A 104136-nucleotide genomic window follows, 5' to 3' on the forward strand; every position below is an offset into this window, starting at 1 on the left:
TTCGCAGCGTTTGCTGTTATTACTGGCGGAATTGGCTTACCTTTAATTGTGCAAATGCACGGCGGGAATCCAGCGATTATGGCAGCGCTCGGTATGTTTGCTGGATATTGCGGAACGCTACTTACGCCAATGGCAGCAAACTTTAATATCGTTCCGGCAATGCTTTTAGAACTAAAAGATAAAAATGCCGTTATTAAAGCACAAGTACCAATTGCTCTTTCAATCTTTATCATAAATATGTTTATTATGTACGGCTTAGTATATCGTTTCTAATAGGAGGATAAAACTATGAAAACAGTATTATTAACAGGATTCGATCCGTTCGGCGGAGAAAGCATTAATCCAGCTTGGGAAGTCGCAAAAAGTTTGCATGAAAAAACAATTGGAGAATACAAGATTATTAGTAAACAAGTACCGACCGTATTTCATAAATCAATCAGCACATTAAAAGAGTATATAGAACAACTAAACCCTGAAATAATTATATGCATCGGACAGGCTGGGGGCAGACCAGATATTACGATAGAACGTGTCGCAATTAATATTGATGATGCAAGAATTGCTGACAATGAAGGGAATCAGCCAGTAGATGTACCAGTTGTAGAAGAAGGACCAGCTGCTCATTGGTCTACGCTTCCGATGAAAGCAATTGTAAAAAGGCTACAAGCAGAGGGTATACCAGCTTCCGTTTCACAAACAGCAGGTACATTTGTTTGTAATCATATATTCTACGGTCTCATGCATGAACTAGAGAGCCATGATAAGAAAATAAAAGGCGGATTTGTTCATATTCCGTTTTTACCAGAGCAAGCGAGCAAATATCCAGGTCAACCAAGTATGTCACTTTCTACTATTCGTAAAGGGATAGAATTGGCGATTGAGATTACGACGACAGTTGAGGTCGATATTGTAGAAATTGGGGGTACGACGCATTAAGTAAGATTCTGAAGTAGTACCGAAGTGCGTATGTAGTTGTTATTTTTGTTTGGAAGAAGCGGATATCGTTAACTTGATAATGATAGGGTACATTGCATATTTTAAATTCTCCCATTTTCATGTATAATTATTCTAAAAATTAGAATTTTTAGAATCGGGGGTGGATATCTTGAAAAGTTTTGGTATGTTAGTATTCTCTACTGTGCTTTCAGCGGGGCTATTATATTATAATGCTCAATCTTTTTATAATAGGTTTACTTCTGGAAATACATATTACTGGGGAAACGGTATCCTAGCAGTTATCTTCCTTGTATTCCTGTACAATAACGCAAAAGATATCATCAAGAAAAACTATATAAAATAAGGAAGTTTAAAGAGTTCTTTATACAAAGACAACACCTCCTGTAAACAACTGGTATAATAAGAATAGGAAAATACATAGAGGTGATTTTTGTGCAACAATTTGAAGAAGTACGTTCAATTTTAGAAAAAGCGAAGAAAATTACAGTATTAACAGGTGCTGGTGCAAGTACGGAAAGTGGTATCCCAGATTTTCGTTCAGCAAATGGACTGTATGCTGATGCGAATGTAGAGATGTATTTATCAAGAGGATATTATAATAGAAGTCCGAAAGAATTTTGGAAGCATTATAAAGAAATATTTCAAATCAATACGTTTCATCAATATAAGCCAAATCGTGGACATCGCTTTTTAGCTGAATTAGAAGAACAAGGGAAAGATATTACGATTTTAACGCAAAATATTGACGGTTTACATCAAGTAGGTGGTAGTAAACATGTCATTGATTTACATGGAACACTGCAAACAGCACATTGTCCAAAGTGTAAAGCGAGATATGATTTACAGTACATGATTGATCATGAAGTGCCGCGCTGCGAAAAATGTAATTTCATTTTAAATCCAGACGTTGTTTTATACGGAGATACATTGCCGCAATATCAAAATGCGGTCAAACGTTTATATGAAACAGATGTGCTTATCGTTATGGGAACGTCATTAAAAGTACAGCCTGTTGCTTCATTCCCGCAAATTGCAAAGAGGGAAGTAGGAGCAACAACCATCTTAGTAAATGAAGAGTTAACAGGACAAGAATATAACTTTGACTTTGTTTTTCAAAATAAGATTGGTAAATTTGTTGAGGGATTGTCTTCAAGGAAATAAGTTATCGAAAAAACTGAGGTGTCTGCCTCAGTTTTTTATTTGAGTAATCATTATGTTAAGCAACATGAAAACAGGTCGATAATGTAGTAACCACATCCCTATAACTCATAAAAAAGTGTTTCGTAGGTAAAATGGCAGAGTAAGAAGTAATATTATCTTTAGTGAATACACAATCGTCATACAGTAAGCTAATATGTAGCTGTTGTAAAGGCTCTATTTGATTTTGTTTTAAGTATAAAACTAAGTCATTATAAAGTTGTGTACTATACTCACTTATAGACTACTCTAATGAAAGCTGACCTGCTATGCTAGTCCACCATACTTTAAAACTACATATTAATCCTTTGAATGATTCTTCATTACATAAATCAGCATTAAAAAGATTCTCATAAAAAGTATGATTTTCATCATAAAAAATTTGTGAATCATACTTGTCATTAGCAATTTGTTTGCGAAGTGAAAGCCATAATTCTTTGAAATTCGCTTCAAAGTTAGTAGAGAAATTGAATTGTCTTGCTATGTAAGGAAATCTTAAATTTTCTTTTTTCTCTTTTTGGTTGAGATACATATTTTGAATATAAATCATAAAGTTTAAACAATGTGACGCATTAGTATATATTGTAAATGAATCTGTCATTTCCTGTTCTCCTTAGTAATGTCTTTTGTTATTAGTATACAAATAAATGTAAATGAATGGTGTGAAAAAACAATGGAATAAAATCTTTCTTTTAGAATAACATTCATGTTATTCCTTAATAAGGGAATGGTAATAAATAGGATATAAAATCAAAAAACTGAAAATTAAATCTTTTATTTCTTTTATAATTAATATAAAATTCTATATATATCATATAAATAAATTTGGTACATAATGATTTTCCGTAGAAATGTTAATAGAATGAAGCGAGGGAGCGAAATGAGACAGAAAAAGGAGCAGAAGAAACAATCGAAAAAGAAAAAGACTCATATTCCTTTTCGGTTAAATGTACTATTTTTTATCGTCTTTCTTTTATTTTCAGCTATTATAATTCAATTAGGTAAAGTACAGATCATTGATGGAGAAACGTATAGAAATGAAGTGAACAAAAAGGAAGATGTAACGGTAAGTACACCTGTTCCTAGAGGGAAAATGTTTGATCGACAAGGTCAGGTGATTGTAAATAACAAACCACTACGAACCGTTACATATACAAAAATGAAAGGAGTAGACTCGAAAGAAGTTTTACAAGTAGCAAGACAATTAGCCCAGTTAATTGAAATGTCGCCGGATGATATAGATAAGTTAACAGAAACAGATAAAAAAGATTTTTGGATGCAGTTAAATGAAAAGCGGGCAGCAGCAAAAGTAACGAAAGAAGATGAGAGTAAATTTAGGAAGCAGGAGATAGAAGGGAAAGAATTAGATAAAAAAGTGGAAGAGTTACGTAGGGAAAGAATTACACAAGAAGAATTAAGCGAACTTTCAAAAGAGGATTTAGAAGTACTAGCAATTAAAAGCAAAATGAATGCGGGATATAAAATGACACCGCAAATCGTTAAAAAAGATGTAAGTCAAAATGAATATGCAGTCGTAAGTGAAAGATTGGCAAGCTTGCCTGGAGTAGATACGACAGTAGACTGGGAACGTGAATACCCAAATGATAAAATACTTCGTTCTATCCTTGGTAGCGTTTCTACTGAAAATGAAGGATTGCCAAGAGAACAATTAGATTATTACTTAGTACGTGATTATAACAGAAATGATCGTATTGGTAAGAGTTACATTGAAAAACAATATGAAGATGCACTCCATGGAACGAAAGAACAGACTAGAAGTATTACAGATAAAACAGGAAATGTGATTCGAAATGAAAAAGTGACCGAAGGAAAAAGTGGAAATAATTTAATGTTAACAGTGGATATGGAGTTACAGAAAAAAGTAGAGGAAAGTCTTGAAAAGAATTTACGAGCATTTCATTCTGCAGAGCCGATGATGGATCGTGCATTCGTTGTAATGATGAATCCGAAAAACGGTCAAATTTTATCGATGGCAGGAAAGAAAATTGTAAATAAAGATGGCGGGATGCAAATAGAAGACTACGCGTTAGGAACGATGACAAGTTCTTATGAGTTAGGGTCCACTGTGAAAGGGGCTACATTATTAGCTGGTTATCAAACTGACACAATTAAGCCGTATACGCATTTCTTTGATGCACCCATGTATTTTAAAGGAAGTTCTAAGCCAAAGAAATCGTGGAAAGAATTTGGTGATATTGATGATTTAAGAGCTTTACAAGTTTCATCGAATGTTTACATGTTTAATACAGCATTAAAAATGGCAGGTATAAATTATGTGCCAAACAGTCCATTAGATATTAAACGAGAGACATTTAATACAATGCGCTACTATTTTAGACAATTTGGCTTAGGTGTACCAACAGGTATTGACTTGCCGAATGAATCGATTGGTCAAATGGGTAAAACGGATAACATACCTGGTTTTTTACTTGATTATGCGATTGGACAATACGATACATATACGCCGCTTCAACTTGCTCAATATATGTCAACAATTGCAAACGGCGGTTATCGAATGAAACCGCAAATTGTGCAAGAAGTGAGAGAGCAACCACATAGACCAGAGGATGTTGGAAAAGTTATTCGGTCTATTGAACCAGTCATTTTAAATCGAGTGGATATGAACACATCATACATTAATCATGTAAAAGAAGGGTTTAGAAGGGTTTTTCAAGAGAATGACGGAACTGGTACTGCAACGTTTAAAGGATTACCATATAAACCAGCTGGAAAAACAGGAACAGCTGAAACCGTATATGGTGGGGAAAGTGAAATTGGAAGAGATGAAAATAATAATAGAAAAAAATGTTATAATTTAACTCTTGCCGGTTATGCACCATATGATGCTGATCCAGAAGTAGCTTTTTCAGTTGTTGTACCATGGGTAAATGATGACAAATCAGGAATTAATTCCGCGATTGGTAAAGAGATTTTGGATGCGTATTTTGAATTGAAAACGAAAAGATCGGGTGGAAATCCAGTCCCAGTAGAGCAGCCGAACAAGGCACAGTAAAAATAATATCACTGCATTGAGACTTATGGTGCAGTGATATATTTTTTGATTTAAAAAGCGTTTGAATAAGGTGGGAATGGATATGAAACAAGAGATTAAGAGAGGTTGGGGGAAATACATACTCTTCGTGTTTGTTTTGGTCGTAGCCTATCATTCTTTTACTTTATGTAAAGTGGAAGGGAAATCGATGCAACCGACTTTATATGAAGAAGACTACGTATTTGTAAATAAAGCAGCCGTACACTTTTCCGATTTAGAGCATGGAGAAATTGTCATTATAAAGGAAGAGGATGAATCAAAATATTATGTGAAACGAGTAATAGGACTTCCTGGTGACGTAATTAACATAACGAATGGATCCGTATATGTGAATGATAAAAAACAAGAAGAACCGTATACAAATAAAGATTTGTTCAATAATACGCAAGTGTTTTATAACTTTCAAAAGACAAAAATCCCGCCAAATAAGTTATTTGTAATGGGAGATAATCGTGGACTTAGTAGAGATAGTCGAAACGGCTTAGGATATATTGAAGAAGATAATATAATAGGAAAAGTGGAATTTGTATATTATCCTTTTTCCAAAATGAAGATTATCAAATAAGTGGGGAGTTACAAAAACCCACTTATTAACGTTTCACTTTACTCCGCTATTTGCCGGGCAGTAAGACCCCCACTTCAAAGTTCAGCGAAAACAAAGAAGTTAGGTGGGGGGGCGGGCTGTCCATAAAAGCCCGATTGGTGAGGGCTAATAATCCGTGGGGATGAATCCCTCACTGATTAAAGTTTCACTTTATCTTTTTTAAAAAACCTTTTGGGTTAAATGATATGAAAAACTTATGCTTAGATTCATCGATTATGAAATTATTATTTTTGGCTAAAAATTCTTCCACAGCTTCCATTGGACCAGGTCCCCAATCGGGAGAAACAGGATTTCCATTAATAGATGTATCTTCAACAATAATATAACTACCTTTAGTAACGATAGATTTATAAAGCAACAATTCTTTTGCTACATGCTCTTTACTATGATCAGAATCTAAAATAACTAAAATTACATCATTAGGTTTGCGCATACTTAATATTGTTTGCACAGCGGTTACTGAAACAGAGGAAGCTGTTACATACGTAATGCGATCATGGGATGGCCGATTTGGTTGTGGAAATATATCAATAGTAAGAACGTGACCTTTTCCAATTAAATCTAATATAGAAGCTAAATATAGTGCGCTACCACCATAACAAGTGCCACATTCAATAATTAAATCGGGTTTTAATTCGTAAATCATTTCTTGATACAAAAATAGATCAGAAGGAAGTTTGAGAATGGGGACTCCAAGCCAATGTGTATCATATAACCAGACTCGACTATCGTAAAATTGTTTTAAAAATTCGCTGCTTATGTTATCGATTTTGAACACTCCTTTCTGAAACGAAAGTTGTACAATATATTATGTGAAATATAATTGTAAGGAGAATGTTTTTTAATAAAAATGAGCAAAATATCTCATTAAAAACCAATTGTTTGTATAATAAAAAACCTTTTGCAGGAAGTTACAGTTTTAATCTGTAAATGAAGGGAAAAGGAAAGGAGATGAACATATGTATAAGTACACAATTTGTTTCATTAGAAAGGGAAATAAAATACTCTTATTGAATAGAAACAAAAAGCCGAATATGGGAATGTGGAATGGTGTTGGTGGAAAAATTGAAGATAATGAAACGCCATATGAAGGAATAATTAGAGAAACGCTTGAGGAAACAGGCATAGATCTTCCACGTGTAACGTATAAAGGGAATGTAGTTTTTAAAAGCAAGGACGAGCCGCTAGGTAGTGAAGGAATGTACGTATTCCTTGCTGACCTGCCAGCTGGAGTACATATGGACACGCCATTAAGTACGGTGGAAGGATTATTAGAATGGAAAGAAATTGATTGGATATTAAATAAGGATAATAGAGGTATAGTTAGCAATTTACCAAAATATTTACCGATAGTATTAACAGAAGAAAATAAGTTAGAGCATATATTCACATATGATAACCGGAATATTATTAATTACACAGCTTCATTTTTGACAGAAGATGATGTAAACAAACGGTATATAAAAAGATCAATTTCATACTCTAATTGATAAAATATTTTAAAGAGCAATCAGTATTTTTATGCTGATTGCTTTCATTATATATGTGAGGTGATGATATGTTCCAGAAATACAATTCATTGGTCATAATCGTCATATGTACGATGTTCCTTTTTGTAGCCTGTTCTAAAAGTGATACAGAACTTAAAGACATTCAAAAAGTAGATTACCTCGTATCCTATTCAAATGCAATGAAAGCCGGTGGTTACATATATGCATATGATAAGAAAGGAAATGAGATTAGTAAAATAGAAGTAGATGGCCAAAGTATAATGAGTAATGCAAAAGGTGGGGAGGGGTACTACTTCTCATCAAATAGAAATAACAATCATTATGTAATTGATAAGACTGGTAAGATGCAAGAAATCAATAGACCGAAACAATTAAAAGATGTAAACGCAGGGGCATATTTCATCCATGCGGAGCAAGGATATGTATATTATGATGTGAACATTGGGCTGGTAGACGAAAAGAAAGGATATACAAGTGAACTCGTATATTGGAAAGAGAATGATAAAAGGCAAGAAAGTGTAGAACTGAAGGGGACAATTCAAGGAGCGCATATTATTGAGAATCATATATACGCCTTTTCACAAACGCTAGACAAAGTATATATTTCAGAAATAGATTTGATCACAAATAAAAAAACAAACGAATTTGAAATTCCTAATGAAAATGTGTATTTTGCACCAACTGCTCAAAAAATAATGTTTCAAAAGTATAAAGATAAATTATTATTCGTACTAAGTGATAATGTAAATCAAAAGTTACCACCTAAATTAATTATGGTAAATATGAAGACTAGAGTAGTAGAAAAAGAAATGATATTAGACGAAAAACAATTCATACCTGTTCTTCTGCAGGTGATTGATAATAAGGTGTATGTTTTAAATCATGATGAGAAAATGAAAGAGTTAGATGAGAATTTGAACATCATAGGTACATATTCATTACAAAGTGACAAAAATACAAAAATCAATAGAGAGGGCAAAGGGATTTCTGATATACAAGTACATGGTAATAAGGTGTATATCTTATACAAAGATATGAATCCAAAGAGTAAAACGAAACAATTGATAGCTGAAATTGAAGGGTATGATCTGTTAACTGGAGCTAGTATTGAAAAGACTACGTTAAAATTAGATGAAAAATGGGATGATATTACTTTTCTCGTATTGAAAGAGTAAATAAAATGATATGAAGGAGATAACTTAAATTAGGGCACTCAAAGCGAGGAAGAACTAAATAAAGCTTTCGAGGCAGCTAAAGCAATCCTAGAAATAGAGGGTATGGCCAGCATAAAAAAATAGCTAAATTTGTAAAAGGAAAGTTAGCTGGAAAGATAACGTACGAGCAGCCTATTACATTAGCTGATGCGATTGCAAGACGTGGACGTACTTAACAATCTAGAAACCACCACAAAATTTTTAAAAATAAACGGGGAAAAAGAGATGGTAGACCCATCTCTCAGGCTGTAGAAAAACTATTTTTGTAGAGTTCGGATACTAAAAAATAGTTTGTCTCTTGTTTTACCGAGAATTTATCCAACAATATATATACGTAGTACGTTCTATGCTACAATTTACTATAAGTGAGGAAGGAAGGTGTCTTATGAAAATATCCGTTTATGTTGCAAGTGCATTTAGCAAGGATCATAAAGGCGGAAATAAAGCAGGAGTGGTATTTATGGAGAATACATTGACCACTACTCAAAAAATGGCAATAGCCAAACAACTGGGCTATGCGGAAACCGCATTTATATCAGAATCTGAAGTTGCTGATTATAAAATTGAGTATTTTACACCAAAAGAGGAAGTTGATTTATGTGGTCATGCCACAATTGGCTCTTTCGCGATACTGATGCATGTAAATAAACTTTTCAAGAATCGCTATACGATTGAAACGAACAGCGGTGTTCTTACTATTACCATAAAAGATGACATCATATTCATGGAACAAAATGAACCGATATTCTATGATGTTATATCTTCAAATGAGTTTATCGACTGCTTTGACATTGAAGATATAGACAATACATACCCAATTCAAATTGTCTCTACGGGCTTAAAAGATATTTTAATTCCTATAAAAAGCGAAACACAATTACATACACTGCAACCTAATTTTGAAAAAATTAAAGAAATTAGCGAGTATTATAATGTTGTCGGGATGCACCTATATACTTTTAATGACAATCGAATAATATGCAGAAACTTTGCTCCACTATATGATATCAACGAAGAAGCAGCCACTGGAACTTCAAACGGTGCATTAGCTTGCTACCTTTATGAACAGCGCTACCTACAAAAAGAAGTCTATGTATTTGAACAAGGTTATTCTTTACACTCGCCTTCTGAAATATTAGTTAAATTAGCAACCGATAGCAAGAATAAAATAGAAAAAGTTTATGTTGGTGGTAAAGGCTATTACTGTGAAACGAAGTGTTTAAATATAGAAAATATTGAGTGAAAAAAAGAGATGGTAGATCCATCTCTTTTTCATATGCTTAATGATTAACTGCGAATCGCCTTAATCAGAAAACGATGTTGCGTCACATCAAAATACCCTTTTTGTAAGATGACTTCATGTATACGATATAATTCCTCATAATACCTTTCGACAGTAAAATTAGGAATTTGCCACTGAATCGCTTTTAAATAATAGACAATCGCACCAATGTCGTAAAAGCGTTGAAAAGGGAACTCTTCTTTTTCTTCTAAAATAGTAAATCCATTTTCCTTTAACTCACTACATGCTGTTTCAAGAGACCAACTTGCAAATTCGTTATTAAGCGGTGCGTTAAACTGCTCATTTAGTTCCGCACAATCAAGACCACCAACTTGTTGTGTAAGGAAAATTCCATTTGGAGAAAGGGTTCTGTTTACCTCAGAGGCAGCATATGCTTCATGTTGATTTAGGATTAAATCAAACTGCCCATCTTGAAATGGTAATGCAGTATCATCAGTTACTTCTAAAACAGTAACTCCTAAAGGCTCTAATTTGTTTCGAGCAATTGGCACATTTGGAGCATAACCCTCAGTCGCATAAATATTTGACGGGTACGGTTGTAACATAGATAAAAACTCTCCGCCGCCAGTTCCCATATCCAGCATTGATTCTGCACGTTGCATAAGCTGGAAAGCGGTGCTGCCGTATGACCACGATAAAGGATCGCTCTTCATTCGACCCGTTTCTGAAATGAAAGAAAAATCCCAGCCACTAAAATTTGTATTGGCGCTTTCTAATAAAGTTAAAAATAATGGATCACGTTTCATAATTTTGTCCTCCTGTTTTTCAATGAATAATATGATGAGAAAAGAAAAAAGGAGGACCTCTTATGAATGAGAAGCGGTTTTATGTTTCGTGTTCGAATAGATTCATATAGATTCGCTCCTTGTGAGAATGGTTATTTATATATTCGGCATTATAGAGTGAAAATCCTTTGAACTTACATGGGAAGGTGTTGTTTAATGAAGAACTGGATGGAGTTTACAGACAAAGAGGATGATCGAATTTGGAACAATTTATATAGTGAACTTGAGTTTTCGCCAAGTGTTTCTACATTTCCATCATTTAAGGTGCCAAGTCCTTTTATTACATATAATATTTCTCATTACTTTGGAGAATCGGTAGATTTAGATGTGTATGAAGATTTGGAAGATAAAGCGTTACAAGTGTTTAAGGAAAATACAGCATCGAATGAATATATAATGGCACTAGATTGGCAACATGAGTGTTATTGGGTGAATCCTCACTTAGAGTTGGAAAGAAATGAATTTGATGAGTGGATTATACCAATATTTCCGAATGGAGATTACTACTTTTTTATTCAGAAGGACTTTAAGTGGGGTTATTTAGGTCATCCTTGGGAGAAGAGTATAACGATATTTGGAAAAGGACTAATAGAAAGTTTTGAACGAAATAAGCCGGAAATGTTTCAAAATATTTTAAGGCAAGGATAATGTTTGGGAGAGAAAAAGTCCTTATACTTCATTTTTGAAGTATAAGGACTTTTTATTTAAAATACTCAAAAAGAAAAATCTTGTGGTAAAGTACCATTTTTAATAATCGTTCGTAACCCATGTTTTATAATCCAAGAATTAACAGGATGCTGTTTATCACGCAATTGCTGCAACCATTGAAAAACAAGTTCTTTATCTTCTTTCGTAATATCATTAATATGATTGGCTACAGATTTTTGAACATATTTAGAAGGGTCATTCATTAAAGGCTCAAGAAGCTGTAAATTGTACTTAAAGTCACCTTTCAGAGCTCCTATTTTTTTAGCCCAAGGAAGCCTTGGTCTTGTACCTTCAGAAACTAATCTTCTAATGTGGCTGTCCTCGTCATGAATCCACTGTTGTAATATATTTAGTGTGTCTTCATGGTATGTTTCAAGAAAAGGCCGAATGGCATATTCAGCAGTATTCCGTTTCGTTATTTCATACATGGCGTTGAATGAGGTTTCAAAGTCGTTAAGCCCATATTTTTCAACGTATTTTGCAATAGGCATGTACATATATCCATTTGTAAATGTGCCTACTTCTGTTGTATTCTCTGGCCCCAATGTTTTCAGTAATATATGTATGGCTGCATTAAAATCTTTTTGTAAAGTATTGTGTAATTCATCTGCAATTACTTCAATACGCTGCTTTAACTCTAAATTTTTAACTTTACATGTTACGGAAGATACAAAGTTTCTTTTAGAGAAAGTAGGATCGTGTTTACAAATAGAATCAGCCATTTTTTCTGCAAATTCTTCGTTAAACAAAAATTTTAACGGAACATATTTACTCATTTTTTCACCTCGGTGGTCAAATAAAAACAATCTTTATTTTTTAATCGACAACCCATAAACTAAAGTCTCACTCGGAGTCGTAATACTAAAACCAGTCGTCTTATAATCAAGTTTCACCGTATCACCAGTGTAGTCTTTCGTAAATGAATCCATTTGTACGGTAAAATTAGCATCTTCATATACAACGTCATCTGCGTTATATGTATCCCAAATTAAATCGACATCAACGAAAATACTACAAGAGTTTGTCATTATCCCTCTAATGCGAATGATCTTTTTGTCTTCACGTTCTAATCTATGTATAGCTGTTTTTGCTTCATCAGTAATGCGAATGTTCATGGTATCCCAACCTTTATTTATATTTCTTCTATTATGGCAAAAACAGGAGCAATAGGGAAGCAAAGAGGTTTGGAACAAAAAACGAGCAAACAAATTTGTTTGCTCATTTCACTTTATTTTAGTTCACATTTATCAAGTGGAATCACTTTCGTTTTTTTCGTAAATTTATATCCTAACCAAAGTACTAAGAAGAGTGGTAAACCGATGTACGAAACGAGTACACCATTCCAATCGATTGATTCGCCCATAAATGCGCCGTAGTTTTGTCCTAAAATTACGATAATACAAAGCGTAAATGCGAAGAGTGGACCGAATGGGAACCATTTTGCTCTATAAGGTAAGTCATTTAAATCTTTTCCTTGTGCAATATATGCTTTACGGAAACGGTAATGACTAATTGCGATTCCAACCCAAGCGATAAAGCCAGACATTCCTGATGCATTTAATAACCAAATGTATACAACACCGTCACCGAATAGAGAAGCAATGAAAGCGATACTACCGACAATTGATGTTACGATTAATGCGTTAACAGGTACGCCGCGGCTATCTAATTTACCAAGAAACTTTGGTGCTTTCCCTTGGCGAGCTAAGTCCCAAAGCATACGAGTTGATGCATACATACCAGAGTTACCAGCAGAAAGTACTGCCGTTAAAATAACAGCGTTCATAACAGAAGCAGCAAAGGCAACGCCTGCTTTTTCAAAAATAAGTGTAAATGGACTTACTGTTACATCACTTGCGGCAAGGCTTTCAGTTGTATAAGGAATTAATAAACCGATAACGAGAATCGCAAGGATATAGAATAAGAGAATACGCCAAAAGATCGAACGAATTGCTTTCGGAATATTACGCTCTGGATCAGATGTTTCACCAGCAGCTACACCTAATAATTCTGTTCCTTGGAATGAGAAACCAGCTGCCATAAATACACCGATAATTGCCATGATACCACCGTTAAATGGTGCATCTGCAACAGTGAAGTTTTTGAAGCCAACAGTTTCGCCACCCATAATTCCGAAAATCATCATAAAGCCGACAATTAAAAAGATAATAATAGTAACTACTTTAATAAGTGCGAACCAATATTCAGATTCACCAAACCCTTTAACAGATAAGTAGTTTAAAAGGAAAATAATAGCTAAACATAATCCGCTCCAAATGAGGGAAGGAGTATTTGGAAACCAAAATTTCATAATTAATGTTACAGCCGCTAGTTCAGCAGCGATAGTAATTGCCCAGTTATACCAATAGTTCCATCCAAGTGCAAACCCAAGTGATGGATCAACAAATTTTGTTGCGTACGTGCTAAAAGATCCAGTAACAGGCATATAAGCTGCGAGTTCAGCTAGGCTTGTCATTAAAAAGTAAACCATAATTCCAATTGCGGCGTATGCAATTAATGCGCCACCAGGTCCAGCTGAATGGATGACACCACCGCTGGCAAGAAATAGTCCGGTACCAATTGTACCGCCGAGAGAAATCATCGTAAGGTGCCGAGATTTTAGACCGCGTCTTAATTCACCTTTTCCTTTTGTAGTTTCTGTTTTAGAGGTAGCTTGATTCGTTGCGCTATTCATGTTCAACACTCCTTTTCTTGTAAGATAGGAAGGAGCGGGGGAGAAAAATACAAAAAACCGCCAAAGGAATTTGGCGGAACGTTTCACAAATAACCACCCCATCATACCCTTCCGTTAAGATAGCACCCCACGTTTACACGGTAATTTTGTAAACGTGACAGTTCTGTTCCTTTCGGAGACAGCCCCAGCTCATATTTCCAGAGAAGAAATAGAAACTTCGGCAACTTTTCCTTTCAAACGGAGTCGGTGACATTCTCTGTGTCTCGTCCGTTTTACTCTTAAAAGTCGCAACCTCTACCTCATCGGATTGATGAGGATTTGATATATTGCTAAGATTTTTAATATATGGCAATTGTAATGACTTTCTGAATATATTGCAAGATTTTTTGTTAGGAAAAGTCAAAAAATATCGGTTATTGTTTAGGAAACGCTTGCTAAACTCCGTCCGAACCTACTGTTATGTAAAAAAAAACAAAGAAATAAATTGTTATACAAATGTTTCGCAAAAAATATTAAAAAACCCTTCAAAAATAAAAGAAAATTCAGAAAATATAATTCGACATTCATAATAAAGTCATATTTTTTGTTATAATTAAAGTAAAGCTTAAGTAAAAAGGGGAAATCAATATGAAATTAGAAACAGAAAGACTCTATATAGTGCCGTGTACAGAAGAAAGGATGCACGTCGCTAACGAGCAAGGATTTAATAGTGGTCCACATATTGTAGGGCATGTAGAAACTGTAAAACAAGATGTGGCTTTATTACCTTGGGGGGCGTGGTATGTTATTCGAAAAGAAGATGACATCGTTCTAGGTGATATAGGGTTTAAAGGGAAACCGAACGAGAAACATACAGTAGAAGTTGGTTACGGTTTTATTGAGAAATATTGGAATAAAGGGTATGCGACAGAAGCTGTAAGAGAATTAATAAATTGGGCTTTTCAAACAGGACAGGTAGAAACGATTATTGCAGAGACACTTCTTGATAATATTAGCTCGATTCGTGTATTAGAGAAATTACATATGAAAAGAGTGGGTACTACAGAAACAATGATTAATTGGAAATTAGAAAAATAAAAAATACCGCTCGAAGTATATCGGGCGGTATTTTTTTCGTTAAGGTAGCATTTGCTTTTGATCATTCGGATATCCGGTGGTCGATGCGTTAGAACGATTAGAATGATTGCGAACAGCAATGAAAATAGAAATAATAACGACAAGACCAATTGCCACGTAAGAAAGTGAAATAATCGTTGGATCCACTTTAAATGTAGTAAGTAGTGTACGAATGTTTGTAAAGATAATAAGGCCACCAACTAATACGCCAAGTAAATGAGAAGGAACGATGCGCACTAACCATGCAGCGATTGGAGCTGCGACAATACCGCCAAGCATTAACGAAAATACCCAAACCCAACTTACTTGTTCCCAGCCGAGTGAGATGAAGAAACCAATTGTTGCAGCGAGTGAGACAGGAAACTCACTCGTATCTACAGATCCGATAACTTTTCTAGCTTCATTTCCTCTTGCTAAAAGTACAGGTGTCGTAATCGGACCCCAGCCACCACCACCAGTTGAATCAACGAATCCAGCAAATAAGCCAAGCGGAACAAGTTGTTTAGCCGACATACGTTTATTTGAAGTAACAACTTGTTTTTGAATAATGAATCGTAATAAAATATAAACCCCTAAAGTAAATAAAAATACAGAAATGTATGGTTTAATGACATCCCCAGGTAAATTGCTTAAAAAACATGCCCCAACAAATGCGCCAATTGCTCCTGGTAATGTAAGCCTGGAAACGGTATATTTATCAACGTTTCCAAATTTGATGTGAGATGCACCAGAAGCGGCGGTTGTAACGACTTCAGCTAAATGAACAGAAGCGGAAGCTACAGCCGGTGCGATACCAAACATTAATAATAGTGAGGTAGATGTTACCCCATACGCCATTCCAAGTGCTCCATCAATCAATTGAGCGAAAAATCCAATAATAGCAAAGACAATTAATTTCTGCATAAATTATCCCCCTGTAATAATAAATGAAAAAGGCACTTTTCCCGTATGAGAAAAGTGCCTTTGGTTTTTCCAATCAGCAATAATTAAATTTGTTTTATTATAATACATATTAATCGTATAAATCAACTAGGTTTTAAAGTTTTTTAAATTGAATGAAAGAAAAATAAAATATACAATAAAAGGATGGAGAGAAAGGGGAGAAAGACATGTTACGATTTGATCATCTTGTACATGCGGTGAATTGTACACCGAAGGAAGCAGCAAAACAAATGCAGGAGCGTGGATTTCATACTACACTAGGCGGAGAGCATACAAATTGGGGTACTTGCAATAGTTTATGTTATTTTGATTTATCATATATAGAATTTCTGGCAGTTCAGCATGAAGAAAAAGCGAAGAAAGCAGACAATCCATTAGTACAAGAAACGGTAGTGAAATTACAAGACGGAGAAGGAATGCTTCAAATCGCAATTCGAACAGATGCAATTGAAGAGCTAGCAGTAAAGTTTAGTAAGCATGGTTTACATACGATAGGACCATTTGAAGGGAAACGTATGAGAAAAGATGGTCGCCTTTTAGAATGGAAAATGTTATTTGTAAAGCAAGAAGAGAACGGACCGAAATTACCTTTCTTTATACATTGGAATGAAACAGATGAAGAAAGAAGAAACGATTTACGTAACATTGGCACAATCACGGAACATAAAAACAACGTACAACAAATTGAAACGATTCATTACGCAGTGAAAAATGTTCGAGAAACGTTGCGAATATGGAAAGAAGTAATGGAGCTAACTGCAGGCTCAGTCGTGAAAAATGATGAATGGAATGCTGAATGTCAAAGTGTATCATTTGGTGACATTCATGTGCAGTTTTGTGAGCCGATTGGAGAAGGTCTAGTGCAAGAATACCTAAAGAATCATGGCGAATATCCATTTGCAGTCGAGTTTAAAGGGGAAAATAAACGAGGGCATGAAGTGTTAGGTAGTTTGTATATATATTAATAGAGGTGAACGTTGTGAAGGAAATGCTTAGAGAGATAGAGAGAAAACTAGAATGGCCTCGTATTGTAAAGTGTACAGCTATTTCAAAAGGTTTTTCACATGAAGAGAAATATAAAATAGAATTAGAAAACAGAGTAACATATTTTGTGAAAGTATGTGATGTAGTTCATTTTGAACGTAAACAAGAAGAATATACGTATATGAAACAATTAGAGTCATTACATATTCCAACGCCTAATTTAATTCATTTCATAAAACTTGAGGAATTAAATAAATGTGTTCAAGTATTTGAATGGGCCCAAGGTGTAAATGGTGAAGAAAGCTTAAGTAAGCTAACGGTGGAAGAACAGTATCATGCAGGAAGAAAAGCAGGTGAAGTATTAAAGAAGATTCACTCAATTGAAAGAGAAAGTGCAAGTAATGGATGGGAAACGGTTCGATGGAATAAATACGAAAGATACGTAGATGCGTTAGCAAACTATGAAATAGATTTCCTTGATTTGAAGCCAGTATTAAGATTTGTGGAGGAGCATAAACAATTATTGAAAAATCGTCCAATCACATTTTTACACGATGACTTCCATCCAGCAAATAGTATGATTCATAATAAGGAGTTTATCGTTATCGATTTTAGTGGATATGATTTTGGCGATCCCATACATGATTTTTATAACGTAGCGATTTTTACTACAAGAATAAGCAAACCATTTGCGGTTGGACAAGTTCACGGTTATTGCGGAGGGGAACCATCACTTCATTTTTGGAAACTGTACTCATTATATGCAGCTATGACCTTCCCAGCGGATATCGTATGGACAAACCGAAGCACGCCGCATTTAGTAGAAGATATGAAGGAAAGATTGAACGCGATTTTAGAAGATCATAATCATTTTTCATCCTATATTCCAAAATGGTATCAATCAAGTGAATGTAATAAATAAAGGAGGAATACATATGGAAAAAATTGCGGTAATTTCAGATATACATGGTAATATTCCAGCTTTAGAATCGGTACTCCAAGATATTAAATTGAGGGGAATCGAACGCATTATTTGTCTTGGAGATTTAGTAGGAAAAGGTCCTCATTCTAGCGAAGTAATTGAAATCATTCGTAAAGAATGTGAAGGAGTTGTAATGGGGAACTGGGATGATTTCATTACAAAACCGACTGAATTTGAAGCGTTAAAATGGCATCAAAAACAATTATCAGAAGAACAAAATGACTATTTAAGAAGCTTACCATTTTCGATTGAGTTTTATATGAGCGGCAAACTCATTCGTATGTTCCACGCGTCACCGAGAAGTTTATATGAAAGAATTCAACCACACGCTTCAAGAGAAGAACGTATGAGTATGTTCGAAAATAGTGATCTCACAGAGAATATAGAAGGGGAAAGAAAACCAGATGTCGTTTGCTACGGTGACGTTCACCAAGCATTCGTTCAAAATTTCAGAGGGAAAACATTATGTAATGCTGGTAGTGTAGGAAATCCGCTTGAAATTACACAAGCTTCTTATTTAATATTCGAAGGGATTTACAATGAAAAAGAAGCAGCGAGCTTTTCCATACAACTCGTACGTGTACCGTATGATATTGAATTGGCAATTCGATTAGCAGAAGAAATTGATATGCCAGAGATTGCAGAATACAAACAAGAGTTACGGACTGCTTTATATCGAGGGTTTAAGGGGAAGTAAGCTAATAATATATCAACGATTCACCAAAGGATATCGATTTACCGACAAATAGTGACATAAATTGTTACTTGTAATTATATTATGTAAACTAATTATAAAGGGAGATATCATGAACCGAAAACAACGAATCAAAGAAATTGCAGATCATATTTTAAAGCTAAACTTAACCTATCCAACAAGAGTTGGAGTAAGTGGTATTACAGCATCAGGAAAAACAACATTTGCAAACGAACTAGCGGAAGAAATAAAAAAACGAGGATTACCAGTAACACGCGCCAGTATTGATGATTTTCATAATCCAAGAGTGATTCGCTATGCAAAAGGAAAAGAATCTGCAAGAGGGTATTATGAAGATGCACACGATTATACAGCTTTCAAAGAAAGATTATTAATGCCTTTAGGACCTAACGGGAATTTACAGTATGAAACGATTTCTCATAACTTAATAACAGATATGCCTATACATAATGAGCCACTAGTGGCCACGCAAAATATGATATTAATAGTAGATGGAACGTTTCTATTGAAAAAAGACGTTGCGCATTTATTTGATTACAAAATCTTTGTAGATACAGATTTTGAGATTGCGAGAAAACGTGGTGCAAAGCGCGAGGCTGAGGCTTTTGGAAGTTATGAAGAAGCAGAGAAAATGTTTTTAAACAGATATCATGCGGCCTGTAAGATGTATATAGATGAGCATAATCCGAAAGAGTGTACGGATGTTATATTTCAGAATAGTGATTTAGAAAATCCAGAAGTTATATTTCATGAAAGAGCGTAATACATAATCAGAAATATATGTATAGCTTTTTGTTTATTGTTATAATTAAATTAATTTTATGAAGCAAATAAAAGGGGATAAGACAATAAAAAACGCAAAAAGGGGACAAGAAATATAATGAATGAAGTACTAGAACTAAAAGAAGAACTACTACAAATTAAAAATAATAATTATGCTGTACCAGAAGACGTAGATGCATATCCATATGCCCAGTGGATGTTAGATTATATCGGATCACCTGATGCTGAACTGCGTGATGATTTGATATATAGTACGCTTCACAAATGGATTACAAATGATGTATTTAGACAAAAAGAGTTACGAGGATTAATGCTGCAAGCAATTAGCCCTGATTATTTATTTTATAAAATTGGTGAAAAGGGAACAGATTCTGTATTTAAACGTGCATTCTCCGTATTAATTCCACCACTTATTTTATCTGTTCATGAAAGAGAACCACTGTTATCTGAAGAGCAACTGTACAGTGTGGCAGAACAAGTGTTGGAATATGTATATTTAGAAGAAGATGTAAGAGGTTACGTAGAAGGAAAAGGCTGGGCACATTCTACTGCACATGCAGCGGATGCGCTCGATGCTTTAGCACGTACAATTCAAAATCGTGAGTTCTCATATGCAATACTAGCTGCCGTTCGTCAGAAGGTACGCTTACATGAATACGTATACATTCACTTTGAGGATGAGAGATTAGTAGCGCCAATTATGTCGTTACGTAACCAAAATCTTTTAACTGAAGAAGAGTGGAGCAATTGGTTACATAGTATAGCAACTGTTGAAGACATCCGACATCCGCAGCATGCTATTTTAGTACAAAATATTAGAACTTTCTTAAGAAGTTTTTATTTCAGAGTTTTAGAGACAGAAGGTATTACAGCCTTTACAGATGATATATTGGAGACTTTGAAGGGGGTGCGTAGGTATTAAAAATACGTTTTTCTAAGAGAAAAGTACATAAAACCACTACATCCCAACCATACTAATAAAATGTGTTGGAGGTGAGTTTTATGGACAAAAAAGACTTTGAAAAAGTGTATAATGATTATTTACATCAAGGGGAAGAGCAAGCTCAATTTGAAATAGCTCAGGAAGTTACTTCAGGAGCAGAACAAATAGTTGCCGTTCGTAAAAATGATGATGGAGATTTAATAGCGTTTAAAACAAGTAGCGGGAGAGAGTTAGATTATATGACTGCTCTTAATGAAGCAAAATCTGGGAAGTTAGCTCATGTGGACGTATTTCATAAGTATGGTAGAGATATTATACGAAGTGAACCTGATGAGATAAAAGAAAATAACTTAGATAATTTACCTTCATTTTAAACGGGTAAACCTGAAGAAGAGAATGTTCGTTTGGATATTCTCTTCTTTTCTTTCTCTACAAATAGACGGTTCATTTCTACAGTGCGATCATACTTTTAAAGAGCACTCTAAATTTCTCTTTATCTTCTGCTGTAAATGGTTTCGGTCCCTTTGTACGTTTACCACTTTTGCGAACCATTGCACTTAAATAGCGTGTTTGTAACAATTGTTCAATGTTATCATTCGTATACTTATAGCCTTTATGGTGTAGTACGATACAGCCTTTTGCTAAAGCAAGCGAAGCAAGACCATAATCTTGTGTTATGATTAAATCTTCTTTTTTTGCTAACTGCATAATCCGGTAATCCGCAGCATCTGCTCCAGAATCCACATAAATTGTTTCTACGCCTTTAGGCTGCTCTGCATTAGAATAATGAGAAAAGCTTGTAACGAGGGTAACAGGAATTTCTGCCTTCGTAGCTTCAAAAATAATCACATCTTTTACAGGGCAAGCATCTGCATCAACATAGATTTTCATTGGTATCACTCCTATAAATAGGTTCGTGTTGATGATAATGGTAGATTTAGGTTTTGTCAAACGAGATCCTTTAATCATAAGTTACTTTTCACAAACCAAAATAGCCTCCCGCAAACGAGAAATCCCTTCCTCAATTTGATCAATATTCACTTTTCCATAAGATAAACGAATATAACCATCCTTCGCGCCGAAAATACTACCTGGCATAAAAGCAATTTCTTGTTTTAAGCTTTGCATAATGAGTTGTTTTTCGTTTATCGGTTCTTTTAATTTTCCCCATATGTAAATACCACCGGTCGGGTTTGAAAAAGAGATTTTATCGTGAAGTTGCTCGTTTAGAGCGCGGACGATAACGTCTCTTTTTTCTGCTAGTTGTTTTCGTAACGGTACGATATGCGACTGGAATGGTACAGTTTCGAAAAATTGCTGCATAAGCCACTGTGGGAAAATGCTCATTCCTAATTCCATTTGGTGCCTTGCGTCAGATAAACGCTCAACTACCGATTGCGGAGCGACAAGCCAGCCAACCCGTAATCCTGGCGCAATCATTTTTGATAAGGAATGTACATAAATGACTGTTCCATTTTCATCAATCGATTTCAAAGTAGGGCAAGGTAGTTTCTTTTCTAACGTAAGTAAACTAGAAGGATCATCTTCAACAATCGCAATTCGTAAGTCTGCACAAAGTGATAATAGTTTTTTTCTACGGTTTGGATGCAGCATTGTGCCCGTAGGATTTTGGAAGTTTGGATTTAAAAAAATCATTTTAATACGATGCTTTCTATATAGCTCTTGCACATCATCCGGATTAATACCGTGTTCATCGACAGGTAATGGGAAAATACGAATACCTGCTGATTGGAATAACGGTAAGGAATAGCAGTGTGATGGACTTTCGAAAGCGACAGCATCACCTGGATTTAATAAACATTGTACGATAAGGTGAAGTGCTTGCTGTGCGCCAGATGTAATCATAATGGATTGTTCAGTCGCTTCAACTTTTAAATATTCCTTCATATATTTTACGACCGCTTGTCTGAGCGGGAGATAGCCTTGCGGGTGATCGTAACTTAATGCATGCGTTAACGGTTGTTCTCGTAAAATTGTTTGTAGTTGATCGTGGGGATAAAGATTACAACCGAGCTCTCCGTTTGCAAAATCAATAATATTTTCATTTTGTTGTACTTCTGCCCGAATATGGCGAAGTAACGGTAAGTTTGGTAAGAACGTACCACCTTCTACGAAATTTCTCCAGTTCGGCGTTAATGTTGGAGAAACACCCCACATATGTGTACTCACGCGTGTTCCTTTACCAGTCGTACTTTCTACAATTCCCATAGCACGAAGTTCATTATAAGCAGTCGTTACTGTACTACGGTTTACATTTAACTGTGTAGCTAATTTCCGTTCGGAAGGGAGGAAGCTACCTGGAGGAAGTTCTCCATATGTAATACGTTTTTCAATAAAGTCAACAACTTGCTGATAAATAGGGATTTTACTGTCGCTATCTAGCTTCCATTCCATAAAAACGCCTCCGTAACTCTTATATACATTCAGTATAACAAATTGGCTGGGTAAAAAAACAGCCAATTGGACGGTGTTATATCCAGCCAATTTTACTATGCTAAATATGGAAGGGGAGATTCGGATGAAACGATGGCAAATGGAATGGCTCCTAGTATCAGTAGCATTAGTATGGGGAGCGAATTATACAATTGGAAAGTATGGCGTGGCATATATGTCATCCATTCAATTTAATAGTTTACGATTTTTAGTAGCATCACCGGTATTATTACTTATTACATTTTTAATGGAACGCTCATTACGCATTGAAAGAAAAGATTGGTTACGATTAGTAGCAGTCGGTATCGTTGGTACGACAATGTATCAAACGATGTTTATGCTATCTGTAAAATATACTTCAGCAACGAACGCCTCATTATTAATTGCGATGTCACCTATATTTACAGGGATATTAGCGGTATTGCACAAACAAGAACGTTTTTCGATGAAAGTACAGATTGGTTCAATAGTAGCATTTATTGGTGCAGCATTTGTTTTATTAACAGGGCATACGGGAGGAGCTACTTATGAGTATGCATGGCTCGGTAATATAATTGGATTAGTCGCAGCAATTGCGTGGGGATGGTATCCGATATTAGCGCAACCTCTTATTACAAAATACTCCGCAATGAGAGTCACATCATGGTCTACTTTAATTGGAATTGTACCTCTCGTTATATACTGTTTATTCAACGTAAACACATTAACGTGGCCAGTAGACATGCCAAGTTGGGGTTCACTAGCATATTCAATCGTCTTCGCGACAATCTTCGGACTTGCGATGTGGTATGTTGGTATTAGTCAAATAGGCTCAACGAAAGTAATGGTATACATGTATCTTGTTCCATTATTCGCAGTTATCTTTGCGGCTGTAACAATTGGAGAGCAAATAAACATGATGCAACTCGTTGGCGGTCTTATTATCTTCATCGGTTTATATGTTGTAAAAAAAGGTGGAATCAAAAAGCCAGCTCTCAATTTGAAAAAGGTAAGTTAACAGTAAAAAAGATCTCTTTCATATAGAAGGAGATCCTTTTTGTTTTCGTAATAAAAGCGCTTGTTCAACAGCCCATTTTTGATGATCATGAAGTAAATATTCTATAGCATGTAAAGGAGACATCCACCTTAAAACATGATCCTCCTCGCAGCTTTCAGTTTGTTTCTGCACCATGTTCGCAATATAAAAGAACCCATCATTTAAATAATATGTATCTTCCTTTTCCGCATAAAAATATCGCGCTGCATTACCGATATATTGATCAATTCCAATTGTCCAACCTAATTCCTCTAGTAGTTCGCGATGTAAACATTCATCTTTTGTTTCGTTACCTTCCATAGCGCCGCCAGGTAAAAAATAACGGTCTCCTTTTTGGATAACAGCAATCTTTAAAGAAGATGATTGAAAAATAATCGCATAACAACTAGGTCTTAATTCATAATGAACGGTAGGTTTTTTCAAGCCAAACGTGAGTTTTGAAATTATAAAACACGACCTTTCTCTATAAAATACATAAAAGGAATATTAAGGTAAGTATAGGATTATATAAGTATAATCTTAATAGATTGGAGTGATAACAACATGATAAATCGAAAATGTTCAAGGTGTAAAGAAATAACAGGTGCGTTGCACGGTGGTAAAAAAATTAAGGAAGAATTTTTGTGTGAAGACTGTTTGCAAAAAGGAATTGCGAGTGAAGAAATCGAATTATCACAAGTGGAGCAAGAACAAACTTCGTATCTTTCTATAAAGATATTAAAAATAATGAGTGTGATTTATTTAATAGGATCTATTTTAATGGCTTTTTCTGCCGGATCTCTTATACATGACCCAGGATTTGGAGAAGTATCAATTTCAGGATCAGGTGCAGTCGGTGTTATTATTATTGGATCGATATTCCAGTCTGTACTTGTATTTTGCGGTATTTGGGTATTCATCTTATTAGTAGAAACAGTCATTAAGATTTATGAAAAAATGAAGTGAGTGAGAGGGAGAAACATATGCGAGTAAGAAACATACAAGGGGAAGATTATGTAAAGATTCATTCTGTTTTAAATGATTGGTGGGGCGGGAGAGATATGGCTGCCATGTTACCAAAATTGTTTTTCGTTCACTTTCAAGAAACGAGTTTTATCATTGAAGAAGAGGGCGAAACGTTAGGTTTCTTATGCGGATTCTTTTCGCAAACGCATAAAGAGGAAGCGTACGTTCATTTTATCGGGGTAAATCCGAAGTATAGAAGAAGAGGAATTGCATCGACATTGTATTCGTATTTCTTTGATGTCGCACGTGCAAATAATCGTAAAGTTGTAAAAGCAATTACGTCACCAGTTAATAAAAAATCGATACAGTTTCATCAAGAAATCGGTTTTCGAATTGAGGCTGGGGATGATGAGGTAGAGGGTGTATCGGTACATACAAATTATGATGGGAACGGCGGTAGTAGAGTTTTATTTTTGAAACAGGTGTAAAAGTAGGCTAGCGAAAAGTTAGCCTTTTTGTTGTGAGGAGCTAGAAGTATGGAGAGTAAACAAAATAGAAATGAGTATTTACAGCGCATATACAAAGTACAAAATTATATAGAATCACACATAAATGATTCACTTTCAATTGAAGAGCTAGCCAATGTAGCAGGATTTTCAAAGTTTCATTTTCATAGAATTTTTAAAGGAATAGTAGACGAGCCGTTATCTCGGTATGTGAATCGCTTGAAGTTAGAAAGGGCAACAAACCTTCTTACATATCGATTGGATATGACGATTACGGATATCGCTTACCATTTTGGTTTCACAGATTCAGCAGTTTTCTCTCGGACATTTAAAAATTATTATGGTGTAAGTCCGTCTCAATATCGAAACCATAATAGCAAGAATTGCAAAGACGTAAGGGGAATTCCTCAATACAATGAATGTAAGAAGGTTCGAGGTAATGTTGAAATCGTAACAGCGGATAATATAAACGTCGCATACATAAGACATACAGGTACATACGAAGAGTTAACTATAGCATTTCCAGAAATGATAGAGAAACTATTTCATTACGCATCTGAGCAAAACTATTATGTATTTGAGGATACGAAAGTATTAATCATTTACCACGATCATCATGAATTTACTGAGGACTATCATTTAAGAACAAGTTTATGTATAACAATTCCAGATGAATCCGTAATAGAAACGAACGACATAGGAATAATGGTAATACCTTCAGGCAAGTATGCAGTAGGACATTTCGAAATATTCCAAGATGAATATAAGGGAGCGTGGGACTTTATATATGGTGAGTGGCTGCCAAATAGCGGATATAAACCGAGAGACTCGTATCCTTTTGAAGTATATAGAAATGATCCAAAGCAGCATCCAAAGCATAAACATATAGTTGACATATATGTACCTATCGAACCTTTTTAATTATAGGTTAAAGGGGAAAGAATAATGAAAACTGCTGAAAAGTTAGATCAGATTATAAAAGAAGAATATGAAAATATGAATGGTATGTTAGTAGTGCAGAAAGGTAATGTTATTTTTGAAAAATATTATAACGGTTATGGTCCAGATGATGCATTTCACATAGCGTCAGTCACAAAAACGATAATCTCTGCGCTAATTGGGATATGTATAGATAAGGGCTATATAAAAAGCGTTGATCAAAGAGTAATAGAGTTTTTCCCGGAATATAACGTTCATTCATCTGAAGTAACAGTACGCCATCTTCTAACGATGACAGCTCCACATCCATTCGTAGACTGGCAGGAACCGTTAGAAGAACTATGTATACAACAAGATTGGATACAATATACGTTAAATAGGATAGGAAACGGCGGAGAAATTGGATCTTTTAAATATTCATCTGCAGGAGCTCACATACTATCAGCAATTATAACGAACGCAACAGGAAAAAATGCGCGTGAATTTGCGAATGAATACTTATTTCAGCCACTCGGCATGAGAGAAATTCCAAACTATAATATGAAAGCATTTGGATTTGATGACTTATTCGGAAAAGATGTGAAAGGATGGGTTCACGATCCAAATGGTATTTCGACGGGCGGATGGGGACTAACGTTAACAGTTAGGGATATGACTAAGTTTGGACAGATGTATTTGAATGAAGGTATTCATAATGGAAAACAAATACTATCAAAATCATGGATAAAAGAATCGACAGAAATGAACCAAAATCAATATGGTTACTTATGGTGGTTACGAGAAGAAGATGGAATCTTTTCATACTGTGCAATGGGCGATGGTGGGAATGTGATTTGTTGTATTCCGAAGCAGGACTTGGTTGTAGTAATTGCTTCTAAAGCTATGCCGAATGCACGGGATAGATGGGAATTGATTAAAGGGTGCATACTTCCTTATTTAAAAGATTAATAATGATATTAATGACACCGTTACTGACGTTTGATACAATTTTTGATTCTATTTTGCATAGTAATCATGAAGGGCTTTTAGTAATTGGGGATAAAGATCACCAATACAATTCGGACCAAATTGATCAGTTACATAAAACGAATTTACAGATTGAAGTTGTCAAAAACGCAAATCATTCTGTAAATGTTGGGGAATTTGAAACAAAAAATTCAATTGAAGCGATAATAAAAGTATTAGAAAAACTTAAAGAAGTTATTAGGACAAACTAATCTATCAATACATAAAAAAAGAGGTGCAATTTGCACCTCTTTTTTATTTAATAAGCCTTCAAAACATGAAGCAAATAATCCTTACGATTCAGCGGATTATAATCAACACGTTTTCGAATAGGGAAGGGAGCCATAATCTTTGTGAAACCAGCTGGCTTCGTTGTAAATATACCTTCTCCTTCTGTAAATGAATGGAGCATGCGCTTAAAATTCTCTGTTTTCGCAACAGGTAATGAGCCTGTTAATTGATAAGAATCATTATTGAATATAGGCTCTGCAAAAGTTGCTGAAATGGCAGCGAGCTTATACATTGCAGTACTAATTGCATGCTCAGGTACAGTTAATTCAAACTCATTTACTGGTTCATATACATATGTTTCAGCTTTCTTTAAAGCATCCATTAAAACGAGCGGTGTTAAATTTCTAAAGTCACTCGCTGTTGTAACAGGACTAGCATAGCCAGTATGTGTTAACGTAACGATAATATCCGTAACTTCCCATCCGTACAAACCTTGTTTTAACGTTTGAAATACAGTATCTTCAATCGCTTTATGAAATGCTAAAGGTAGTGAGCCAAGTTCAACGCCTAATGTATATGTTATGCCAGAATTTAGCTCACCACGTTCAACCTTGAATCCGACTGTTGCGTAAAATGGATTCGCTTTTTCATCCATTACTTCAACCGAATTCCCAATGCCAATTGGTTTTTCAATACATACAACTCGTGTATTTGAAAAAGTAACCTGCAAATTATATTTCTCAAAAAGAGTCGTTTCAATGACTTCTTTTTGTACTTCACCGAAAAGGCGAATATATAGTTCATTATGAACATCGTCTTTCCACACTTTAATGAGTGGATCTTCTTCACATAGTTCCATAAGAGCAGCGTATAAATCATGAATTCGTTCCGTAGGCACCGCATCAATAGCAGCTTCCATTTGTGGTTCGGCAAAGTGAATATCCTTTATATAATCCGTCCGTTTACCGATAATATCACCAATTTTTATATCACTCACTCCCCACATTTTACAAAATTCTCCGCTAGGAACGGTAGAAGTTTGTAAGGCATCTCCATTATGAAATATGCACATTTTTTTAATCTTTTCCTTATGTGGTAGAGACTGATCCCGTTGTATATCCACATATTTTCTAACGTGTAAACTACCTGAAAAAACTCTTACATATGCAATCTTTTCCCCAGAAGGTTCACGTTCAATTTTAAATACAATACCGGATAATTCTTCATCTTGAGACGAAATATTAGCTGGAAGTAAGGCTGAAATATTTTCAAGTAGTTCAGGTACGCCCATGCCTGTCATGGCTGAACCGAAAAAGATTGGATACACATTTGCTTTCTGTATTTGTTTTTCTAGCTCTTTTCTTAAAAGTGCGTCCGGTATTATTTCGTTATTTACGTATGACTCAAGTAATGATTCATTATATGATGCTAGCAGTTCAATACAATCGTCATATGATCTACATTCAATAATCCGTGCTTCCTTTGTTCCTTCGTTTTCTACAGAGTAGAAGGGGAATGCTTCATTTGAAAGCATCTCTTTTATTTGTTTCATAACTTTTTCAGTATTCGCGCCACTACGGTCTATTTTATTAACAAAAAGTATAGTCGGTATATTTAGTTTCTGTAATGTCCGCATTACAATCTTCGTTTGTGCTTGCACGCCTTCAACAGCAGAAATAACTAAGATTGCACCGTCTAAAACGCGGAATGATCGCTCCACTTCAGCGATAAAATCAGCGTGTCCAGGTGTATCAATGACATTTACTTTTAAGTCATTGATACAGAAAGAAACGACAGACGCTTTAATCGTAATGCCGCGTTGTCTCTCTAATTCCATTGAGTCAGTTTGCGTATTACCACTATCTACTCGCCCAACTTCTTTAATCACATTCGTTTCATAAAGAATACGCTCAGTCAAACTCGTCTTGCCAGCGTCTACGTGCGCGACAATCCCTATATTTATTGTTGTCATATGTCAATATCCTCATTTCATTTTCCAATTTCATTTCCTCATTTCTATTTGTGTATTGCCGCATTACAATCACTCTCCAGTCATTTGAATTATTACTATTATAATGCAATTTACATTTTTTGTAACGCTACAAAGCGCCTTAATTTGGAAAAATAAAAATGAAAACAAAAAGCTTGCAATCTAAATCGATATAGATTATATTAATTGACATATCAACTATTGATATGTCAAATGTTTTTAAATTGGATGTAAAGGAGGGGTAATTTGACAAGTTCATGCTCAAAAGAAGCGATTATTTTATATAAATTACACTTTCTAAATAAAGAAGTAAGTTCGAAGTTTGAAGGGTGTACGGGTATGAGCCAGTCTCGATTAGAGCTTATACTCCAGTTATATGAAGTAGGTGAAATTAGTCAAAAAGCACTTCAACAAGAAGTGAATATTGATAATGCTGCGATAACGAGGCATTTAAAGCAGCTTGAGGCTAATGAAATGATTGTAAGACGTAAAAATCCAGATGATAACAGAATTACGTTAGTTTCTCTTACCGAAGAGGGACGAAATAAAATTCAAGCGTTTCAAGAGGAAAAAGAACGTTTTGCAGCATGTGCATTTAAAGGATTAAGTGAGGAAGAACGCGATAATCTTTTAAATATGTTAAATCACATTCAAGAAAATATAAAAGAACTTTAAAAAAGGGAGAATACAACTATGACTAACTCAGTAAAAACAAATGACTTTAACGAAATTTTAACAGGACGTCGTTCAATTCGTAAGTACGATCCTTCAGTAAAAATTAGCAAAGAAGAAATGACAGAAATTCTTACAGAAGCAACACTTGCACCATCTTCAGTAAACATGCAACCATGGAGATTCCTTGTGATTGAAAGTGACGAAGCAAAAGCAACACTTGCACCGCTTGCGAAATTCAATCAATCTCAAGTAGAAACATCTTCAGCTATGATCGCTGTATTCGGTGACTTAAACAACTTTGATAATGCAGAAGAAATTTATGGTACAGCAGTAGAGCGCGGACTTATGCCAGCTGAAGTAAAAGAAGATCAAATGAAAAAACTTTCAGCTTACTTCTCAATGGTTACACCAGAAGTAATGAAAGACACAGTACTAATTGACGGTGGTCTTGTAGCGATGCAATTTATGTTAGCAGCTCGTGCTCACGGCTATGACACTTGTCCAATTGGTGGTTTTGAGAAAGATCAAATCGCAGAAGCTTTCGGACTAGACAAAGAACGTCACGTACCAGTAATGTTAATTTCAATCGGAAAAGCTGCTGACAGTGGTTACCAATCAGTACGTCTTCCAATTGAAAAAGTTGCTGAGTGGAAGTAATTTCAAAGAAATAAGTGGAATATGAAAGGGGAAACACCATGATTATTATTCACGCAATATTTCAAGTAGATCCAGCAAAACAACAATCATTTTTAGAAGAAATTCAACCACTCATTCATGGTTCAAGAGACGAAAGTGGAAATGTATCTTATGACTTATATAAAGATACAGAAAAAGAAAGTGTTTATACGATGGTAGAAGTATGGAAAGATGAAGCAGCAGTTGCGAGTCATAATACGAGTGAACACTTCACATCTTTCGTTAGTAAAGCAGCACAGTTTTTAACTGCTCCTCTTAATATAAAAGCTTATAATGGAGAGTTAGTAAAATAATATGGTTGGAAAAGATGACTTTAGCGTATTGCTGTAGTCATCTTTTTTATATCAATGATTCGTGATGCAGATCAAAGAAAAAATAAAGTTGTTTCAAATGAGCAAAATGGTTATACCAGATTGTAGTGTACGAATTGAAGGTACCAGAAAAGGAGTGCGAAAGGTGTCTAAATTCACATAATGCAGGTGTATCCAAGGAGAATGGAAGAAAGAATTTTCGCAACTATTTAACTGTTACATGACTTGATGGGAATTTCATTTTGTATAGTTTCCATCGTTTCTGATTCTTTTTATAACGTTTTAAAGTTTGTATTGAAAATTGTAAGTTCTAGAAGTATCATATACATATTCAAACATTTGAAGATGTATATGATACTTTTTTAAGTTTTAGTTAAAATAAAAACTAGAGGTGTTTAAATGGGAACTGAAATGCAACAATTTAAAGCTGATTTTTTTAAAGCCTTATCGCATCCTTTACGAATAGGTATTTTAGAAGTGTTATCAGAAGGTGAAAAAAGTGTAAATGAAATTCAAAGTATTCTTAATAAGGAGGGTTCAGCTGTCTCTCAACAGTTAAGTGTGTTACGTGCTAAAAATATTGTTGTTGGCACCAAAGATGGAAAACGAGTTTTATATTCTCTTCGGGACCCTATGATAATAAATTTACTGGTAGTTGCACGGAAAATTTTTAACAACCATTTAATCGATACGATTTCAATGTTAGAAGAGCTAGATGAAACAGAAGGCGAAACGATAGTTACGGAGGTGTAGGTTGAGCATTGAAGTTCAGAAAGAAGATATTATCCAACATGGGATTGATATATTTCGCTCAATAGGAGCTTATCACGTTTGTAATGTATGTATTAACAGTGGGAATTCTTGTTGTTTTTCATGCCAGCATCTACAAGATGGCGTTGGATGTCAAAAAAGAAATACTGCTTGTACAGCTTGGTTATGTGGAATCCAAGGTTTTTTATTTGATCAAATAGGATTATTGGATGAATGGAATCATTTTTGGATTGAAATTCCAGGTAAAATGTTTCGTAGAGATACTACTCCAGATCAGATAAGGATTACATCGTTTATAGACACAAAGAAGCTAGATAGTCGAGCTGGGGAACTTCTAGCGGTAAGATTGGAATCCTATGTACAACAAGGTGGAGATATCGGTGAATTAGAGCGTCATTTAAGCAAAACGTATAGTAAATATTAGGATGGCGTTTTCTTTTGTGAAAATCTCTTTTATAAGGGAACGAGAAATACATTTGTAATCTAGATTTATTAAGAATAGAAAAGAAGGGTTTATAATGAGAGGGTTATTTACAGGAAGGTTTGAAGGATATTCATTGGGGCATTTGCAAAAGGATATTCTTGCAGGAGTGATTGTTGGAGTTGTTGCGATTCCACTTGCTATGTCTTTTGCAATAGCCTCTGGTGTTAAGCCAGAGTATGGAATTTATACAACATGTATTGCAGGGATACTCATTTCTCTATTTGGTGGTTCAAAGTATCAAATTGGAGGACCTACAGGTGCTTTTGTTCCAATTCTTTTAGGAATTGTCATTAACTATGGATACGAAGATTTACTACTTGCTGGTTTATTAGCTGGGATTATTTTATGTCTTATGGGAATTTTTAAACTAGGGTCTTTAATAAAGTTTATTCCGCGTCCTGTAACAATTGGCTTTACGTCAGGAATCGCTGTCATTATCTTTACAGGACAAATTGCTAGTTTTTTAGGTCTTACAGGTATAAAAAAACATGAGGAATTTATAGCAAATCTGAAAGAAATCTTTACGCATATCAATACTACGAATTTTTACAGTGTAATAACTGCTTTGATTTGTTTTCTTGTCATACTCATAACACCAAAGATTTTGCCAAAAGTACCAGGTTCATTAGTGGGTATTATGGTTTCCACTATAATTGCAACTGTATTTTTCTCAGATCATGTACCTACTATTGGTACAGCATATGGTACGATTCCTAGTACACTTCCTCAGTTTGGTATACCAGAAATTACGGTAGAGCGTATAAAACAGTTAATTGGCCCTGCATTTGTTATTGCGATGCTTGGTGGTATTGAATCTCTTTTATCCGCCGTCGTAGCAGACGGTATGACGAATAGTAAACACAACAGTAATAAAGAACTTATCGGTCAAGGAATTGCTAATATTGTTACACCATTATTTGGAGGTATTCCGGCAACTGGAGCAATTGCCCGCACAGCAACCAATATTAGGAGCGGAGCTGTATCCCCGATGTCTGGTGTTATTCATGGGGGATTTGTATTATTCACGCTTTTATTGTTAGCCCCATATGCTTCACATATTCCGCTTGCTAGTATGTCTCCAATATTAATGGTGGTAGCATGGAATATGAGTGAACGAAAACATTTTATTCACATACTTAAAATGAAGACAGGGGATTCACTTGTATTACTTGTAACATTTCTACTGACTGTATTTACAAGTTTGACAACAGCTGTGGAAATCGGACTTATTTTAGCTGTTATTTTATTTACAAAACGTATGAGCAACATGCTTGTTATATCTAAAGTGCTTCCAGATCATACAAGAAAGAACGAGAAATTGTTGCCACATGTGGTAAATAAAGCTCACGATTGTCCACAAATCAGCATTTACACAATAGAAGGACCATTGTTCTTTGGAGCTGCTCAAACGTTTGAACAAAACATTCTAGCGACCATTCATTATAAACCAAAAGTTTTAATTTTGCGTATGGGAAAAGTTCCTTTTATTGATACAACAGGAGAATCCTATTTTAGGAATATTGTTCAGCATTTCAAAAAGCAAGGTGGCGTAATTCTTGTTTCAGGAATTCAATCAGAGCTAAAAACAACTCTAGATAAGAATGGATTATACGCGGAGATTGGCGAAGAAAACTTTTTTGATCATACAGGGGAAGCAATCAACTGTGCTTTAAGACAGTTGAATACAAACAAATGTATAGGATGTAAGCACTTTGCTTTTCATGAATGCACGGAGCTGGCTCAGCAATCTCAGGATATGAATGCAATAAAGAATAAAGCAAATGCATTAGATTAGTGAACTACTCGCCACTTAGCAAAGCTTGAAGTGGAAGGTTCTCAGTTCCACGACGAAAGTAACCTTTCATCTCCCTGAGCGTTACTTCGGGGCATTTTACCCCTAGTTGTCCAACGTTGAAGCTCTCTTTATACGGTTGATATTTTACGAAGGAACCGAATGGCTTGGTTTTCGCACTTTATTTTCTTCCTGCAACCTTCTATATCAAGTTATCAAAGAACTTTATATAGTTAGATTATCAAAAGTTTTTGGCTATGCTGATCCGAAAGAATTCGTTAAATTTTAACTATAAAATTACTATTCTTATGAAATTATAAAAAGAAATTTTTAAAAACTATATAATGAATAATAAATGGAGGAATTTAAAATATGTCTAATTTACCTAATTGTCCAAAATGTAATTCAGAGTACACTTACGAAGATGGGAATTTTTTTGTTTGCCCAGAATGTGCCTATGAGTGGACTTTAGAATTAGAAACTGAAAATAGTGAAGATACAAAGATGATTAAAGATGCAAATGGAAATATCTTGAACGATGGTGATTCTGTAACAGTTATCAAAGATCTTAAAGTAAAAGGAACTTCATCAGTTGTAAAAATCGGTACAAAAGTGAAAAACATCCGTTTAGTTGAGGGTGACCATGATATTGATTGTAAAATTGATGGTTTTGGAGCTATGAAATTAAAATCTGAATTTGTTAAAAAGGTTTAAATGTAAGATTCGTGTAACAGAAGTAATTTGATCTAATTGTTTAAAGTCAATGGATGTGCAATACTTTTAAGATAGTAGAAGTTAACCATTTTTATAATAGAAAGACCTCATTCAAAGATACTTATCAAGAATGAGGTCTTTTTATTTTTGGAACTTACCTTGAACATACTCGTATATTTAAAAAATGATGCGAAATAAGCTGGGAGCATAAAAATGGGAATTTCTAAACGTAAGAAAATCAGCTTTTCATTTGAGAATAATGTCTTAGAATGGGGTTTATATTATTCGGATGTTGGGATTTCAACTATAATCCTACATAAGGATGTAGATTTCTATCAGTAGTCCACATTAAAACTGATGCGCAAGAAGTTCTACTACAATCATATAAAGTGGAACCTAATAGCATTATAAAATATAAAATGTTATAATTTGGAATTGATAGTTATTTGAAATTTACGAATTTTTATCAAAGGTAATTTAATCTATTTTATGTTGTAAACTGGTGTCATTTACAGTCATAGGTACATAATAGGCACCTTTCGCCTAAATACCTGGGGGGATTTAGTGAAATAAAATATAGGATAATAGATAGGGGGAGATGTATGGGCACGTTGAAAAAGATTATTAACAACATTTCAAAGGTAATCATAGGTAAAGATGAATCGATTGAGTTGGCTGCAATAGCTCTAATAGCAAAAGGACATATTTTATTAGAAGATGTACCGGGGACAGGAAAAACAACACTTGCGAAAAGTTTGGCTAAAAGCGTGGACGCAAAATTTCAAAGAATACAATTTACAGCGGATACTTTGCCCGGAGATGTTATTGGTCTTGAATATTTTAATGTGAAGGAATCGGATTTTAAAACGAGGTTAGGTCCTATTTTTGCAAATATAGTATTAGTGGATGAAATTAATCGGGCTGTACCGAGAACACAATCTTCGTTACTTGAAGTTATGGAAGAGCGTACTGTTACGATTGCGAAACAGACGCATTCATTACCAGAACCTTTTTTAGTAATTGCAACGCAAAATCCTCTTGAATCTGCTGGTACATTTCCTTTACCTGATGCTCAATTAGACCGATTTTTACTTACGATTCGCCAAGGTTATCCTACGAGAGAAGCTGAAAAGGAAATGATGAATCGGTTTCAAATGAATGATCCGTTAGAAACATTACACTCTATTATTTCAAGTGAAGAAATTATTATGATGCAAAAGCGTGCAAGAGAAGTGTTAGTAGGAAATGATGTGCAAGATTATCTTCTTGAAATTATTGAGGCAACGCGTAAGCATGAGCTAATTGAAATTGGTGTAAGTCCGCGGGGGACGTTGGCTTTTATGAGAGCGATTCAAGCACGGGCTATATTAAATGAAAGAGATTACTGTACGCCAGATGATATAAAGATACTTGCTGCATCTATATGCGCCCATCGTTTAACGTTGACAATTGAAGGGGAAACGAAAACAACAAAAGAACAAATCATGAAAGAAATTATTCATACGATTAATGTGCCGGTGGAGAATGTACGATGAATCAACAACTTGTGTATACACCTTTAGCGGAGCCTTTCGTAATAGGAGTTATGTCAGTTGTAGCCGTTATTTTAAGTGTATTTTCAAATAATCTACTCATATTATCTCTCGTATTTTTATATGTAATTTTAATAGGTGCTATGCATGTTTATATACGTAAAGTATCTCGTGTTAACTGGGAATACGATCAAGGAAATTCGAATGTTTTTATTGGTGAAACGAACAGGTGCAAAATAAAAATTTCAAACAAATCAATTTTCCCTATTTTTAATGTTGTATTCCGATTTAAATGTGAAAATAAGATAACTTGGAATCATGATGAAATAAATAAAAATAATAGTACAGGTTCAAATTATTATATGAATTTTAATGTAAAAGGCAGAGAGTCAGTTTCATTTGATTTACAAGCTGTAGCGTTAAAAAGAGGCATTGCGAAATGGGAAGAGGTTGAAATTGTTATTACTGATCTCTTTGGATTTATAACGAACCATATCACATATAAACAAGTTGATACGCCCTCCTATTTAGTCTTACCAGCTGTTCCAAAAATACAAGTTCCTGAATTACAAGAATGGTCACGAGGATTTCGAAAAGCGATGTCATCACCCTTATATGATGAAACGAAAGTAATGGGAGTAAAGTCTTATGAAAATGAAGATTTTCGTTCCATCCACTGGAGTGCAACAGCGAAAACAGGGACGATAACTGCGAAAAAGTACGAGCGAACGCAATCAGATAAATACGCGATTTACCTCAACTTGCAAAATAAAAGCGGTATTTCTTTGCGAAATGATATAGAGGAACTAATTGAATTAACGGCAGGCATATGTAAACAACTGCTCATGCAAAACTGTTCATTTGAAGTATGGATCAATAGTGTAAAAGATAACGGATTATTGCATATAAAAAATGGTGATAATCGGAAACATTTGCAAAATGTATTAAAGGTACTTGCCTCAATATCGGATCAAGATACACCTATAACTTCTTCTTATTTTTATACAGCTGGATTTCGGCGAAAGGAATTGGATGCGGTTCCTTTAATTATTGGTACTTCACCAAAGAAATACAGTAGAACGAATAAATGGATTGTAATGAAAGAATAAGAAGGGGCTTATGTCATGGTGAATAAAGCCGGCATATGAAAGTGAAGTTGTGGAGTGTAAGAGCTTTAATCATACTTTTCTTTGCGATTAGTGCAATAACGTTATCACAAGGTGTTGTGTATGTGCAAGACATAGTAAAAGAACGTTTTTTTAGTGAAAAGAAATCTGAAAAAAATTATAAGGAGACTATAAACTACGGTGATACTGAAGAGTATGGAACACCTATAGAAGAGAAGAAAGTAGGAGATAATGGGGAGAGAACGACAACGGGTAAAAAATTTAAAGGTTTTGAAAAGGAAAGTTCATGGGGACACATGTTTTCTGTACTTTCAAATTCATGGATTAGTATAGTTTTTTATGTAATGATTGCAGGGATAATTATATATTTTCTTTATAAATCCGTTAGGAAAAAGGTAACGAAATCCGAAATAGAACAGGATAAACAATCGATAACAAATGAAAATACGGACAGAATCGAAAAGAATAAGAAAGTGAAGCATCAGTTAGAACAGCCGTTACCACCAAATACGATAAGAAAAACGTTAGTTGAATGGGAAAGAACTTTACCATTTCATGAACAGAGAAGATCCTATGAAACGATGCAACAGTGGTTAAAAAGAATTTGTAGAACAAGGGATATTATCCCGTTATATGAGTCTGTTCGTTATGGGGAAAAGACGTATACGGATATAGATGTGGAAGAAATAATGAAGTGGGTAGAGGGAGGTGGGAAGGTGGATATGTAAATATCCACCTTTTCTTTTTTTATACGGAAATTTGATTAACATGAATTATTTTCTTATATGAAACCGTATTTAAATAGGTAAACAAAATGAACATTATTTACTTATACTTCATTCCGTGTTAACCTATACTTAATTTTTATAAAATATACTTAATTTTTAAGTTTTTAAGGGTGTGAAAATGTAATGAAATCAGTATTGAAAAGCATACTTATTTCCTTTGTTTTTTCTGCAGTAAGTATGTGTTGGTTGCTGTTCTTATTATTCAAAGGGGAAGGAGACTGGTTATTGTCTTGGATAGGCGTATTAATGGCATATTTATCTTTATATACTTTAATAGATTTATATTGTAAAACTACATACGATAAAAAAATAAGTAAATGGCTTATAAAAACAGCGGTGACTAGCTTTAGTTTTGCTGTATTAGGAATCTCATTTTGTATCATACACGAGCTATTAACACCATGGAGTCTCAGTTTAATGGTGTGGTATTGGTTGGTAATGTTAGTGTTATTTTTAACGACCATACTATCATTAGTCAGTCTCGTATTTGTTAATCATAAAAATCATAATTTCACCGGTGTATATAGAATACTTATACTTCTAAATCTACTTCTTACGTTAGGACCAGTATTATGGCCACTATTACTTTCTATTATCGGAAATGGTATGAACGCTAGTGCAGGATGGTAAAGGTGAATATAGATTAGTTGTTTAAATAAAAGAGAACGTGTTTACATAAAAAATGAAAACACGTTCTTTTTTATTCATTTTAATACGAACACAATGACTCATCTTAAAATAATTAAGATAAGGTGAAATAAAAACGGGGGAGGTTAAGGGACTTTCCTTATTTTTTATGCCCTTTTTATTTTCATACATAATTCTTTCTCAGCAGATTGTATCAAACTTTGAACGTAAGTATTTCTTAAGGAATGGATAAGAAAAAAGAGAGTTTTATCATATAGGATAAAAGTATAGCTTGAATCAATACGATATGAATAGGGGAGAGAAAACCTTATGAAAAAATGTAATTCAATGAAGTTAGCGAGTTTGACAGTTTTATTAGCGGGTACTACTCTATTTACACCTGGTTTTACTGTAAAAGCAGAATCTACTCAAAATATTTCTCATTCGTCACAAGAACCTAATCAAAAGAATCGGAATGGATGGAAACAAGTAATGCAGGAAACACTACAAATTGGGGCACCGGGGGTATTAGCTAAGACGTCTAATAAAGGGAAAGTTAATAGTTATACTGCTGGCGTGGCGGATTTAATTACAAAGAAACCGGTGAAATCAGATTTTCGCTTTCGGATTGGTAGTGTGACGAAAACTTTTACTGCCACGACTGTTCTTCAATTAGTAGGAGAAAATCGCGTACAACTTGACGATCCAATTGAAAAGTGGCTGCCGGGTCTCGTGCAAGGAAATGGGTATGATGGAAATCAAATTACGATACGACAACTTTTGAATCATACGAGTGGTATCGCTGAATACTTAAAGTCAAAAGACGCTGACGTAATGAATTCGAAAAAAACGTATACAGCAGAAGAAATAGTGAAAATAGGCCTTTCTCTGCCTCCAGATTTCTCGCCTGGCAAAGACTGGTTGTATTCAAACACAGGATATGTAATATTGGGAATGCTAATTGAAAAAATAACTGGTAATAGTTATGCGGAAGAAATTGAAAAGCGAATTATTGAACCTCTGGACTTGCCAAATACGTTTTTACCAGGAAATTCACCCGTCATCCCAGGAAAGAATCATGCTCGTGGATATGTGAAAATGGAAGAAACAGGCGAGTTGAAAGACATTACGTATTATAATCCGAGTTTAGCTAATGCAGCTGGAGATATGATTTCTAATGCGGATGATTTAAACAAGTTCTTTTCATCTTTACTCGGTGGTAAGTTACTGAAGGAACGCGAGTTAAAAGAAATGCTTACTACAGTTCCTGTAGAAGGAAAAGGGGTTGGGGATGGATATGGTCTTGGAATCTATGAGACTAAACTTCCAAATGGTGTCTCAGTATGGGGGCACGGAGGATCAATTCCTGGGTTTATGACTTTTGCTGGTGGAGTAATTGGAGGCAAGCATACATTTGCTGTCAATGTTAACTCTTTAGGTCCGGTTGATATTCTTACACAGTTTGATAAAATGATGCAAGTTGAATTTAATAAATAGATGAAGAAAAAGCGAATAGGTTTCTGCAATAGTTGTAAATAAAAGAGATGCTTTTTAAATTTCACAAATAAGGACAGTATTAACATCCATGATATGGTATTAAGTATATGTAGAACATAAATATGATACAAGTGTATTTCAAAGTGCAATTCAATCTTATAGTTTAGTATAAAAAGGATGTAAGTTGCATGACATCCTTTTTGTTGTGGGACAAAGAGGTGTTGTTTGTTTTGAAAATTGTTATCTTTGGGAGTATTCCATATAATGAGAGGTATAGGGGCTATACAGGGGAGTTATGAATGGATAATACTTTAGTTTGTTAATTATTTTGTTTTAATAAAAAAGTAAATTGATTTGGAGTGAAATACATTGGGACAAAATCAGTTTAGATGGAGTAACAAGCAATTACGAGAACATGTTGAAATAATAGACGGTACAAGAAGTCCACACAAATTATTAAAGAATGCAACATACTTAAATTCCTATATACGTGAATGGATGCAAGCAAATATTTGGATTTATGATGACCGTATTATATATGTAGGAGAAAAGTTGCCAGAGCAACTATATGAATGTGAAGTCATTGATTGTGATGGAAAGTATGTTGTTCCTAGTTACATAGAACCGCATGCACATCCATATCAATTATATAATCCAGAGACGTTAGCGAATCATGCGATGCAATCCGGGACAACAACTTTTATTAATGATAATTTAACTCTATTTTTCACATTAAAGCGTGAAGAATCATTTCATTTATTAGATGAATTTAAAAAGCTTCCAGCTAGTATGTATTGGTGGTGCCGTTTTGATGGACAAACTGAATTGCAAAATGGGGAATCTTTATTTAATAGTGAAGAAATAATAGAGTGGCTACAGCATGAAGCAGTTCTTCAAGGAGGAGAGCTAACAGCATGGCCAAAATTATTACATGGCGATGATGAAATGCTAACTTGGGTGCAGGAAACAAAGCGATTACAGAAAAAAGTAGAAGGACATTTCCCAGGAGCATCAGAAGCAACGTTAGCAAAATTAAAACTGTTAGGTACAGACTGTGATCATGAAGCGATGACAGGACAAGAGGCGTTAACTCGTCTTATGCAAGGTTACACTGTTTCTCTTCGAAACTCTTCGATCCGACCAGATTTAGAAGTTTTACTGAAAGAATTACTAGAATTAGGTGTGAAGCAATTTGATAGATTCATTTTCACAACAGACGGTTCCCATCCGTCCTGTTATGAAAACGGAATGACGAATGTAATGATTACTATTGCTATAAAGCAAGGTGTTCCAGTAATAGATGCGTATCATATGGCAAGTTATAATATTGCTCGTTATTATAATATGGAGCATATACATGGTTCGATTGCAACAGGGAGAATTGCCAATATCAATATTTTAGAAAGTAAAGAAAATCCAGTACCAACAAGCGTTATTGCAAAGGGGAAATGGGTGAAGCGTGACGGTGTAAATACACATGAAGCATTACGTATAGACTGGAGTAAATGTAAAGTAACTCCATTATCCTTAGATTGGTCCATAGAAAAAGAGGATATGACTTTCTCTAATAAAACGGGGATACACTTATTAAATAACGTTATAACAAAGCCATATGCTAGTGAAATCAACATAGACTGTGATGAATTGTCCACAGATCATGATGAATGTTTCCTTATGATGATTGCTCGTGATGGCAGTTGGCGAGTGAATACAGTTGTGAAAGGTTTTGCGAAAGAACTAGGTGGGCTTGCTAGCTCTTATTCTGGTACAGGTGACATCATTCTTATTGGAAAGAGTAAAGGAGATATGCTTACAGCTTTTCATAGGATAAAAGAGCTTGGCGGGGGAATGGCCATAGCTGAAAAGAATGAAGTAATACATGAAATAGCATTACCATTGCTCGGGATTATGTCTAATTTAAAAATGAGTGAATTAATACAAGAAGAGAAACAGATGGTGAAATTATTGCAAGAGCGTGGCTACGCGTATGATGATCCAGCATTTACAATTTTATTCTTTTCTGCGACGCACTTGCCTTTTATACGGGTAACGCCTATAGGGCTATATGACGTAAAAAGTGGAAGGGTAGTTGCTTCGCCGGTGAATGTAATAAATCAATATTAGACGGAAAGATCCTATGAAAGATTTATTTTATAGGATCTTTCTCATTTCTAGCATAAGAATATTGCAAGCCTCAAATGATACAGTATATAAATCATTTGAGGTGATATGTAAATATGAAAAAAACATTATACATTTTAAGCATATTTATTCTGTGTGTATCAATACAACATGTTGTACATTCCCAATCAGATGCACCAAGGTTATCTTCGGATTGTCTTGAGGAAAGGAAAATTCGAGATGAAAAGTATGTGAAGAATATAATACAGGACATTAAATCCACATTTAATTTAAATATTGATAAACATAGTTTTTGGGAAGTAAGTAAAAGAGATCTGGAGGCTGCCCATTTGATGTATGGTGGAAAGGAAAATGATTCTTATTATAATTCGCTAACTAAAATTTATGATAGTGGTGGATTTAGCGAGCAGCCTAGCTTATTTGTGAGGGCGCAAGAAGCATTTTTACTTTATAAAGAAAAAGATAATATAAATGTAATGAAACACTTAAACCTAGATGTAGAAAAAGGGGAATGGGTCGTTATAAAAACGAAAAAGAAGAAAGGGAAAAAAGTGAAATTTAAGCCGTTACAATGTGAAAAAGATTATTTAAAAAAGAGAAATGAATAACAAAATACTTATGAATGCTGTTTTTATTCAACGATATTTTGCTGTTAATTTGAAATAGAAAAAGGTAAACGAACATATTAGCTTTATGGAATATGTTTGTTTACCTTTTTTGAGAGATTTAAAAATTGGGGATATTGTTAGTTGAAAATTATATACTGGCTAATGAACTTATAACATTCAATGAATTTGTTTTTCATAAACATTAGATTTTGTGTCAAATGATTTATACATTGCCGAACCACCTATGTATATTTTATTCTACAGTATTTATAAAAGAATGTTAGCTATTCATAAGAAATATGATTGGCACAGTTTTTGCTTATATTAAATGTAAGGAAGGGAGATTGTATGTAAGGAATCTGTACTCGTAATAGTATAAAACAAGCTACTATTGCATTATTAATCATAGTTGTATTTATAGGGGAACTGTAAATACATATAAATAAGTAGTTTTTTGAAATTAAAATTCAGAATTTTCTTTTAAATTATTAGGGGGCAATGGTATGGTTAAATATTCGAAAATTTCTAAGTGGATTCTTGGTGTTGGACTAGTGACTATAACATGTAATGGTTTGCAAATTCAAGCAGAAACAAAAGAGAAAAATGTGAAGAACGTATTACAAATGGAACCGGTAGGAATACAGAAATCTGTTGATGAATTGGCACACCCTTCAAAAATACAAGAAAATGCATCTTTTACAAAACGGTTAAAATTAGCGGATTTATCGCAGCGTCCACTAGCACCAGCCGATAATATTAAACCGTTAATTGAAGAAAAAAAGTATTCAATGGCTGAGTTAAATCAATTAAATAATAAACAATTAACTGATCTTCTTGTGACAATTAAATGGTATCAAATTCCGGAATTATTTCAGTTTAATAGTGATAGTCTTAAATTCTATCAAGATGATAGCCGAATGCAAGCAATTATTAATAAACTAGCAGAACAAGGACAAGCTTATACGAAAGATGATTCAAAAGGGATTGAAACATTAGTAGAAGCTCTACGTGCAGCATTTTATTTAGGTTTTTACCATGATGAATTAAGCAAACTAAATGAGCGTAGCTACCATGATAAATGTTTACCAGCTTTAAAAACAATTGCAAAAAATCCAAATTTCAAACTTGGTACATCAGAACAAAATAAAGTAATTGCATCATATGGAAAATTAATTGGAAATGCATCAGCAGATGTTGAAACGGTTTTATACGCAGGTGAAATTTTTAAACAATATAACGATAACCTTGCAACTTTCATTGAAGACCGAACAAAAGGAGACGCTATATATGAGTTGATGAAGGGAATTGACTTTGATATTCAGACGGATATGTACACGACTGGAAAAGAGCCGAAAGATACGATGTGGTTTCGAAATATTGATAACTTTATTAATGAAGTAAATCGTTTTGCACTACTTGGTACAGTAACAAATAAAAACGGATGGTTAATTAATAATGGAATTTACTATGCTGGCCGATTGGGCAAGCTTCATAGCACGCCGACAAAAGGGCAACAAGTTGTTACAGATGCAATGCGAGTTTATCCATATTTAGGGGAGCAATACTTTGTTGCGGCAGAACAAATTACTACAAATTATGGAGGAATAGATGCGAACGGAAAAACTGTAAATTTAGATCAAATTCGAGAAGAGGGTAAAAAGAAATATTTACCGAAAACGTATACGTTTGATGATGGAGCAATTGTCCTTAAAGCTGGGGATAAAGTTAGTGAAGAGAAAATTAAACGTCTATACTGGGCGGCAAAAGAAGTGCGTTCGCAATTTTATCGTACAGTTGGTAGCGATAAACCACTTGAAAGTGGACATGCTGATGATGTGTTAACGATGGTTATTTATAATAGCCCAGATGAGTATCAATTTAATCGTCAACTGTACGGATATGAAACGAATAATGGTGGGATTTATATTGAAGGGACAGGGACTTTCTTTACATATGAACGTACACCAGAGCAAAGTATTTATAGTTTGGAAGAATTGTTCCGCCATGAATTTACGCACTACTTACAGGGAAGGTACGAAGTTCAGGGATTATGGGGCCAAGGGGAAATGTATCAAAATGAACGTTTAACATGGTTTGAAGAAGGGAATGCAGAGTTCTTTGCAGGTGCAACGCGATTAGATAGTGTAGTACCGCGAAAAAGTATAATTGGCGGGTTATCTAATGATCCTGCAAAACGTTATACAGCATCACAAACATTAAATGCGAAATATGGAACGTGGGATTTTTATAATTATTCGTTTGCACTGCAATCATATATGTATAATAAGCGCCCAGAAATGTTTGATAAAGTGCATGATTTAATTCGCGCAAATGATGTTTCAAGTTACGATGCATACCGTGCTACTTTAAGCAAAGATAATAAGTTAAATGAAGAATATCAATCTTATATGCAAATGCTTATTGATAATCGCGATAAGTATACAATTCCACAAGTATCAGATGAGTATTTAACTCAGCATGATCCAAAATCGCTTTCGGACGTTACTTCAGATATTACGAATGAAGCGAAATTAAAAGATGTGAAAGTAACAAAGAATAAATCACAATTCTTTAATACATTTACACTACAGGGGACATATACAGGAAGTGCAGCTAAAGGAGAAGTTGAGGACTGGAAAGTGATGAATGAAGCAACAAATGATATGTTGAAACGTCTTTCAGGAAAAGAGTGGACTGGATATAAAACATTGACTGCTTATTTTGTAAATTACCGTGTAAATAATGCTGGACAATATGAATATGATGTTGTGTTTAGCGGAGTGAATACGGAAGAAGGTACGGCGGTAGAAAAAGAACCAAATAATTCATTTGAAACAGCAAACCCACTATCTTTGAATATTTTGTTAAGAGGAACCTTGAGCGATCAAGATCAGGGGGATAAATTTGTTATTGATGTAAAGGATCAAAAAGATTTACAGATTTCTGTTACGAACGAACAAAATCTTGGACTGAACTGGGTATTATATTCTGAATCAGATTTAAATAATTATGTAGCTTATGCAACAAAACGTGATGGGAATAAATTGCTTGGAAATTATAATGCAAAGCCAGGGAAATATTACTTAAGTGTATATAAGTATGGTGGTGGAGCAGGGAATTATACGGTGCAAGTAAAATAGTTTACTATAGTTTGTTTTGAAAGGCTACTTATTGTATTTTTTAGCTGAGTAAGGTATTTAATGTTAAACATTAAACTACTTCAATATACCCTTGTTCTAATTATAGAACAAGGGTATATTGATTTTATATTGTTAAATTAGATAACCTCATTAGATTTTGACAAGAAAATAATTAATATTGCTTGGAATTCTCATTCGTAAAGCATGTTTTAATCTTCTTAATGCTCTTTCATTTTTGTCTCAATGCTTGCTTTTAAATCAGTTGATACTTGATTGAAATACCCCAAAACTATCTTCCTAATATCATTGGATATAACTTTCAAATCACCAGCTAAGTTTTCAGCAAGATGTTCTTTTTCTATTGGTTTTAACTTTGCATAAAATTCACCAGCCTGCGTAAAGTCATCTTGTTTCGTTATAGAAGTTCTTTCAAGTTTACCTTCAACGTACCTTCCGTCACCGCTTGTTATTTGATTAGCAGGTGTCCAATCTTTTTGCTTGTTAATCGTTAATTTCCGAAATTCGGGACCAATTCTTCTTCTTTGAGAATCACTATAAATGTTCGCGCGTCCTTGCAACATTTTATCATCTGATAGTTCTGCACCATCCAGTAAATTAGAAGGGGAGAATGCGACTTTCTCTACTTGTTCCATAAAATTTTCAGGATTTTTATTTAATACCATTTTCCCGACTGGTATAAGAGGATACGTCTTTTCATCCCATACTTTTGTGTCATCTAAAGGATCATAGGATAGGTGTGCTTCATCTTTCGGATCCATGAGCTGGACATATAAACCATATTCCACTGGTTTACCATTTGCAATTGCATCATATAAATCTTTCCCGCTATAATCTGGGTTTTCAGCAGCCAGTTTATTTGCTTCCTCACTAGTAATGAATTGTACACCTTCAAATGGGTACCAATGATACTTTACATACTTTCGATTACCGTCTGCATTTCTCCAAACATATGTATTTACACTATGTCCTGGGATGCGGCGAAGGCTTTTGGCCGTACCATTATCAGAGTACAAACGGACAACGAAATGTATGGATTCAGGTGCTCTAGCGACAAAACTCCAAAATCTATTAGGGTCTATTAAGTTATTTTTAGGGGAAGGTGACAACGCTTGAATTGTTTCAGGGAAACGCATCGGATCGCGAACAGAAAAGACAGGAATGTGATTACATAATAGATCGAAAATACCTTCTTTTGTATAAAATTTTGTAGAAAAACCGCGTACATTTCTAGCAGTATCAGGTGTTCCTTTCGTACTAACAGCTAATGAAAATCGCACCATAACGGGAACTTTCTCATTAGCGTTTTGTAGGAAATTTAGTTTTGTATGTTCGGGCATTGGATAGATTGTTTGAAAATAACCGAACGCACCAAATCCTTTTACATGAACAGGTCTTTCTAAAATTTTTTCGTGAATAAATTCTTGTAACGCCTCGTGAAGCACACTATCTTGCTCTAGAACAGGTCCACGTGAACCAACTGTTTGAGAGTGAATTATAGCTTGTTCATTACGTTCTCCATTATCATTAAAGTCTTTCCCTAGTAAAGATTGCCTCTGTTTTTCATAGTTTTCATCCATCAATATAGCCTCCAAATCTTTTTTGTCCATTGATACTAAATATGATTTTATAGCCCTGATTATGTATAACACGTTAAGTTCAAACTAGTAACAGACCGCTAGATGAAAAAAACGCGTATGTAGTGGACCTGTTGAAATAGAAGAAATTATGGAAAAATGAATATCGGGAAGAACATTACTATTAAAATTTCAATCTTAAAAATGAATTTATACATGACTTTATAGAAAATGAACATAAATAAAACAGGGAAAATAACTGGGAGGAATGTAACATGTCGGATTGGTTTCAATTAGATAAAGAGTATATGATGTCAACGTACTGTCGTACAAAGCTTGCGATAGAAAGAGGAGAAGGGTGTAAGCTGTATGATGTGGATGGTAAAGAGTATATAGATTTATTTTCTGGTGTCGGAGTAAATGTATTAGGATACAATCACCCGAAAATCGTACAAACAACGATGGATCAAGTTACGAAGTCGTTGCATCTACCGTTTCATTTTTTAAATCCAGTTGCGATTGAATATGCAAAGAAATTAGTTGATTGCTCTTTAAAAAACGGAAAGGTCTTTTTTACAAACTCTGGTACGGAAGCGACAGAAACAACGTTGAAATTAATTGATAAATATAGAGCTATTACGCAGGAAGAACGTGAAGGAATCGTAGTGTTGAAGAATAGTTTTCACGGGCGTACGATAGGAGCACTTCATTTTACGAGACAAGAAAGTGTGTATCAAAATTTTCCTAAAACATCGATCCCGGTATATGAAGTTGAGCGCGAGAATATAGAGCAATTAGAAGAAACAATTATAAATGAAAATCCAATAGCGATTCTGTTAGAACCTGTATTAGGAAGCGGGGGGATTTATCCATTATCGGGTGAATATTTACATGGTGTTCAAAACTTATGTGAGAAATATAATGTACTACTTATCGTTGATGAAGTTCAAAGTGGTATGGGGAGAACAGGAAAACTATTCGCTTATCAAAATTTCAATATTACACCAGATATTATTCAAATTGGTAAAGGTGCAGGAGGCGGGATACCACTTGGCGGAATTATTGTAGGTGAAAGGTTATGTGATGTATTTGCGCCAGGAGATCACGGCACAACATTTGCTCATTCATCAATGGGAACGGCTTTAGGATTAACTGTATTAAATACATTAATTGATGATGGGTTAATGCAAGAAGCTTATGAAACGTCACTATATTTGAATGACAAACTGCTAGACATTCAGAAAGAAAATTCTTATTATATTCAGGAAGTGCGTCATGCGGGGATGATGTTTGGGATAAGTGTGAATGACACGAATGAAAATGTGAAGAAATTACAGATTGAGTTAATGAATAAAGGAATGCTAGTCGATGTAACACAAGGGAATATTATTCGATTACTTCCACCGTATATTATTACGAAAGAGGAAATTGACGCATTCACTTATGAGTTTATTTCCTGTATTCATAACATAGCTACTACAGCAAGTATTTAAAAAAATATAAAAAAATATAAAAAGCTGAAGAAGGCGCTATTTTAGCGGCTTCTTCAGCTTTTTAAAATAGAAAATTACTTAACCTAGAGAGCATCTCATTGGACAAATAATTAATTATGTGAAACAATAATAACAGATAAGGAGACGTTAATTTTCCTTAAGTGCTTCGAATTAATTTTATTCAATAAGAGAAGGTGTGCTTAAAGAAGTTAAATTAAATAAGGAGCTGTTTTATTATATGCAACAAAATAATGATTTAAATTTTGAACCTCAAGACGTTAATATTGTCAATCCTAAACAAGCCAGGAAAGCAGTAGTTGCTACTGGTATAGGGAATGCAATGGAGTGGTTTGACTTCGGATTATACGCGTATTTAGCGGTAATTTTAAGTCAATTATTCTTCTCAGGTGTTGATAATAGTGGATTGCAACTTGTACTTACATTTGGTACATTTGCTGCAGCCTTTCTCGTTCGACCAATCGGGGGTGTATTCTTTGGTAGAATAGGAGATAAGTACGGCCGAAAAATCGTGTTAAGTACTACTATTATTTTAATGGCACTTTCTACATTATTCATCGCATTACTACCAACCTATGAACAAATTGGTGTATGGGCACCAATACTACTTTTAGTTGCCCGAATGATTCAAGGCTTCTCTACAGGCGGCGAATATTCAGGTGCAATGGTTTATATCGCAGAATCTTCTCCAGATAAAAAGCGTGGTATACTCGGTAGTGGTCTTGAAATTGGAACACTCTCAGGTTACATTGCTGCATCGGTAATTGTTACCATTTTGACGTTATTGTTAACAGATGAGCAGATGCTCAGCTGGGGCTGGCGTATTCCGTTCTTAATAGCTGCACCAATTGGTTTGGTCGGTTTATACTTACGTCGTCATCTAGATGAATCTCCAATCTTTGAAGAGATGGAAAAAGCACAAGAGGAATCTGAAGACAATGAACAATTTTCATTTATGGATATTATGAAATATCACAAAAAAGACTTCTTATTAAGCACAGTAATTGTCGCCTTCTTTAATATTACGAATTATATGATTCTTTCGTATATTCCTTCTTATCTAACTCAAGTACTTAAAGTTGAAGAAACAACAGGCTTATTAATTATTTCTATTACGATGGCACTTATGATTCCACTAGCACTATATTTCGGTAAATTAAGTGATAAAATTGGTAATAAACGTGTTGTGCAAATTGGTTTGCTTGGTTTAACTGTATTTGCAATTCCAGCATTTTTACTAATAGGAAACGGACATATTGCAGCTATATTTGCAGGTATTTTCGTATTAGGTTTCTTCCTAAGTGTGTATGAAGGAACATTACCTTCATTATTACCATCACTCTTTTTCACCGATGTACGTTATCGAGCACTTTCGATCTCATTTAATATTTCAGTATCGATATTCGGTGGAACTACACCGCTCGTATGTTCATACTTAGTTCATGCGACTGGTAACCCGCTCGCACCGGCATTTTATTTAACAGGTGTAAGTATTATTGGATTAGTTGTATTTAGTGTCCTATTCGTTACAACATCAGGACGTGCGCTAAAAGGTTCATATCCTACAGTAGAAACGAAGAAAGAAGCACACCAAATCGCTAAAGAAGACCCTGAAGAAACACTTTGGTGGCATGAAGAGTCATTAGAGATTGAAGCAGGAAAAAACGCCTCAATTTAAAAAGTAACGTAGAAGTATAAAAAGACTCCTATGAAAATAGGAGTCTTTTTGTTGTGTTATTTCTTCCTTTTTTTTAAACCCTTCTGATACATGTAAAGCTTATGAATTTCATCCTTAAATTCCTGCAAAAGTACGGTGTTTTCCTCATTAGAATAACGCACTGCATTATAAGCATTTATAATAATATGACTCTCAATATTTACATCCTCTTTACAATTTATTCTTCCTAACCATGTTTCAACAGTTTCTCCTCGCTTTCTATTTAAAGGAGGAATTAACTTACTCTCAAGCTTAAAAATTTCTTTTCGAATTTCATTATGTGGCGGCTTGTTTCGTTTAAATCGGTTTTGGGTTATACCTTCTTTATCGGTAATAATAGTAGATTCGAAGGCAGGCATATTTGGTAAACTGAATTGTTTTCGTTTTTTTATTATTTTCCAAACGACGTAAATAGCGATGGCTGCACAGGCTATGATGGTTATGCTATTTATAAGAGTTGGATCAAAAGGATGTGGCTCCAATCCATCCTTAATTGTAGGGTCTTTTAGATTTCCTTTATTCGACCAAAAATCATCTGTTTCTTTTAACTCGGCTGCTGAAAATAATGGATTAATAGCGTATCCGAACCCTAATGCAACTGCTTCTATGATAAATGAAAAAACAAGCCGAATGAAAGGAAACACTTGAATAAGTACTATACTCATTACACCAATTGTAATAATAGAAGCGAAACGTAATAACTGTTGATTACGATTTGCCCCAGTTAACCAAAATGTAATCATAATGTGTATAACTAATAGTAATAGCTTCCAGAGTGGTGGAAAAGGCGCATAAAATATAGCTGAAACACCAAACCAAACAATACCACCTAACGATTTTTGAACTGGATATCCTGGTCCAACTACATGTACGATAAAGAAGAAAAGCGGTAACATAATTGTGCCAAATAGAGAGAAAGGGAGAAAGATAGAACAACCGATTATTTGAGTCATTAACAGTATGACAAATCCAGTCGTTTTTTTCTTCGTGAATGTATGGATTAGAAATACACCAATATAGCTTAGTGCTAAAAATATAGTAATAGCTATAAGTTCGTCCCTTTCTGTTAATAACGAAAGGAGGAGCAGCAGAAAAAAGTCATTAACGTGATAGAGCCAAGTTTTCAAGCTTTTCCACCATCCCTTCGTTATTTATGAGAAACGTAGGTTGCGATAGAAGATAGAGGCCATTCTTCTGCAAGCCAATGTAAATCATTGTAGAGGATCGTTCTCCTTTTCTATTTGTATAATGAAGAAATCCTTGTTTCGGAATTAGTGTGCTATCGTCTGAAATACGTGCCAATTCCTCTAAAGCTTTTGCGTAATGTGTTTGCCCTTCATTTAATGGTAAGTGCAGAGGACCACCTTCAGCTAATACACTAATAAATAATTCAAACGGTATTTGATGCTTCGTAGCGTATTGACAAATGTATGTTGCAAAGGAAATAAGGTCTTCTATATTATCTTTCCAACCAAACCCGCGATCGGCAGCTAATGAAAGACAAATCGTCCAACTATAATTTTTTACAGGTTCATATTGCTTCGCTTGTAATGATTGCATTTTAGCAGATGCTTTCCAATGAATAGAACGGAAAGACTCACGTTCGTACCGTTTCACACCGATAATAGATGTTTCATCATTGTAAAAAGAAAAATTCGTTCGATAAGATCCATTTAAAAGTTGCTGAAGTTCTTGCAAACCTGCTACTTCTTTAGGAGAAGGGTACACAATAATTTCAGTCCGTAATTTATCGAAAATAGGTAAATGTACAGTTAAAAGATGAAAAGGATCTTTCAAAACGCATTCAAACTGTTCAATTTGAAACACACCACGCTTCGTAGCGGTTAATGTTAAATCCCATTTTTGCATGGAATGAGCAGGTTGTGAAAAAGGAAAAGAGAATAATGTTTTCGATATTTGATCAATTCCTTGATCTTTATGCGGCAGTAGAGACGGGTCTAAATGGAAATAACAAACACCGTTAACGAGTGGTATGTTTGCTCCATTTTTTAAATGAATGAAAAACTGTCCAGATTCATTAGGGAATAAACGAGTTGTTTGCTTCTCGTTTATCACTTGAAACTTTTTCTCTATATATGCGACATATTTATAAATGAAAATCGCAAATAAATAGTAGAAGAAAAAGAAAAACATAATGATTCGTTGTGGCATAAAAAATGTAAATAGTATCGCGCCTGGAACAGATAGTTGAATAATATGAAGTTGAAAAAATAAAGGTACAGTTACAACGCGCTGTCCATTCATGCTTGCTCAATCTCCACTGGTACGTCCACTTCTTTTAAAATCTTTTGCATAATATCATTTTTTGTTGTGCGTAATGCGCCTTCCATTGATAAGGCGATACGGTGATTCCAAACAGAAGGAACTAACAATTGTATATCTTCTGGTGTGCAATATTCTCTCTCGCGTAAAAAGGCTAAAGCTTGAACAGCACGTATTAAAGCTAATGTGGCACGTGGGCTTACACCGTTAGCGATATAATCATGATTTCTTGTAGCGTGAGCAAGTTTAATAATGTAATGTTCTAACGGTTCTGATACGAAAATTTCTTTCACTCGTTTCTGTGCCTCTAAAATATTATCTAAAGTAATAACAGATGTGACACTTTCTAGTGGTGCATCGTTACGGAAACGTCGCATCATTTGTAGTTCATCTTCAGGATTTGGATAACCTATAGAAATTGTCATTAAAAAGCGATCAAGCTGTGCATCTGGAAGAGGGAACGTTCCTTGTGATTCAATTGGATTTTGCGTCGCAATAACAAAGAACGGTTTTGGAAGAAGAGTTGACTGCTTTTCAAGCGTCACTTGTCGCTCTTCCATCGCTTCTAACAAACTAGACTGTGTTCTTGGCATTGCACGGTTAATTTCATCTGCCAATAAAATATTTGCCACGACTGGTCCAAGTCTTAACTCGAATTCGCTCGTTTTCGGATTGAAGTATTCAATACCTGTCACATCACTCGGAAGTACATCGGGTGTAAATTGAACGCGAGAAAAATTACCACCAATACTTTTTGAAAGTGTTTTCGCAAGTAACGTTTTCCCAGTACCAGGTACATCCTCAAGAAGCACATGACCGTCAGCAAGCAAGGAAACGATTAATAGATCGATAACATTTTCTTTACCTACAAAAACTGATCCTATATTTTCCTTCAATTTATTTATCATATGTATCATTCCTTTCAAAATATAAACGGATATTTCTATATTTTAACAAATTATTCAGAAAATTTATACGGTTTTTCAATTCAAATAAATAAATATTCAATTATTAAATTATATTCTTGCATATTTTGGAATGTGAATATATAATATCGGTATACGATGTATCGCAAGTCGATATATCATGAAGCGATGTATCGGAGGTGGTTATAATGAATACGAAAGCGAGAAAATATATTCCGTTAACTGAGGCAACATATTACATATTGTTATCACTAGTGAAACCAATGCACGGTTACGGAATTATGCAATTGGTAGAAGAGATGACAAATGGAGAAGTAAAGCTCGGTCCTGGAACTTTATACGGGAATACGACGAAGTTATTAAAAGAGAAATTAATTGTTGAAGTTGCCTCAACAGATAGAAAGAAGTGCTATGAGTTAACGCCACTTGGTAAAGAAGTATTAGAGCTAGAGTATAACAGATTGCAGAGATCTGTAAGGAATGGGAATAGTATATTAGGGGAGTGAATGAGAGATGGAGACAAAGAAGGTATTCAAACCTTTCGCGATATGGAGCTTGGAAAAAGAAGAAGCTTTTTTAAGAAAAATGCATCAAAAAGGATGGGCTTTACAAAAGTATAATGTAATGTATAGGTTTAAGAAAACTGAACCGAAAGATGTAATATATAAAGCGGATTTTAGACTGGATTATAAAGATTCGAAAGAAAAACAACAAGAATATATTGATATATATGAAATGTGTGGCTGGAAACATGTAACGAGTTTTGCGAAATGGAATTATTTTTGTAAAGAAGTAGACGAGGAAAATGAGTTACCTGATATTTATTCAGACAAAGAAACGAAGATACAAAAACTTGTTGAATTGATACAGTTCGTTGCAATTATGTTTGTAACGTTAATCCCAGTACTTTACTTATGTTTTCTTGGAGTATCAGAATCAGGATTATATAAAGGTATGGTAGGGTTTTTAGTTTTTATATATTCATATGCATTTATTAATTTATTTAGGAAGCTTAAAAAGTTGAAAAAGGAAATATTTTAACAAAGGTTGTATGGGAATCACCATCTCTAATTTTTATATATGTTTATTTTGTTCATTCTTTTTTATATAATAAAAGACCAACTTTTTAATTCATAGAACTAACAGTTACAAAGATGATACCAGTAACAATACCTAAAAAAATCATAAATAAAGAAGAAATAATTAATAATAACGAACTAGCAATTAATATCAATTTATTAGATTTTTGATTTTTAAAATGGTAATAAAGTAAAAGACCACAAATAGTAGAAACAATCTATATTGTTAGACCGTAAGGCGTCATTATTTTCTTCCAATCGAAGATCCAAAAGTAAAAGATGACTATGTGACAAATTAATAGTAGAAATGTTGATGGAAGCATTATCTTTTTATTTAAAATCATTTGTTTTACCTCCCTTATGTAAATATTACCAAAAAGGTGTGGGTTTTAACATATAATAAGGAAGAAATACATTTTAATTAACTTATTAAACGAAAAAATCCCTTGTAGAAAAATCTATTTCTACAAGGGATAATCATGTTTTTATTAGAAAGATTGATTTTGAGCAGGTTTAATAAATTGCTCTGGATTTTCAACAAGCCCACATACAGCACATTGGACACGATAAGTAGGTCCTTGATAAGCCATATGAAAAGCATTCATTGTTTCATTTGTGTATTCCTCTTCTACTTGACCAGTTTGTGGATTTAATTTGACTGGTTTTACTTGTTGCTCAAGAATATTAAAGCGAGTGCGGTTCGTTTTACAACTTGGACATAGCATTGGTTCCATATGTATACACCTCCATTTGTAGCATTTCTTAAACTCATTAATTTTATGCAAACAAAAAAACTTTCTCAATATAAATAGGTGTTTAATGTATTTAAAATTCAGAAAAAATAAAATATAATAAAAGTACGAACTGGTTATGTCCAAACCAAATCTCCTGTTTTATGCCAATAAGCTGGGGGGCCGAGAAATCGGCCTCATTTTTTTGTGCTTATTACTATAGGAAACAAGGTTTTTATAAGACTTTTGTCGAAATTTTAGGGATGGATATAAAGGGGGAAGTAAAATGAATTTAAAAATGAAGTACATCATTTTATACGTAGAAAAGTTTGAGGAATGTTTAAAATTCTATAAAGATGTATTACAGTTACCGATAAAAGCAGAGCACGGTACATATATTGAATTTAATACGGGTACTACCATATTAGCGATGAATACGCGGCAAGACGTAAAAGAATTAACGGGACTACCACTTACAGAAGGTGAGTTACAATCTTCCCATTTTGAATTGGGATTCGTTGTCGAAAATGTACAAGAAACGATTGAGCAATTTAGAGAACATGGTATTACGATTTTAGTTGAACCAATTGTAAAGCCGTGGGGACAAACAATTGCGTACATTGCTGATCCAGATGGGAATTATATTGAAATTTGCAGTTCATTAGAATAGAAGGAGAAAAAGAGATGGGGTTTCCAAAACTAGAAACAGAACGTTTACAATTAAGAGAATTAACGCTGTTAGATGCAGAAACGATGTTCCGTTATTTTTCAAAAGAATCTGTTATACGTTATTTCGGAATGGATTCTTTCAAAGATATTGAGCAAGCAAAAACAACGATTCAAACGTTTAAAAATCGTTATGAAGAGGGAACTGTATTTCGCTGGGGAATTGAGAAAAAGGGGACGGGCCAATTAATCGGAACGTGCGGATTTCATTTAATTAATCATCATCATAAGCGAGCTGAAATTGGTTATGAATTAGATGATACATATTGGGGGCAAGGGTATGCAACGGAAGCGTTACAGGCAATTTTAACTTACGGGTTTGAAACATTACAACTTATAAGAATTGCTGCTGTTGTATATGTAGAAAATAAAGCTTCTCAAAAATTATTAAGTAAAGCAGGATTTCAAGAAGAAGGATTACTTCGAAAACATATGGTTCAAAATGGAGTTGCGCATGATACGATTTTATATTCTTTATTAAAAGAAGAGTGGAAGAAGTAATGAGTACAAACGAACTTATAACTATAATGAAGAAACATAGGGAAAATAGATTCATTTTAGGTATAGATGGTTTAAGTCGTTCAGGAAAAACAACATTTGTTGCAAATTTAAAGGAAAATATGAAACAGGAAAGCATTCCGTTTCATATTTTTCATATTGATGATCATATAGTGGAGCGTAATAAACGATATCACACTGAATATGAAGAATGGTATGAGTACTATTATTTACAATGGGATATTGAATGGCTTCGGCAGAAATTTTTTCGAAAGTTACAAAATGAAACAAAACTAAAATTACCGTTCTATAATGATGAGATAGACTCATGTGAAATGAAAAAAGTACAGATTCCCATAGTAGGCGTAATTATAATTGAAGGTGTTTTTCTACAGCGAAAAGAATGGAGAGATTTCTTTCACTATATGGTGTATTTGGATTGTCCAAGAGAGACACGTTTTCTTCGGGAGAGTCCGGAAACGCAGAAGAACCTTTTAAAGTTTGAGAATAGGTATTGGAAGGCAGAGGATTATTACTTAGAAACGGAATTGCCGAAGGATAGGGCGGATTTAATCATTAAATGATTTGAAAATAGAAGGTGAACATAATGAATATTTTATGGGATTTTGATGGTACGTTATTTGATACGTATCCAGTTTATACAAAGATTCTTTCTGAAATATTAGGTGATACAGTAGATAAACAAGAAATATACAAAAACTTAAAAATATCTTACTCTCATGCAATTCAGTATTACAATATTTCATGTGAACAGGAAGAACAAATTAAAATTTTGAAGGGGAAAATCACTGCAAAAGATATGAAACCTTTTGCAGGTGTGGAGGAAATTCTGAAATTTGCGGATAAAAATGTGATTATGACTCATAAACATAAGGCAGGGGTTATGCACATTTTAAAATATTACGGCTGGGACAAATACTTCGTCGACATGGTTACAATTGACGATGGCTTCCCCCGAAAACCGAACGCTTTATCTTATGATCATTTGCATAAAAAGCACAATATTGATTTAGCTATTGGTGATAGAGAGTTAGATTTATTACCTGCAAAAGAATTAGGTATTTCAACATGTATGTTTCAAGGGGATTGTGATGTAGCGGATTATTCTTTATCGTATTACTCGGAATTTTTTAAGGTAGTGATTGATAGAGAGGTTATTTTATAAAAAATTTAAATAAAACCTCTACTTTCAAGCAAAAAGTAGAGGTTGTTTTCTATGCTTTATAAAAACGAAAGAAAATTAACCCTTTCAAGAATTTAGAAGGAGATTGGTATAACGATTTGAATTATATATTTATAGATAAATCTATAGATGAAAAGATTTCAATAAAGCGAGTGATCACATGAGTATTTTCATTTTAGAAGACGATGTCATACAAGCACAGCAAATGAAGCGGCTAGTTGAAGAGATTTGCGAGAAATATAGGTTGCCCTTTGATTTTATTGAGGTGACTAGTAAAAGTGAAAATATTATTACTAATATTTCTAAGGCGAGATATGTCCCAATCTATTTTTTAGATATAGAGATAAAAAGAGAAGAGCGAAAAGGGTTACAAGTGGCGCAAGAAATACGAAAGTATGATACGAAAGGAATTATTGTGTTTGTAACGACGCATTCTGAATTTGCACCTATTTCATATCAATACATGGTATCTGCTTTAACTTTCATTGATAAAGGGTTGCCATACGAGGAGAGATATAAAGTTTTTGAACAATGTTTACTTCAATATGAAGCAAGAAATAAGCATATTATTCCATCCGATGACTTTATCGTTGAAAATAGTAATGCGACTGTGCGGGTTCCTTTTCATGAAGTTGAATATGTTATGACTGATGAACCACACCGGTTAGCATTAGTGACGTTAGATCGAATCGTTTATTTTTACGGAACTTTAAGAGAAATTGAATTAATAGATGAACGTTTATTTCGTTGTCATCAATCATATATCGTGAATACGAAGCAAATGTCTTCTTATGATACGAAGCAGAAAATGATAGTTTTAAAAAGCGGGAAACGTATTCCGGTATCACGTCGTTTAGTGAGTAAAGTACGTAACATGTTAAAGGGTGAGATGTAATGTATATTTATGATTTATTTGCAATACTGCTTACTAGTATGTGTCATACGTTTTTATACATACAATTAATCCAGTACAACAGATTGTCAGTTAGAATGTTAATAGCTTTAAGTGCGGTATTCATTATTTTACTTGCTATTGTCGTAACAGTAACGAGATATCCAGAATTGAATAGTACGATTGTGTTATTTTTAATAAGTCTAGGACTAATGCAAAATGAACTAAGACTTAAGCATAATGTATATTTTGCACTAGTGAGCATGGTGATTATAACGTTAGTAAAAATGTTGCTTTTGGATTTAGGAATGAAACTCTTTATGTTAACGCCATTTAATTTATATTTATGGACAGGAAGTATAATTCATCTTACCGTAACGACACTTACTTTTATCGGTATTCTATTAGCGCGTAAAAGAATTCAAAAAATTGCTCGATATATAGTAAGTAGTCCGTTATATTATATAACTTACATATTATTAATTGTCGGGTTTATTATTGAACTAATTTTAACTCAGCCGTCAACTGAGTTTTTAGCAAGAATAAATCAACAATACAGTGAAATAAGTTATAATTCAGCGATTATTATTTTTTTATTATTACTAATCATTGTACTAATAAGCTCACATTTATCGAAAGAAAAGTTACGAGAAGAGCATGAAAAACGTTTAGATAAAGAGTTATTAGATTATGTGGAGAAATTAGAGAATATGCATGATGAGCTTGCTAGTTTCCGTCATGATTATATGAATGTATTACTATCGTTAGAAGAGGGAATACGTACAAAAAATGTGAAAGAAATTGAGCAAGTGTACTACGATGTTATTGCTCCCACATTAAAAACAATAAATGATCATGAACTTGATATCGCAAAATTATCTCGCATACATATTCCTGAAGTAAGAAGTGTATTAAGAGCGAAAGTCGGTACTGCCCAGCAGCAACAAATAAAAGTAATGCTCGATATACCAGAGAACATTGAAAGTGTTTCGATGGCGATTATTTCATTTATTCGCATCATTTCAGTTTTAGTAGACAATGCAATTGAAGAAGCAGCACAAAGTGAGGAGAAGATATTACAAATCGCATTCTTTAAAATGGATTCACGACAATATTTTATCGTGCGTAATAGTTCAAAGAGTGAAGGGATTGATTTGCAAAAAATTTATGAGAAAAACCATTCAAGTAAAGAAGGGACTAGAGGATACGGGCTATTCTCATTAAAACGTATCATGAATAAAACAAATAATGCGACATTAGAAACAACTTATGTAAGTCCTTATTTCACCCAAACATTTATATTAAAAGAGATGAAATAACCATCTATGATGAAAATGAAACCGAATAGGAAATAACTACATACTTTCTTCACTCATTTTTATACACTTTAAGTAAGAGGTGAAGCGAGATGAATGGTCTTATTTTTACAGCAATGATTAGCTTTGGTTTACCGCTTATTGCACTTTTATATGCTGTTTGGAAGAAACGTTATATTCCATATATGTTAGGGGTATTGGCTTTTGTTGTATCACAAATATTGATTCGTATACCAATACTGAATTATGTAAATGGAACTAGTACAGATTTTCAAATGTTTTCTGTTATGCAGCCTGTCCTATTTGCGCTTTTGCTTAGTTTATCAGCTGGAATTTTTGAAGAGGTAGCTCGTTTTATCGCCATGCGCTATTTTATGAAACAACGAGATTGGCAGTCTGGTTTTTTATTTGGGGCAGGGCATGGTGGTATTGAAGCAGTGTTAATAGTTGGCATCCCAGTAATATCCCTATTATTTTCACAAACAGTCATTCAAAATGGTGACAGTTACTATTTCGGAGGCATTGAGCGTATTTTTGCGATGGTATTACATGTTGGGCTTTCCTTCATTGTATTGCAAGCTGTCGTCCAAAAGAAATTTCGTTATGTTGTATATGCAATTCTCATCCATGGGGCTGCAAATGCAATAGCGGGCATTATATCACTTTATGTACCAGGAAAAAGCGGGATCATTATATCAGAAGTTTCAATAGCAATTTGTGCGTTACTCGTTTTGAGTTATAGTTTCATTTTAAAAAGAAAGGGTGTATGAAAATGAGAAAAATGTTACTTATTATTATAAGTGCTATCGCGGCGTTTGCGCTTGCAGCGTGTACCGGTAATAAAGTAAATGAAAGTACATCAAAAAAATTTATTCCGAAGGCGGAAGAAATTGTATCATTATTAAATGAAGCAAAGTATAAAGAAGTGTATGAGAAATTTGATAGTAAAATGAAAGCTGCATTGCCAGAAGAAAAGATGAAAGATCTTACACCTATAATCGAGAAAGCTGGTACGTTCGAAAAAATTGAAAAACAATCGATTGAAGAAAACGATGGTTTATACACGGTTATTCTTGTAGCGAAATATAGTAAAGAACAACTGACATTTATTATAACTTATAATGATAGAGAAGAAATAGCAGGTTTAGTTATTAAATAAAAAACAGATACAGTGGAAGTTCCTGCTGTATCTGTTTTTTTGATTTAACCAAATTATGGTTATTTGTGCTAATATGAACTCATAGCTATATAGAAGGGGTGGGCTAGTATGAAAACTGAACTAGTTACTAAAAAGAAGTACAGTATAATAAGCTACATATCTTTACTCATCGGCATTTTATGCTTTCTGTTCGTTTTTATAACGCCAACAAGGATAGCGAATGCAGGTAATATAGTGGGAGATTATATTACAGTCGCTCTTACAGTTTTAGGTATCATACTTTCAGTAATTACAATGACGAAAAAAACAGAGAAGAAAGGGATTGCTATTCTTTCATTCATACTGTCCTCATCATTCTTTATATTTTGGATTATCGCGATTATTTTAGTTTTGAATGGCCGAGTTAGTTTTGCGCCGTAATACCGAATAAAAAGAGTCCTTCATATGAGAAGGACTCTTTTTATTCGGTATCTTCCGGTTGATATTCTAAAATATCCCCTGGTTGGCATTCTAATGCTTTACATATTGCTTCTAAAGTTGAAAAACGGACTGCTTTTGCTTTTCCATTTTTCAAGATAGAAAGGTTAGCCATTGTAATTCCAACCCTCTCCGAAAGCTCTGTTACACTCATTTTTCTTTTCGCTAACATTACATCAATATTAATAATAATTGCCATATTATTCACCTCAGACCGTTAAATCATTTTCTGATTTTATATCTATCGCATCTTTTAATAGTCTTTGGAGAACGGCAGCAAAGACCGCGATTACCATTGAAGCAAAGATTAGGATCATGCCAATTATAATGATACCAGGTGCGTCATCTTTCTCAGCCACGAGATAGAAGAGTGGCATGCCTACTACATATAATATACTAATTGTAATAGCGCATTGCTTTATCTTTTTTAAACTTCTAACAGATAATTTCGAGAAGGCATTACCTTTGTCAATGTAGCTTACAAGTTTAAAGGCTTCGTATAGAGCGAAATAAAAAGGTATCACCGTTGCATATAGATTGATTAAAACAAGATATTTTATATATGCAATATCGGGATACAATTCTGCTGCATAATTCCCGATGTTAGGAATTGAAAATATACACAAAGCGAAAACAGGAATACCGATAAGGATAATAGCTATCTTTAAAAAGAGTGTTGATCCTTGTTTCATAAAAAGCACCTCATTTTTAAATTATCCTTTTAATTTAACATAAAATTTATTGTTTAACAATAAATTTTTATTCATTTTAATCGGATTTTTATTGATAAATATATGTTATTGAAGAGAATGATAAGACATTTTTATAAAAGAGGTTTGGCTTCTAATTATTTGAAAATAAAAAGCTATGATATGTACCGTTGCTTTTTAAATAAAAGAAAGTGAAGGTAATGATTGTTAGCTTCATGGAAATTGGGGACTAATAAAACATATATAAGTTGTGGAATGTAAAAGAAAATTATCTTTTTGTATATTTACGGAGGAAGAACAATGTCGAATTTAAGTTTACTCATGAAGAGGTTACTGTTAGTAGGAACAATTGCATTAAGTATGTTATGTACGGAAAGCATGATGAATGATCATACGGTGGGAGCTAAGGTGAAACAAGTAGAACGTCAACCGAAAAATGTAATCATAATGGTTATGGACGGAACGAGTTCTACAGCAACGACATTAGCTCGTTTGTATAAAGGGAAACCACTTGCATTAGATGAGATTGTAACAGGAGGAGTTCGTACATATTCGGCGGAATCAGCTATAACAGACTCAGCCCCAGCAGCTACAGCTTTAGCGACGGGGAATAAATCGAATTCAGGATATGTAGGTGTATTACCTTCTACTGTAAGTTCACCTGGTTTACAACCAATAAAAGAAGAGGACAAGTTACGGCCAGTTGCCAATGTTTTAGAAGGTGCCAAACGTACTGGGCGCGCTACTGGAATTGTTGCTACAGCTGAAATTCAGCATGCTACTCCTGCTGGATTCTCTGCTCATCATATGAATCGTAAAAATTTTGAAGTGCTCGCGGAGCAACAAGTGTATCAAAATATAGATGTCGTATTAGGCGGGGGAAAAGCGGCACTTCTACCTGAGACAGATAGTGGGATTCGAAAAGATGGTGAAGATTTAGTAAAAGTGATTCAAAAGAAAGGGTACGACTTTGTTGAAACGAAAGAAGCATTATTGAAATCCAAATCTAATAAAATTTGGGGCTCTTTCTCACATAATGCCTTAGCATTCGATATGGATCGTGAAGCGACAAATCCAGAGCAACCAACACTTTCTCAAATGACAGATAAAGCAATTCAAACATTAGCAAAAGACAAAGCTGGTTTCTTTTTATTTGTAGAAGGAAGTAAACCAGATTGGGCAGCTCATGTGAATGATCCAATTGGGATGATTAGTGATGTATTAGCATTTGATAACGCAGTTGCCGAAGCATTAAAATTTGCAAAAAAAGATGGTAATACGATGTTAATAGCCGTAGCTGACCATGGTAACAGCGGTATTTCTATCGGGAATAGGAATACGACAAAAGGTTATAATATTACGCCGGTTTCTGCATACATTGATCCATTAAAAAAAGCGAAAATGACACTTGAAGGAACTACAAAGAAACTTAAATCTGACTTATCGAATGTAGAAGATGTAGCTAAATTATATGGTGTGGACAATTTAACTTATGATGAAAAAGAAAGAGTAAAAGCAGCAAAAAAGAAATCGGAAGTAGGCCCAATACTTACTACATTATTGGCCAACCGTGCGAACATAGGATTCACAACAGGAGGGCATACAGGTGAGGACGTATTCTTATATTCATATGGTCCTCAAAAGCCATCTGGATTGATCCAAAACACGGACGTTGCGAAGAAGATGGCGAAAGCAATGGGCTTTAATTTGGAAGAAGTAACAAACAAATTATTTGTAGAAAGTGAATCAGCCTTTAAGCAGGATGGTGCAACAGTAACAATAGACAAAAGGGATGCAGAAAACTGGGTGCTCATGGTGAAACGTAATAATGTAAAAGCTCAATTATTTGTAAATAAAAATATAATTCGTATTAAGAATAAAGAATATGAATTAGGTAGTGTAGTTGTAGAAAGTAATGGCAAGTTCTATGTACCAGAAGAAGCAATCCGTTTATTCATAAAGCATTCTCGCTAAAAAATGCCAATTCCTAAGTACTAGCTAAGGAATTGGCATTTTTTGTGTAGATGAAATTTCATTCAAAAAAAGGAAAGAGAATCATAATTTCTAGAATGTACTTTCTGTAAATGTATCTATTTTATGTTTTTCACCCTTTAAAAAATATTTCTCAACATTTTAGTTCTTTAAAAAGATTGAATATTCGTATTATAACGAATATTATGTTTCTATCGGCAAAAAACGATAATTTGCAGACACTGGGGAGGAAATACATTGAAAAAGAAAAAGAAATTAAAACCTTTAGCGGTATTAACAACAGCGGCAGTATTAAGTAGTACGTTTGCTTTTGGAAGTCATGCAGCGTATGCTGATGCACCACCATCTTTACCAATTGATGAGCATTTAATACCTGAGGAGCGTTTGGCAGAAGCGCTGAAGCAACGGGGAGTAATTGATCAATCTGCATCACAAGCTGAGACATCAAAGGCTGTCGAAAATTATGTTGAGAAAAAGAAAGGGGAAAATCCTGGGAAAGAAATCTTGACAGGAGATAACCTTACGCAAGAAGCATCAGATTTTATGAAAAAAGTAAAAGATGCAAAAATGAAGGAAAATGAACAAGCGCAGCAGCCCGAGGTAGGACCAGTAGCTGGGCAAGGTGCAGCATTGAACTCTGGGAAATTAAATGGAAAAGTACCGACTACACCAGCGAAGCAAGCTGAGTACAATGGAGCTGTTCGAAAAGATAAAGTACTTGTGTTACTCGTAGAATTTAGCGATTTTAAGCATAATAATATTGATCAAGAACCAGGTTATATGTATTCTAAAGACTTTAATCGTGAACATTATCAAAAAATGTTATTTGGTGATGAACCATTTACATTATTTGATGGATCGAAAATTAATACATTTAAACAATATTATGAAGAACAATCTGGTGGAAGCTACACAGTGGACGGAACTGTAACGGAATGGCTTACTGTTCCAGGAAAAGCGTCAGATTATGGTGCTGATGCGGGAACTGGACATGATAACAAGGGACCTTTAGGACCAAAAGATCTTGTGAAAGAAGCATTAAAAGCAGCGGTAGCAAAAGGGATAAATTTAGCAGACTTTGATCAATATGATCAGTACGATCAAAATGGTAATGGAAATAAAAACGAGCCAGACGGCATTATTGATCATTTAATGGTTGTACATGCTGGTGTTGGTCAAGAAGCTGGCGGTGGTAAATTGAAAGATGATGCGATTTGGTCTCATCGTTCAAAACTAGGGTCGAAGCCATATGCGATTGATGGTACAAAATCTTCTGTTTCGAACTGGGGCGGAAAGATGGCTGCATACGATTATACAATCGAGCCTGAAGATGGAGCAGTTGGTGTGTTTGCGCATGAGTATGGTCATGATTTAGGTTTACCAGATGAATATGATACAAAGTACTCTGGACAAGGTGAACCTGTTGAGTCATGGTCTATTATGAGCGGCGGTAGCTGGGCTGGAAAAATTGCAGGAACAGAACCAACGAGTTTCTCACCGCAAAATAAAGAGTTTTTCCAAAAGAATATGAAGGGGAATTGGGCGAATATTCTTGAAGTAGATTATGATAAACTTCGTACAGGAATTGGTGCTGCAACATATTTAGATCAAAGTGTTACAAAATCAAAACGACCAGGAATTGTTCGTGTTAACTTACCAGACAAAGATATAAAAAATATCGAATCGGCGTTTGGTAAGAAGTTCTATTACAGTACAAAAGGAAATGACATTCATACAACACTTGAGACACCAGTATTTGACTTAACAAATGCAAAGGAGGCTAAGTTTGATTATAAGGCATTTTACGAACTTGAAGCGAAGTATGATTTCCTTGACGTATATGCGATTGCAGAAGATGGAACGAAGACACGCATTGATAGAATGGGCGAAAAAGATGTAAAAGGCGGCACAGATACAACTGATGGTAAGTGGGTTGATAAATCATACGATTTAAGTCAATTCAAAGGAAAGAAAGTAAAACTGCAATTTGAGTACTTAACAGATATTGCAGTAGCTTATAAAGGATTTGCGTTAGATAATGCAGCCTTAACTGTAGATGGAAAAGTTGTTTTCTCTGATGATGCAGAAGGTCAGCCAGCAATGACACTAAAAGGATTTACTGTGTCTAACGGATTTGAACAGAAAAAAAATAACTACTATATCGAATGGCGTAATTACGCTGGGTCTGATACTGCATTACAATATGCACGTGGTCCAGTATTTAATACAGGAATGGTTGTATGGTATGCGGATCAAAGCTTTACAGATAACTGGGTAGGCGTTCATCCAGGTGAAGGGTTCCTTGGAGTAATAGATTCTCATCCAGAGGCAATCGTAGGAACATTAAACGGACAACCTACTGTGAAGAGCAGTACACGTTATCAAATTGCCGATGCGGCATTCTCATTTGATCAAACGCCAGCATGGAAAGTAAATTCACCAACTCGTGGTATCTTTGACTATAAAGGATTACCAGGAGTTGCAAAATTTGATGATTCTAAGCAATACATCAATAGCGTTATTCCAGATGCCGGACGTAAGTTACCAAAACTAGGATTGAAGTTTGAAGTAGTGGGTCAAGCTGAAGACAAGTCTGCAGGTGCAGTTTGGATCCATCGATAAAATAAAGTGAAATGAAGAGGAGCTGCCATAAGCCGGTGAAACGGACTTATAGCAGCTCTTTTCTGCTTGTAAAAAAGTTCTCGGTTTTAATTGTAAAGATTGGAAATGTATTTGATAAATAAAATGCTCAATCTGTTCAATTATAGCGCTATTTTGAGCGTAAGTAATTTGTAAGTATTGAGTAAGAAAAAAGAGATTTTTATAGTATATAATATTTATTACATCTACTTTTAACACCTGATACTAATAGTATGCTATAATGTGAATTAGCAACAAAAAGGAAAGGAATTAGAAAAATGACATTTGAAAATACTAAAAATTTAAAAAAACAAGTTGCTCCGTATGAAAAATCAACGATTAAAAAAAGTGTGTGGCAACTTATTAACACAGTCGTGCCATTTGTTATTTTATGGTACCTCGCTTATAAAAGTTTGTCTGTTTCTTATCTGTTAGCATTAGTTCCATCTCTGTTAGCTGCTGGTTTTATGACGCGAATTTTCATAATTTTTCATGATTGTACCCATTATTCATTCTTTAAAAGTCGACGTGCAAATAGAATAGTAGGTACATGTATGGGTGTGTTAACGTTATTCCCATTTGATCAATGGGGGCATGAGCATGCGATTCATCACGCTACAAGTGGTAATTTAGATAAGCGAGGTACAGGAGATATTTGGACGCTTACAGTCGATGAATATGTAGCTGCACCTTTTAGACTTCGTTTAGCATATCGTTTATATCGCAATCCATTCGTTATGTTTGGATTAGGTCCGATTTATGTTTTCTTGCTTAAAAATAGATTTAACCGAAAAGGTGCAAGACAGAAAGAGCGTATGAATACGTATTTGACGAATATTATTATCGTTGCTGTAGTAGCAATACTTTGCTGGGCAATAGGGTGGCAATCGTTTCTGTTAGTACACGGTACGATATTCTTAATAGCAGGTTCAGTAGGGATTTGGCTGTTTTACGTACAGCACACTTTTGAGGATTCTTATTTTGAAGAGGATAAAGATTGGGAATATGTAAAAGCGGCAGTAGAAGGAAGTTCATTTTATAAACTTCCAAAAATCTTGCAATTCCTAACTGGTAATATTGGATTCCATCATGTTCACCATTTAAGCCCAAGAGTACCTAACTATAAACTAGAAGAGGCACACAATAATACGCTTCCGTTAAAAAATGTACCAACAATTACACTTGCTACAAGCTTACAATCACTACGTTTCCGTCTTTGGGATGAGAAAAGTAACAATTTTGTTAGCTTTAAAGATGTCAAAAATATTATTAAAAATAATGTTTCTGTTCGGGTGAAATCGGAACTTTAATTTCATCATATATAAAACTCCCCTTAATCATTTTGATTTAAGGGGAGTTTTTCTTTAAATGTACGTGTAGGTATAAAGAATAGAAAACAATAAATATGTTATGTAAACAAAGTATCATTATAATTTATTATTATTGTGAATGCTATAATACATATAAAGTGTAAAGCAGCAGATTAATGATTAATCATAAGAACAGATACAACGTAATAAAATAATTCTTTCAAAGGGAAGGGGCAAATGAAAGATGTTGAATTTACGAGGGAAATACAATGAAGCGAAAGTATTTACTAATAACGTGGATGAAACTGCAACTGGGCAGATTATTGATCTTTGTAACCAAGAATTCGTAAAAGATAGTAAAATTCGTATTATGCCAGATACACATGCTGGAGCAGGGTGTACGATTGGGACAACAATGACAATACAAGATAAAATTGTTCCTAATCTTGTAGGGGTAGACATTGGGTGTGGGATGGAAGTGGTTGTAATTGATAAGAAAAAAGAAGAAATTAATTTCGATTATTTAGACGAAACAATTCGTAAATTCGTTCCAAGTGGTTTTCGTATCCGAGATAAAGAACATCGATTCTCAAAAATGATTGATTTTGATGGTGTGAGAGCACCATTTACATTACAACGTGCTCAAAAAAGTATAGGTACTCTTGGGGGAGGGAACCATTTCATTGAACTAAATGAAGACGACAAAGGGAATGTATATATTGTCATTCATAGTGGTTCTCGTAATTTAGGAAAGCAAATAGCAGAATATTACCAGAACTTCGCGTATGAACAATTAATTGATGTTACATCGATGAAAGATGAGATTATTAAGAGATTAACTGAAGAAGGGAGAGCAAAAGAAATACAAGAAACTTTACGTGAAATTCAGAAGCCTAAGATTCGTAAAGAACTAGCTTATTTAGAAGGGCAAGGATTCAAAGATTATATGAATGACATGAATATTGCTCAAAAGTATGCTGAGGTGAATCGTAAAGCAATGATTGATGAAATTGTCGCTAAAATGGACTGGAAAGTAACGGATCAATTTACTACGATACATAACTATATAGACATAGAAAATATGATTCTACGAAAAGGTGCTATTTCAGCTCAGAAAGATGAACGAGTCATTATTCCAATTAATATGAGAGATGGTTCAATTATTGCGTTTGGTAAAGGTAATCCAGATTGGAACTATTCTGGTCCACATGGGGCCGGACGTATCATGAGTCGTAAGAAGGCTAAAGAATCATTGAGTCTAGAGGAATTTCAAAGTACGATGACAGAGGTGTGGACTACATCAGTAGTAGAAAGCACTATTGATGAGGCACCAATGGTATACAAGCCAATGGATGAAATTATAGAAAATACAAAAGAAACGATAGATATAAAACATATTATTAAGCCGTTGTATAATTTTAAAGCGAATTAGTATGATAAAAGACCGCACATGAAGCGAAAATCATATGCGGTCTTTTATATATAAGTATAGTATTACATAGTCTCGCTAATTTTAGTTTCACTTTGAGTGTTAGTAGCAATTCTTTTCTTAACTTTAAAGTGATAGTAAGTGTAGCAAAAGATGATAAATGGGACAGTGCAATAGATTCCAAGTCGTTGTTCTGGGATAAAAATAAGACTGATTAATATAATGCCATACAATCCAAAACCAAGAATTGGTACGAGTGGATAAAGTGGCGTTTTAAATTTTAAGTCTTCTAATTTTCCGCCGTCTGCTACATAATGTTTGCGGAAAAAGAATTGAGAAACACAAATTGACATCCAAACAATAATGGTAATGACTCCGGAAATTGAAATGAGCCATAAGTAAACAGTTTCAGCAGCTACTACGCTTGTCAAAAGAGAAAAAGCAGAAATAGCTATTGTCATGATTAAAGCGTTGAGAGGAATCCCACGTGATGATAATTTCTTTAAAAATGCTGGAGCCATTTCGTTTTTTGATAAAGACCAAAGCATTCGAGTAGCAGCGTATAGTCCTGAGTTTGCGACAGAAAGAACAGCAGTAAGAATAACAAAGTTCATAATATCAGCTGCATATGGAATACCGATATTATCAAAAACAGCAACGAATGGACTCTTTGTTAATCCAGCTTCTTCCCAAGGAATTAAAGCAACAAGAACAAAGATTGCTAAGACGAAGAAAAACATCGTACGCCATATAATATTTCTAATAGAACGAGGTAAAGTTTTTGCTGGATCTTCACTTTCACCTGCTGCGATCCCGACAAGTTCTGTACCTTGGAAGGAATAATTGACTGTAACCATTGTTAAAAGAATAGCGGCAAGTCCATTTGGGAATAAACCACCATGATTTACGAAATTTGATAATAGCGGAGCTGGTTCGTCGCCTTTTAAATCAATAAAACCAAACATAGCGGCGCCGCCAAGGATAATAAAAGCGATAATGGCAGATACTTTTATACTTGAAAACCAAAATTCTGTTTCTGCATAACTACGAGCAGATAATGCGTTAATCGTGAAGATTGTAACGCCAAATATTAAACACCAAACCCACACAGGAATATCAGGAAACCAGCGCTGCATTGTAATGCCGGCAGTTGTAAATTCAAGGCCGGTCGTATTCGCCCAGCTTAACCAATACAACCATCCGATTGTAAAGCCAGTTGCAGGATTGATAAACTTAGTGGCATATTCCTGGAAAGAACCCGAAACAGGCATGGCTACAGCGAGTTCACCAAGACATAGCATAACGAAATACATTAATAATCCACCAGCCATAAAGGCAAGTACGGATCCACCAGGTCCAGCTTGACTTATAATAAAGCCAGATCCGTTAAATAACCCCGTTCCAATCACACCACCGAGTGCAATCATAAATAAGTGTCTACTTTTCATCGTACGTTTTAATTCATTGTTTGTATTATTTACTTGCGCCATTGTTTTCCTCACTTTCGTAGTTGATAGAATAAAGTTTGATGTTTTTCCGTATTATGGAATGTATTCCGTGATGTGAAATCTTGTTATAATTTTCAGATAATTAAAAAGAAAAGTCAATATTTTTTTGTTTACGCTTTCAAATTATTGTTCACAGTATATTTTATTTTTAGAAAATTTAATAAATAGATTGATTTCATTTCGAATTTTTGTTAAATTGATAGGTAATTGAGCGTACTAACATATTACAAGTCAAGTAGAGGTGAGTTATGGTACAGTCCATTGATCGAGCAATAAGTATTATAAAGTTATTAAATTCTACCAATGAAAAAGAGTATTGGGCCATTTCTGATATAGCGGACAGAACACATCTCCCAGTTAGTACAGTACATAGACTACTTAACTCTCTAATCGAGCATGGGCTAGTTACGCAAATTTCAGAGACGAAACAGTACAAAATTGGACCAATGTGGATGGAAATAGGATTACGACAATTGGAGAAGGTAGACTACAGATCAGTCGCAAGAGAAGTAATGAAGCGATTGGCCTATGAAGTGGAAGAAAGTGTTTATTTGAACATTCCAAATGGAACACATTCTATTATTATTGAAAGAATTGATAGCCCTTTAAAAATTCGAGTTATCGATAACTTAGGGGAACAAATTCCACTTTCAATTGGTGCCGCAAATAAAACGATGTTAGCCAATATGAAACAGAATGAAATGGAATATATTGTTGAGCAGCTACTTTCTGCTTTACCAGAACAAAAGCAAATTCTTCTTGATCAAATAAAGCAAATAAGAAACGAAGGATATGCTGTCAGTTATGGAGAAAAAACAGAAGGGACAGCTTCAGTAGCTGCACCTATTATCGGATTTAATCATAAAGTAGTAGGAGCATTAAGTGTTGGGTTAATTAGTCATCGCATTAATGATGATCGACTTTCTTTTCTTATTAGTAAGGTGAAACAAGCAGCTCATGAAATATCAATAAAAATCGGCAGTACATCAGAACTATAATTTTGATAACTGTCGTCATTTTTTTATTCATATACTGGAATTCATTTTCATAATGCGGAAAAATAGGGGGATTTATATGTCAAAGTGGCAATCAAAAGAACAATTGATTCAATTATTAAGCAGTCTTGTTGAAATTCCTAGTATTACAGGTACAGAAGCTGAAGTGATATTGCCAAACTTCGTTGTGGAACAATTATCTGATTTACAGTACTTCAAAGAAAATCCGCACCATTTGCAAAAAAATCCGACGGGGGACGGACGATATTTTGTTACAGCACTAGTAAAGAAAAGCGATCGTACAAAAAACACCGTAATTCTAGTAAGTCACTTTGATGTTGTAGATGTACAAGATTACGGAGTGTGGAAAGAAGATGCATTCAATCCTAAAAAGTTAACTTCTATGTTTTATTCTCATAAAGATGAACTTCCAGATCATGTACGTGAAGATATAGAGCATGGAGATTGGTTGTTTGGTAGAGGAACAATGGATATGAAATGCGGCCTCACGATACAAATGGCAATGATTGAGCAAGCTTGTGAAGGAAGATTTGATGGGAATGTTCTTTTATTGGCTGTACCAGATGAAGAAGTAAACTCTGTAGGGATGAGAGCTGCTGTTCCAAGATTACTAGAGTTAGCAAGAGAACATAACTTGGAGTATAAAACGGTACTAAATTCAGAGCCTATGTTTTCGAGGCACCCTGGTGATCAAAAGAAATATATTTATACTGGTTCTATTGGTAAAGTGTTACCAGGTTTTCTTTGCTACGGAAAAGAGACACATGTAGGCGAACCTTTTGCAGGCTTAAATGGGAGTTATATGGCTTCATTAATAACAGCAGAATTAGAGTTAAATACAGACCTTTGTGACATTGTAGAAGGGGAAGCGAGTCCTCCGCCAACTAATTTACTTCAAAGGGACTTAAAGGAGGATTATTCTGTACAAATTCCGCATCGTGCAGTCACTTTATTTAATTTGTTTTTATTAGAAAAATCAATGACAGATGTGGTTTCATTACTGCGTCAAAAAGTAACAAAAGTAGCAGAGAAAATAGAAGAGTCGTATGAAAAACATGCATATCGTTTTTCTAAATATAATCCATTTATACCACCTAACCTCAAAGTAAATGTATTAACGTATGAAGAACTTATCGCTTATGCAATTGAACAACATGGGCAAGAGAAAATAGATGAAATTCAATCTAGCATTATTAAAAATAGAGAAGATAAAGATGATCGTGCGGTAACGATTGATTTAGTAGATAAATTAGCCATCTTATGTAAAGAAAAGGCACCGATGATTGTACTTTTCTTTGCTCCGCCATACTATCCAGCTGTAAGTTCACGCAATAACCAGTTAATTAAAGAAGTAGTTGGAGAAATGGAAAAGTATGCACACTCCAATCATAATATTACATTTGAAAACCAAAACTATTTTGGAGGAATTTCAGATTTGAGCTATGTGGGCTTACAGAATCCATTATATTCAATGAGTTCACTTGTAGATAATATGCCATTATGGGATAAAGGTTACTCAATTCCACTTCAGGAATTAGAAGAGTTTGACGTTCCAGTATTAAATATGGGACCGGTAGGAAAAGATGCACATCAATGGACAGAACGTCTAGATGTAAATTATGCATTTGAAACGCTATTAGATATGTTACCGATTTGTATTGAAAAATTACTTGTTTCTAATAAAATTACACAAGTATAGTAGGGAAGGAATAAGTAAAATTATTTTAATATAATTAAAAGTTGAAACGGCCAAACTCAAGTATATATGCGTTTGGCCGTTTATCATGTAGTGCATTTCTAATTAAATTCATAGTTAACGTGATTTCTTATATAGTTTTACTTTTGCGTTTGACCAGATAGTTCAACAGACTTTTGTGTACAACGTTGCATAGCTGAAATGATAGCTGTTCGTAAACCTTTTTCCTCTAATGTAGCTACAGCTTCTATCGTTGTTCCGCCAGGAGAACAAACCATATCTTTCAATTCACCAGGATGTATTCCTGTTTCTAGTACCATTTTTGCAGAGCCTAATACAGCTTGAGCTGCGAATTTATATGCTTGATTTCTTGGCATGCCATCTAGTACAGCAGCATCTGCCATCGCTTCTATAATCATATATACGTATGCTGGTGAAGAACCACTTACAGATGTTACAACGTCCATTAATTTTTCACTTACAATCTCTGATTGACCAAAGCTATTGAAAATGTTTAGTACATCTTCTAAATCTTTTTCTGTCACCATTTTATTCGGGCATAATGCAGACATCCCTTCACCAACAAGAGCAGGTGTATTAGGCATTACTCGAACAATTTTTAACTTCTTATTAAAAGAATCCTCAGTACTTTTGATGCTTTTTCCAGCAGCAATCGTTACGATAATAACATCGCTTTTGATCACTTCTTTAATTTCGTTAATTACTGATGAGTATAAATCTGGTTTAATTGATAAAATTAAAATATCAGCATTTTTAGCGACTTCATTGTTGTTAGTAGTTGTAGTTATTCCGTACTTTTCACTAGCATTTTCTAAATTCGTCGTGTTTAAATCTGAACACATGATCTTATTTGAAGACACTATATTTTTATTTAGCATCCCGCCAATGATAGCCATCCCCATATTTCCGCATCCGATAAATCCAATTTGTTTGTCCATAGTTACTCAATCTTGCTCCTTTTATCATAAATTATATCAATTCGAAATTGTTATCTTAAAATAACAATAACATCTCCATGCAATATAAAGAAACATTCTAAGAGAATATATATCTTTTTGCAACAGTAAAAGATAAAAATCAATTATATTCGATATTCTGTAAATATATACACTATAATTTGAGGTTTTATATTTAAGTATATGTGTTAAACTTATATCGATTTGTATTTTCATTCATTAGGGCAATCATTTCATACAAGAGCTTGTCGCTCTATTTATTTTATAAAATACCTCTTGACACAAAAACAAACTATATCGCATAATATAAAAAAATTAGATTGAAAATCGTTGAAGGGAAATAGTACATATGTCTTCTTGCGAAAGAGAGTGGAATTCACCGGCTGAAAGATTCCTCGTATAGAATGTATCGAACCTATCCCTGAGTCTTAAATGAAAGTTTAAGCGTTCGCCTGCGTTATAGGCACCAAGTGGATATCTATGTATATCAATTAAGGTGGTACCGCGGAACAATGACCGTTTCGTCCTTTTTATTTTATTAAGGGCGAAGCGGTCATTTTTATTTTGCTCTTAAAAAGGCTAGGTGCAGCACTTATAAGAAAGCTGTATGAATAGAAGTGTAATGTATAAAAAACTTTAATTTTAGACTTGGGGGATAAAAAAGTGAAGAAACAGCGAATAGTTGTAAAGATTGGGAGCAGTTCTTTGGCGGATAGTCACGGAGGCATTTCTAAAGAACAACTTTCAGATCATGTTGCCGCATTGGCTCGATTGAAAGAGGAAGGGCATGAAGTTTTGTTAATTACATCTGGGGCCGTTGCTGCAGGTTTTTCTGCCCTAGGATATCCTAGCAGACCTGTAACAATTAAAGGAAAACAGGCTGCTGCGGCTGTCGGACAAAGTTTGTTAATGCAGGCGTACACGGAGGAATTCCGTAAATATGGTATTGTTACTGCGCAACTTTTGCTGACGAGAAGTGATTTTTCTAGAAAAGAACAATATAGTAACGCATACGCTACGTTAGGAGAGTTACTAAACCGTTCTGCTCTTCCAATTATTAATGAAAATGATTCCATCTCTTTAGAGGAGCTAACGTTCGGTGATAATGATATGCTATCAGCTTTAGTAAGCGGACTTGTTTCGGCGGATATGCTTATGATTTTTACAGATGTGAACGGTTTATATGATAAAAATCCTCAAAAAAATGAGGATGCGAAAAAATATTATTTCCTTCCTGAAGTTACAGAAGAAATCGCTTCTCTTGCTGGAGATGCTGGCTCAAAACTTGGGACTGGCGGTATGAAATCAAAAATTGATGCTGCAAAGACGGCGCTATCTCTTGGGGTAAGTGTATTTATCGGTACAGGATGTGGACAAGAGAAATTTGTTGATGTTTTAAAGGGGAAAGGTGACGGAACGTATGTCGGAAATGCCCCTCAAAAAGAAATGAAGATGAACAAGCAATGGATTGCCTTGCATTCGGTTGTTAGCGGTCAAATTGAAATAGACGCCGGAGCAACTACAGCTATCATTCAGCATGGTAAAAGTCTTCTTCCTGCTGGTGTTACAAATGTGTCAGGATTTTTCAAAGTTGGCGATGTTGTAGAAGTAATGACGCAACAAGGGCGCGTAATTGGAAAAGGACAATGCACATATAGCGCAGAGGAATTAAGAGAGATAAAAGGTATGCAAAGCAAACATATTCAAGCAAGAGGCGAAAGGCATAATTATGAAGTCATCCATAGGGATCATTGGGTTTCACTTTAAGAATAGTGATGTTAAAAAGGAGGAAATAAAAATGAATGAAGTGTTGGCAAAGGGGAAACGAGCAAAAGAGGTTGCTAGGGAACTTGTACTAAAATCTACAAATGAAAAAAACGAAGCACTTGCTATGGTTGCAAATCAATTAATAAATGAAACAGCTTATATTTTAGAGGAAAACAAACGGGATATAGAAGAAGGTAAGGCAAAAGGATTTTCTGATTCACTCCTTGATCGTCTTATGCTAACTGAAAATCGTATTATTGATATGACAGAGGGGATTAAGCAGCTAATTGAATTACGTGATCCTGTAGGAGAATGTGTAAGTGCATGGGAAAGGCCCAATGGATTATCTATTCAGGAGATGCGTGTACCACTTGGTGTTGTTGGCATGATTTATGAGGCAAGACCGAATGTAACAGTGGATGCTGCTACAATTTGTTTGAAAACAGGAAACGCAGTTATATTACGTGGTAGTTCTTCTGCTATTCATTCTAATAAAGCGATCGTTGCTGTTATTCACAGAGCGCTCAAACAAACGAGCTTACCTCAAGAAAGTGTACAGCTTATAGAAGATACAACGCGAGATAGCGCAAAGCAGTTGTTTACAATGAATGATTATCTAGACGTTCTTATTCCAAGAGGTGGCAAACAATTAATAGATACGGTAGTGAGAGAAGCGTCTGTTCCGGTACTTGAAACAGGTGCAGGAAATTGTCATATTTTCATTGATGAAACAGCGAATACGCAAATGGCAATTGATATCATTATAAATGCAAAAACGCAGCGACCATCTGTATGTAATGCCATTGAAACGATTGTACTTCATGAGAACTGGGCGCAGCAATATGGTAGCGAGTTGTTTTCTTCTTTGAAGGAAAGAGACGTGGAGCTACGTGGTGATCAAAAAGCATTGGCAATGGATTCTTCAATTGTACTTGCTTCAGAAGAAGACTGGGGGACAGAATTTTTATCTCTCACGCTAGCAGTTAAAATAGTTTCTTCTATAGAAGAAGCGATTCATCACATAAATACGTATGGATCTATGCATTCTGAAGCGATTATTTCAGAAAACGAGGAAAACGTCAGCAAATTTTTCACTTCTGTTGATGCGGCGGCACTTTATCATAATGCATCAACTCGTTTTACTGATGGATCTGAATTCGGATTCGGCGCAGAAATTGGCATCAGTACACAAAAGCTACACGTAAGAGGACCAATGGGGCTTCCAGCATTAACTTCCACAAAATATGTGATTCGTGGAAATGGACAAATTCGAAAATAAAAATAAAAGACACTCAATTCGTTTGGGTGTCTTTTATTTTAAAAAGTATTTACCATACAAAAAGCCCAACAAGCATAGCGCTTAATAAGGAAACAGCCATTCCGCTCACAAGAAGCTTCCAAACATTTTTCCCGATGACTGATGATTTTTCGCCGCCAAATAATGAGTTGTAAGTTCCATAAATCATACCCACTGTACTAAAGTTAGCAAAAGAAGCTAGAAATGTCGTTGCAACCGCAACCGTATGTGGTTGTAAAGACTTTAAGTTTGATTTTAAATCCATCATCGCAACAAATTCATTCGTCGTTATTTTAATCCCCATTAATTCAGCTACATACATAGCGTCGCTGCCCGATAAACCGAGTAAAAAGGCGAAAGGACTAAAGATAATAGAGAAGATTTTTTGAATTGTTAAACCTGTTACGAAAAAGCTTAAAATCCCGTTTAAACATGCAGTTAATGCTACATAACCAATTACCATAGCTAAAATAACGATAACCATATTCATACCGACTAACATACTGTTTGAAATAGTAGAAAAGAAATCTTTCTTTTCATGTTTTGAAGGTGTGTAAACAACATCTTCTTCTTTCGAAACTTCCACAGGATTTAATACATTGGCTAAAATTAAGGCGTTAATACAGTTTAATGGGATTGCGCTGAAAATATATGTTGCTGGAACCATTGATAAATAAGCACCGAGAATAGATCCGCTGACGCTACTCATACTCATAATTCCAAAAGTCAGCAGACGATTTTCTTTTAAAACAGATAATTGATCACGAACAACAGCAAGCGCTTCGGTGTTTCCTAAAAACATCATTTGAATCGAAAAGAAGCTTTCTAACTTTGGTAAACGAGAAATCTTTGAAATAACTGCACCTACTTTATCAATAATCCAAGTTAAGATTCCGAAATAAGATAGAATATCGAAAAAAGTAATAACAAAGATGATAGGAAGTAATGCACTAAAGAAGAAATCAATGTGTGGACTGTCCATAGATGAAGGAAATGCAAATCGAATTCCTTCATTCGCACATGCCAGTAGCCAACTGAAAAAGGACGCTATTTGATTAATGATAATACTGCCTAGCTTTGTGCCTAACATAAACCACGTAATAAAAAGCTCCAATATGATGAGAATTACAATTGGTCTCCATTTTATATGTTTTTTATTAGGCGAACATAAGAAAACGATTAATATGACAACGAAAATCCCTAACATATTCAATATGAAATGCATAACAACAACTCCTTGAAGATTATTATTTGTATATAAAAAAGCTCCTATTCTTTTTAATTTAGAATGAATGTATTTTAAATTAAAATTTATTAATTCTAAAAATATAGAAGGATAAATTCGATGAAAATAGAATTTAATATATAGCAAACAAGGAGGGGATAAAAATGGAGGTCTATCACATAACGAGTAGAAAGAGGGAAACTTATAACGTTCAAGTGAAATATTCGATACTTTTCGAGTGTGCGCTTGGCATTGCAGCAATTACTCATAAGCGGTTAATTGATACTTTTGAAAAGAGTCAAAATGAATGGGAAGAAATGAAGCAATCATTAACAGAAGAAATTAGAGAGCACTTACAGTTTGTAGAAAAACATAATACGTGGAAAGCGTTACTTCAGTTGTTGTATGAAGAGGATTTTCAGGACTTAGCACAGTTTCATGGTAAAATCGATTCGCTTTCAGAAGTAGATTTGAAATATATATGTTTACCGTTTTTAGGGGAGAAGTATGAAGAGAAAAGACATTTAGCAGCAAGTGGAGATGTAACTGCAATATATGAACTAGAGGAGCTGACACAAGATCATCGGTTTTTCTCTACATATATTCGTTTTATATGTAATGTTGATGTACAAGTGCTGAAACCTCATTTAATCGCTGTAATGACAGGTTGGTATGAGAGTGTTATTCAGAAAGAGGAAGAAGAAATACTTTCTATATTAAAACGAGACTATGAAACAAAGGTTGAAATGAATAAAAAGATGAAACCAGAAGAGTTCGTCGAGTGGGCCACTGGTGGCGTGAACTATATGCCAGAACCAAGTGTTCATCACGTACTTCTTATTCCGCAAATGACGTACAGACCGTGGAATATTGAGGCCGATATTGAAGATACGAAAGTATTTCATTACCCAGTTGCAAACGAAAGTATCCATCCTGAAGATCCATATGAACCGAATTATTTTTTAGTTCAAAAGCATAAAGCTCTTGGAGATGAAGCGAGGTTACGTATTGTAAAAATGTTGTTCGAAAAAGAACGAACATTGCAGGAAATTACAGAAAGACTGCAACTTGGTAAATCGACTGTACACCACCATTTGAAATTGTTACGTGCAGCGAAGTTAGTGGATATACATGACGGAAAATATGTATTAAGAAAGAAAGCAGTACAGTCTTTAGCGAAAGAATTAGATATGTTTTTGAATAGATAATTAACACCGAGAATGTACATAAAGGGAGGAATATAAAAGAAAAGTTGGTGTATGAAATTGAAAAATATATTGAAAAATCGTTCGTTCTTTTTTATGTGGATTGGTAGTGCAATCTCTGAATTAGGAGGGGCTTTCGGAACGTTATGTAATTCAATTCTAGTATATGAGTTAACAGGATCAGAAATGGCTTTAAGTAGTATGTGGTTATTATATTTCATCCCATCACTCATATTGCAATTAATAAGTGGCCCATTTATTGATAAATGGAGCCGGAAGTGGATTATGATATTTTCACAATGGATACGAGCGTCTGTATTTTTATTACCTTTAGTGATGCTAGTTTCGGGTAGTATAGAAGTTTGGCACATTTATGTTGTTCAAATTGTAGTGGGACTTATTACACCACTTTATACACCTGCAAGTCAAGCGATTACACCGAGCATTGTAGGGAAAGAACAACTTCAAGATGCAAATGCGTACATTGATGGAATGACTCGCCTTATGATGTTTCTTGCACCAGTATTAGGCGGAGTAGTCATTCATTTCATTGGAACAGAACTTACATTATCTTTCGTATGTATATGTTTATTTGTTAGTGGCACTTTCTTATTTTATATAAAAGAAAATAGAATGTCGCAACCTATTCGGAAAACGTGGCTAGAACAATTTCTTCACGGTTTTACATATTTTTTCACAAAACCAATCATCGTTTGGCTCGGTATATTTCTAACTTTCGTTCAATTTGGAGTAGGAGTAACAATGGTAACAAACCTTCCTTATATAAAAGATGAGCTATCAGCGGGATATGCGGAATTTGGTTATTTTATGGCCGGATTCCCACTTGGCTATGTAGTTGGGTCTATATTAGTTGGTAAAGTAACATATAAAAGCCGACGTATACTTATGCTTGGAGGATTGTTTATAGGAGGACTCACATACATTTCTTTAGGGTTTAATCATAGTATCGTTATAGCGATAATAATTGAAGTAATAGCAGGCATTTGTATTTCATTTTTCAATGTTCATAACACGACGATATGCCAACAGTCAGTCCCGAATAAGATGATAGGACAAGTATTTTCAGTACGATTATTTTTCATACGATCCGCTATGCCGTTAGGTGTTTTATTAGGAGGCATACTAAGTGAAATGTTGGGAATAAGAGCACTATACTTTATTATCGGTACGATTATATGTGTTACTTCTTTAATAGGAATATTACTTCCGTATTTCAAATTTTTAGATGAGACAGTTGAAGAGAAAACAGCATAATTCAAATAATTATAACTTTTTAATTGAAAATAATTATCATAATCAATTATAATAGAAGAATACTAGTATTCGTAATAAAAAGAGGGAGTGGATTATATGTTTATTGAAACGAAAACATTTACAGTAAAAGAAGGTACATCAAATATAGTTGTAGAACGTTTCACTGGAGAAGGTATTATTGAAAAATTTGAAGGCTTTATCGACTTGAGTGTTCTTGTGAAAAAAGTAAGACGCGGAGACGAAGAAGTAGTCGTTATGATTCGCTGGGAATCTGAAGAAGCATGGAAAAACTGGGAAACAAGTGAAGAACACTTAGCTGGACATAGAGCGGGCCGTGGTAAACCAAAACCAGATCATATCATTAATGTGGATCACGCAGTTTATTATGTGAAGTCATCGAAAGCGGCTTATCAACAGTCGTAATATATATGTAAAGGTAGAGGATATTTGTTTAGTAATAAACAAATATCCTCTTTTTTGATTTATAGTAAAATATGGATGTGATAAATGTTTATTTGTAAATGGAGGTAAATGAAGTGAAAAGAATATTACTAATGACATCTTTGGCAACGATATTATTATCAGCGTGTAGTATTAATAATGTGAAAAAAGAAGTATTTAAGAATGAGGAAGAAAAACGTGAAAGCAGTGCAAAAATAGTAGAGCAGAAGGAGTATATCATTATTGATAAGAAACATAATGATATATTTCTAAAAGATGCTAGCTCAAATAAAGAAGACAGTGTGAAAGTAAGTTTAAATGATTTAAACTCAACAAAATGGAAGGCGCCTAAAAGAAACGGTATCCTAGATATAGGTGATCATATTTCTTTGGAAAAAGAAGAGGGTAAATATACACCTACATTAGTAAAAGATCTTGTTGGTGAAATAAAATATGATGGTACAATTAAATATAAAATTTTAGAAGCAACTAGTAAATCAGTAAAGTGGTTTCCGCTAAATAAAGAGAACAATGGAGGATATGTTCCGCCAGAGATGGTAAAAGTAGTGAACGCTTCGAAAATAAAAGCTGGAGATATTGTAACGATTCAAGATAAAACAAAAAGCAGTGAAGATGTAATTGTATATGAACTGACAATTGTTGAATAAGTATGTAGAAGATGAAAGATATAAGAGAAGTAAAATATATAGGTAACGAATAACTCCTTAATAATGTGTGTGGAGGTTACAAATGTTAGAAGCACAAATATTTAAACATGAACAACATAAAAAATTAGTGCAAACAATAGTAGCGGAAACCTTGTGTACGGAAAAGGTAAATGCATTCATGCTTATCGGATCTGTCGCAAGAGGTGACGCATATCCTGATTCGGATTTAGATTTCTATATACTTTTAAAAGAAGGACAAAAGAAGAAATTTCATTTTGAAACGAGAGAAGATATTTTAGTTGAATATAAGAGTGCGGATTTTAATCAAATTCAAGTAAACTTTAAAAACAATCCGATGGAACTATACTCATTTCTAGAAGGGAAAATTTTGTTTGATAAAAGCGGTGAGCTAAAAAAGTTAAAGGAAATAGCTACATATGAATTTGAAAACTATCGTGTTTCTAGCGACAAAATGAAGGGCATTTCTCATTGGTTGCATAGTTCGTTAATTAAAATTCAATCTGCTTTAAAAGCAAATGATGAGTTAAAAGCTTCATACATAGTTCAAACTTCAACTTGGACATTGTTAGAAGGGATTTGGGCTATTAATAATAAGCCAGTACCGCCAGCGGGATCTGTTTTAAGGTATATTCAAACGTTGCCGAATAAGCCAATTCATTTAGATGAGTTACTTAATCAACTATTTTTAGGAGATACAACAGAGCGCATTTCTTCAGCAATTGTCTTGATTGAGTGGGTTTTACACAATCTGAAAAATAAATAATGTGGCTATTTTGTATAGGTACATTAATATTTCACGTCGAATGGTTTATGTAATTACAGTCATAAAAAATGTTCTAGGCTATGGAGAAAAGTATTAGACTATAAAGCATAGTCCTAGACAGAACGCTTGAATATGTTACCTTACATATTTAAGTGTTATGAAAATGAGTCTACATACCCTCTGCTTAAAAGGAGATGAGTGAATGAAGTTAAATCATTTGAATCTATGTGTAGATGATTTATCGGAAGCGAGACATTTCTTTGAAACATTTTTCGATTTTCAATTTTTGGAGCAAAAGGGAAAGGCACTAGTAGTGATGAGTGATGAAAGTGGATTTATACTTGTGCTAAGCGATCCAAAAGCATTTAAGGGAAATAAGGAAGTTACGTATCCTGAAGCGTTTCATATTGGTTTTTTAGTAGATACTTCAAATGAAGTTGATCAAGCATATAATCGTTTAGTAGCTGGTGGCATTGAAATAGACAAGGAACCGTATACGATGAGAGGTAGTAGTTATGGTTTTTATTTTTCAATGTTTAATGGGTTATTAATTGAAGTGTCCTGCCTTGACTATAAAGATAGTAAGAAAGTTCAATAGCAATTAACAAGAGTAATTGTTTGAAGATGCAAATATAGCCCCTTATCCAGTTTGGAAAGGGGCTTGATTATTTTGTTTGTTTTTTAGGCGTATAAAAGGTAAACAAACAAGTGGGTTTTAGTCAGGAATATGACTTGTGAGAAAGCTTCTTTTTTAATCTATCTGAATTTCAAATTCAAGCACAGTTTGATCTTTCCTAAATGGCATATTGAGTTCTGTAAATCGTAAGCTTATTCCAGACAAATTATCAGGAAGGGCAGGAGATACAACGAATTGATAATTCATATGTCCATCAGTACCGCCACCACCTTTTGGCCAGCAGTCATATGTATCATCTATGGATAATTGGAAGAAACTATGAGGCTTATTTTCTTTAAAAGCTTCATTCGTGGAATCCCAATCGCTATATAAATAAACAACACTAGCATTTGCATATTGCCGAATAAAAGTTACGGTATACATGATGTCTTTATGTTCATAAGCTTTAAAAACAGGTATATGTTTTTTAAAATTAGTTGGTTCAACGCGAGGTTTAAATTCTGCTTCGTCCATCATGGAAGAGAATAATGAATTTAGATAGTCTGGATAAAATCCGTATTGCTTTGCCCATTTATAAATCGCTTCATCATGAGGAAAACCTGGGTTACCACCTGAAAGTTCTTTTCGTTCTTTTAATAGTGCACAAATTTTTTCATCGATAGTATATAATCTTTTATCGTAATAATCAGTAGGGCGTTCAAAAGACATTCTTCGCATAATAATTCCTCCTTTTCTTTATTTTAACAAAAAAGAAATAACCATACATTTTTAAGTGTAAAAATTAATTGAAAAACTAAAACCATTCGTAAATCAAGTATTATAGATTTAAAATGAAGTTTCATAACAAGGTCTATTTTGCAGAGGAATTGCTTATGCATAAAAAACAATAATGTATGTTGATGCAAGAAAATCTAGAGAATCCAGCATGTTTCCCATATGGTACAGTACGAAACTATTATAAGTAGTACAGTGATATAAATAGGAGGTTACCGCTATGACATCTATATTTAAAAATATGGCGTTCCAGTTGAAAACGGAACGACTCGACCTGAATATGTGGGAGGAATCTGATGCAGTCTGGCTGAGAAAATTAATTGGTGAACGTGGTGTGGACATGCCAACCATTGAATCTGTTCGTAGCTCTCTTATCGAAATGCGTAAGAAAGCAACTGAAAATGGTATTTCTCTTCTTACTATACGTAGGCGAGAAGAAGGCGATTTCATCGGATACTGTGGCTTAATCATAGGTCGTTCCACGCTTGAAGAGCCAGAGATTGCATATGAGTTGTTCCGAAGTGCTCATCGCATGGGTTATGCGACAGAGGCAGCATCAGCAGTACTTGAGGCTGCGATTGCTACGGGTCGCCATAGACTTTGGTCTACTGTAGGCGCTTGGAATACTGCGTCTTTCCGGGTATTAGAGAAGATAGGATTTAAGCGACATCACAGTACGTTTGGCGAACGCGGTGAGATTGTTTGGAACGTACGCGATCTGTAGAAATCTAATTAGAGTCAGAACAATTAAAAATATAAAAGAAAGCCCATATGTTACATATGGGCTTTTCCTTATAGTAAATATTGATTTTGTATTTATTAAGTGTAATAGACTATCTATTACGTTAGTTTTTTACATCATCATATAATTCCAGCGCCTCTTTCACATTCAATCCATTCTTCACAATACCATGTATTGCTTGAATCATTGCAGCTGGATGTTCAGATTGCCATATGTTACGGCCCATGTCTACGCCGATTGCACCTTCTTGCAGTGCATTGTACGTAATGTTTAATGCGTCTTCAATTGAATCAAGTTTTGGGCCGCCCGCGATGACGACTGGGGCAGGGCATGTGCTCGTTATTTTTTCGAATCCTTCGCAGTAATACGTTTTAATAATGTCAGCACCCATTTCGACGCATACACGGGAAGCAAGTGCTAGAAAGCGAGCTTCACGTTTTTGTAGTTCTTTTGCAACTGCGGTAATGCCGAGTACTGGCAGGCCGTAATCGTGAGCTTCTGAAACTACATTTGCGAGATTCGAAACTGTTTGTGTTTCATAGTCTGAACCGACGAAAACAGACACACCTACGCCAATCGCGTTTTGTTTTACTGCTTCTTTTACAGGGGTAACAATAGTTTCATTTGCTAAGTCTTTACCGACGACAGTAGCCCCGCCAGATACACGCATAACCATCGGAGTGCTGCAGTTTTCAGGAATGCAGGAGCTAAGTACACCACGCGTTAAAAAGAGAGAATCCGTATAAGGAAGTAAGTTTTTAACTGTTTCAAGTGGCTGTTCAAGCCCATGAATTGGTCCTAAAAAGTAGCCGTGATCTATCGCTAACATTACCGCTCTGCCATCAGGTAAAATAGTATTTAATCGATTTTTAAATCCCCAAGTCATTTAAAATCACTCCTTCGTTAATGTTGGATTTTCCGTTTGTACAGTATCTTTATTTGGTAAATGTGGTGACTTAATAAAAATAGCTTTAAAAGGTTTGTCAGAATGGTTGATAAGATAGTGAGATTCATGAGGACGAACTTGCAGGACATCACCTTGTTTAATTGGAACTCTTTCGTTATTCACATAGAAATCTATTTCACCTTCTAATGCATAGAAGACTTCTTCGCACGTAGTATGATAATGGTTTTGAAACTCCTGGCCCGGTTGAATGACAACAAGGCCAAGGTCAATATTTGGACCTTGTATTAAATATTTCGGCCCGTTATCACCGAAGCGATAGGAGAAGTCATTTTCATTCGCTTTTAACATACAGTTCACTCCTTTATGTAATGTGTTACAGTGCACCAGGCGCAATCCACATATGTGAGGTGAGCCCTTTATCAGCTAAAGCGAGCTGACTGTCATATACAGTTTTCCATGTTTCATAGAACTCTTTATATAGTTCGTGATTTTCAGTAATTGGTTCGAATGTTTGCTCCCACTGTACAAACTCTTCGGCAGTTTCTTCCATAGATGAATATATGCCAGCACCAACTCCAGCAGCAATCGCAGTTCCTAAAGCAGCTGCTTCTTTCACAATAGGTACTTTTACAGGAATACCAAGGACATCTGATAAAATTTGTGGCCATAGTTTTCCTTTAGCGGCACCGCCAGCAAAAATAACTTCAGAAGGGAATGTCCCTGTGAGATTTTCTATTAATTTTAAGTTGCCTAGTGTTACGAAGGCTGCATTTTCTTCAATAGCACGGAACAGTTCTTTTTTTCCGCATTTGTCAGCATCTAAACTTAAATTTAAAAAAGAAGGTGCGGCATGACGCCAAGAAATGTAGTTCATAACGTTTGAAAAAGTAGGGATAATGCCATGTGAACCGACAGGTACGTCTTTGGCTTGTTCTTCTAGTAATTCATAAGCATCTACACCGAGTTTGTCAGCAAGTTTCTTTTCCTCTTGGCAAAAAGCGTCTCGAAACCAGCGCATAACGAGGCCTGGGAAAAAGGCAATCGTTTCATATTGCCATAGGTTCGGAACGACGTGACAATTTACTCGAATCGCAGCATGTGGATCTGTTATTGGCTCAGTAACATTCACTTCTTGTTGCCAAAAGCTACCCCCGCATATTAAGGTTTGATTTGGTTTCACAACTCCAGTTCCGAGCGATGCCATTTGAGCATCTCCGCCCCCGGCTACAATAGGAATTCCTTCACGTAATCCAGTTAATGCTGCACACTCTTTTGTAACGTTGCCAATTACTGTACCAGCTTCATTTACTGTTGGTGAAAATGGCAAAGATAGACCGCACTCCTTAGCGACATCGTTATCCCACACTCTATTTTGCAAGTCAAAAATACCTGACGTGCATCCGTTTGAGGGATCAATTTGCAGTACGCCGCTTAATTTATACAAAATCCAATCATTTAACATCGAAAAGGATTGAATATTGTTGTAGATGTTTGGTTCATGTTTTTTAATCCAAAGTAGACGTGGTAAAGCACCTAATGAAAAAGTTTGCCCAGATTTTCTGTATAAATCTTCTTCAAGATGTGAGCGGATTTCTTTTAGCTCACTAACTTCAGCGGATGCACGGCCATCAACATTTGCACATGCCCATATTTCTTGCCCATCTTGATCATATAAAACAAATCCTTCCCGCATACTTGTAGCGCTAATAGCAAGAATAGAAGAGGCAGGGGTATTGCTTTTTTGAAGAACCTCTTTCGTGCATTCTTGTACTAGCTTCCAATTTTCTATTACATCAAAGTTCATAGAGCCTGGATAACGAGGGTCAGATTTGTGAATCCATTCTTTTTGACTTACTGCAGTTTGATTACCATGTAAATCAAAAAGAACTGCTCGAATGCTTCCTGTACCAGCATCGAAAGCTAATAAATGGGACATGAACAATCACCATCCTTTCGTAATAAGGAGAGGGCAGTCTCCTCATCGGTAATTAATGTATGAATAAACTTTCCTTTTAAGGCACCATAAATTGCATCTATCTTTTCTGTACCTCCAGCAACACCGACGACATGATTCATATTGCGCAAAATAGAGAGAGGCGTGCCAATTAGACGATTGTGATGCGAGAGCTCTAATAAATCGCCATTTGTATTATAAAACTGTCCTAAAATATCGCCTACGCCGTTTTGACTACGAATATATGTCATCTCACGTAGTGTTAATTTTTCTTCTTTTACAATCGTAGCGTCTTGAGATAATCCTCCAATACCGACAACAGCCGTATGCGCAAGTGAAGCGACATGAAGCATATCTTTTACACTCGGTTCTGATAGAATACTTTGTGCCATTTCGGTTGTAGACGCTAGAAACGGGGTAGGGATAATGTGAAGATCGCCTTGCATGTAATGTAAATAGTTTTGTTTTCTCGGGAGATAGTGATTTACTCCGCCTGTTAACGTTACGATTGAGAGATTAATAGCACTTTCGAAATGAATGTTTTCTAGCATTTTGCTAATGGTTTCTCCCCAGCCAATACCGAGTAAACCTCCTTGCTGAAGCTGAGTTTCTAAATATTGTGCAGCAGCTTTTCCGAGAGAAGCGTGATAATTGTTTACTGGGGTAGGGATAATAAAAGCATCTTTTAAGTGGAATTTTTTCATTAAGTCACGCTCAATACTTAAACAGTGCAAACCAGTCCCTTTTACGTGAAATGTAACGATACCTTCACTCCGCGCCTTATCTAATAACCGGACGACTTTATTTCTTGAAATATGAAGAAGTGAAGCGATCTCCTGTTGTGTTAATTGGTCTTTATAATAGTACCAAGCTACTTTCGTTAATAAATTCTCTTCAAAGTTCAGCTGAGTCATACTCTTCATCCCTTTCAACAATTGACCACAGCTTAAACATATGTGCCATATATTTTGTTTATTCCAGTTGAAACGATTAATAGTACGTAGAAAAAAGTGTTCTAGATATAAAAAAAGGAATATACAATGCTACAAAACAAGTAGAACAAATAATCATTTTCTCAAAAAATGTTCTGGATAAAGGCAGGTGACATTATGTGGAGAACGTACCTTTATTACAAGTAAAGAAAATGAGTAAGGCGTTTTTAAATCAACTTGTATTAAAAGAAGTGAACTTACAAGTAGAGCGTGGAGATATATACGCTTTAGTTGGGGGAAATGGTGCCGGAAAATCAACATTAATGAAAATATTAACGGGGTTATATTCGTATGATGATGGAGAAATGTATGTAAAAGGAACGAAGCAACAGTTTTCAAATTCGTCAGAAGCACACCGAAAAGGTATTTATTTAATACCGCAAGAACCGCTCATTTTTCCGCATATGACTATTGAAGAAAATATATGTATCGGGTTAAAAGAAAAGAAAAAGAAATTAAGAGTACAGATTCAGCAATTGATTAGCAGCTTAGGATGGGATATTGACCTTAATAAACTAGGAGGATCATTATCGATTGCGCAACAACAGTTGGTAGAAATTGTTAGAGGATTAATACGAGAAGCTGAGATTCTTATTCTAGATGAGCCAACATCGACATTAACAACTCACGAAATTAAGAGTCTTTTTGGGTTGATGAAAAGTTTACAAGAAAAAGGAATTGGGATGATTTATATTACACATCGCTTTCCAGAAATCTTTGAAATTGCTAACAAAGTAGCAATATTACGAGATGGAATGATTGTAAGTCAAGGAGATGTATGTGACTATACATATGACATGCTGATGGAGGGACTATTGCCAAAAGGGTATAAACAGAAAGAGAAAATAGAAGTAGTTCAAGAGACTACAAGGATGAAAAAAATATTAGAAGTGATTGATATAAATGGTCACGCATTCGAAAATATATCATTCACTGTACATGCTGGTGAGATTGTAGGTGTTGCTGGAATTATTGGATCGGGCAGAACGGAATTAGCAGAAGCGATTTTTGGATTGAAAATTATAAAATCAGGATCTATTTTATTAGATGGAAAATCAATTGATACATGCTCTTTGCATAAAAGACTAGACGAAGGACTAGTTTATGTGCCAGAGGATAGGGCGAGGAATGGAATTTTCTCAATTGCTTCTGTTAAAGAAAATATTGCAGCAGCAAGTTTACAGCAAAATAATCGCTTTTTTATAAATCAAGAAAAAGAAAGCGCTTTAGTTAATTCGTTTATAGAACAGTTCCGAATTGTTGTACAAAATATGAATAAAGAACTGGCATCTTTATCAGGAGGTAATCAGCAGAAGGTCGTGCTTGCGAAGTATCTCGCATGTGATCCTAAAATTATTATTCTTGATGAGCCGACTCGCGGAATTGATGCGAAAGCAAGGCTTGAAGTGTATGAGACGATAGAAAAAATGAAAAGGGAAGGACTCGCAATTTTATTAATCTCCTCAGATGTTGAAGAAATTGTTCAATTAGTAAATCGTGTATATGTAATGAGAAATGGACGATTTGTTTCTCATATGGAAAAAGAACAATTGAGTGTGAATGAAGTTACACGCCTTGCATACGGAGGTGTAGCGGAATGAAACGCATGCTAAAAATGCACGAAACGTCTATCATACTGTTACTACTAATGTATATAGCTATTGTAGGAATGATAAACCCTAGTTTTATTGAATTTAACTCGTTATCTTTAATGGTGAAATCAAGCGTTATTTTAGTCGTGCTAGCAATCGGCCAATCGTTCGTCTTATTTACAAAAAATATAGATGTATCAGTTGGTTCAAGCATGGGGTTAAGTGCAGCAGTTTGTGGGATGTTGTTAACGAATGAATATAATGCATTCTTGTCAATTCTTGCTGCTATTACACTTGGCGCTATTATCGGTTTCGTAAACGGGATTGGCGTTGCGAAGTTTCGTGTACCAGCCATTATTATGACTTTAGGAATGCTAGGAATTGTTAGAGGTACGATGTTAATTTTTACAGGCGGTAAGTGGATAGAAGATATTCCAAATGATTTTAAGCAGTTGTCATCTATCGTTATACTTAGTTTGCCGATAATTGTATGGGTTGTTCTTATTATTTTACTACTACTATACTTCTTTTTAAGGAAAGTGCCATTTGGAAGATACTTTTATGCGGTAGGTGATAATGAAGATGGCGCGAGACTTATTGGTATACCTGTTAATAAAGTGAAAATATATGCGTTTATGATTTCAGGCATAAGTGCTGCGTTCGCTGGTTGCATATTTGTTATGAATATCGGGTTCGTTCCAAATCAAACTGGTACAGGATTAGAATTACAAGTAATCGCAGCCGCTGTACTAGGAGGAATTCATTTAAAAGGAGGAACAGGATCTTTATTTGGAGCTGCATTAGGAGCATTATTTTTAGAAACAATAAGCAGTTCACTTGTCTTTTTAAAAATACCAGCATTTTGGAATAATGCTATTTCAGGTTTTTTATTATTACTTATCATCATATTGGATAGTGTTATGAAAAAGTGGAAGGCAGAAAGGAGGATGAATCTATGAAGTATATATACAGATGGGAAGGTGTTCTAATTGTATTACTTCTTATAGAATTCATTCTCTTTAGTTTGATAAATAGTGATTTCTTAAATATTAGTAATCTCCTTTTTAGTACAAATGATTTCCTATTTATTGCAATTGCGGCGATACCAATGACCTTTGTTATTGTAACAGGAGGAATTGATGTATCGGTCGGCTCAATAATGGGGCTCACTTCGATTTTGATCGGTGTACTTTGGATGCACGGAATACCTATGTTGTTTGCTGTCATAATCGCCCTAATAATTAGTTGCTTAGTTGGCGCTTTAAACGGAATTATTATAAAAATGACAGATGTAGAACCACTCATCGTTACACTCGGAACGATGTTTTTATACGGAGGAATTGCACTCGTCATTTCAGGAGGGGCAGGTGCTTCTGGGTATGAAGGGATAAGTGGTTTACCAGACGCATTTGTACAACTGGCAAGCGGTAGTTTTATAGGAATACCGAATTTATTATGGCTACTGATTGTATTAACAGTTGTATGTACTGTATTATTTCACCGAACGATATACGGGCGCCACGTAAAATTAACAGGTGCGAACGAAAATGCAGCAAAATACACCGGGATTAAAACGAAAAAAGTAGTCATCATCGCCTACATACTCTCCGGGTTAGGAGGTGGATTAGGAGGCGCTTTCTTAACTGCCTATTTCGGTTCCGCACGTGCTGATATGGGAAGTGAAACGATTTTACCAATCATTACAGCAGTCGTATTAGGCGGGACACTTATTACAGGGGGAAAAGGAAGCATTATCGGTACTGTACTGGCGAGTATTTTTATTGGGCTCATGCAGTATGGTTTGCAAATGACGGGTTTAACAAATGAACAATCCAACGTAGTAATTGGTATTATCCTTATTCTTTCAGTTATTATGAGACATTTCAAATTACATCAATTCACATTGGGGAAAAGAAAGAATTTGCATAAGGGGGAAATGTCATGAAGAGAAAACTAGGGGTTGTATTAATCGTATGCATTTGTTTAATCGGCTTAATCGCTTGTTCTAGTCAAACCGCAGATAAGAAAAAAGCTAATGATGTGAAATTTGTATTTATCCCAAAATTAACTGGGGTTGGCTTCTTTACATCAGGTGGTGAAGGAGCAAAAGAGATGGGGGATAAACTAGGCGTACAAGTGAAATATGATGGACCGTCTGAAGCGAGTGTTTCTGGGCAAGTAAAATATATAAACAATTTCATTAACCAAAACTACGATGCACTTATGGTTTCTTCTACCTCAGTTGATGGTTTATCGCAGTCACTGCAACGTGCTAAGAAAAAAGGCATGACGGTATTAACATGGGATTCTGATGTGAATCCGAAAGATCGTTCCTTTTATATAAGCCAAGGAACACCAGACCAACTTGCTAACTTATTAATTGAAATGACTTCCAAGCAAATTGGAGATAAAGGGAAAGTAGCATTTTTTTATTCTAGCCCAACAGTAACAGATCAAAACCAATGGGTAACGAAAGCGAAAGAAATTATTAAAAAGAAATATCCGAAATGGGAAATTGTAACGACGCAGTACGGTGAAAATAATGCGCAAAAGTCTTTGTCAGTAGGGGAGAACATATTAAAAACGTATCCGGATATTAACGCTATCATTTGTCCAGATGCAACGGCACTTCCGGCAATGGCGCAAGCAGCTGAAAACTTGAAAATGGATAAAAAAGTAGTGGTAACTGGATTTTCTACACCGAACGTTATGCGTGATTATGTAAAACGAGGAACAGTACAACAATTCGGATTATGGGATGTCAAACAACAAGGTGCACTTGCAACGTATGTAGCAAATGAAATTGTTGTAAAAGGGAAGAAGTTAAAAGTAGGGGATAGCTTTGAAGTAAAAGGCATTGGAAAAGTGAAAGTAGAGCCAAACTCCATTCAAGGATATGATTATGAGGCAGAAGGGAATGGAATTATCGTACTGCCAGAGCGAGTCGTATTTACGAAGGATAATATTGATAAATATAATTTCTAGTAACGAAAAAACGTCCGAATGTATCGGACGTTTTTATTTCTTCATTAATTATGAACCGTTTCTTTTTCATTTAATCCAAGGGTACGACCTGTAGAAGTGTGAAGGTCTTGGAATAATCTTGGATTCTCTGTTAATGAAATGCCGTAAGAAGGAATCATTTCTTTTATTTTTCCTTCCCATTCTACCATGCGGCTTGGGAAACATTTTTCTAATACTTCAAGCATAACATGAACGGCAGTAGAAGCACCCGGTGATGCACCTAGTAACGCCGCAATTGATCCATCAGCCGCACTAACAACTTCTGTACCAAATTGAAGTGTTCCTTTACCGCCAGCATCAGTATCTTTAATTACTTGTACACGCTGACCAGCAACTACAATATCCCAATCTTCACTTTTAGCGTTCGGAATGAATTCGCGTAATTCTTCCATACGTTTTTCGTGTGATAACATAACTTGCTGAATTAAGTATTTTGTTAGTCCCATTTCTTTTACACCAGCAGCTAACATCGTTAAGACGTTATTTGGTTTTACAGAACCAATTAAGTCAAGGTTTGAACCAGTTTTTAAGAATTTAGGTGAGAAGCCTGCGAATGGCCCAAACAGTAATGCTTTTTTGTTGTCTATATATCTCGTATCTAGATGAGGTACAGACATTGGCGGAGCGCCAACTTTAGCTTTACCGTACACTTTCGCATGATGCTGCTCTACAACTTTTTGGTTTTTACATACCATAAATAGTCCACTTACCGGGAAGCCACCGATATGTTTTGATTCAGGGATACCAGTTTTTTGAAGTAGAGGTAGGCTACCGCCACCGCCGCCAATAAAGACGAATTTAGCAGTGTGATGCTCAATTTTACCACTATTCATATCGTGTACTTTCACTTCCCACAAACCATTTTTCGTGCGTTTAATGTTTTCAACACTATGTTTGTAGTTTAGCTCGACATTTTTCGTTTTTAAGTAATCAAACAACATTCGTGTTAATGCACCGAAGTTAACATCTGTTCCAGAGTCAATTTTCGTTGCCGCCATAGGCTCATTAGATGTACGACCTTCCATAATGAGTGGAAGCCATTTTTTTAATGTTTCAGGAGAATCGGAAAACTCCATTCCTTGAAACAGTGGATTTTTTGAAAGCGCTTCAAAACGGTTTTTTAGAAACTCAACATTTTTTTCACCTTGTACTAAACTCATATGAGGTAGAGGCATAATAAAATCTTGTGGATTACGAATTAATTTGCTTTTTACAAGATATGCCCAAAATTGTCTTGAAAGCTGGAATTGTTCATTCACTTTTACAGCCTTACCAATATCTATAGATCCGTCAGATTTTTCGGAAGTATAGTTCAGTTCGCATAGTGCAGAATGCCCTGTACCTGCATTATTCCATTCATTAGAGCTTTCTTCCCCGGCACTAGCGAGTTTTTCAAAAACTTTAATTTCCCATTCTGGTGCTAATTCTTTTAGCAATGAGCCTAACGTTGCACTCATAATTCCTGCACCAATTAAGATAACGTCTGTTTTTTGCTGCATGTTGCTCATGATAATCTCTCCATCCCCTATATTGGCAAAAAAGAGTAGGTGTTTACTGTGTCTAAGCCGTAAAAAGAAAACACCGCCTAGGCCCCACCTAGGTATTTACCTTTTTTGTCTCAATTGTATAACCATCTCATACTCTATTATAATAATTAATAGACTAAAATATCTAGTGTTATCTGATAATTTTAAACTATTTAACGTTTTATTCGCCAAAAATCTTATTTAACAAGCTCTTTTAAGGTGATAAATAGAAAAAAATTACAGTTTGAAATTATCTCGAAAAAGCTTACGTATCCAAAAGCGGGTAGAAAGTATATCTTTTTATGGGATTTTTTGCTCTGTTTATTGTATGATTATTCTGAAATTTAAATGGAGGGATACTCATGCGTACACAAGAACAAATCGCAAACTTATTTCGAAATTTTTCAATAAAGGAATGTAAAGGGTCAAGTGACTTATATGAATACTTAGCAATACAAATTGCTGAAGATGAGGAAGTACTTACACTATCTTCCTACGCTCAAGCAGGTCAACCAGTCCCAAACTTATTATTAGGTGCAGTACATTATTTATTATTAGCAGGGAAAGAACATCATTTAAAAACGTATTATAGTAGCTTAGTTGAACATGCTAATACAGATTTAGATCAAGCTTTTGGTCATTTTAAAGATTTCTGTAAAATGTACAGAGAGGAAATCATTACTTTATTACAAACGAAACTTGTTCAAACGAATGAAGTAAGACGATGTGCGTACTTATATCCAAGTTTCAGTTACATATTTAACAAAGTGAATAAACCGTTAGCGTTAATAGAAATTGGGACAAGTTCTGGATTACAACTATTTTGGGACCAATATAGCTATTCGTACGGTACAGATGAAACATACGGAAATATAAATTCGAATGTACATGTAACTTCTGAAATAAGAGGGGAGAATGTGCCTCAACTTTTAAAAGAAAGTCCACCTGTCGTAGAAAGAATCGGATTAGATTTACATGTAAATGATTTACATAGTAACGAAGATTATTTATGGCTACGTGCACTTGTTTGGCCAGAACATAAGGAAAGGCTTGAACTCTTTGACAAAGCTGCATCTTTAGTAAAAAATGAATCTGTTCAATTAGTAGAAGGAGACGGCGTGGACCTATTACCATCTATTATTGAACGAATAAGTAGCGATGCTGTTATCTGTATTTTCCATACACACGTCGCCAATCAAATACCTGAACAAGTAAAACGTAAGTTAGAAAAACAAATCCAAGAAATTGGCGCAAAACGTGATGTATTCCACCTGTATAACAACATGTGGGATCGTGACCTTCATATTGATTATTATATTAACGGAAACGAATATCGTGAAACGGTTGGAGAAACAGAAGGGCATGGGAGATGGTTTAGCTGGAAACTTGGGAATGAGACGCTTTGTTAATATTTGAGAAATTTTTATTTTCAAGAAATTAGATAATGAAATTCCAGAAAATGAAAGTAACTAGTTACTTTCATTTTTCTTTTGTGATAATATGTTAGTAATTACTTACTTACATATTGAATGGAGGAATAAAAATGGGGAAATTAACAGCACGAGAAAAAGTTATGGAAGCTGCTACGCTATTATTCGGAGAAAAGGGCTATACAGCGACAACAATTCGTGAAGTGGCAGAAAAAGCGGGAGTAAGCGAGTTAACGATATTTCGTAATTTTAAAAATAAGGAAAATCTTTTTAGGGAGAGTATTATTTTACGGACGACACCAGTGGCCTTGTTAGAGGAAATAGAAGAGCAATTTACTGGTGATTTACAAAAGGACCTTACGAAAGTGGCAGAAACATATATTCAAACCAATTTGCCAAAGCTGAACTATATTTGGGCTGCGTTAATAGAATCAAGACAAAATAGTGAAATGAAAACATTACTACATGAGTTAAATTCACATCTAGTGAATCACTTAGAAAAATATTTAAAGCAACTTGGGGAGGCGGGACACATTTCTCCTTGTAATTATCGTTTGATAGCGAACATGTTTTATGGACAACTGTTTTTATACATTATGAACGTTAGTATAACGGAAGAAAAAATTCAGTTAGAAGAATATATAGAGACGTGTGTAAATTTATTTATGAATGGAATTTCAAATAAAGAAAACGAATAGGGGTGAGAGAATTGCAGAATACATTTGCATTAATAGCTTTAATTGCAGGCTTTTTTATGGCAATTTTAGATTCAAATATTGTGAATATCGCATTACCAGAAATGACAAAGACATTTCATACGTCAATTGATACAATTTCATGGATTGCTAATAGTTATAATGTCGCCTTTGTATCGTGTTTATTAATTGCAGCACGTCTGGCTGACCAGTTTGGTCGCAAGAAGCTGTATATTATTGGTTTATTGGGGTTTTCTGTTAGTTCGTTTATGTGTGGTATAGCCACTTCTTTTCATACATTAGTAGCTTTTAGAATAATACAAGGAATTTCCGCCGCAGTTATCGTACCAGTTGCTATGCCATTAGGCCTTAATTTAGTACCGAAAGAGAAACAAGGTATGATAGGAGGCATCATGGGAGCTTTTGGGGGATTAGCAGCGGCAATTGGCCCTTCACTTGGAGGTGTTTTAACTGACAAATTAAATTGGAGTTGGGTGTTTTTTATTAATATACCAGTTGGTATTTTATCTTTCATCTTCGTGATTCTTTGTATTAAGGAATCGTATGATCATGCTGCAAGCTCAAAAATAGATTGGGCAGGTATGATGACTTCTGCATCTGCACTATGCTTACTCGTATATGCACTCATACAAGTAAATACAAATCATTTAAGCACGATAAGCTTAATACTTCTTTTTATACTCTCACTCATAGGCTTTATATTATTTTTTATTATTGAAAAGAAAACTGAAAATCCAATGCTGCCATTACAGTTATTCACAAATAAAGAGTTTTCAGTCTCGAATTTTTCTTTATTCTTTGTTGGAATGGGATTAATGAATTTTTTGTTTATACTTGCTTTTTATTTCGTTCAAGTAGGAGGTATGTCTGAATTGCAGTCAGGTTTAATAATTAGCACGCTAGCGATTGTTTCAATGATTGTTACAACAATAGTAACACCAATTGCAGCAAAGCGGGGAAGTTCATTAATAGGCAGTATAGGTCTACTAACATTTATCATAGCATCATATTTATTTAGTCAAATAGATTCCAACTTTACTACATGGGATTACCTTTGGCGATTAATGATTGTTGGGATTGGAACTGGCTGCACATTAGCACCGTATACAACAACGGCAGTTTTAAGTGTGCCTATTGAAAAGTCAGGTGTTGCTGCAAGTATATGTAATATTTCAAGAACAGTTGGAAGTATTGTTGGGGTAGCTATACTGGTGATGTTTCTGAATCATCAGTTGTTAGTTGAAAAAGAGCAGGTAAATAGAGAAGCAGTAACTGTAATTAAAAAAAGTGATTTGTCAAATTTAGAAAGGGAACAGGTATTGCAAGCCATAAATAAAAAACAACAGATAGTATTAAAAACAGATGAGGAGGGGAAGATTTACAAGCAACTAAAGGAAAAATATAAGCAAGGAATTATTCGTAGTTATAATTTAGTATTTTTAATGGGGAGTATTATATTTTTTATCCCTTTTACTTTTAATATAGGAAGAGTCATTATAAATAAAAAGAGAAGTAAAAGAGTTATATCTTATGCTTCATAATATTGTTATGTAAATAAAATAATATTTATACTGAACTGCTAAATAAACAATATAATATGCATGTTTATTTAGCAGTTTGAAAATAGTATTTAAATAATTAAAAAGGCGGAATACTTTGAGGGAAGTTAAAAACATTTTTTGGATCATATTTTGCTTTTACTTCCATTAATCGGTCAAAGTTGCAACTAAAGTATGCATCTGGCCAATTTTTAATGGATAGGTCAGGAGTATTAACATAGACACCTTGTGTAAATGGAAGCATTGCTAAGCGGAAGTCTTCAACCCATCGAATACTTCCACCAGCACCTTCTGGTTGCTCCCAAGTAGTGAATATTGACATGTTTGATAGTGCTTTTCGGTAAAAGTAAGCAGTTGCCTCATTTGGCACCTCAGCAACAGCACCGCCTAATCCATGGAAAAATACGGAGGTGGTGGAAAAGGGAGGTGTATTATTAATAAAGTGATCGATAATGGATAGTCCTTCTTCTGGTAATAGTTCATATACATACGGACCAACACTTTTAAATGGTAAAGGAGTTGCTGGTTGCTTCTCAGCTATTTTCGCTGCTGCTTCTGCCCAAGGAATTTCCTCGATAGTTACTTGGAAAGGTGAACCGGCTTTTAATAATGGCTGTAATAGCGTCTGCAATTCTTGAACAGAACCGAGAAAAACTCCTTGCATTAATAGAGATGGTTCTAATCCTGCAGACATGAATAGTGTAGTTGTAAGTCGTTTATCAGCGCAAGGTAGTGTGTATTCTTGCCAAGAGTTTAATACGGGTTTTAAATCTGATATCCCCCAGCTTATTTCTGCGAAGCCTACTGTATTAATTTTATGCGTTCGAAATTTGAATGAAGTACATATTCCAAAGTTTCCACCACCAGCACCTCGTGAAGCCCAAAAGAGATCAGAGTTACACTTTTTGTTCACACGTATTACACAGCCGTTTGCGTCTACCATTTCTAATTCAAGTAAATGATCAAGGGTTAATCCAAACGGACGAGAGAGTATGCTATGTCCACCCCCTAAAGTAACACCTGCAATACCTGGAGTAGGACAAACTCCGCTTGGCACAACTAATCCTTCAGCTGCAAGTGTTTCAGTTAAAGAAAGGTTCCTCCATCCAGTTCCGATTGTTACAGTTCCACTATCATGATCAATTTCTAATTGCTTCATTTCACTTACATCAATTACAAGGCCAGCGTTGCTAACGGATAATGCCTCATAATTATGACGTCCAGAGCGCATGCGCATAGGGACATTATGTAGCCTTGACCAGCGTACAGCGTTTACTACATCCTGCGTATTTTGAGCAAAAACAATGATTAACGGGAATTTGTTGAAGAAGGTGTTGAATTCCTCACGAGCGGAATTATAATCAGGACTATTAGGTGTAACGATACGACCAGTAAGTTCAATTTGTTGATTATTCATTTCAGATATCTCTCCTTGACGTGAAATATATAATGTGGAAATACAGAAAATAAAAAAGAACTGACAATACTTTATAAGTAAATGAATAAGGGAAGAGGATTATGCCAATAAAGAAAAGGCAGTGCTTCATATGTAGCACTGCCTTTTTGTAATTATATGTATGTACTCAAAATCTCCGCAGGTAATCTGTTTCTTCAAATTTAGTAAAATATAGCTGTTGCATAATATTCCTCCAAACCAATTTTCATTTGTTTTTCAGAAAAGAAAAAGAGGCGTTAAATCGTAATTTCAATTTGATTACCTTCAGGATCACTTATTACATTTTCGTAATAGCCATCTCCAGTGAAACGCGGTCCATTTAATAAAGAATAACCATCATCTTTTAATCTTGTAGTTAATTCATTTACACGTTCTTCATTACCGACAGAGAAAGCCATATGAGCATAGCCAATAATAATAAGGTTCGGCTCGTTTTCAATCCCTTTTTTACACATAAGTTCAAGTCTTGTTCCAGATTCGAATGTAATAAAATAAGATTCAAATTGTTTCGCTTCATTATGATATAAAGAGTTGGCTTTACCATTAAACTACTTTGTATAGAAAGTACGCATTTATTTTAAACTATTTACCCATATTGCAATATGTTCAATTTTCATAGTTTTCACCAGCCCTAACTTAACTGATTAGGCTGTCACTTTATAAAAATTATTTTTTTATTTCAAGAATTTTGATTTGGTGTTAAACACGACTATTAATTTTTGGTTGTTTATGCACATACAATGTGTAATTAAGTGAATGATCAACATAGTAATTACAGAAAAGGGTGAATAACACATATGAATCAATTTGAGCAAATGATGTACGTTGGTGTCATGATGTCTATTGTACTATCAGTAATGATTTTAGGGTCCTTATATTATAATCCCCGACTTTCGTTAACGGATTATCCGAAAGATATTCAAAAAGTAGTTTTTCCGAAATCGATTCATGAAAAAAAACAAACGATTTATTTTAATATTGCATATAACGCTATTCTTTTTGGTACTCCTTTCGTTTCTACATATATACTACATAAACATGAAAAATTATTATATATTGATGCCTACTTACATACTTTTGGTATTTTAATGATTTTCAATTTAGTAGATTTACTTATAATTGATTGGCTAATTTTTTGCTGGATTACTCCGAAATTTATTGTTATTCCTAGTACGGAAGGGATGAAGGGATATAAAGATTATAAGTTTCATTTAAGAGGGGCTATAGTCGCTACTCAATTTTTAGCAATCGTCAGTTTGTTTTTGGCGGGAATTGCGACAACTATATAGTGTGAAGAATGGTATAAAACGTTTATAGAAAATAAGGAAACTTATAATATATAGAATTAGAAATAAGAATTTGATAGTATTGGAGTAAGGAGTTTTAATAGCAGTATATTAAGTGGTACTAATATACTGTTGCAAATGCTTCCGTAAATTTATGGAAGTATTTGATAGAATTCAAAAAAATATAATGGAGGCTAATATGAAAAAAGTAATTGGCGCAGCAACAGCAACAGTTTTTGGATTGGGAGCTTTTACTACAACTGCTACCGCAGAAACGATCGTAACAGCAGATGTACTCAACATACGTGAAAAACCGACTACGGAATCAAAAGTTGTCGAAAAAGTAAAAAACGGAGAAGCATTAAAAGTCATAAATACTGAAGATGGCTGGTCAAAAATTGAGTTGAATGGTAAAGAAGTATTTGTAAGCTCGGAGTTTACGAAAGATATTTACCATGTAACAGCAGATTTATTAAATGTACGTTCTGAATCAAACACGGAATCAGAAATTCTTGGCAGACTGAAAAAAGATGATGTAATTGAATCAACGCACCAAGTAAAAGACGGATGGCTACAATTTGAGTATAAAGGAAAAACAGCATATGCAAATGTTGCTTTCTTATCAAGTACAGCACCAGTTGAAAAAAAGGCTGACGAGAAAACGAAGCAAGTAGCGAAAGTACAAAAAACGGTTAAAGCTAAGGAAGAAGCTAAAACACAGAAGATAACAAAAGCAAAAGAAACAATTAAACTTAAGGAAGAAGCGAAAGTCCAAGAAGTAGCAAAGCCTAAGGAAGAAGTGAAAGTCCAAGAAGTAGCAAAGCCTAAGGAAGAAGTGAAAGTCCAAGAAATAGCCAAGGCTAAGGAAGAAGCAAAAGCACAAGAAATAGCCAAAGCTAGGGAAGAGGCAAAAGTCCAAGAAATAGCCAAGGCTAAGGAAGAAGCAAAAGCACAAGAAATAGCCA

Annotated in this window: 101 protein-coding genes, 4 pseudogenes, 1 riboswitch and 1 other annotated feature (1 of these 107 running past the window's edge); of the genes and pseudogenes, 75 read left to right on the top strand and 30 right to left on the bottom strand. The window is 34.7% G+C overall.

Features of this window, described 5'->3' with window-relative positions:
* The 4 genes from AC0NJG_RS15045 to AC0NJG_RS15060 form a co-directional block, all read left to right on the top strand.
* A protein-coding gene (locus tag AC0NJG_RS15045) for a DUF979 domain-containing protein (protein WP_001021658.1) crosses the window boundary here: on the top strand, nucleotides 1-273 show its end. The gene continues 690 nt to the left of window position 1, outside the view; only the last 273 of its 963 coding nucleotides appear in the window; the start codon falls outside the window, past its left edge; the stop codon is at nucleotides 271-273.
* 15 nt (nucleotides 274-288) lie between these two features.
* Nucleotides 289-936, top strand: coding sequence for a pyroglutamyl-peptidase I (gene pcp / locus AC0NJG_RS15050; RefSeq protein WP_087953233.1), 648 nt, complete (start codon nucleotides 289-291; stop codon nucleotides 934-936).
* 169 nt (nucleotides 937-1105) lie between these two features.
* On the top strand, nucleotides 1106-1300 hold the full coding sequence (locus AC0NJG_RS15055; protein ID WP_474063192.1) for a hypothetical protein: 195 nt from the start codon (nucleotides 1106-1108) through the stop codon (nucleotides 1298-1300).
* A gap of 89 nt (nucleotides 1301-1389) precedes the next feature.
* Nucleotides 1390-2118 carry an NAD-dependent protein deacylase gene (locus AC0NJG_RS15060; protein ID WP_140168746.1) on the top strand — a complete coding sequence of 243 codons (729 nt, stop codon included), beginning with the start codon at nucleotides 1390-1392 and terminating at the stop codon, nucleotides 2116-2118.
* Between the two features lie 55 nt (nucleotides 2119-2173).
* Here the strand turns inward: AC0NJG_RS15060 and AC0NJG_RS15065 are convergent.
* Nucleotides 2174-2755, bottom strand: a pseudogene (locus tag AC0NJG_RS15065) (hypothetical protein).
* A 279-nt stretch (nucleotides 2756-3034) separates the two neighbouring features.
* Between AC0NJG_RS15065 and AC0NJG_RS15070 the strand changes: the two are divergent.
* Nucleotides 3035-5188 (top strand): peptidoglycan D,D-transpeptidase FtsI family protein, encoded by a 2154-nt coding sequence (locus AC0NJG_RS15070; protein ID WP_087953235.1) that lies wholly within the window; start codon nucleotides 3035-3037, stop codon nucleotides 5186-5188.
* 82 nt (nucleotides 5189-5270) lie between these two features.
* Nucleotides 5271-5792: a signal peptidase I gene (gene lepB / locus AC0NJG_RS15075; protein WP_087953236.1), complete on the top strand. Its 522-nt coding sequence runs from the start codon at nucleotides 5271-5273 to the stop codon at nucleotides 5790-5792.
* 184 nt (nucleotides 5793-5976) lie between these two features.
* On the opposite strand, the gene AC0NJG_RS15080 is transcribed toward lepB, so the two are convergent.
* On the bottom strand, nucleotides 5977-6609 hold the full coding sequence (locus AC0NJG_RS15080; RefSeq protein WP_087953237.1) for a CmcI family methyltransferase: 633 nt from the start codon (nucleotides 6607-6609) through the stop codon (nucleotides 5977-5979).
* A gap of 181 nt (nucleotides 6610-6790) precedes the next feature.
* Here AC0NJG_RS15080 and AC0NJG_RS15085 point away from each other — a divergent pair, with 181 nt between their 5' ends.
* The 3 genes from AC0NJG_RS15085 to AC0NJG_RS15095 all read left to right on the top strand — a co-directional run bounded on the left by AC0NJG_RS15085 (nucleotide 6791) and on the right by AC0NJG_RS15095 (nucleotide 9799).
* Nucleotides 6791-7321, top strand: a complete 531-nt coding sequence (locus AC0NJG_RS15085; protein ID WP_087953238.1) for an NUDIX hydrolase — start codon at nucleotides 6791-6793, stop codon at nucleotides 7319-7321.
* A gap of 68 nt (nucleotides 7322-7389) precedes the next feature.
* A complete protein-coding gene (locus AC0NJG_RS15090) occupies nucleotides 7390-8517 on the top strand; it encodes a hypothetical protein (protein WP_173601532.1) in 1128 nt (375 codons plus the stop codon).
* 424 nt (nucleotides 8518-8941) lie between these two features.
* Nucleotides 8942-9799: a PhzF family phenazine biosynthesis protein gene (locus AC0NJG_RS15095; protein ID WP_087997140.1), complete on the top strand. Its 858-nt coding sequence runs from the start codon at nucleotides 8942-8944 to the stop codon at nucleotides 9797-9799.
* 44 nt (nucleotides 9800-9843) lie between these two features.
* Here AC0NJG_RS15095 and AC0NJG_RS15100 read toward each other — a convergent pair whose 3' ends face one another.
* Nucleotides 9844-10605, bottom strand: a complete 762-nt coding sequence (locus tag AC0NJG_RS15100) for a class I SAM-dependent methyltransferase (protein WP_474063193.1) — start codon at nucleotides 10603-10605, stop codon at nucleotides 9844-9846.
* A 195-nt stretch (nucleotides 10606-10800) separates the two neighbouring features.
* On the opposite strand from AC0NJG_RS15100, the gene AC0NJG_RS15105 reads away from it, so the two are divergent.
* On the top strand, nucleotides 10801-11292 hold the full coding sequence (locus AC0NJG_RS15105; protein ID WP_474063194.1) for a DUF2716 domain-containing protein: 492 nt from the start codon (nucleotides 10801-10803) through the stop codon (nucleotides 11290-11292).
* 65 nt (nucleotides 11293-11357) lie between these two features.
* On the opposite strand, the gene AC0NJG_RS15110 is transcribed toward AC0NJG_RS15105, so the two are convergent.
* The 3 genes from AC0NJG_RS15110 to AC0NJG_RS15120 form a co-directional block, all read right to left on the bottom strand.
* Nucleotides 11358-12128, bottom strand: a complete 771-nt coding sequence (locus tag AC0NJG_RS15110) for a DNA alkylation repair protein (RefSeq protein ID WP_474063195.1) — start codon at nucleotides 12126-12128, stop codon at nucleotides 11358-11360.
* Between the two features lie 33 nt (nucleotides 12129-12161).
* Nucleotides 12162-12467: an iron-sulfur cluster biosynthesis family protein gene (locus AC0NJG_RS15115; RefSeq protein WP_140168747.1), complete on the bottom strand. Its 306-nt coding sequence runs from the start codon at nucleotides 12465-12467 to the stop codon at nucleotides 12162-12164.
* A 113-nt stretch (nucleotides 12468-12580) separates the two neighbouring features.
* Nucleotides 12581-14047: an amino acid permease gene (locus AC0NJG_RS15120; protein WP_087953245.1), complete on the bottom strand. Its 1467-nt coding sequence runs from the start codon at nucleotides 14045-14047 to the stop codon at nucleotides 12581-12583.
* 112 nt (nucleotides 14048-14159) lie between these two features.
* Nucleotides 14160-14352: riboswitch (Lysine riboswitch) on the bottom strand.
* Between the two features lie 322 nt (nucleotides 14353-14674).
* On the opposite strand from AC0NJG_RS15120, the gene AC0NJG_RS15125 reads away from it, so the two are divergent.
* Complete coding sequence (locus AC0NJG_RS15125; RefSeq protein ID WP_087953246.1) at nucleotides 14675-15124, top strand: GNAT family N-acetyltransferase; 450 nt, start codon at nucleotides 14675-14677, stop codon at nucleotides 15122-15124.
* 39 nt (nucleotides 15125-15163) lie between these two features.
* Here AC0NJG_RS15125 and AC0NJG_RS15130 read toward each other — a convergent pair whose 3' ends face one another.
* The gene (locus AC0NJG_RS15130; protein ID WP_087953247.1) at nucleotides 15164-16066 is read right to left on the bottom strand and encodes a sulfite exporter TauE/SafE family protein; all 903 of its coding nucleotides are present in this window, start codon (nucleotides 16064-16066) and stop codon (nucleotides 15164-15166) included.
* A gap of 206 nt (nucleotides 16067-16272) precedes the next feature.
* Between AC0NJG_RS15130 and AC0NJG_RS15135 the strand changes: the two genes are divergently transcribed.
* From AC0NJG_RS15135 to AC0NJG_RS15160, 6 genes are all read left to right on the top strand, one after another.
* Nucleotides 16273-17070 (top strand): VOC family protein, encoded by a 798-nt coding sequence (locus AC0NJG_RS15135; protein ID WP_087953248.1) that lies wholly within the window; start codon nucleotides 16273-16275, stop codon nucleotides 17068-17070.
* Between the two features lie 14 nt (nucleotides 17071-17084).
* A complete protein-coding gene (locus tag AC0NJG_RS15140) occupies nucleotides 17085-18011 on the top strand; it encodes an aminoglycoside phosphotransferase family protein (RefSeq protein WP_087953249.1) in 927 nt (308 codons plus the stop codon).
* A 13-nt stretch (nucleotides 18012-18024) separates the two neighbouring features.
* Nucleotides 18025-18768: a metallophosphoesterase family protein gene (locus AC0NJG_RS15145; protein ID WP_087997146.1), complete on the top strand. Its 744-nt coding sequence runs from the start codon at nucleotides 18025-18027 to the stop codon at nucleotides 18766-18768.
* A gap of 109 nt (nucleotides 18769-18877) precedes the next feature.
* On the top strand, nucleotides 18878-19549 hold the full coding sequence (locus AC0NJG_RS15150; protein ID WP_087953251.1) for a nucleoside/nucleotide kinase family protein: 672 nt from the start codon (nucleotides 18878-18880) through the stop codon (nucleotides 19547-19549).
* A 117-nt stretch (nucleotides 19550-19666) separates the two neighbouring features.
* The gene (locus tag AC0NJG_RS15155; protein WP_088327546.1) at nucleotides 19667-20491 is read left to right on the top strand and encodes a DUF2785 domain-containing protein; all 825 of its coding nucleotides are present in this window, start codon (nucleotides 19667-19669) and stop codon (nucleotides 20489-20491) included.
* 80 nt (nucleotides 20492-20571) lie between these two features.
* Nucleotides 20572-20886, top strand: coding sequence for a DUF3892 domain-containing protein (locus AC0NJG_RS15160; RefSeq protein WP_087953253.1), 315 nt, complete (start codon nucleotides 20572-20574; stop codon nucleotides 20884-20886).
* Between the two features lie 76 nt (nucleotides 20887-20962).
* Here the strand turns inward: AC0NJG_RS15160 and AC0NJG_RS15165 are convergent, their stop codons facing one another.
* Together AC0NJG_RS15165 and pdxR are read right to left on the bottom strand one after the other, a co-directional pair.
* Nucleotides 20963-21403, bottom strand: coding sequence for a YaiI/YqxD family protein (locus AC0NJG_RS15165; RefSeq protein ID WP_087953254.1), 441 nt, complete (start codon nucleotides 21401-21403; stop codon nucleotides 20963-20965).
* A gap of 81 nt (nucleotides 21404-21484) precedes the next feature.
* The gene (pdxR, locus tag AC0NJG_RS15170; protein WP_087997153.1) at nucleotides 21485-22927 is read right to left on the bottom strand and encodes a MocR-like pyridoxine biosynthesis transcription factor PdxR; all 1443 of its coding nucleotides are present in this window, start codon (nucleotides 22925-22927) and stop codon (nucleotides 21485-21487) included.
* 124 nt (nucleotides 22928-23051) lie between these two features.
* Between pdxR and AC0NJG_RS15175 the strand changes: the two genes are divergently transcribed.
* Nucleotides 23052-23963 (top strand): DMT family transporter, encoded by a 912-nt coding sequence (locus AC0NJG_RS15175; RefSeq protein ID WP_000832969.1) that lies wholly within the window; start codon nucleotides 23052-23054, stop codon nucleotides 23961-23963.
* A gap of 18 nt (nucleotides 23964-23981) precedes the next feature.
* Here the strand turns inward: AC0NJG_RS15175 and AC0NJG_RS15180 are convergent, their stop codons facing one another.
* The gene (locus AC0NJG_RS15180) at nucleotides 23982-24449 is read right to left on the bottom strand and encodes an NUDIX hydrolase (RefSeq protein ID WP_088327545.1); all 468 of its coding nucleotides are present in this window, start codon (nucleotides 24447-24449) and stop codon (nucleotides 23982-23984) included.
* Between the two features lie 96 nt (nucleotides 24450-24545).
* On the opposite strand from AC0NJG_RS15180, the gene AC0NJG_RS15185 reads away from it, so the two are divergent.
* The 5 genes and pseudogenes from AC0NJG_RS15185 to AC0NJG_RS15205 all read left to right on the top strand — a co-directional run.
* Nucleotides 24546-24947, top strand: a complete 402-nt coding sequence (locus tag AC0NJG_RS15185) for a DUF3980 domain-containing protein (RefSeq protein WP_087953258.1) — start codon at nucleotides 24546-24548, stop codon at nucleotides 24945-24947.
* 17 nt (nucleotides 24948-24964) lie between these two features.
* Nucleotides 24965-25435, top strand: a complete 471-nt coding sequence (locus AC0NJG_RS15190; protein ID WP_088327544.1) for a GNAT family N-acetyltransferase — start codon at nucleotides 24965-24967, stop codon at nucleotides 25433-25435.
* 48 nt (nucleotides 25436-25483) lie between these two features.
* Entirely contained in the window at nucleotides 25484-26374 is an 891-nt protein-coding gene (locus tag AC0NJG_RS15195) for an AraC family transcriptional regulator (RefSeq protein WP_474063196.1), read from the top strand.
* A 24-nt stretch (nucleotides 26375-26398) separates the two neighbouring features.
* Nucleotides 26399-27340: a serine hydrolase domain-containing protein gene (locus AC0NJG_RS15200; RefSeq protein WP_474063197.1), complete on the top strand. Its 942-nt coding sequence runs from the start codon at nucleotides 26399-26401 to the stop codon at nucleotides 27338-27340.
* Nucleotides 27341-27342: 2 nt separating this feature from the next.
* Nucleotides 27343-27609, top strand: a pseudogene (locus tag AC0NJG_RS15205) (alpha/beta hydrolase); the annotation flags it as partial.
* A gap of 47 nt (nucleotides 27610-27656) precedes the next feature.
* On the opposite strand, the gene tet reads toward AC0NJG_RS15205, so the two are convergent.
* On the bottom strand, nucleotides 27657-29600 hold the full coding sequence (tet, locus tag AC0NJG_RS15210) for a tetracycline resistance ribosomal protection protein (protein WP_087953267.1): 1944 nt from the start codon (nucleotides 29598-29600) through the stop codon (nucleotides 27657-27659).
* A gap of 264 nt (nucleotides 29601-29864) precedes the next feature.
* Here tet and AC0NJG_RS15215 point away from each other — a divergent pair, with 264 nt between their 5' ends.
* From AC0NJG_RS15215 to colA, 15 genes are all read left to right on the top strand, one after another.
* Nucleotides 29865-30293: a MarR family winged helix-turn-helix transcriptional regulator gene (locus tag AC0NJG_RS15215; RefSeq protein WP_087953269.1), complete on the top strand. Its 429-nt coding sequence runs from the start codon at nucleotides 29865-29867 to the stop codon at nucleotides 30291-30293.
* A gap of 18 nt (nucleotides 30294-30311) precedes the next feature.
* The gene (locus AC0NJG_RS15220; RefSeq protein ID WP_087953270.1) at nucleotides 30312-30950 is read left to right on the top strand and encodes a nitroreductase family protein; all 639 of its coding nucleotides are present in this window, start codon (nucleotides 30312-30314) and stop codon (nucleotides 30948-30950) included.
* Nucleotides 30951-30988: 38 nt separating this feature from the next.
* On the top strand, nucleotides 30989-31282 hold the full coding sequence (locus tag AC0NJG_RS15225) for a putative quinol monooxygenase (protein ID WP_087953271.1): 294 nt from the start codon (nucleotides 30989-30991) through the stop codon (nucleotides 31280-31282).
* A 417-nt stretch (nucleotides 31283-31699) separates the two neighbouring features.
* Nucleotides 31700-32053 (top strand): ArsR/SmtB family transcription factor, encoded by a 354-nt coding sequence (locus AC0NJG_RS15230; RefSeq protein WP_001977380.1) that lies wholly within the window; start codon nucleotides 31700-31702, stop codon nucleotides 32051-32053.
* A gap of 1 nt (nucleotide 32054) precedes the next feature.
* Complete coding sequence (locus AC0NJG_RS15235; RefSeq protein WP_000021479.1) at nucleotides 32055-32495, top strand: hypothetical protein; 441 nt, start codon at nucleotides 32055-32057, stop codon at nucleotides 32493-32495.
* A gap of 94 nt (nucleotides 32496-32589) precedes the next feature.
* Nucleotides 32590-34350, top strand: a complete 1761-nt coding sequence (locus AC0NJG_RS15240) for a SulP family inorganic anion transporter (protein ID WP_308901845.1) — start codon at nucleotides 32590-32592, stop codon at nucleotides 34348-34350.
* A 369-nt stretch (nucleotides 34351-34719) separates the two neighbouring features.
* A complete protein-coding gene (locus tag AC0NJG_RS15245) occupies nucleotides 34720-35061 on the top strand; it encodes a zinc ribbon domain-containing protein YjdM (RefSeq protein ID WP_000067656.1) in 342 nt (113 codons plus the stop codon).
* Nucleotides 35062-35663: 602 nt separating this feature from the next.
* Nucleotides 35664-36596 (top strand): AAA family ATPase, encoded by a 933-nt coding sequence (locus tag AC0NJG_RS15250; protein ID WP_474063198.1) that lies wholly within the window; start codon nucleotides 35664-35666, stop codon nucleotides 36594-36596.
* Nucleotides 36593-37702, top strand: coding sequence for a DUF58 domain-containing protein (locus tag AC0NJG_RS15255; protein ID WP_088327534.1), 1110 nt, complete (start codon nucleotides 36593-36595; stop codon nucleotides 37700-37702). Before AC0NJG_RS15250 ends, AC0NJG_RS15255 begins: the two co-directional genes overlap by 4 nt.
* Before the next feature lie 35 nt (nucleotides 37703-37737).
* A complete protein-coding gene (locus tag AC0NJG_RS15260) occupies nucleotides 37738-38448 on the top strand; it encodes a signal peptidase II (RefSeq protein WP_474063199.1) in 711 nt (236 codons plus the stop codon).
* 183 nt (nucleotides 38449-38631) lie between these two features.
* Complete coding sequence (locus AC0NJG_RS15265; protein WP_087953277.1) at nucleotides 38632-39138, top strand: DUF3902 family protein; 507 nt, start codon at nucleotides 38632-38634, stop codon at nucleotides 39136-39138.
* A gap of 327 nt (nucleotides 39139-39465) precedes the next feature.
* On the top strand, nucleotides 39466-40632 hold the full coding sequence (locus AC0NJG_RS15270) for a serine hydrolase domain-containing protein (RefSeq protein ID WP_143881254.1): 1167 nt from the start codon (nucleotides 39466-39468) through the stop codon (nucleotides 40630-40632).
* Between the two features lie 369 nt (nucleotides 40633-41001).
* Nucleotides 41002-42756: an adenine deaminase C-terminal domain-containing protein gene (locus AC0NJG_RS15275; RefSeq protein WP_474063200.1), complete on the top strand. Its 1755-nt coding sequence runs from the start codon at nucleotides 41002-41004 to the stop codon at nucleotides 42754-42756.
* A 113-nt stretch (nucleotides 42757-42869) separates the two neighbouring features.
* The gene (locus tag AC0NJG_RS15280; RefSeq protein ID WP_088327530.1) at nucleotides 42870-43382 is read left to right on the top strand and encodes a hypothetical protein; all 513 of its coding nucleotides are present in this window, start codon (nucleotides 42870-42872) and stop codon (nucleotides 43380-43382) included.
* A gap of 503 nt (nucleotides 43383-43885) precedes the next feature.
* Nucleotides 43886-46522 (top strand): collagenase ColA, encoded by a 2637-nt coding sequence (gene colA / locus AC0NJG_RS15285; protein WP_088327529.1) that lies wholly within the window; start codon nucleotides 43886-43888, stop codon nucleotides 46520-46522.
* Between the two features lie 218 nt (nucleotides 46523-46740).
* Here the strand turns inward: colA and AC0NJG_RS15290 are convergent, their stop codons facing one another.
* Complete coding sequence (locus AC0NJG_RS15290) at nucleotides 46741-48150, bottom strand: catalase (RefSeq protein ID WP_140168749.1); 1410 nt, start codon at nucleotides 48148-48150, stop codon at nucleotides 46741-46743.
* Between the two features lie 242 nt (nucleotides 48151-48392).
* On the opposite strand from AC0NJG_RS15290, the gene AC0NJG_RS15295 reads away from it, so the two are divergent.
* Both AC0NJG_RS15295 and AC0NJG_RS15300 read left to right on the top strand, forming a co-directional pair.
* Nucleotides 48393-49610, top strand: a complete 1218-nt coding sequence (locus AC0NJG_RS15295) for an aspartate aminotransferase family protein (protein WP_474063201.1) — start codon at nucleotides 48393-48395, stop codon at nucleotides 49608-49610.
* Between the two features lie 238 nt (nucleotides 49611-49848).
* On the top strand, nucleotides 49849-51306 hold the full coding sequence (locus AC0NJG_RS15300; RefSeq protein ID WP_001186943.1) for an MFS transporter: 1458 nt from the start codon (nucleotides 49849-49851) through the stop codon (nucleotides 51304-51306).
* A 56-nt stretch (nucleotides 51307-51362) separates the two neighbouring features.
* On the opposite strand, the gene AC0NJG_RS15305 is transcribed toward AC0NJG_RS15300, so the two are convergent.
* The 3 genes from AC0NJG_RS15305 to AC0NJG_RS15315 are packed head-to-tail and all read right to left on the bottom strand — an operon-like array spanning nucleotide 51363 to nucleotide 54536.
* The gene (locus AC0NJG_RS15305; RefSeq protein WP_143881251.1) at nucleotides 51363-52472 is read right to left on the bottom strand and encodes a DUF4018 domain-containing protein; all 1110 of its coding nucleotides are present in this window, start codon (nucleotides 52470-52472) and stop codon (nucleotides 51363-51365) included.
* The gene (locus tag AC0NJG_RS15310) at nucleotides 52447-53610 is read right to left on the bottom strand and encodes a DUF58 domain-containing protein (protein WP_087953285.1); all 1164 of its coding nucleotides are present in this window, start codon (nucleotides 53608-53610) and stop codon (nucleotides 52447-52449) included. The genes AC0NJG_RS15305 and AC0NJG_RS15310 overlap by 26 nt, the downstream gene beginning before the upstream one ends.
* A complete protein-coding gene (locus tag AC0NJG_RS15315; protein ID WP_087953286.1) occupies nucleotides 53607-54536 on the bottom strand; it encodes an AAA family ATPase in 930 nt (309 codons plus the stop codon). The genes AC0NJG_RS15310 and AC0NJG_RS15315 overlap by 4 nt, the downstream gene beginning before the upstream one ends.
* A gap of 206 nt (nucleotides 54537-54742) precedes the next feature.
* Between AC0NJG_RS15315 and AC0NJG_RS15320 the strand changes: the two genes are divergently transcribed.
* Nucleotides 54743-55060 carry a PadR family transcriptional regulator gene (locus tag AC0NJG_RS15320; RefSeq protein WP_060631323.1) on the top strand — a complete coding sequence of 106 codons (318 nt, stop codon included), beginning with the start codon at nucleotides 54743-54745 and terminating at the stop codon, nucleotides 55058-55060.
* A gap of 79 nt (nucleotides 55061-55139) precedes the next feature.
* Nucleotides 55140-55595 carry a DUF2812 domain-containing protein gene (locus AC0NJG_RS15325; RefSeq protein WP_306299056.1) on the top strand — a complete coding sequence of 152 codons (456 nt, stop codon included), beginning with the start codon at nucleotides 55140-55142 and terminating at the stop codon, nucleotides 55593-55595.
* A gap of 85 nt (nucleotides 55596-55680) precedes the next feature.
* On the opposite strand, the pseudogene AC0NJG_RS15330 reads toward AC0NJG_RS15325, so the two are convergent.
* A pseudogene (locus tag AC0NJG_RS15330) lies at nucleotides 55681-55977 on the bottom strand (hypothetical protein).
* A gap of 144 nt (nucleotides 55978-56121) precedes the next feature.
* Nucleotides 56122-56367, bottom strand: a complete 246-nt coding sequence (locus AC0NJG_RS15335) for a hypothetical protein (RefSeq protein WP_000433609.1) — start codon at nucleotides 56365-56367, stop codon at nucleotides 56122-56124.
* A gap of 283 nt (nucleotides 56368-56650) precedes the next feature.
* Between AC0NJG_RS15335 and AC0NJG_RS15340 the strand changes: the two genes are divergently transcribed.
* The 9 genes from AC0NJG_RS15340 to AC0NJG_RS15380 all read left to right on the top strand — a co-directional run bounded on the left by AC0NJG_RS15340 (nucleotide 56651) and on the right by AC0NJG_RS15380 (nucleotide 62579).
* Nucleotides 56651-57034, top strand: coding sequence for a VOC family protein (locus AC0NJG_RS15340; RefSeq protein WP_087953289.1), 384 nt, complete (start codon nucleotides 56651-56653; stop codon nucleotides 57032-57034).
* Between the two features lie 14 nt (nucleotides 57035-57048).
* Nucleotides 57049-57591, top strand: coding sequence for a GNAT family N-acetyltransferase (locus AC0NJG_RS15345; RefSeq protein WP_087953290.1), 543 nt, complete (start codon nucleotides 57049-57051; stop codon nucleotides 57589-57591).
* The gene (locus tag AC0NJG_RS15350; RefSeq protein WP_000106116.1) at nucleotides 57591-58172 is read left to right on the top strand and encodes a kinase; all 582 of its coding nucleotides are present in this window, start codon (nucleotides 57591-57593) and stop codon (nucleotides 58170-58172) included. The genes AC0NJG_RS15345 and AC0NJG_RS15350 overlap by 1 nt, the downstream gene beginning before the upstream one ends.
* A gap of 23 nt (nucleotides 58173-58195) precedes the next feature.
* Nucleotides 58196-58774 (top strand): HAD-IA family hydrolase, encoded by a 579-nt coding sequence (locus AC0NJG_RS15355; protein ID WP_088327523.1) that lies wholly within the window; start codon nucleotides 58196-58198, stop codon nucleotides 58772-58774.
* 178 nt (nucleotides 58775-58952) lie between these two features.
* Nucleotides 58953-59687, top strand: a complete 735-nt coding sequence (locus AC0NJG_RS15360) for a LytR/AlgR family response regulator transcription factor (protein WP_087953293.1) — start codon at nucleotides 58953-58955, stop codon at nucleotides 59685-59687.
* The gene (locus AC0NJG_RS15365) at nucleotides 59687-61003 is read left to right on the top strand and encodes a GHKL domain-containing protein (protein WP_087953294.1); all 1317 of its coding nucleotides are present in this window, start codon (nucleotides 59687-59689) and stop codon (nucleotides 61001-61003) included. Before AC0NJG_RS15360 ends, AC0NJG_RS15365 begins: the two co-directional genes overlap by 1 nt.
* 89 nt (nucleotides 61004-61092) lie before the next feature.
* Nucleotides 61093-61770: a YhfC family glutamic-type intramembrane protease gene (locus AC0NJG_RS15370; RefSeq protein ID WP_087997181.1), complete on the top strand. Its 678-nt coding sequence runs from the start codon at nucleotides 61093-61095 to the stop codon at nucleotides 61768-61770.
* A 2-nt stretch (nucleotides 61771-61772) separates the two neighbouring features.
* Nucleotides 61773-62159, top strand: coding sequence for a DUF3887 domain-containing protein (locus AC0NJG_RS15375; RefSeq protein ID WP_087953296.1), 387 nt, complete (start codon nucleotides 61773-61775; stop codon nucleotides 62157-62159).
* A 108-nt stretch (nucleotides 62160-62267) separates the two neighbouring features.
* Nucleotides 62268-62579, top strand: a complete 312-nt coding sequence (locus AC0NJG_RS15380; RefSeq protein ID WP_087997182.1) for a hypothetical protein — start codon at nucleotides 62268-62270, stop codon at nucleotides 62577-62579.
* Nucleotides 62580-62619: 40 nt separating this feature from the next.
* On the opposite strand, the gene AC0NJG_RS15385 is transcribed toward AC0NJG_RS15380, so the two are convergent.
* Together AC0NJG_RS15385 and AC0NJG_RS15390 are read right to left on the bottom strand one after the other, a co-directional pair.
* Complete coding sequence (locus tag AC0NJG_RS15385; protein WP_087953298.1) at nucleotides 62620-62835, bottom strand: helix-turn-helix domain-containing protein; 216 nt, start codon at nucleotides 62833-62835, stop codon at nucleotides 62620-62622.
* Between the two features lie 10 nt (nucleotides 62836-62845).
* Nucleotides 62846-63328 carry a DUF2975 domain-containing protein gene (locus tag AC0NJG_RS15390; protein ID WP_087953299.1) on the bottom strand — a complete coding sequence of 161 codons (483 nt, stop codon included), beginning with the start codon at nucleotides 63326-63328 and terminating at the stop codon, nucleotides 62846-62848.
* Between the two features lie 318 nt (nucleotides 63329-63646).
* Between AC0NJG_RS15390 and AC0NJG_RS15395 the strand changes: the two genes are divergently transcribed.
* The 4 genes from AC0NJG_RS15395 (at nucleotide 63647) to AC0NJG_RS15410 (ending at nucleotide 70720) form a co-directional block, all read left to right on the top strand.
* Nucleotides 63647-65320, top strand: coding sequence for an alkaline phosphatase (locus AC0NJG_RS15395; protein WP_087953300.1), 1674 nt, complete (start codon nucleotides 63647-63649; stop codon nucleotides 65318-65320).
* A 255-nt stretch (nucleotides 65321-65575) separates the two neighbouring features.
* Nucleotides 65576-67960, top strand: a complete 2385-nt coding sequence (locus AC0NJG_RS15400; RefSeq protein ID WP_087997184.1) for an immune inhibitor A domain-containing protein — start codon at nucleotides 65576-65578, stop codon at nucleotides 67958-67960.
* A gap of 296 nt (nucleotides 67961-68256) precedes the next feature.
* Entirely contained in the window at nucleotides 68257-69288 is a 1032-nt protein-coding gene (gene desA, locus AC0NJG_RS15405; RefSeq protein ID WP_140168750.1) for a Delta(5) desaturase DesA, read from the top strand.
* 244 nt (nucleotides 69289-69532) lie between these two features.
* Nucleotides 69533-70720 (top strand): RtcB family protein, encoded by a 1188-nt coding sequence (locus tag AC0NJG_RS15410; RefSeq protein WP_087953302.1) that lies wholly within the window; start codon nucleotides 69533-69535, stop codon nucleotides 70718-70720.
* Between the two features lie 62 nt (nucleotides 70721-70782).
* On the opposite strand, the gene AC0NJG_RS15415 is transcribed toward AC0NJG_RS15410, so the two are convergent.
* Nucleotides 70783-72207 carry an amino acid permease gene (locus tag AC0NJG_RS15415; protein ID WP_087953303.1) on the bottom strand — a complete coding sequence of 475 codons (1425 nt, stop codon included), beginning with the start codon at nucleotides 72205-72207 and terminating at the stop codon, nucleotides 70783-70785.
* Between the two features lie 266 nt (nucleotides 72208-72473).
* Between AC0NJG_RS15415 and AC0NJG_RS15420 the strand changes: the two genes are divergently transcribed.
* Together AC0NJG_RS15420 and AC0NJG_RS15425 are read left to right on the top strand one after the other, a co-directional pair.
* Nucleotides 72474-73223, top strand: coding sequence for an IclR family transcriptional regulator (locus AC0NJG_RS15420; RefSeq protein WP_088328204.1), 750 nt, complete (start codon nucleotides 72474-72476; stop codon nucleotides 73221-73223).
* 76 nt (nucleotides 73224-73299) lie between these two features.
* Entirely contained in the window at nucleotides 73300-74940 is a 1641-nt protein-coding gene (locus AC0NJG_RS15425) for a M20/M25/M40 family metallo-hydrolase (protein WP_474063202.1), read from the top strand.
* A gap of 137 nt (nucleotides 74941-75077) precedes the next feature.
* Here the strand turns inward: AC0NJG_RS15425 and proC are convergent, their stop codons facing one another.
* Nucleotides 75078-75896 (bottom strand): pyrroline-5-carboxylate reductase, encoded by an 819-nt coding sequence (proC, locus tag AC0NJG_RS15430; protein WP_087953306.1) that lies wholly within the window; start codon nucleotides 75894-75896, stop codon nucleotides 75078-75080.
* A gap of 339 nt (nucleotides 75897-76235) precedes the next feature.
* Nucleotides 76236-76446 (top strand) — a binding site (T-box leader).
* A 131-nt stretch (nucleotides 76447-76577) separates the two neighbouring features.
* Here proC and proB point away from each other — a divergent pair.
* Together proB and AC0NJG_RS15440 are read left to right on the top strand one after the other, a co-directional pair.
* Complete coding sequence (gene proB / locus AC0NJG_RS15435; RefSeq protein WP_474063203.1) at nucleotides 76578-77681, top strand: glutamate 5-kinase; 1104 nt, start codon at nucleotides 76578-76580, stop codon at nucleotides 77679-77681.
* Between the two features lie 31 nt (nucleotides 77682-77712).
* A complete protein-coding gene (locus AC0NJG_RS15440) occupies nucleotides 77713-78960 on the top strand; it encodes a glutamate-5-semialdehyde dehydrogenase (protein WP_087953309.1) in 1248 nt (415 codons plus the stop codon).
* 49 nt (nucleotides 78961-79009) lie between these two features.
* Here the strand turns inward: AC0NJG_RS15440 and AC0NJG_RS15445 are convergent, their stop codons facing one another.
* Nucleotides 79010-80203 carry a NupC/NupG family nucleoside CNT transporter gene (locus tag AC0NJG_RS15445; protein ID WP_087953310.1) on the bottom strand — a complete coding sequence of 398 codons (1194 nt, stop codon included), beginning with the start codon at nucleotides 80201-80203 and terminating at the stop codon, nucleotides 79010-79012.
* 164 nt (nucleotides 80204-80367) lie between these two features.
* Between AC0NJG_RS15445 and AC0NJG_RS15450 the strand changes: the two genes are divergently transcribed.
* The 6 genes from AC0NJG_RS15450 (at nucleotide 80368) to AC0NJG_RS15475 (ending at nucleotide 85174) form a co-directional block, all read left to right on the top strand.
* Nucleotides 80368-81411 carry an ArsR/SmtB family transcription factor gene (locus tag AC0NJG_RS15450; RefSeq protein ID WP_474063204.1) on the top strand — a complete coding sequence of 348 codons (1044 nt, stop codon included), beginning with the start codon at nucleotides 80368-80370 and terminating at the stop codon, nucleotides 81409-81411.
* A gap of 51 nt (nucleotides 81412-81462) precedes the next feature.
* Complete coding sequence (locus tag AC0NJG_RS15455; protein WP_087953312.1) at nucleotides 81463-82683, top strand: MFS transporter; 1221 nt, start codon at nucleotides 81463-81465, stop codon at nucleotides 82681-82683.
* Nucleotides 82684-82779: 96 nt separating this feature from the next.
* On the top strand, nucleotides 82780-83106 hold the full coding sequence (hmoA, locus tag AC0NJG_RS15460; protein WP_000469496.1) for a heme-degrading monooxygenase HmoA: 327 nt from the start codon (nucleotides 82780-82782) through the stop codon (nucleotides 83104-83106).
* A 98-nt stretch (nucleotides 83107-83204) separates the two neighbouring features.
* Nucleotides 83205-83792, top strand: a complete 588-nt coding sequence (locus AC0NJG_RS15465) for a hypothetical protein (protein WP_103627374.1) — start codon at nucleotides 83205-83207, stop codon at nucleotides 83790-83792.
* Nucleotides 83793-83874: 82 nt separating this feature from the next.
* A complete protein-coding gene (locus tag AC0NJG_RS15470; protein WP_087953315.1) occupies nucleotides 83875-84576 on the top strand; it encodes a nucleotidyltransferase domain-containing protein in 702 nt (233 codons plus the stop codon).
* A 202-nt stretch (nucleotides 84577-84778) separates the two neighbouring features.
* Nucleotides 84779-85174 carry a VOC family protein gene (locus tag AC0NJG_RS15475; protein WP_088328209.1) on the top strand — a complete coding sequence of 132 codons (396 nt, stop codon included), beginning with the start codon at nucleotides 84779-84781 and terminating at the stop codon, nucleotides 85172-85174.
* Between the two features lie 153 nt (nucleotides 85175-85327).
* On the opposite strand, the gene AC0NJG_RS15480 is transcribed toward AC0NJG_RS15475, so the two are convergent.
* Nucleotides 85328-85930 carry a hypothetical protein gene (locus AC0NJG_RS15480; protein ID WP_474063205.1) on the bottom strand — a complete coding sequence of 201 codons (603 nt, stop codon included), beginning with the start codon at nucleotides 85928-85930 and terminating at the stop codon, nucleotides 85328-85330.
* Nucleotides 85931-86207: 277 nt separating this feature from the next.
* Between AC0NJG_RS15480 and AC0NJG_RS15485 the strand changes: the two genes are divergently transcribed.
* Complete coding sequence (locus tag AC0NJG_RS15485; protein WP_087953318.1) at nucleotides 86208-86711, top strand: GNAT family N-acetyltransferase; 504 nt, start codon at nucleotides 86208-86210, stop codon at nucleotides 86709-86711.
* Between the two features lie 121 nt (nucleotides 86712-86832).
* On the opposite strand, the gene lsrF is transcribed toward AC0NJG_RS15485, so the two are convergent.
* Genes lsrF through AC0NJG_RS15505 form a run of 4 tightly spaced genes read right to left on the bottom strand, consistent with a single transcriptional unit; the run spans nucleotide 86833 to nucleotide 90504 of the window.
* Entirely contained in the window at nucleotides 86833-87615 is a 783-nt protein-coding gene (lsrF, locus tag AC0NJG_RS15490; RefSeq protein ID WP_000219772.1) for a 3-hydroxy-5-phosphonooxypentane-2,4-dione thiolase, read from the bottom strand.
* 6 nt (nucleotides 87616-87621) lie between these two features.
* The gene (locus AC0NJG_RS15495) at nucleotides 87622-87984 is read right to left on the bottom strand and encodes a cupin domain-containing protein (RefSeq protein WP_048555031.1); all 363 of its coding nucleotides are present in this window, start codon (nucleotides 87982-87984) and stop codon (nucleotides 87622-87624) included.
* A 25-nt stretch (nucleotides 87985-88009) separates the two neighbouring features.
* Nucleotides 88010-89572 (bottom strand): autoinducer-2 kinase, encoded by a 1563-nt coding sequence (lsrK, locus tag AC0NJG_RS15500; protein WP_140421331.1) that lies wholly within the window; start codon nucleotides 89570-89572, stop codon nucleotides 88010-88012.
* A complete protein-coding gene (locus AC0NJG_RS15505; RefSeq protein WP_088328211.1) occupies nucleotides 89557-90504 on the bottom strand; it encodes a sugar-binding transcriptional regulator in 948 nt (315 codons plus the stop codon). Before AC0NJG_RS15505 ends, lsrK begins: the two co-directional genes overlap by 16 nt.
* Before the next feature lie 197 nt (nucleotides 90505-90701).
* On the opposite strand from AC0NJG_RS15505, the gene AC0NJG_RS15510 reads away from it, so the two are divergent.
* Genes AC0NJG_RS15510 through lsrB form a run of 4 tightly spaced genes read left to right on the top strand, consistent with a single transcriptional unit; the run spans nucleotide 90702 to nucleotide 95159 of the window.
* On the top strand, nucleotides 90702-92183 hold the full coding sequence (locus tag AC0NJG_RS15510; RefSeq protein ID WP_140168753.1) for a sugar ABC transporter ATP-binding protein: 1482 nt from the start codon (nucleotides 90702-90704) through the stop codon (nucleotides 92181-92183).
* Nucleotides 92180-93133 (top strand): ABC transporter permease subunit, encoded by a 954-nt coding sequence (locus AC0NJG_RS15515; RefSeq protein WP_088328212.1) that lies wholly within the window; start codon nucleotides 92180-92182, stop codon nucleotides 93131-93133. The genes AC0NJG_RS15510 and AC0NJG_RS15515 overlap by 4 nt, the downstream gene beginning before the upstream one ends.
* Complete coding sequence (locus tag AC0NJG_RS15520) at nucleotides 93130-94119, top strand: ABC transporter permease (protein ID WP_143881241.1); 990 nt, start codon at nucleotides 93130-93132, stop codon at nucleotides 94117-94119. The genes AC0NJG_RS15515 and AC0NJG_RS15520 overlap by 4 nt, the downstream gene beginning before the upstream one ends.
* Nucleotides 94116-95159 (top strand): autoinducer 2 ABC transporter substrate-binding protein LsrB, encoded by a 1044-nt coding sequence (lsrB, locus tag AC0NJG_RS15525; protein WP_062822661.1) that lies wholly within the window; start codon nucleotides 94116-94118, stop codon nucleotides 95157-95159. The genes AC0NJG_RS15520 and lsrB overlap by 4 nt, the downstream gene beginning before the upstream one ends.
* A gap of 44 nt (nucleotides 95160-95203) precedes the next feature.
* Here lsrB and AC0NJG_RS15530 read toward each other — a convergent pair whose 3' ends face one another.
* Complete coding sequence (locus AC0NJG_RS15530; protein WP_071725802.1) at nucleotides 95204-96706, bottom strand: malate:quinone oxidoreductase; 1503 nt, start codon at nucleotides 96704-96706, stop codon at nucleotides 95204-95206.
* Between the two features lie 380 nt (nucleotides 96707-97086).
* Here AC0NJG_RS15530 and AC0NJG_RS15535 point away from each other — a divergent pair, with 380 nt between their 5' ends.
* The 3 genes from AC0NJG_RS15535 to AC0NJG_RS15545 all read left to right on the top strand — a co-directional run bounded on the left by AC0NJG_RS15535 (nucleotide 97087) and on the right by AC0NJG_RS15545 (nucleotide 100411).
* Entirely contained in the window at nucleotides 97087-98133 is a 1047-nt protein-coding gene (locus AC0NJG_RS15535) for a DUF2332 domain-containing protein (RefSeq protein ID WP_062822663.1), read from the top strand.
* A gap of 134 nt (nucleotides 98134-98267) precedes the next feature.
* Complete coding sequence (locus AC0NJG_RS15540) at nucleotides 98268-98852, top strand: TetR/AcrR family transcriptional regulator (protein WP_062822664.1); 585 nt, start codon at nucleotides 98268-98270, stop codon at nucleotides 98850-98852.
* Between the two features lie 11 nt (nucleotides 98853-98863).
* Nucleotides 98864-100411, top strand: coding sequence for an MFS transporter (locus AC0NJG_RS15545; protein WP_087997191.1), 1548 nt, complete (start codon nucleotides 98864-98866; stop codon nucleotides 100409-100411).
* A gap of 97 nt (nucleotides 100412-100508) precedes the next feature.
* Here AC0NJG_RS15545 and AC0NJG_RS15550 read toward each other — a convergent pair whose 3' ends face one another.
* Together AC0NJG_RS15550 and AC0NJG_RS15555 are read right to left on the bottom strand one after the other, a co-directional pair.
* Nucleotides 100509-101846: an FAD-binding oxidoreductase gene (locus tag AC0NJG_RS15550; RefSeq protein WP_474063206.1), complete on the bottom strand. Its 1338-nt coding sequence runs from the start codon at nucleotides 101844-101846 to the stop codon at nucleotides 100509-100511.
* 275 nt (nucleotides 101847-102121) lie between these two features.
* Nucleotides 102122-102457 (bottom strand): annotated as a pseudogene (locus AC0NJG_RS15555) (VOC family protein).
* A 225-nt stretch (nucleotides 102458-102682) separates the two neighbouring features.
* Between AC0NJG_RS15555 and AC0NJG_RS15560 the strand changes: the two are divergent.
* Both AC0NJG_RS15560 and AC0NJG_RS15565 read left to right on the top strand, forming a co-directional pair.
* Complete coding sequence (locus AC0NJG_RS15560) at nucleotides 102683-103174, top strand: nitroreductase (RefSeq protein ID WP_140168755.1); 492 nt, start codon at nucleotides 102683-102685, stop codon at nucleotides 103172-103174.
* Nucleotides 103175-103370: 196 nt separating this feature from the next.
* Nucleotides 103371-104136 (top strand): SH3 domain-containing protein (locus tag AC0NJG_RS15565; protein WP_474063207.1); only part of this gene is annotated, 766 nt, incomplete at its 3' end.

This window comes from Bacillus sp. SSR7 (genome assembly GCF_055902415.1).

Bases quoted from the DNA above. Each gene is read 5' to 3' on its own strand.
- pcp (WP_087953233.1), top strand. From the start codon at position 289: ATGAAAACAGTATTATTAACAGGATTCGATCCGTTCGGCGGAGAAAGC.
- AC0NJG_RS15070 (WP_087953235.1), top strand. From the start codon at position 3,035: ATGAGACAGAAAAAGGAGCAGAAGAAACAATCGAAAAAGAAAAAGACT.
- lepB (WP_087953236.1), top strand. From the start codon at position 5,271: ATGAAACAAGAGATTAAGAGAGGTTGGGGGAAATACATACTCTTCGTG.
- AC0NJG_RS15085 (WP_087953238.1), top strand. From the start codon at position 6,791: ATGTATAAGTACACAATTTGTTTCATTAGAAAGGGAAATAAAATACTC.
- AC0NJG_RS15090 (WP_173601532.1), top strand. From the start codon at position 7,390: ATGTTCCAGAAATACAATTCATTGGTCATAATCGTCATATGTACGATG.
- AC0NJG_RS15095 (WP_087997140.1), top strand. From the start codon at position 8,942: ATGAAAATATCCGTTTATGTTGCAAGTGCATTTAGCAAGGATCATAAA.
- AC0NJG_RS15100 (WP_474063193.1), bottom strand. From the start codon at position 10,605: ATGAAACGTGATCCATTATTTTTAACTTTATTAGAAAGCGCCAATACA.
- AC0NJG_RS15105 (WP_474063194.1), top strand. From the start codon at position 10,801: ATGAAGAACTGGATGGAGTTTACAGACAAAGAGGATGATCGAATTTGG.
- AC0NJG_RS15110 (WP_474063195.1), bottom strand. From the start codon at position 12,128: ATGAGTAAATATGTTCCGTTAAAATTTTTGTTTAACGAAGAATTTGCA.
- AC0NJG_RS15115 (WP_140168747.1), bottom strand. From the start codon at position 12,467: ATGAACATTCGCATTACTGATGAAGCAAAAACAGCTATACATAGATTA.
- AC0NJG_RS15120 (WP_087953245.1), bottom strand. From the start codon at position 14,047: ATGAATAGCGCAACGAATCAAGCTACCTCTAAAACAGAAACTACAAAA.
- AC0NJG_RS15125 (WP_087953246.1), top strand. From the start codon at position 14,675: ATGAAATTAGAAACAGAAAGACTCTATATAGTGCCGTGTACAGAAGAA.
- AC0NJG_RS15130 (WP_087953247.1), bottom strand. From the start codon at position 16,066: ATGCAGAAATTAATTGTCTTTGCTATTATTGGATTTTTCGCTCAATTG.
- AC0NJG_RS15135 (WP_087953248.1), top strand. From the start codon at position 16,273: ATGTTACGATTTGATCATCTTGTACATGCGGTGAATTGTACACCGAAG.
- AC0NJG_RS15145 (WP_087997146.1), top strand. From the start codon at position 18,025: ATGGAAAAAATTGCGGTAATTTCAGATATACATGGTAATATTCCAGCT.
- AC0NJG_RS15150 (WP_087953251.1), top strand. From the start codon at position 18,878: ATGAACCGAAAACAACGAATCAAAGAAATTGCAGATCATATTTTAAAG.
- AC0NJG_RS15155 (WP_088327546.1), top strand. From the start codon at position 19,667: ATGAATGAAGTACTAGAACTAAAAGAAGAACTACTACAAATTAAAAAT.
- AC0NJG_RS15160 (WP_087953253.1), top strand. From the start codon at position 20,572: ATGGACAAAAAAGACTTTGAAAAAGTGTATAATGATTATTTACATCAA.
- AC0NJG_RS15165 (WP_087953254.1), bottom strand. From the start codon at position 21,403: ATGAAAATCTATGTTGATGCAGATGCTTGCCCTGTAAAAGATGTGATT.
- pdxR (WP_087997153.1), bottom strand. From the start codon at position 22,927: ATGGAATGGAAGCTAGATAGCGACAGTAAAATCCCTATTTATCAGCAA.
- AC0NJG_RS15175 (WP_000832969.1), top strand. From the start codon at position 23,052: ATGAAACGATGGCAAATGGAATGGCTCCTAGTATCAGTAGCATTAGTA.
- AC0NJG_RS15185 (WP_087953258.1), top strand. From the start codon at position 24,546: ATGATAAATCGAAAATGTTCAAGGTGTAAAGAAATAACAGGTGCGTTG.
- AC0NJG_RS15190 (WP_088327544.1), top strand. From the start codon at position 24,965: ATGCGAGTAAGAAACATACAAGGGGAAGATTATGTAAAGATTCATTCT.
- AC0NJG_RS15195 (WP_474063196.1), top strand. From the start codon at position 25,484: ATGGAGAGTAAACAAAATAGAAATGAGTATTTACAGCGCATATACAAA.
- AC0NJG_RS15200 (WP_474063197.1), top strand. From the start codon at position 26,399: ATGAAAACTGCTGAAAAGTTAGATCAGATTATAAAAGAAGAATATGAA.
- tet (WP_087953267.1), bottom strand. From the start codon at position 29,600: ATGACAACAATAAATATAGGGATTGTCGCGCACGTAGACGCTGGCAAG.
- AC0NJG_RS15220 (WP_087953270.1), top strand. From the start codon at position 30,312: ATGACTAACTCAGTAAAAACAAATGACTTTAACGAAATTTTAACAGGA.
- AC0NJG_RS15225 (WP_087953271.1), top strand. From the start codon at position 30,989: ATGATTATTATTCACGCAATATTTCAAGTAGATCCAGCAAAACAACAA.
- AC0NJG_RS15230 (WP_001977380.1), top strand. From the start codon at position 31,700: ATGGGAACTGAAATGCAACAATTTAAAGCTGATTTTTTTAAAGCCTTA.
- AC0NJG_RS15240 (WP_308901845.1), top strand. From the start codon at position 32,590: ATGAGAGGGTTATTTACAGGAAGGTTTGAAGGATATTCATTGGGGCAT.
- AC0NJG_RS15245 (WP_000067656.1), top strand. From the start codon at position 34,720: ATGTCTAATTTACCTAATTGTCCAAAATGTAATTCAGAGTACACTTAC.
- AC0NJG_RS15250 (WP_474063198.1), top strand. From the start codon at position 35,664: ATGGGCACGTTGAAAAAGATTATTAACAACATTTCAAAGGTAATCATA.
- AC0NJG_RS15255 (WP_088327534.1), top strand. From the start codon at position 36,593: ATGAATCAACAACTTGTGTATACACCTTTAGCGGAGCCTTTCGTAATA.
- AC0NJG_RS15260 (WP_474063199.1), top strand. From the start codon at position 37,738: ATGAAAGTGAAGTTGTGGAGTGTAAGAGCTTTAATCATACTTTTCTTT.
- AC0NJG_RS15265 (WP_087953277.1), top strand. From the start codon at position 38,632: ATGAAATCAGTATTGAAAAGCATACTTATTTCCTTTGTTTTTTCTGCA.
- AC0NJG_RS15270 (WP_143881254.1), top strand. From the start codon at position 39,466: ATGAAAAAATGTAATTCAATGAAGTTAGCGAGTTTGACAGTTTTATTA.
- AC0NJG_RS15280 (WP_088327530.1), top strand. From the start codon at position 42,870: ATGAAAAAAACATTATACATTTTAAGCATATTTATTCTGTGTGTATCA.
- colA (WP_088327529.1), top strand. From the start codon at position 43,886: ATGGTTAAATATTCGAAAATTTCTAAGTGGATTCTTGGTGTTGGACTA.
- AC0NJG_RS15290 (WP_140168749.1), bottom strand. From the start codon at position 48,150: ATGGACAAAAAAGATTTGGAGGCTATATTGATGGATGAAAACTATGAA.
- AC0NJG_RS15295 (WP_474063201.1), top strand. From the start codon at position 48,393: ATGTCGGATTGGTTTCAATTAGATAAAGAGTATATGATGTCAACGTAC.
- AC0NJG_RS15300 (WP_001186943.1), top strand. From the start codon at position 49,849: ATGCAACAAAATAATGATTTAAATTTTGAACCTCAAGACGTTAATATT.
- AC0NJG_RS15310 (WP_087953285.1), bottom strand. From the start codon at position 53,610: ATGAATGGACAGCGCGTTGTAACTGTACCTTTATTTTTTCAACTTCAT.
- AC0NJG_RS15315 (WP_087953286.1), bottom strand. From the start codon at position 54,536: ATGATAAATAAATTGAAGGAAAATATAGGATCAGTTTTTGTAGGTAAA.
- AC0NJG_RS15320 (WP_060631323.1), top strand. From the start codon at position 54,743: ATGAATACGAAAGCGAGAAAATATATTCCGTTAACTGAGGCAACATAT.
- AC0NJG_RS15325 (WP_306299056.1), top strand. From the start codon at position 55,140: ATGCATCAAAAAGGATGGGCTTTACAAAAGTATAATGTAATGTATAGG.
- AC0NJG_RS15335 (WP_000433609.1), bottom strand. From the start codon at position 56,367: ATGGAACCAATGCTATGTCCAAGTTGTAAAACGAACCGCACTCGCTTT.
- AC0NJG_RS15340 (WP_087953289.1), top strand. From the start codon at position 56,651: ATGAATTTAAAAATGAAGTACATCATTTTATACGTAGAAAAGTTTGAG.
- AC0NJG_RS15345 (WP_087953290.1), top strand. From the start codon at position 57,049: ATGGGGTTTCCAAAACTAGAAACAGAACGTTTACAATTAAGAGAATTA.
- AC0NJG_RS15350 (WP_000106116.1), top strand. From the start codon at position 57,591: ATGAGTACAAACGAACTTATAACTATAATGAAGAAACATAGGGAAAAT.
- AC0NJG_RS15355 (WP_088327523.1), top strand. From the start codon at position 58,196: ATGAATATTTTATGGGATTTTGATGGTACGTTATTTGATACGTATCCA.
- AC0NJG_RS15360 (WP_087953293.1), top strand. From the start codon at position 58,953: ATGAGTATTTTCATTTTAGAAGACGATGTCATACAAGCACAGCAAATG.
- AC0NJG_RS15365 (WP_087953294.1), top strand. From the start codon at position 59,687: ATGTATATTTATGATTTATTTGCAATACTGCTTACTAGTATGTGTCAT.
- AC0NJG_RS15370 (WP_087997181.1), top strand. From the start codon at position 61,093: ATGAATGGTCTTATTTTTACAGCAATGATTAGCTTTGGTTTACCGCTT.
- AC0NJG_RS15375 (WP_087953296.1), top strand. From the start codon at position 61,773: ATGAGAAAAATGTTACTTATTATTATAAGTGCTATCGCGGCGTTTGCG.
- AC0NJG_RS15380 (WP_087997182.1), top strand. From the start codon at position 62,268: ATGAAAACTGAACTAGTTACTAAAAAGAAGTACAGTATAATAAGCTAC.
- AC0NJG_RS15385 (WP_087953298.1), bottom strand. From the start codon at position 62,835: ATGGCAATTATTATTAATATTGATGTAATGTTAGCGAAAAGAAAAATG.
- AC0NJG_RS15390 (WP_087953299.1), bottom strand. From the start codon at position 63,328: ATGAAACAAGGATCAACACTCTTTTTAAAGATAGCTATTATCCTTATC.
- AC0NJG_RS15395 (WP_087953300.1), top strand. From the start codon at position 63,647: ATGTCGAATTTAAGTTTACTCATGAAGAGGTTACTGTTAGTAGGAACA.
- desA (WP_140168750.1), top strand. From the start codon at position 68,257: ATGACATTTGAAAATACTAAAAATTTAAAAAAACAAGTTGCTCCGTAT.
- AC0NJG_RS15410 (WP_087953302.1), top strand. From the start codon at position 69,533: ATGTTGAATTTACGAGGGAAATACAATGAAGCGAAAGTATTTACTAAT.
- AC0NJG_RS15415 (WP_087953303.1), bottom strand. From the start codon at position 72,207: ATGGCGCAAGTAAATAATACAAACAATGAATTAAAACGTACGATGAAA.
- AC0NJG_RS15420 (WP_088328204.1), top strand. From the start codon at position 72,474: ATGGTACAGTCCATTGATCGAGCAATAAGTATTATAAAGTTATTAAAT.
- AC0NJG_RS15425 (WP_474063202.1), top strand. From the start codon at position 73,300: ATGTCAAAGTGGCAATCAAAAGAACAATTGATTCAATTATTAAGCAGT.
- proC (WP_087953306.1), bottom strand. From the start codon at position 75,896: ATGGACAAACAAATTGGATTTATCGGATGCGGAAATATGGGGATGGCT.
- AC0NJG_RS15440 (WP_087953309.1), top strand. From the start codon at position 77,713: ATGAATGAAGTGTTGGCAAAGGGGAAACGAGCAAAAGAGGTTGCTAGG.
- AC0NJG_RS15445 (WP_087953310.1), bottom strand. From the start codon at position 80,203: ATGCATTTCATATTGAATATGTTAGGGATTTTCGTTGTCATATTAATC.
- AC0NJG_RS15450 (WP_474063204.1), top strand. From the start codon at position 80,368: ATGGAGGTCTATCACATAACGAGTAGAAAGAGGGAAACTTATAACGTT.
- AC0NJG_RS15455 (WP_087953312.1), top strand. From the start codon at position 81,463: ATGAAATTGAAAAATATATTGAAAAATCGTTCGTTCTTTTTTATGTGG.
- hmoA (WP_000469496.1), top strand. From the start codon at position 82,780: ATGTTTATTGAAACGAAAACATTTACAGTAAAAGAAGGTACATCAAAT.
- AC0NJG_RS15465 (WP_103627374.1), top strand. From the start codon at position 83,205: ATGGAGGTAAATGAAGTGAAAAGAATATTACTAATGACATCTTTGGCA.
- AC0NJG_RS15470 (WP_087953315.1), top strand. From the start codon at position 83,875: ATGTTAGAAGCACAAATATTTAAACATGAACAACATAAAAAATTAGTG.
- AC0NJG_RS15475 (WP_088328209.1), top strand. From the start codon at position 84,779: ATGAAGTTAAATCATTTGAATCTATGTGTAGATGATTTATCGGAAGCG.
- AC0NJG_RS15480 (WP_474063205.1), bottom strand. From the start codon at position 85,930: ATGCGAAGAATGTCTTTTGAACGCCCTACTGATTATTACGATAAAAGA.
- AC0NJG_RS15485 (WP_087953318.1), top strand. From the start codon at position 86,208: ATGACATCTATATTTAAAAATATGGCGTTCCAGTTGAAAACGGAACGA.
- lsrF (WP_000219772.1), bottom strand. From the start codon at position 87,615: ATGACTTGGGGATTTAAAAATCGATTAAATACTATTTTACCTGATGGC.
- AC0NJG_RS15495 (WP_048555031.1), bottom strand. From the start codon at position 87,984: ATGTTAAAAGCGAATGAAAATGACTTCTCCTATCGCTTCGGTGATAAC.
- lsrK (WP_140421331.1), bottom strand. From the start codon at position 89,572: ATGTCCCATTTATTAGCTTTCGATGCTGGTACAGGAAGCATTCGAGCA.
- AC0NJG_RS15505 (WP_088328211.1), bottom strand. From the start codon at position 90,504: ATGACTCAGCTGAACTTTGAAGAGAATTTATTAACGAAAGTAGCTTGG.
- AC0NJG_RS15515 (WP_088328212.1), top strand. From the start codon at position 92,180: ATGAAACGCATGCTAAAAATGCACGAAACGTCTATCATACTGTTACTA.
- AC0NJG_RS15520 (WP_143881241.1), top strand. From the start codon at position 93,130: ATGAAGTATATATACAGATGGGAAGGTGTTCTAATTGTATTACTTCTT.
- lsrB (WP_062822661.1), top strand. From the start codon at position 94,116: ATGAAGAGAAAACTAGGGGTTGTATTAATCGTATGCATTTGTTTAATC.
- AC0NJG_RS15530 (WP_071725802.1), bottom strand. From the start codon at position 96,706: ATGAGCAACATGCAGCAAAAAACAGACGTTATCTTAATTGGTGCAGGA.
- AC0NJG_RS15535 (WP_062822663.1), top strand. From the start codon at position 97,087: ATGCGTACACAAGAACAAATCGCAAACTTATTTCGAAATTTTTCAATA.
- AC0NJG_RS15540 (WP_062822664.1), top strand. From the start codon at position 98,268: ATGGGGAAATTAACAGCACGAGAAAAAGTTATGGAAGCTGCTACGCTA.
- AC0NJG_RS15550 (WP_474063206.1), bottom strand. From the start codon at position 101,846: ATGAATAATCAACAAATTGAACTTACTGGTCGTATCGTTACACCTAAT.
- AC0NJG_RS15560 (WP_140168755.1), top strand. From the start codon at position 102,683: ATGAATCAATTTGAGCAAATGATGTACGTTGGTGTCATGATGTCTATT.